The sequence below is a fragment of the Paenibacillus agaridevorans genome (assembly GCF_018604145.1).
GTDB lineage: Bacteria > Bacillota > Bacilli > Paenibacillales > Paenibacillaceae > Pristimantibacillus > Pristimantibacillus agaridevorans.
Map to the genome: position 1 here is coordinate 7,572,844 of NZ_CP075889.1, position 115,343 is coordinate 7,688,186.

Annotated in this window: 87 protein-coding genes, 14 tRNA genes and 2 rRNA genes (2 of these 103 only partly in view); 92 read left to right on the top strand and 11 right to left on the bottom strand. The window is 52.0% G+C overall.

What is annotated here, in order from left to right:
• From rpsE to truA, 14 genes are all read left to right on the top strand, one after another.
• Positions 1 to 23, top strand: partial view of a 30S ribosomal protein S5 gene (gene rpsE, locus KJW29_RS30410; RefSeq protein WP_068679339.1) — the 3' end only. The gene continues 475 nt to the left of window position 1, outside the view; only the last 23 of its 498 coding nucleotides appear in the window; its start codon lies beyond the left edge, outside the window; it ends in the stop codon at positions 21 to 23.
• 13 nt (positions 24 to 36) lie between these two features.
• The gene (gene rpmD, locus KJW29_RS30415; protein WP_087570324.1) at positions 37 to 216 is read left to right on the top strand and encodes a 50S ribosomal protein L30; all 180 of its coding nucleotides are present in this window, start codon (positions 37 to 39) and stop codon (positions 214 to 216) included.
• A gap of 46 nt (positions 217 to 262) precedes the next feature.
• Positions 263 to 703: a 50S ribosomal protein L15 gene (rplO, locus tag KJW29_RS30420; RefSeq protein WP_087570325.1), complete on the top strand. Its 441-nt coding sequence runs from the start codon at positions 263 to 265 to the stop codon at positions 701 to 703.
• Complete coding sequence (gene secY, locus KJW29_RS30425) at positions 704 to 2,005, top strand: preprotein translocase subunit SecY (RefSeq protein WP_187103426.1); 1,302 nt, start codon at positions 704 to 706, stop codon at positions 2,003 to 2,005. It begins immediately after the preceding gene.
• A 93-nt stretch (positions 2,006 to 2,098) separates the two neighbouring features.
• The gene (locus tag KJW29_RS30430; protein WP_214627417.1) at positions 2,099 to 2,749 is read left to right on the top strand and encodes an adenylate kinase; all 651 of its coding nucleotides are present in this window, start codon (positions 2,099 to 2,101) and stop codon (positions 2,747 to 2,749) included.
• Entirely contained in the window at positions 2,749 to 3,513 is a 765-nt protein-coding gene (gene map, locus KJW29_RS30435) for a type I methionyl aminopeptidase (protein WP_214627418.1), read from the top strand. The genes KJW29_RS30430 and map overlap by 1 nt, the downstream gene beginning before the upstream one ends.
• Position 3,514: 1 nt before the next feature.
• Positions 3,515 to 3,796 carry a KOW domain-containing RNA-binding protein gene (locus KJW29_RS30440; RefSeq protein ID WP_087570329.1) on the top strand — a complete coding sequence of 94 codons (282 nt, stop codon included), beginning with the start codon at positions 3,515 to 3,517 and terminating at the stop codon, positions 3,794 to 3,796.
• A gap of 2 nt (positions 3,797 to 3,798) precedes the next feature.
• The gene (gene infA, locus KJW29_RS30445; protein ID WP_015847200.1) at positions 3,799 to 4,014 is read left to right on the top strand and encodes a translation initiation factor IF-1; all 216 of its coding nucleotides are present in this window, start codon (positions 3,799 to 3,801) and stop codon (positions 4,012 to 4,014) included.
• A gap of 46 nt (positions 4,015 to 4,060) precedes the next feature.
• Positions 4,061 to 4,174, top strand: a complete 114-nt coding sequence (rpmJ, locus tag KJW29_RS30450) for a 50S ribosomal protein L36 (protein WP_003333770.1) — start codon at positions 4,061 to 4,063, stop codon at positions 4,172 to 4,174.
• 19 nt (positions 4,175 to 4,193) lie between these two features.
• Positions 4,194 to 4,562, top strand: coding sequence for a 30S ribosomal protein S13 (rpsM, locus tag KJW29_RS30455; RefSeq protein ID WP_187103427.1), 369 nt, complete (start codon positions 4,194 to 4,196; stop codon positions 4,560 to 4,562).
• 19 nt (positions 4,563 to 4,581) lie between these two features.
• A complete protein-coding gene (gene rpsK / locus KJW29_RS30460; RefSeq protein WP_028609630.1) occupies positions 4,582 to 4,977 on the top strand; it encodes a 30S ribosomal protein S11 in 396 nt (131 codons plus the stop codon).
• Positions 4,978 to 5,103: 126 nt separating this feature from the next.
• Entirely contained in the window at positions 5,104 to 6,048 is a 945-nt protein-coding gene (locus KJW29_RS30465) for a DNA-directed RNA polymerase subunit alpha (RefSeq protein WP_087570331.1), read from the top strand.
• Between the two features lie 52 nt (positions 6,049 to 6,100).
• The gene (gene rplQ, locus KJW29_RS30470) at positions 6,101 to 6,466 is read left to right on the top strand and encodes a 50S ribosomal protein L17 (protein ID WP_087570332.1); all 366 of its coding nucleotides are present in this window, start codon (positions 6,101 to 6,103) and stop codon (positions 6,464 to 6,466) included.
• Between the two features lie 80 nt (positions 6,467 to 6,546).
• On the top strand, positions 6,547 to 7,347 hold the full coding sequence (gene truA, locus KJW29_RS30475) for a tRNA pseudouridine(38-40) synthase TruA (RefSeq protein WP_214627419.1): 801 nt from the start codon (positions 6,547 to 6,549) through the stop codon (positions 7,345 to 7,347).
• A gap of 104 nt (positions 7,348 to 7,451) precedes the next feature.
• Here truA and KJW29_RS30480 read toward each other — a convergent pair whose 3' ends face one another.
• Positions 7,452 to 8,420 (bottom strand): DUF4097 family beta strand repeat-containing protein, encoded by a 969-nt coding sequence (locus KJW29_RS30480; protein ID WP_214627420.1) that lies wholly within the window; start codon positions 8,418 to 8,420, stop codon positions 7,452 to 7,454.
• Positions 8,421 to 8,789: 369 nt separating this feature from the next.
• Between KJW29_RS30480 and rplM the strand changes: the two genes are divergently transcribed.
• The 15 genes from rplM to KJW29_RS30555 all read left to right on the top strand — a co-directional run bounded on the left by rplM (position 8,790) and on the right by KJW29_RS30555 (position 33,097).
• The gene (gene rplM, locus KJW29_RS30485; protein WP_087570335.1) at positions 8,790 to 9,227 is read left to right on the top strand and encodes a 50S ribosomal protein L13; all 438 of its coding nucleotides are present in this window, start codon (positions 8,790 to 8,792) and stop codon (positions 9,225 to 9,227) included.
• 20 nt (positions 9,228 to 9,247) lie between these two features.
• A complete protein-coding gene (rpsI, locus tag KJW29_RS30490) occupies positions 9,248 to 9,640 on the top strand; it encodes a 30S ribosomal protein S9 (RefSeq protein ID WP_087570336.1) in 393 nt (130 codons plus the stop codon).
• Positions 9,641 to 9,826: 186 nt separating this feature from the next.
• On the top strand, positions 9,827 to 10,522 hold the full coding sequence (locus KJW29_RS30495) for a phosphoadenylyl-sulfate reductase (protein ID WP_214627421.1): 696 nt from the start codon (positions 9,827 to 9,829) through the stop codon (positions 10,520 to 10,522).
• A 68-nt stretch (positions 10,523 to 10,590) separates the two neighbouring features.
• On the top strand, positions 10,591 to 11,757 hold the full coding sequence (gene sat / locus KJW29_RS30500; RefSeq protein ID WP_214627422.1) for a sulfate adenylyltransferase: 1,167 nt from the start codon (positions 10,591 to 10,593) through the stop codon (positions 11,755 to 11,757).
• Positions 11,758 to 11,993: 236 nt separating this feature from the next.
• Positions 11,994 to 15,920 carry a polysaccharide lyase family 8 super-sandwich domain-containing protein gene (locus KJW29_RS30505; protein ID WP_214627423.1) on the top strand — a complete coding sequence of 1,309 codons (3,927 nt, stop codon included), beginning with the start codon at positions 11,994 to 11,996 and terminating at the stop codon, positions 15,918 to 15,920.
• Positions 15,917 to 20,233 carry a polysaccharide lyase family 8 super-sandwich domain-containing protein gene (locus KJW29_RS30510; RefSeq protein WP_246608445.1) on the top strand — a complete coding sequence of 1,439 codons (4,317 nt, stop codon included), beginning with the start codon at positions 15,917 to 15,919 and terminating at the stop codon, positions 20,231 to 20,233. Before KJW29_RS30505 ends, KJW29_RS30510 begins: the two co-directional genes overlap by 4 nt.
• A gap of 568 nt (positions 20,234 to 20,801) precedes the next feature.
• Complete coding sequence (locus KJW29_RS30515) at positions 20,802 to 22,541, top strand: cache domain-containing sensor histidine kinase (RefSeq protein WP_214627425.1); 1,740 nt, start codon at positions 20,802 to 20,804, stop codon at positions 22,539 to 22,541.
• A complete protein-coding gene (locus KJW29_RS30520) occupies positions 22,534 to 24,132 on the top strand; it encodes a response regulator (protein ID WP_214627426.1) in 1,599 nt (532 codons plus the stop codon). The genes KJW29_RS30515 and KJW29_RS30520 overlap by 8 nt, the downstream gene beginning before the upstream one ends.
• A gap of 185 nt (positions 24,133 to 24,317) precedes the next feature.
• Complete coding sequence (locus tag KJW29_RS30525) at positions 24,318 to 25,250, top strand: carbohydrate ABC transporter permease (protein WP_246608446.1); 933 nt, start codon at positions 24,318 to 24,320, stop codon at positions 25,248 to 25,250.
• A gap of 25 nt (positions 25,251 to 25,275) precedes the next feature.
• Positions 25,276 to 26,112: a carbohydrate ABC transporter permease gene (locus KJW29_RS30530; protein WP_214627427.1), complete on the top strand. Its 837-nt coding sequence runs from the start codon at positions 25,276 to 25,278 to the stop codon at positions 26,110 to 26,112.
• Positions 26,113 to 26,245: 133 nt separating this feature from the next.
• Positions 26,246 to 27,646: an ABC transporter substrate-binding protein gene (locus tag KJW29_RS30535; RefSeq protein ID WP_246608447.1), complete on the top strand. Its 1,401-nt coding sequence runs from the start codon at positions 26,246 to 26,248 to the stop codon at positions 27,644 to 27,646.
• A gap of 103 nt (positions 27,647 to 27,749) precedes the next feature.
• Positions 27,750 to 29,069: an alpha-L-fucosidase gene (locus KJW29_RS30540; RefSeq protein WP_214627428.1), complete on the top strand. Its 1,320-nt coding sequence runs from the start codon at positions 27,750 to 27,752 to the stop codon at positions 29,067 to 29,069.
• Between the two features lie 71 nt (positions 29,070 to 29,140).
• On the top strand, positions 29,141 to 30,949 hold the full coding sequence (locus KJW29_RS30545) for a glycoside hydrolase family 35 protein (RefSeq protein WP_214631393.1): 1,809 nt from the start codon (positions 29,141 to 29,143) through the stop codon (positions 30,947 to 30,949).
• A gap of 95 nt (positions 30,950 to 31,044) precedes the next feature.
• Entirely contained in the window at positions 31,045 to 31,839 is a 795-nt protein-coding gene (gene cwlD / locus KJW29_RS30550; protein ID WP_214627429.1) for an N-acetylmuramoyl-L-alanine amidase CwlD, read from the top strand.
• 136 nt (positions 31,840 to 31,975) lie between these two features.
• Positions 31,976 to 33,097 carry a P-loop NTPase gene (locus tag KJW29_RS30555; RefSeq protein ID WP_214627430.1) on the top strand — a complete coding sequence of 374 codons (1,122 nt, stop codon included), beginning with the start codon at positions 31,976 to 31,978 and terminating at the stop codon, positions 33,095 to 33,097.
• 137 nt (positions 33,098 to 33,234) lie between these two features.
• Here KJW29_RS30555 and gerD read toward each other — a convergent pair whose 3' ends face one another.
• The gene (gene gerD, locus KJW29_RS30560; protein WP_181376738.1) at positions 33,235 to 33,927 is read right to left on the bottom strand and encodes a spore germination lipoprotein GerD; all 693 of its coding nucleotides are present in this window, start codon (positions 33,925 to 33,927) and stop codon (positions 33,235 to 33,237) included.
• 172 nt (positions 33,928 to 34,099) lie between these two features.
• Here gerD and KJW29_RS30565 point away from each other — a divergent pair, with 172 nt between their 5' ends.
• A complete protein-coding gene (locus tag KJW29_RS30565) occupies positions 34,100 to 34,726 on the top strand; it encodes a KinB-signaling pathway activation protein (protein WP_246608448.1) in 627 nt (208 codons plus the stop codon).
• Positions 34,727 to 34,934: 208 nt separating this feature from the next.
• Here the strand turns inward: KJW29_RS30565 and pdaB are convergent, their stop codons facing one another.
• Positions 34,935 to 35,753 carry a polysaccharide deacetylase family sporulation protein PdaB gene (gene pdaB, locus KJW29_RS30570; protein WP_187103439.1) on the bottom strand — a complete coding sequence of 273 codons (819 nt, stop codon included), beginning with the start codon at positions 35,751 to 35,753 and terminating at the stop codon, positions 34,935 to 34,937.
• 133 nt (positions 35,754 to 35,886) lie between these two features.
• Here pdaB and KJW29_RS30575 point away from each other — a divergent pair, with 133 nt between their 5' ends.
• The 13 genes from KJW29_RS30575 to KJW29_RS30635 all read left to right on the top strand — a co-directional run bounded on the left by KJW29_RS30575 (position 35,887) and on the right by KJW29_RS30635 (position 42,893).
• Complete coding sequence (locus tag KJW29_RS30575; protein WP_214627431.1) at positions 35,887 to 36,513, top strand: stage II sporulation protein M; 627 nt, start codon at positions 35,887 to 35,889, stop codon at positions 36,511 to 36,513.
• 154 nt (positions 36,514 to 36,667) lie between these two features.
• Complete coding sequence (locus tag KJW29_RS30580; RefSeq protein WP_087570350.1) at positions 36,668 to 36,889, top strand: hypothetical protein; 222 nt, start codon at positions 36,668 to 36,670, stop codon at positions 36,887 to 36,889.
• 264 nt (positions 36,890 to 37,153) lie between these two features.
• Positions 37,154 to 38,708, top strand: a 16S ribosomal RNA gene (locus KJW29_RS30585).
• A gap of 136 nt (positions 38,709 to 38,844) precedes the next feature.
• A tRNA-Ile gene (locus tag KJW29_RS30590) sits at positions 38,845 to 38,921 on the top strand.
• A 30-nt stretch (positions 38,922 to 38,951) separates the two neighbouring features.
• A tRNA-Ala gene (locus tag KJW29_RS30595) sits at positions 38,952 to 39,027 on the top strand.
• 159 nt (positions 39,028 to 39,186) lie between these two features.
• Positions 39,187 to 42,119: ribosomal RNA gene (locus KJW29_RS30600) — 23S ribosomal RNA — on the top strand.
• The 16S and 23S rRNA genes sit together here with 9 tRNA genes alongside, the layout of an rRNA operon.
• Positions 42,120 to 42,262: 143 nt before the next feature.
• A tRNA-Asn gene (locus tag KJW29_RS30605) sits at positions 42,263 to 42,338 on the top strand.
• 3 nt (positions 42,339 to 42,341) lie between these two features.
• Positions 42,342 to 42,417, top strand: a tRNA-Thr gene (locus tag KJW29_RS30610).
• A gap of 41 nt (positions 42,418 to 42,458) precedes the next feature.
• Positions 42,459 to 42,533 (top strand) — tRNA-Glu (locus KJW29_RS30615).
• Between the two features lie 5 nt (positions 42,534 to 42,538).
• Positions 42,539 to 42,614: transfer RNA gene (locus KJW29_RS30620), tRNA-Val, on the top strand.
• A gap of 12 nt (positions 42,615 to 42,626) precedes the next feature.
• Positions 42,627 to 42,701: transfer RNA gene (locus KJW29_RS30625), tRNA-Gln, on the top strand.
• Between the two features lie 9 nt (positions 42,702 to 42,710).
• Positions 42,711 to 42,786: transfer RNA gene (locus KJW29_RS30630), tRNA-Lys, on the top strand.
• Between the two features lie 24 nt (positions 42,787 to 42,810).
• Positions 42,811 to 42,893: transfer RNA gene (locus KJW29_RS30635), tRNA-Leu, on the top strand.
• A gap of 543 nt (positions 42,894 to 43,436) precedes the next feature.
• On the opposite strand, the gene KJW29_RS30640 is transcribed toward KJW29_RS30635, so the two are convergent.
• Positions 43,437 to 43,790 carry a collagen-like protein gene (locus KJW29_RS30640; protein ID WP_214627432.1) on the bottom strand — a complete coding sequence of 118 codons (354 nt, stop codon included), beginning with the start codon at positions 43,788 to 43,790 and terminating at the stop codon, positions 43,437 to 43,439.
• 241 nt (positions 43,791 to 44,031) lie between these two features.
• On the opposite strand from KJW29_RS30640, the gene KJW29_RS30645 reads away from it, so the two are divergent.
• Both KJW29_RS30645 and KJW29_RS30650 read left to right on the top strand, forming a co-directional pair.
• Positions 44,032 to 45,369, top strand: coding sequence for a hemolysin family protein (locus tag KJW29_RS30645; RefSeq protein ID WP_087570687.1), 1,338 nt, complete (start codon positions 44,032 to 44,034; stop codon positions 45,367 to 45,369).
• 161 nt (positions 45,370 to 45,530) lie between these two features.
• A tRNA-Leu gene (locus tag KJW29_RS30650) sits at positions 45,531 to 45,613 on the top strand.
• A 171-nt stretch (positions 45,614 to 45,784) separates the two neighbouring features.
• Here KJW29_RS30650 and KJW29_RS30655 read toward each other — a convergent pair.
• Positions 45,785 to 46,447, bottom strand: coding sequence for a GntR family transcriptional regulator (locus KJW29_RS30655; protein WP_214627433.1), 663 nt, complete (start codon positions 46,445 to 46,447; stop codon positions 45,785 to 45,787).
• 154 nt (positions 46,448 to 46,601) lie between these two features.
• Between KJW29_RS30655 and ilvD the strand changes: the two genes are divergently transcribed.
• The 9 genes from ilvD to KJW29_RS30700 all read left to right on the top strand — a co-directional run bounded on the left by ilvD (position 46,602) and on the right by KJW29_RS30700 (position 61,717).
• Positions 46,602 to 48,371 (top strand): dihydroxy-acid dehydratase, encoded by a 1,770-nt coding sequence (gene ilvD, locus KJW29_RS30660; RefSeq protein ID WP_214627434.1) that lies wholly within the window; start codon positions 46,602 to 46,604, stop codon positions 48,369 to 48,371.
• On the top strand, positions 48,368 to 49,903 hold the full coding sequence (locus KJW29_RS30665; RefSeq protein WP_214627435.1) for a M81 family metallopeptidase: 1,536 nt from the start codon (positions 48,368 to 48,370) through the stop codon (positions 49,901 to 49,903). Before ilvD ends, KJW29_RS30665 begins: the two co-directional genes overlap by 4 nt.
• Before the next feature lie 566 nt (positions 49,904 to 50,469).
• On the top strand, positions 50,470 to 51,432 hold the full coding sequence (locus KJW29_RS30670) for an ABC transporter permease (RefSeq protein WP_214627436.1): 963 nt from the start codon (positions 50,470 to 50,472) through the stop codon (positions 51,430 to 51,432).
• Positions 51,433 to 51,554: 122 nt separating this feature from the next.
• Positions 51,555 to 52,379 (top strand): carbohydrate ABC transporter permease, encoded by an 825-nt coding sequence (locus KJW29_RS30675; RefSeq protein WP_246608917.1) that lies wholly within the window; start codon positions 51,555 to 51,557, stop codon positions 52,377 to 52,379.
• 322 nt (positions 52,380 to 52,701) lie between these two features.
• Positions 52,702 to 54,237, top strand: a complete 1,536-nt coding sequence (locus tag KJW29_RS30680; RefSeq protein ID WP_214627438.1) for a type 2 periplasmic-binding domain-containing protein — start codon at positions 52,702 to 52,704, stop codon at positions 54,235 to 54,237.
• Between the two features lie 83 nt (positions 54,238 to 54,320).
• Entirely contained in the window at positions 54,321 to 55,079 is a 759-nt protein-coding gene (locus KJW29_RS30685; protein WP_214627439.1) for an SDR family NAD(P)-dependent oxidoreductase, read from the top strand.
• 95 nt (positions 55,080 to 55,174) lie between these two features.
• The gene (locus KJW29_RS30690) at positions 55,175 to 58,090 is read left to right on the top strand and encodes a hypothetical protein (RefSeq protein ID WP_214627440.1); all 2,916 of its coding nucleotides are present in this window, start codon (positions 55,175 to 55,177) and stop codon (positions 58,088 to 58,090) included.
• 96 nt (positions 58,091 to 58,186) lie between these two features.
• Complete coding sequence (locus tag KJW29_RS30695; protein ID WP_214627441.1) at positions 58,187 to 60,823, top strand: glycoside hydrolase family 2 protein; 2,637 nt, start codon at positions 58,187 to 58,189, stop codon at positions 60,821 to 60,823.
• 18 nt (positions 60,824 to 60,841) lie between these two features.
• Complete coding sequence (locus KJW29_RS30700) at positions 60,842 to 61,717, top strand: metallophosphoesterase family protein (RefSeq protein WP_214627442.1); 876 nt, start codon at positions 60,842 to 60,844, stop codon at positions 61,715 to 61,717.
• Positions 61,718 to 61,846: 129 nt separating this feature from the next.
• Here KJW29_RS30700 and KJW29_RS30705 read toward each other — a convergent pair whose 3' ends face one another.
• Complete coding sequence (locus KJW29_RS30705; RefSeq protein ID WP_214627443.1) at positions 61,847 to 66,949, bottom strand: glycoside hydrolase family 55 protein; 5,103 nt, start codon at positions 66,947 to 66,949, stop codon at positions 61,847 to 61,849.
• 541 nt (positions 66,950 to 67,490) lie between these two features.
• On the opposite strand from KJW29_RS30705, the gene KJW29_RS30710 reads away from it, so the two are divergent.
• From KJW29_RS30710 to KJW29_RS30775, 14 genes are all read left to right on the top strand, one after another.
• Positions 67,491 to 68,519, top strand: a complete 1,029-nt coding sequence (locus KJW29_RS30710; protein WP_214627444.1) for a LacI family DNA-binding transcriptional regulator — start codon at positions 67,491 to 67,493, stop codon at positions 68,517 to 68,519.
• Positions 68,520 to 69,130: 611 nt separating this feature from the next.
• Complete coding sequence (locus KJW29_RS30715) at positions 69,131 to 70,510, top strand: extracellular solute-binding protein (protein ID WP_214627445.1); 1,380 nt, start codon at positions 69,131 to 69,133, stop codon at positions 70,508 to 70,510.
• A gap of 134 nt (positions 70,511 to 70,644) precedes the next feature.
• Complete coding sequence (locus KJW29_RS30720; RefSeq protein ID WP_214627446.1) at positions 70,645 to 71,781, top strand: ABC transporter ATP-binding protein; 1,137 nt, start codon at positions 70,645 to 70,647, stop codon at positions 71,779 to 71,781.
• Positions 71,778 to 74,771, top strand: a complete 2,994-nt coding sequence (locus KJW29_RS30725) for an extracellular solute-binding protein (protein WP_214627447.1) — start codon at positions 71,778 to 71,780, stop codon at positions 74,769 to 74,771. The genes KJW29_RS30720 and KJW29_RS30725 overlap by 4 nt, the downstream gene beginning before the upstream one ends.
• Positions 74,734 to 75,705: a carbohydrate ABC transporter permease gene (locus tag KJW29_RS30730; protein WP_246608449.1), complete on the top strand. Its 972-nt coding sequence runs from the start codon at positions 74,734 to 74,736 to the stop codon at positions 75,703 to 75,705. The genes KJW29_RS30725 and KJW29_RS30730 overlap by 38 nt, the downstream gene beginning before the upstream one ends.
• Before the next feature lie 4 nt (positions 75,706 to 75,709).
• On the top strand, positions 75,710 to 76,567 hold the full coding sequence (locus tag KJW29_RS30735) for a carbohydrate ABC transporter permease (RefSeq protein WP_214627448.1): 858 nt from the start codon (positions 75,710 to 75,712) through the stop codon (positions 76,565 to 76,567).
• A gap of 39 nt (positions 76,568 to 76,606) precedes the next feature.
• Positions 76,607 to 78,730, top strand: a complete 2,124-nt coding sequence (locus tag KJW29_RS30740; protein ID WP_214627449.1) for a YIP1 family protein — start codon at positions 76,607 to 76,609, stop codon at positions 78,728 to 78,730.
• Positions 78,723 to 80,939 (top strand): DUF5696 domain-containing protein, encoded by a 2,217-nt coding sequence (locus KJW29_RS30745; RefSeq protein WP_214627450.1) that lies wholly within the window; start codon positions 78,723 to 78,725, stop codon positions 80,937 to 80,939. Before KJW29_RS30740 ends, KJW29_RS30745 begins: the two co-directional genes overlap by 8 nt.
• A complete protein-coding gene (locus KJW29_RS30750) occupies positions 80,936 to 81,847 on the top strand; it encodes a carbohydrate ABC transporter permease (protein WP_246608450.1) in 912 nt (303 codons plus the stop codon). The genes KJW29_RS30745 and KJW29_RS30750 overlap by 4 nt, the downstream gene beginning before the upstream one ends.
• The gene (locus tag KJW29_RS30755; RefSeq protein WP_214627451.1) at positions 81,847 to 82,827 is read left to right on the top strand and encodes a carbohydrate ABC transporter permease; all 981 of its coding nucleotides are present in this window, start codon (positions 81,847 to 81,849) and stop codon (positions 82,825 to 82,827) included. Before KJW29_RS30750 ends, KJW29_RS30755 begins: the two co-directional genes overlap by 1 nt.
• Positions 82,828 to 82,856: 29 nt before the next feature.
• Positions 82,857 to 83,918, top strand: a complete 1,062-nt coding sequence (locus tag KJW29_RS30760; protein ID WP_214627452.1) for a Gfo/Idh/MocA family protein — start codon at positions 82,857 to 82,859, stop codon at positions 83,916 to 83,918.
• A 16-nt stretch (positions 83,919 to 83,934) separates the two neighbouring features.
• Positions 83,935 to 84,981, top strand: a complete 1,047-nt coding sequence (locus KJW29_RS30765; protein WP_214627453.1) for a Gfo/Idh/MocA family protein — start codon at positions 83,935 to 83,937, stop codon at positions 84,979 to 84,981.
• Positions 84,982 to 85,002: 21 nt separating this feature from the next.
• The gene (locus KJW29_RS30770; RefSeq protein WP_214627454.1) at positions 85,003 to 85,980 is read left to right on the top strand and encodes a sugar phosphate isomerase/epimerase family protein; all 978 of its coding nucleotides are present in this window, start codon (positions 85,003 to 85,005) and stop codon (positions 85,978 to 85,980) included.
• Positions 85,977 to 86,963, top strand: a complete 987-nt coding sequence (locus KJW29_RS30775; protein WP_214627455.1) for a sugar phosphate isomerase/epimerase family protein — start codon at positions 85,977 to 85,979, stop codon at positions 86,961 to 86,963. Before KJW29_RS30770 ends, KJW29_RS30775 begins: the two co-directional genes overlap by 4 nt.
• A gap of 190 nt (positions 86,964 to 87,153) precedes the next feature.
• On the opposite strand, the gene KJW29_RS30780 is transcribed toward KJW29_RS30775, so the two are convergent.
• Positions 87,154 to 87,549, bottom strand: coding sequence for a DUF2203 domain-containing protein (locus KJW29_RS30780; protein WP_214627456.1), 396 nt, complete (start codon positions 87,547 to 87,549; stop codon positions 87,154 to 87,156).
• A 224-nt stretch (positions 87,550 to 87,773) separates the two neighbouring features.
• Here KJW29_RS30780 and KJW29_RS30785 point away from each other — a divergent pair, with 224 nt between their 5' ends.
• From KJW29_RS30785 to KJW29_RS30810, 6 genes are all read left to right on the top strand, one after another.
• Positions 87,774 to 88,637 carry an ABC transporter ATP-binding protein gene (locus KJW29_RS30785; protein ID WP_214627457.1) on the top strand — a complete coding sequence of 288 codons (864 nt, stop codon included), beginning with the start codon at positions 87,774 to 87,776 and terminating at the stop codon, positions 88,635 to 88,637.
• 202 nt (positions 88,638 to 88,839) lie between these two features.
• Positions 88,840 to 88,914 (top strand) — tRNA-Gly (locus KJW29_RS30790).
• A 7-nt stretch (positions 88,915 to 88,921) separates the two neighbouring features.
• Positions 88,922 to 88,998: transfer RNA gene (locus KJW29_RS30795), tRNA-Arg, on the top strand.
• A gap of 24 nt (positions 88,999 to 89,022) precedes the next feature.
• Positions 89,023 to 89,099: transfer RNA gene (locus tag KJW29_RS30800), tRNA-Pro, on the top strand.
• A gap of 13 nt (positions 89,100 to 89,112) precedes the next feature.
• Positions 89,113 to 89,186: transfer RNA gene (locus tag KJW29_RS30805), tRNA-Gly, on the top strand.
• A 73-nt stretch (positions 89,187 to 89,259) separates the two neighbouring features.
• Positions 89,260 to 90,048 (top strand): HAD family hydrolase, encoded by a 789-nt coding sequence (locus tag KJW29_RS30810; protein WP_214627458.1) that lies wholly within the window; start codon positions 89,260 to 89,262, stop codon positions 90,046 to 90,048.
• A 60-nt stretch (positions 90,049 to 90,108) separates the two neighbouring features.
• Here the strand turns inward: KJW29_RS30810 and KJW29_RS30815 are convergent, their stop codons facing one another.
• Positions 90,109 to 90,678: a hypothetical protein gene (locus KJW29_RS30815; protein WP_214627459.1), complete on the bottom strand. Its 570-nt coding sequence runs from the start codon at positions 90,676 to 90,678 to the stop codon at positions 90,109 to 90,111.
• A 349-nt stretch (positions 90,679 to 91,027) separates the two neighbouring features.
• On the opposite strand from KJW29_RS30815, the gene ppc reads away from it, so the two are divergent.
• The 9 genes from ppc (at position 91,028) to KJW29_RS30860 (ending at position 104,699) form a co-directional block, all read left to right on the top strand.
• A complete protein-coding gene (ppc, locus tag KJW29_RS30820) occupies positions 91,028 to 93,832 on the top strand; it encodes a phosphoenolpyruvate carboxylase (protein WP_214627460.1) in 2,805 nt (934 codons plus the stop codon).
• A 497-nt stretch (positions 93,833 to 94,329) separates the two neighbouring features.
• Complete coding sequence (locus tag KJW29_RS30825; protein WP_214627461.1) at positions 94,330 to 95,517, top strand: S1C family serine protease; 1,188 nt, start codon at positions 94,330 to 94,332, stop codon at positions 95,515 to 95,517.
• A gap of 335 nt (positions 95,518 to 95,852) precedes the next feature.
• Entirely contained in the window at positions 95,853 to 96,419 is a 567-nt protein-coding gene (sigW, locus tag KJW29_RS30830; RefSeq protein WP_087570670.1) for an RNA polymerase sigma factor SigW, read from the top strand.
• 94 nt (positions 96,420 to 96,513) lie between these two features.
• Complete coding sequence (locus tag KJW29_RS30835) at positions 96,514 to 97,161, top strand: zf-HC2 domain-containing protein (protein WP_087570684.1); 648 nt, start codon at positions 96,514 to 96,516, stop codon at positions 97,159 to 97,161.
• A 134-nt stretch (positions 97,162 to 97,295) separates the two neighbouring features.
• Positions 97,296 to 98,135, top strand: coding sequence for a diadenylate cyclase CdaA (gene cdaA, locus KJW29_RS30840; protein WP_087570669.1), 840 nt, complete (start codon positions 97,296 to 97,298; stop codon positions 98,133 to 98,135).
• Positions 98,136 to 98,138: 3 nt separating this feature from the next.
• Entirely contained in the window at positions 98,139 to 99,572 is a 1,434-nt protein-coding gene (locus KJW29_RS30845; protein WP_214627462.1) for a CdaR family protein, read from the top strand.
• A 133-nt stretch (positions 99,573 to 99,705) separates the two neighbouring features.
• Positions 99,706 to 101,049: a phosphoglucosamine mutase gene (gene glmM / locus KJW29_RS30850; RefSeq protein ID WP_187103451.1), complete on the top strand. Its 1,344-nt coding sequence runs from the start codon at positions 99,706 to 99,708 to the stop codon at positions 101,047 to 101,049.
• A gap of 663 nt (positions 101,050 to 101,712) precedes the next feature.
• Positions 101,713 to 103,545, top strand: a complete 1,833-nt coding sequence (gene glmS / locus KJW29_RS30855; RefSeq protein ID WP_214627463.1) for a glutamine--fructose-6-phosphate transaminase (isomerizing) — start codon at positions 101,713 to 101,715, stop codon at positions 103,543 to 103,545.
• Between the two features lie 389 nt (positions 103,546 to 103,934).
• The gene (locus KJW29_RS30860) at positions 103,935 to 104,699 is read left to right on the top strand and encodes an SDR family oxidoreductase (protein WP_214627464.1); all 765 of its coding nucleotides are present in this window, start codon (positions 103,935 to 103,937) and stop codon (positions 104,697 to 104,699) included.
• A 323-nt stretch (positions 104,700 to 105,022) separates the two neighbouring features.
• Here the strand turns inward: KJW29_RS30860 and KJW29_RS30865 are convergent, their stop codons facing one another.
• Positions 105,023 to 105,496: a carboxymuconolactone decarboxylase family protein gene (locus KJW29_RS30865; protein WP_214627465.1), complete on the bottom strand. Its 474-nt coding sequence runs from the start codon at positions 105,494 to 105,496 to the stop codon at positions 105,023 to 105,025.
• Positions 105,497 to 105,613: 117 nt separating this feature from the next.
• On the opposite strand from KJW29_RS30865, the gene KJW29_RS30870 reads away from it, so the two are divergent.
• Complete coding sequence (locus tag KJW29_RS30870) at positions 105,614 to 106,483, top strand: sigma-70 family RNA polymerase sigma factor (protein WP_214627466.1); 870 nt, start codon at positions 105,614 to 105,616, stop codon at positions 106,481 to 106,483.
• Positions 106,484 to 106,573: 90 nt separating this feature from the next.
• Here KJW29_RS30870 and KJW29_RS30875 read toward each other — a convergent pair whose 3' ends face one another.
• Positions 106,574 to 106,990, bottom strand: coding sequence for a VOC family protein (locus KJW29_RS30875; protein WP_214627467.1), 417 nt, complete (start codon positions 106,988 to 106,990; stop codon positions 106,574 to 106,576).
• Positions 106,991 to 107,524: 534 nt separating this feature from the next.
• On the opposite strand from KJW29_RS30875, the gene KJW29_RS30880 reads away from it, so the two are divergent.
• Genes KJW29_RS30880 through KJW29_RS30890 form a run of 3 tightly spaced genes read left to right on the top strand, consistent with a single transcriptional unit; the run spans position 107,525 to position 110,202 of the window.
• The gene (locus KJW29_RS30880; RefSeq protein WP_214627468.1) at positions 107,525 to 108,853 is read left to right on the top strand and encodes a HAMP domain-containing sensor histidine kinase; all 1,329 of its coding nucleotides are present in this window, start codon (positions 107,525 to 107,527) and stop codon (positions 108,851 to 108,853) included.
• A gap of 39 nt (positions 108,854 to 108,892) precedes the next feature.
• The gene (locus KJW29_RS30885; RefSeq protein ID WP_214627469.1) at positions 108,893 to 109,558 is read left to right on the top strand and encodes a response regulator; all 666 of its coding nucleotides are present in this window, start codon (positions 108,893 to 108,895) and stop codon (positions 109,556 to 109,558) included.
• 47 nt (positions 109,559 to 109,605) lie between these two features.
• Positions 109,606 to 110,202, top strand: a complete 597-nt coding sequence (locus KJW29_RS30890; protein ID WP_246608451.1) for a DUF3995 domain-containing protein — start codon at positions 109,606 to 109,608, stop codon at positions 110,200 to 110,202.
• 26 nt (positions 110,203 to 110,228) lie between these two features.
• Here KJW29_RS30890 and KJW29_RS36975 read toward each other — a convergent pair whose 3' ends face one another.
• Complete coding sequence (locus tag KJW29_RS36975; RefSeq protein ID WP_425517475.1) at positions 110,229 to 110,342, bottom strand: hypothetical protein; 114 nt, start codon at positions 110,340 to 110,342, stop codon at positions 110,229 to 110,231.
• A gap of 308 nt (positions 110,343 to 110,650) precedes the next feature.
• Between KJW29_RS36975 and KJW29_RS30895 the strand changes: the two genes are divergently transcribed.
• The 5 genes from KJW29_RS30895 to KJW29_RS30915 all read left to right on the top strand — a co-directional run.
• The gene (locus tag KJW29_RS30895; protein ID WP_214627470.1) at positions 110,651 to 111,049 is read left to right on the top strand and encodes a RidA family protein; all 399 of its coding nucleotides are present in this window, start codon (positions 110,651 to 110,653) and stop codon (positions 111,047 to 111,049) included.
• A 228-nt stretch (positions 111,050 to 111,277) separates the two neighbouring features.
• Positions 111,278 to 112,234 carry an ABC transporter permease gene (locus KJW29_RS30900; protein ID WP_214627471.1) on the top strand — a complete coding sequence of 319 codons (957 nt, stop codon included), beginning with the start codon at positions 111,278 to 111,280 and terminating at the stop codon, positions 112,232 to 112,234.
• A 31-nt stretch (positions 112,235 to 112,265) separates the two neighbouring features.
• Positions 112,266 to 113,144 (top strand): carbohydrate ABC transporter permease, encoded by an 879-nt coding sequence (locus tag KJW29_RS30905; RefSeq protein ID WP_187103470.1) that lies wholly within the window; start codon positions 112,266 to 112,268, stop codon positions 113,142 to 113,144.
• A gap of 93 nt (positions 113,145 to 113,237) precedes the next feature.
• Positions 113,238 to 114,833 (top strand): extracellular solute-binding protein, encoded by a 1,596-nt coding sequence (locus KJW29_RS30910; protein WP_214627472.1) that lies wholly within the window; start codon positions 113,238 to 113,240, stop codon positions 114,831 to 114,833.
• An 82-nt stretch (positions 114,834 to 114,915) separates the two neighbouring features.
• Positions 114,916 to 115,343, top strand: the beginning of a protein-coding gene (locus KJW29_RS30915) for a polysaccharide deacetylase family protein (protein ID WP_214627473.1). It continues 1,306 nt past the right edge of the window; 428 of the gene's 1,734 nt are visible here — the first part of the coding sequence; the start codon lies at positions 114,916 to 114,918; its stop codon lies beyond the right edge, outside the window.

Below are 115,343 nucleotides of genomic sequence, written 5' to 3' on the forward strand. Positions count from 1 at the left end.
CAGTCGAAGAGCTGTTAGGTTAAGGAGGGAAATAAGATGGCAAAATTGCAAATCACCCTCGTTCGCAGTTTAATCGGTCGCAACGAGAAGCAACGCGCAACGGTTGAAGCGCTTGGCCTTCGCAAAATTCGTCAATCGGTCGTTCATGACGACAACGTGGCGATTCGCGGCATGGTTAACGCAGTTAACCACCTGGTTAAAGTCGAAGAAGTTTAAATGACGATAATGCAATACACGAAATAAACAAGGAGGTGCACGAACGATGAAATTGCATGAGTTAGCACCAGCACCAGGCTCGACTGCGGCGCCTAAGCGCAAAGGTCGCGGTATCGGCTCCGGCAACGGCAAAACGGCAGGCAAAGGCCATAAAGGTCAAAATGCTCGTTCCGGCGGCGGTGTTCGTCCTGGATTCGAGGGCGGCCAAAATCCTTTGTACCGTCGCGTTCCGAAGCGCGGTTTCAACAATCCATTCCGCAAGGAGTACGCGATTGTTAACATTGAAGATCTGAACAGCTTTGCTGCAGGGACAGAAGTTACACCAGAGGTTCTTCTTGAGCAAGGAGTTATCAGTAACCCTTTGGCAGGAATCAAAATCTTGGGTAATGGTGAATTGAAAGTAGAGCTCACTGTTAAAGCAAACAAGTTCTCTCAATCTGCGGTAGAGAAAATCCAGGCTGCCGGCGGTAAAACCGAGGTGATCTAATTGTTCACAACCGTATCCAACATTTGGAAAGTGGCGGATCTGCGTACAAGGATCCTCTTCACGCTTTTCATTCTTTTCATTTACCGGATCGGTTCTTTCATTCCGGTACCGGGAGTAGACAAAACCGTATTCGAGAACATGGATTCGCAAGGCGCCGACTTGTTCGGCTTGCTTAACACGTTCTCGGGCGGTGCGCTTTTCCAATTCTCCATTTTCGCGATCGGTATTACGCCGTACATCACGGCATCGATCATCGTGCAACTCTTGTCGATGGACGTTATCCCGAAGTTTGCGGAATGGGCGAAGGAAGGCGAGAACGGCAAGCGCAAGCTGGCTCAAATTACGCGTTACGGCACGATTATCCTTGGTTTGGTACAAGGCTTCGCAACAGCGATTGGCTTCAACCGCTCCTTCGGACTTGAAATGATTCCGGGCGCAAACTTCGTAGACTACTTGGTCATCGCACTCATCCTGACAGCTGGTACAGCTTTCTTGATGTGGCTCGGCGAGCAAATTACGGAGAGAGGTATCGGCAACGGTATCTCCATCTTGATCTTCGCGGCGATCGTAGCCGGTATCCCTGGTCACATCCGCACGTTGTATCAAGATCAATTCATCGATGCGCAAGACCAGCTTTTCTTGAACATCGCGAAGATGGTGCTGATCGTACTCGTGATTATCGCGATCATCGTCGGCGTTATCTTTATCCAGCAAGGTATCCGGAAGATTCCGGTTCAATACGCGAAGCGTGTTGTCGGACGTAAGATGTACGGCGGACAATCGACTCACATTCCAATGAAGGTTAACGGCGCGGGCGTAATCCCGGTTATCTTCGCGGTATCCCTGATCATGTTCCCTGTAACGATTGCCAACTTCTGGTCCACCAAGCCTTGGGCGCAATGGATCATCGACAATATGAACTATGACCGGCCGCTTGGCATGGTATTGTACGTATTGCTGATCATCGGTTTCACCTTCTTCTACACATTCGTGCAAATTAATCCTGTGCAAATGGCAGATCAGATGAAGAAGAACGGCGGTTATATCCCGGGCATCCGTCCTGGCAAGCCGACTTCCGCTTACCTGACTCGCGTTATGTCGCGGATTACGCTCACGGGTGCACTCTTCTTGGCAGCGATCTCCGTATTCCCAGTGTTCTTTGGAGCATTGGCGGGATTACCGCGGTCCGTGCAGCTTGGCGGCACATCGCTCCTCATCGTTGTCGGCGTTGCGCTTGATACGATGAAGCAGATCGAGAGCCAGTTGATCAAACGTCATTACAAAGGGTTTATCAATAAATAACAGCAGGTTCGAAAGCGGGCTGCCGCGCTCTTAAGGCTAGTGCGGTGCGGTGCCCGAACGAGCCTTCCTGCGTTTAAAGCGAGGAACACGGTAATGAACATTTTATTCATGGGCCCTCCGGGAGCCGGCAAGGGTACGCAAGCAGAGCGGATCGTAGAAGAGTTCGGCATTCCCCACATTTCGACTGGCGACGCTTTTCGTCTTGCGATGAAACAAGGCACGCCGCTAGGTCTGAAAGCGAAGGAATATGTCGATCAAGGTCTACTTGTTCCGGACGAAATAACAAATGGCATCGTGAAGGAGCGTCTTGCTCTGGACGATTGCGAGAAGGGTTTCCTTCTGGATGGCTTTCCCCGTACGCTGCAGCAAGCCGAAGCGCTTGATGTCATGCTGACGGAGCTTGGCCGGAGCGTCGATCATGTCGTGAACCTGAAGGTTGACCGCGGATTGCTGCTTGCTCGCTTGACGGGCAGACGCATCTGCAAGTCTTGCGGATCGACTTACCATGTACTATTCAACCCGCCTAAGGTCGAAGGCATCTGCGACAAGGACGGCGGAGAGCTGTATCAACGTTCCGATGATACGGAAGAGAAGATGGGCACGCGCCTGGACGAATATACGTCCAAGACGTCTCTGCTTCTTGATTACTACAGCGGTAAAGGTCTGCTGCGCGAAGTCGACGGCGAGAAGGATATCGACGATGTTACAAGCGATATCGTTTCCTGCCTGAAAGGTACGTTGTAATGATTATTTGCAAATCCGAATCGGAGCTGCGATTAATGAGGGAAGCCGGACGGATCGTTGCGGAAACGCATCGGTTGATGGCAGCAGCAGTAAAGCCGGGCATCACCACAGGTGAGCTTGACCGCATTGCCGAACAGTACATTCGAAGTCAGAATGCCGTTCCTTCCTTTAAAGGTTACAATGGGTTTCCTTCCAGCATTTGCGCTTCTGTAAATGACGAGTTGGTGCACGGATTCCCTGGATCACGCAAGTTGAACGAGGGCGATATAATAAGCATCGACATCGGAGCGCAGTACGAAGGCTATCATGGCGATTCCGCTTGGACCTATGCGGTCGGGAGCGTGACGCCGGAAGTTCAGAGACTGCTCGACGTGACGGAAGAATCGCTATACGCGGGACTTGCGCTCGTTAAGCCAGATGTCAGGCTCTATACGATATCGCACGCCATCCAGAAGGTTATTGAAGCAGCAGGTTTCTCGGTAGTACGGGAATACGTAGGGCACGGAATCGGCGCGGAACTGCATGAAGAACCGCAAATACCGAACTATGGTATACCGGACAGGGGGCCGCGGCTGAAGCCGGGTATGGTGCTTGCCATCGAGCCGATGGTTAATATCGGAGAACGATATGTACGAACGCTCGAGGACGATTGGACAGTCGTAACGCAAGACGGTTCCTGGTGCGCTCACTTCGAGCACACGGTTGCCGTTACAGAGGACGGCTTTGAAATATTGACCATTCTGCCGCAGCAGTCCGAGGTGTAAGGTGGACGCTCATCCCCGGATTGGTCAGTTCGTCAAAGTACTTCGAGGCAAGGACGAAGACAGCTATGCCGTGGTCATTGCCATTATCGACGACAAGTTCGTCATGATTGCGGACGGCGACAAGCGAAGGTTCGACCAGCCCAAGAAAAAGAACGTTCTGCATCTGATGTTACAGCCTGCCTTTAGTCATGAGGTAATAAGCAGCTTGCAAGAAACAGGCAGAGTGACGAATGCCAAATTACGTTACGCAATTCAGAAGTACGCGCATGCGAAAGGAGAATGACGGTGGCGAAGGAAGACGTCATTGAGGTCGAAGGTACGGTTATCGAGCCGTTGCCGAATGCGATGTTCAAGGTGGAGCTGGAGAACGGTCATCAAATTCTCGCACATGTATCCGGCAAACTTAGAATGCACTTCATCCGCATTCTGACCGGAGACAAAGTGGTTATACAGTTATCGCCTTACGATTTATCAAGAGGGCGCATCACCTATCGGAAGTAACCGCGGTTAGCGGCAAGCTTTTCGAAAGATTCGGGAGGTAATCACAATGAAGGTTAGACCTTCGGTTAAGCCGATTTGCGAGAAATGCAAAGTCATTCGTCGCAAAGGCAACGTTATGGTGATTTGTGAAAATCCGAAACACAAACAAAAACAAGGATAAAAGGAGGGAAATATAGCCCATGGCACGTATAGCTGGTGTAGATATTCCGCGCGACAAGCGCGTTGAAATCGCCCTGACGTATATTTTCGGTATCGGCAAAACGACTTCGCAAAAAATCCTGGCTTCCACGGAAGTTAACCCAGACACTCGCGTTCGCGATCTGACTGAGGATGAGCTGGCTCGTCTGCGCGAAGCCATCGACAAGAGTGTTAAAGTGGAAGGCGACCTGCGTCGCGAAATTTCGCTTAACATCAAGCGTCTAACTGAGATCGGCTGCTACCGTGGTCTTCGTCACCGTCGCGGACTTCCTGTTCGCGGTCAACGTACGAAAACAAACGCGCGTACGCGCAAAGGTCCACGTCGTACTGTAGCGAACAAGAAGAAATAAGAAAGGAGGATAATGGACAATGGCTAAACCAAAAAAAGTCGTTCGCACAAAACGTCGCGATCGGAAAAACATTGACACTGGCGTGGCTCACATTCGTTCGACGTTCAACAACACGATCGTTACGATCACAGACCCGCATGGTAATGCAATCTCTTGGGCAAGCTCCGGCAACCTTGGTTTCAAAGGTTCCCGTAAAAGCACGCCGTTCGCAGCACAGATGGCTGCCGAATCCGCAGCGAAAGCGGCTATGGAGCATGGCATGAGAACTGTCGAAGTTATGGTTAAAGGACCTGGCGCTGGCCGCGAGGCGGCGATTCGTTCGCTGCAGGCTGCTGGATTGGAAGTTAACCTCATTAAGGATGTAACCCCAGTTCCGCATAACGGATGCCGTCCACCGAAACGTCGTCGCGTATAGTTAGATCCACTGTGGTATCAAATGACTGCAACTTGTGAATAATGGTTGTGAAGGTTTGGCATACTACGAGATTTGACATAAATAACGACAAGGTAACGGAGCGACGTTTGAAGGAGGGTACTATTTGTGATTGAGATCGAAAAGCCGAAAATCGAAACCGTAGAGCTGAATAACGAGGGCACTTACGGACGTTTCGTGGTCGAGCCGCTGGAACGCGGATACGGCACGACGCTTGGAAATTCGCTTCGCCGAATTTTATTGTCGTCTTTGCCTGGCGCGGCGGTGACGTCGGTTCAAATCGACGGCGTGCTGCATGAGTTTTCTACGGTTCCCGGAGTGATTGAAGACGTAACGGAAATCATTCTGAACCTGAAAGGCCTCTCGCTGAAGATCCACTCCGACGAGGAGAAAGTGTTGGAGATCGACGCGGAAGGCGAAGGGAACGTAACAGCGGGCGACATTCGAGCTGATAGCGATGTCGAAATTTTAAGCCCTGATCTTCACATTGCGACCTTGGCCTCCGGAGCGCGGCTCCATATGCGGATTTTTGCTAATCGGGGACGCGGTTACGTGCAAGCGGACCGGAACAAGAGCGACGATCAACCGATTGGCGTCATCCCTGTCGATTCGATATACACGCCCATTACTCGGGTTAATTACAGCGTAGAGAACACACGCGTCGGCCAAGTCACCAACTATGACAAGCTGACGCTTGAAGTTTGGACGGACGGCAGTATTCGCCCTGAAGAGGCTGTAAGCCTCGGCGCTAAGATTTTGACCGAGCACTTGGACTTGTTCGTTGGATTAACGGATGAAGCCAAAGATGCCGAAATCATGGTTGAGAAGGAAGAGGACAAAAAAGAGAAGGTTCTGGAGATGACGATCGAAGAACTGGATCTGTCCGTACGATCATATAACTGCTTGAAGCGTGCCGGCATCAACACCGTTCAAGAGCTGATCACGAAATCCGAAGAGGATATGATGAAGGTTCGTAACCTGGGCCGCAAATCCTTGGAAGAAGTTCAAGAGAAGCTGGAAGAGCTGGGTCTTGGCCTGCGCATGGAAGAGTAGTCTTGTAATCAGACAGCAATGTTAAACACAAAGCAAGGGAGGGGAAAACAAAATGGCATATCAAAAATTGGGCCGTGACGCAAGCGCGCGGAAAGCATTGTTCCGCGATCTCGTAACGGATTTGTTCCTGTATGAGCGCATCCAAACGACTGAAGCCAAAGCGAAAGAGGTTCGTTCTATCGCTGAGAAGCTGATCACGAAAGCGAAAAAAGGTGATCTGCACGCTCGTCGTCAAGTTGCTGCATTCGTACGTCGCGAGACTGTTGACGGCGAACAAGACGCAATTCAAAAGCTGTTCTCCGAACTGGCAACTCGTTATTCGGAGCGCGCAGGCGGATACACGCGTATCCTGAAGCTTGGACCGCGTCGCGGTGACTCCGCGCCTATGGTTTACCTTGAGCTGGTTGACCGCGCGTAAGAGCTGTTGAAAGAAAGGGTGGACCCTTGAGGCCACCTTTTTTTAATTTCAGCGGCAGGCGAAGAACGGGGAGGAGAGGCATGCGCAACATCGGCGTGAAAGTTAGTTATGACGGAAGCGGATTTAACGGATTCCAGTCGCAGCCATACGGAAGAACCGTTCAACACGAAATCGAGAAAGCGATTCGCCACCTTACGGGCGAAGAGATTGTCATAATCGGTTCCGGACGGACGGATGCCGGCGTTCACGCCATGGGCCAGGTTTTCAACTTTCATACGGCTTCGACGATTCCAACGGAGCGCTGGGCGATCGCGCTGAATACGAGGTTGCCGAAGGACATCGTTATTCTGGAGGCGTGGGACGTCCCGCTTGAATTCCATTCTCGTCGTTCCGCCAAACGGAAGACGTACCGTTACTCGATCGACTTAAATAAGTTTCCTAACGTATTTATGAGACCCTATAGGTTTCATCATCCGACAAAGTTGAATATTGCCGCGATGGAGGAAGGGCTGGCTTACCTGGTAGGCAGACATGACTTTACATCGTATACATCGATTCACTCCACCAAACCTCACCATATTCGTACGATTTATGAAGCTAGCTTCCAAATGGAGGAAGGTGCGCTTCATATGTACATTACGGGTAACGGGTTCTTATACAATATGGTGCGCGTCATTATGGGAACGCTGCTGTGGGTGGGGCAAGGCAAGCTGAAGCCGGTCGATATGGGACGAATTCTGGAAGGCAAGTCTCGTTCGCTTGCCGGACCTACGGCGATGGCGCACGGATTAACGCTGGTAGACGTAGAGTACGGCGGGTGGAGCGCGCCAGAACCTCTGGATGATCATGAAAGTGATATTCGAGACGAGGATGATGAGTAGGGGCTGGTCTTTGACGGAGTCGTACCGGCAAGATTGGAAGTCATTTGCCGGCATGAAGAAGGGACAGCCTCGAGGGGGAGGCTGTCCCTATAGGTCGGATCGGATTATCTCAAAATAATATCGCCGGAGCCGGTGCGTACGGTAAGCTTATGCTCGCCGCTGCCGAAAGCGCCGTTCACTTCCCGTTCTCCGTTCTTGCCCTGCTCGTTGAATCCGTTCATGCGGACGATGGCGTCGCCGGAGCTGGTTCGGAATTGCACGGCAAGCGACTCCGGCTCGTGATCAAGCGAGATAAGGATATCGCCGCTTCCTGCCTTCAGGTCGACATCGTGGTTGATCGTCGAGGCGTCCAATGTAATGTCGCCGGATCCCGTCAGGCCCTGGAGCGCGCCAGATCCATCCTCTAAGGAAACATCGCCGCTGCCGACATTGAATTTGAGTGTTTCCGCTTCGTAACGTTCCAGCTCCACATCGCCGCTGGCGGTATCAAGTTTTATAGACTGCGCAGTAATATCCTTTAGCTTGATGTCGCCGCTAATTGCTTTTAATTCAAGCTCAGCGGAAGCTGATATCGATTGAACCTCGATGTCGCCGGAATTCGTTCGGAGCTCGACGGTTTCGAAGTCGGAGGAGCCAAGCTCGATGTCGCCGCTGTTTAGCTTGGCGGTTAACGTGCCCCAGGACTTCTCCGGCAGTTCGACGGTCAGCTTAACATTGGACCAATGGAATCCGAACCGGAAGCCACGATCTGATTGCAACGACAGATTCAGCGTATCGCCGTCTTGGTCTGCCTTGAGCAGCAAATCATTGGCAACACGTTTCGTAGCGCGTCCTTCTAAGGTTACTATAACTTCGTCTGAATGGCCTCGGACGATATTTACATCCAGGCTGCCGGAGTCGATGGCGATGTTCGATAATTCGTTAGAAGAGAATGTTCGCTCGTCATGGACGGGTTTGGTAAACCCGGAGAACAGGCTTCCAAACGAGGTATTTCCTTGATTGAAGAACAGGTAGACAAGCGCGATCGCTCCGAGGAGTACGAGCAGCGTACCGAGTGCTTTGTTTGGTTTCATTATAAACGCTCCTTGCATATTGGCTTGGATTCGCCGCATCGCTCCGTGACGATTCCGATGTTCTTATTGTAACAATGGAGATACCAAGAAGAAACAGTCTGCTGGCTTACCCGAAGACTGGCCTTAGGTCCAGCATGGGGAGAGAACGTGAAGCAAAGAGAATTGCAAATACGGCTTGCACTTCCCTATTATTTATAGTAGAATATAACTTGTGCTTTCTTAGTGGCTCTCCCACAGCCCCGACTAAGAATGGCCATCCAAATGCAAGTTCCAACCATGAATAACAAACCAACGGCAACGTTGTTCTAAAGTAAGAGTGAACAACCTTTATAAAAACGATTAATGTAAGAGAATTAAGGAGGATCATCCATGCGTACCACCTATATGGCTAAGCCGAATGAAGTCGAACGTAAATGGTTCGTCATCGATGCGGAAGGCAAAACGCTCGGACGTCTGGCTAGCGAAGCTGCAAGCCTGATCCGCGGCAAACACAAACCGCAATTTACGCCTCACATCGACACTGGCGATTTCGTTGTTATCATCAACGCTTCGAAAATCGTTCTGACAGGCAACAAAATGGCTGACAAAAACTACTACCGTCACTCCATGTACACAGGTGGCTTGAAAGTCACTCCTGCACACGAGATGTTGAAGAACAAGCCAGAGCGCATGATGGAGCTGGCTGTGCACGGCATGTTGCCTAAGAACCGTCTGGGCAACAAAATGAAACTTAAGCTGAAAGTCTACGCAGGTGCGGAACACCCACATCAAGCCCAAAACCCTGAAGTCTACGAGCTTCGCGGCTAATAAAGAGGAGGACAAGTTTCATGGCTCAAGTGCAATACTATGGAACAGGTCGTCGTAAACACTCTGTTGCACGTGTACGTCTCGTGCCGGGTGAAGGACGAATCATTGTTAATAAACGCGATTTAAACGAATATTTCGGTCTGGAAACGCTGAAGCTGATCGTTAAACAACCGCTTAACCTGACTGACACATTGTCCAAGTACGATGTATTGGTTATCGCTAACGGCGGCGGCATGTCCGGTCAAGCTGGCGCAATCCGTCACGGTATCTCCCGCGCTCTGCTCAAAGCAGACCCTGAGTTCCGTCCATCCCTTAAGCGCGCAGGCTTCCTGACTCGCGATCCGCGCATGAAAGAACGTAAAAAATACGGTCTTAAAGCGGCTCGTCGCGCTCCACAGTTCTCGAAACGTTAATATGACGAAATACCATCTTTGCTACATGCAAAGATGGTATTTTTTTTGCCCAGACAAGCGCGAAGCTGTCACTTCGAAAACTTTTTCTCATATTGGTGGAAAGAAGGATTGAACATTTGGCTTGAAAGTACTATAATCGATAATACAGACCAATTTACTTGGAATTAAAGACGGAGGTAACGACCAATGAATTTGTTTGAGAAAGAAGCGCTTATTGCGCAGAAGGCTGTAGAACTCGAGAATGCATCGCCGGAAGACATTATCCGATTCGCCGTCGAGACTTTCCCGAATATTACGTTCGCGTGCAGTTTCGGTGCGGAGGACGTCGTGCTGGTTGATATGCTTCAGAAGATTAGCCCGAAGACAGACATCTTCTACTTGGATACGGACTTCCACTTCAAGGAAACGTACGAGACGCGCGACCGAATCGCGGAAGCTTATCCTGGCATTCCATTCGTGGAAGTGAAACCGGAGCTTACTCCTGAAGAGCAAGCAGAGCAGTTCGGGGAACAACTGTGGAAGAGCGACGCCAACAAGTGCTGTGACATTCGCAAGGTACAGCCGCTGACGAAGATTCTGTCCAAATACGAAGCGTGGATCACTGGAATCAGGCGTGATCAGGCTCCAACCCGCGCTAACGCGAAGAAGATCGAATATGACGTGAAGTTCGGACTCGTAAAGTTTAATCCGATTGCACATTGGACGTCTGACGATGTATGGAATTACATCCGCGAGAATAACGTTGTATACAATCCGCTTCACGATAATTATTATCCTAGCATTGGCTGCGAGTATTGCACGCGTCAAGTTATGCCTGGCGAAGACCCGCGCGCAGGACGCTGGTCGGGGCAAGAGAAGACGGAGTGCGGTTTGCATAAGTAAGAAAATATAGAAAAGCGTACATTTTGAACTTCCATTTGAACTTCCATTATAGGAGGCATTATCCCATCATGAGTCAAATTGCTCCCCATGGCGGCGAATTAGTCAATCGAATCGCAGCCGGCGAACAACGTGAAGCGCTTCTGGCAGAAGCCGCAAATCTTAATACCATCATCATTAACACATGGACGATCTCTGACCTGGACCTGATCGGAGTAGGCGCATTTTCCCCGCTTACAGGTTTCCTGGGTGAAGCCGATTACCATGCCGTTGTCAGCCAAATGCGCCTGTCGAACGGAACGGTATGGAGTATTCCGATCACGCTGTCTGTAAGTGAAGCGAAGGCTGCCGAGTTAAAGACTGGCGAACGCGCCGCGCTCGTTGGCGAAGATGGCATCACTTATGGCGTTATCGATGTAGAGAGCGTTTATACGGTCGATCAGAACATAGAAGCGGTCAACATCTTCAAAACGGACGACCTCGCTCACCCAGGCGTTCAGAAGCTGTTTGAGCGTTCCAATATTTACGTAGGCGGCTCCATTACGGTATTGAACCGTCCGCAACCGGAGAAGTTCCAGGAGTTCTATTACGATCCGTCGGAGACACGCCGTTTGTTCGCGGAAAAGGGCTGGAAGACGGTTGTCGGCTTCCAGACGCGCAACCCGGTTCACCGCGCTCATGAGTACATCCAGAAAACGGCTATGGAGATCGTAGATGCGCTTTTCCTGAATCCGCTTGTCGGCGAGACCAAGTCGGATGACGTGCCTGCCAACGTACGAATGAAGAGCTATCTGGCGCTTCTGGAGAACTACTATCCGAAGGATCGCGTGTTCCTCGGCGTATTCCCTGCCGCGATGCGATATGCGGGACCACGCGAGGCGATCTTCCATGCGATCGTCCGCAAGAACTATGGCTGCACGCACTTTATCGTCGGCCGCGATCACGCCGGTGTAGGCGACTACTATGGCACATACGAGGCGCAAGAGCTGCTGAAGACGATTCCTGCCGAAGATCTCGGCATTACGCCGTTGTACTTCGAGCACAGCTTCTTCTGCAAGGCTTGCGGCAATATGGCTACAACGAAAACTTGCCCGCACGACAAGGAGCAGCATCTGACGTTGTCCGGCACGAAGGTGCGCGCGCTGCTTCGCGATGGCGTCTGCCCGCCGCCAGAGTTCTCTCGTCCTGAAGTGGCGAAGATTCTGATCGAAGGCATGTCGGAGCAGCCTGTAGGCTAAAGGAAAACGTTCGTATATTACCGCCTGTCAGTTGCATGTATAACTCATTCTTCAAGGAATATCGCACATGGCAACGTCCGCTTTCTTCGGAAGGCGGGCGTTTTGTCGTTCGTACCCATGATTGAATCAAAAAAATACACGCATAGGGTCAAAATTTGACCCGTCGCAGGGATACCCGCTCTTCTATGATGGATAGGTAAGTTTCGGAATATTCATCATTTGGAGGGAGGATTACCTTGAGAACTGCAACGAGAAAGCTTTCTATGCTGCTGGTGCTCTGTATGCTGACAGGTCTGTTCGGAGCGATGCCGGGCTCCGCTAGCGAGGATGGCGAGAACCTGTTCTCCAACGGCGGATTCGAGCTTGTAACCGCAACTGGAGCGGCGACCTGGAACGGAGGGCAACGTCCGGAAGATTGGACTTTATGGCGGGCCAGCGGTAATGCCGACATATCGGTTACCGATCAGGTCCGTTATTCGGGGCAATACGCCGCGCAGATCGTGCACGGCGCGCCAAGTCGTACGGCGTTGACGACAAACGCCCGTGTCGAGAGCGGCCAGCGTTACCGATTGAGCGCATGGATCAAGACGGAGGAAGTCACGTCCGCTCTAGGTGCATTCATCCGTACGCAATATTACAAAACGTTAAACGGCGTTGACGGAAGCACGACTCACGAGAAGGTAAGCGATGGTGCGTCGACGGAACGGATGCGCGGTACGAATGACTGGACAAAGCTCGAGGTATTGGTAACCGTGCCTGCAGAGGCCAGATACCTCGTCGTAGAACCGTTTTTCGAAACCGGTTTGGGGAAAGTATGGTTCGACGAACTGCGGCTGGAAGCATGGGATGGACCGACGGACTTGAAGCTGCAGCCTGAAGCGACGGCTTTAAATGTCGGAGACACCCAGCTCTTGACGCCGATATTTACGCCAGAAGGAGACTCTGTACCGCTGCAATGGCAATCGTCCAATGAAAGCGTAGCGGCTGTTCAGAATGGATCCGTTACGGCAATCGCGAATGGAAGCGCTGTTATTACGGCAACCGGAGCTGACGGATTGCTTCGCGCCCAAGCTGCAATAACGGTCGAGTCTACGGAAACAGTCGCCGCATACAGCGAGCTTAGGCAAAGATGGTTGGACAAGCTGACGGGCGTAACGCTTCTTCCGCCGGATGATTCCGATGCCAATGCATTCCTGACTGCGCTGGTAGAGAAGGTTTCCAATGAAGACGGAACCGGAAGTTGGGATTTGCTGAATACGGCTCCCGATGCAGAATATTTGTGGGATGGCGGCATTCGCGGCAATAATGCCGATTCCGCGGTTATGAGCCGAGCTTATTCGACGATCAGGGAGATGGCTGTCTCCTATGCAACCCCGGGTTCGCTATATTATAACAATGCGGAGCTGGCGGCTGATATCGTACGGGCGATGGAATGGATGCACACCCATCAGTATAACGAAAACAAAACAATCGTTGGCAATTGGTATGATTGGGAAATTGGCACGCCGCAAGCCCTGATGGATTTGAACGTGCTCATGTACGACGTGCTGACCGCAGAGCAGCGGGAGCGTTATATGAAAGTGATCGACAAATTTGTGCCCGATCCAAAGAAAAGGGTGCAAAACGCCAATGTCATCGAGGTTGGCGCCAATCTGCTCGATAAAGCTCTTGTTGTTGTATTGCGCGGCATTGTCGGAGAGCGCGGCGACAAGATTGCGCTGGGCGGAGGCGTTCTGCCGGATGAATTCGAATATGCGACTAGCGGCGACGGCATCTATGCGGACGGCTCGTTGATTCAGCATTACAATGTCGCTTATTCCGGCGCTTATGGCAGCGTGCTTGTCGGACGCGTAACCGATCTGCTGTATTTGCTTGACGATTCGCCTTGGCCTATTGATGATCCCCGTCTTTCCCGCGTATACAATTGGCTGGAAGACAGCTTCGAGACGTTAATTTACGACGGGGCCATTATGGACAATGTCAAAGGCAGAAGCATTGCGCGTCAGCAGGATTCGGATCATCTGGCGGGACGGGGAGTTATCCGGACGTTTGCCCGTCTGGCCCAGTTTGCGCCGGAGCCTTACGCGAGCCAGATGAAAAGCGCGATCAAGGAATGGGTGACGAAGGATACCAGCTTCGACAATTATTACGAGGGAGTGGGGCTGTACGACGTTGCTGCTCTGAAAGCGATCGTGAACGATCCGGGCGTAGCGCCTCGCGGCGAATTGATTAAACATCAACAATTCTCCGCGATGGATCGTATCATGCATCTGCGTCCGGGCTTTGGCTTCTCGGTCAGCATGTTCTCCGATCGTATCTCCGCCTTTGAATTCGGGAACGGAGAGAACAAGACGGGCTGGTATACCGGGATCGGAATGACCACGCTATATAACAGCGACATCAGACAATACAGCAACGATTATTGGCCGACCGTGGACATGTTCCGACTGCCCGGAACGACGACGGACGGTTATGCGATTGCCCCCGCCGCATGGGGAGCCTACATGAACGGCAAAGACTGGGTCGGCGGCGCATCCATCGATGAGCTGTACGGAGTTGCCGGCATGGATTTCTCCTTGGGGCAAAGCACCGGCAGCAAGCTGCAGGGCAAAAAATCCTGGTTCATGTTCGACGATGAAATCGTGGCGGTCGGCTCGGGCATTACAAATACCGATTCCCGCAAAGTCGAAACGATTGTGGAAAACCGCCAGTTAAATGAACAAGGCAGCAACAAGCTGATTGCGGATGGCGAGGCCATGTCGACGGAAGCAGGCTGGCAAGCGCAATTGTCCGGCATTAGCTGGGCGCATCTGGAAGGCAATACTCCAGGCTCCGATATCGGGTACTACTTCCCCGGTACGGCCGATATTAAGGGCATACGCGAGGCAAGAACCGGCTCGTGGCGAAATGTGAACGACAGCGGTTCGACGGAGCCGATCACGCGCCATTACGCCAGCCTTGCTTTCGATCATGGCACGGCGCCGCGCAACGAGTCTTACTCGTACGTGCTGTTGCCTGGCTTTGCAGCGGAACAAACGGAGAGCTACAGCGGGCATCCGGATATTGAAATCATTAGCGACAGCTCCAATGTGCATGCGGTGCGCGAGAGCGGACTCGGACTGACCGCGTTCAACTTCTGGACATCGGATACAGCCGACTTCGTTCGCAGTTACCAGCCGGCATCCGTCATCGTGAAGGAGGACGGAGAGAAGCTGACCATCGCCGTCTCCGACCCGACCCAGAAGCAGGACAAGCTGGTGCTCGATGTAGGCAAGGCCGTGCTGGAACAACTGGAGGCGGACTCCGGCATCCGGGTGACCCAGACGGAACCGTTCCTGAAGCTTGAGGTGGATACGGCGGGAGCGCTTGGAGGCACGCGGACCGTAAGCTTCCGTTATGACGCTTCGCAAACTCCGGATATCGGTACTGACGAACCGGAAGTTGGCAAGCAGGAGATTGTATATGTGTCGGAAGATACGTATACCAATGCCGGCGGCAAAGCGGCGCAGAACTTTGGATCGGTTGGTTATCTGAATGTCAAGAAAGGCGTAGGAGACTACTTGCGTCAAACTTGGCTGAAGTATGATATTAGCCATCTTGACGGCCCGATTCAATCAGCCAAACTGATCGTTTACGGGAAAACCAATGATTCACGTTCCACGGAAACGGAAATTACCGTTCACGGCGCCGCTTCCGATGACTGGAAAGAACAGGAGCTTACCTGGAATACGATGCCGGCTGTCGGGGGAGCGCTCGACCGGGCCCTTATTGACGGACCGGATGACTGGCGGGAGCTCGATGTAACGAGCTTTGTGCGCGAACAACTGGCGGGCGACGGAACCGTCAGTCTGGTCTTGCAGGGGACAAACGACTATACGGTGGAAATTCGCGGCAAGGAGAATCAAGCCGGGTTGTACAAATCGTATTTGCTGATTACGTTCGCAGCCGCCGAAGGCGATCTGAACGGCGATGGCGAGCTGACGCTTGGCGACCTGTCGATTGCTTCGGCCCATTACGGGTTAAGCAAGAACAGTCTCGGATGGGATGGCGTCAAGGCTGCGGACCGGAACGCCAACGGGATAATCGACGATGCCGACTTGCAATGGTACGGTTCGCGATTGCTGAGTGGAAATCCATCCGAAAGGGGAGCTGGGGACAAGTGAAATCGGGCAAACTGCGAACGGGTCTAATTATTACGACGATATTGTCATTGGTGTTTACGCTGCTGCAGCCGACTCCTGCCGCTGCCGCGCAGCAGACGGAAAAGCTTGGCGAGCTGCGTCTGAAATGGTTCGATTTCCTGACTGGCGGTACAGATATTGATCTGCAGGATGAAGATATTAAACGTGCCGCTCAGGCGAACGCGGCTAAGGTGACCAATGAGTCCGGCACCGGGGCGTGGGATACGATGAACAAACAAGAAGGTCGTTCATCCTTGTGGGCGGACTACAACAGCACAACCAATTCGAGCCATATCACCAATTCCTACAATCGATTAAAGGATATGGCGATTGCGTTTGCGACGCCTGGAACGAAGTTGCATAAGGATACCGGGCTGCGGGATGATATCCTCGCGGGCATCGATTGGATGTATCAGAATCGCTACAACGTAACCAGAGCTTCATACAACAACTGGTGGGATTGGGAGATCGGAGCGCCGCTTGCGCTTGCCGATATCGTCACGCTGATGTACGACGATTTGAGCGAAGAGCAGATTACGGCTTATACGAGCACGATCGACCGTTTTGTGCCTAATCCGGACAAAAGATTGATCGGCGCGCCCGGATTGACGGAGACGGGAGCCAATCTGATGGACAAAGCGCTGGCTGTCGTGCTGCGCGGCATTCTGGGGAGCAACGAGGCCAAAATCGCGCAGTCGCGCGACGCGCTCGATTCGGTGTTCCCTTATGTGAGCGGCGGAGATGGCTTTTATAAGGACGGTTCGTTCATTCAGCACAACAATATCGCGTACACGGGAAGCTACGGAAGCGTGCTGCTCGGCAATATGGGCAAGCTGCTGACTCTTCTGGCCGATTCCGACTGGCCGGTCGACAGTCCGGGTTTTGAGAATGTGTGGAATTGGGTGACCGACTCGTTCGAGCCGGTCATCTATAACGGGCATATTATGGAGATGGTTAGCGGCAGGGCGGTTTCACGCTATAACAATAATACAAGAGGCGCGGTTTGGACGATTCTGCGGTTGTCTCAGTTCGCGCCGGAAGAAGAAGCACAGCGCTACAAGGAGATGGTAAAGGAATGGCTCCTTGCGGATCAGTCTGTTGCAAATCCGTATGAAGGCGTGCCGATTCGCGACATCGTGGCGCTGAAAAAATTGCTGAACGACGATTCGATTGAACGTCGCGGCGGATTGGCCCGCAACTATGCGCTCACGGCTATGGATCGTATCGTCCATTCGCGCGAGGCGTTTACGTTCGGCATCAGCATGTCTTCTACACGCATTGCCAACTACGAAGGCAGCACGAACGGCGAACATACGAAGGGCTGGTATACAGGCGACGGCATGACGTATCTGTACAATCAGGATGCCGGTTATTATCGGGACGGCTTCTGGCCGACGATAGATCCGCTGCGGCTTGCGGGTGTCACTTCGGACGGCAAGCAGCGCACCGCAACCAGGACGACAAGCTCTACTTGGGTCGGCGGTTCGTCGCTGGACAAGGCGTACGGCGCGGCAGGCATGGATTTGTCTCCGCCCGGCAGCGATCTGAGAGGCAAGAAGTCGTGGTTTATGTTCGATGATGAAATTGTGGCGCTTGGCGCCGACCTGACGACCGGAACGCCAAGAACGGACGGGAAACAGGTCGAAACGATCGTCGAGAATCGGATGATTGCATCGGCGGACGAGAATGCGCTGACTGTCGACGGCGAGATGATGCCGGCACAGTCCGACTGGTCGGAGAAGCTAAGTCAAGTAAAATGGGCGCATATTGCGGGTACGTTGCCGGGGGCGGATGTCGGCTACTATTTCCCAGGGGGCTCGGATGTTAGCGCGCTGCGCGAGACGCGAAGCGAAGCGTGGAGCTCGATCAATCCTTCGGGGCCGGCGACCCCGCTCACGCGCAATTATTTGAGCCTGGCTGTCGAGCACGGCGCGAAAGCGACGGCTGCGGAGTATGCTTATGTGCTGCTTCCGGGCAAAAATACCGGAGATACGAACATGTACAGCGAAAATCCGGATATTCGCATCTTGAGCAATACCGCCGCTATACAGGCGGTACAGGAGACGAAGCTCGGCGTTACGGGCATCAACTTCTGGCGGGCCGGGGAAACGGAGCAAGTACGCGCCTATCAGCCCGCTTCCGTGATGGTGAAGGAAGCAGGAGACGAATGGACGGTTGTGGTCTCCGACCCGACGCAAGCACAAGCCAAAGTGAGAGTAGAGTTGGCGGCAGTCGCGCTGGAACAGCTTGAGGCCGATTCGACGGTTACGGTCTTGCGCTCTTCGCCGTCCGTGCTGCTGGAGGTGGCGACCGCGGGTACGAAAGGCGCCAGCCATACGATCAAGCTGAAGGTGGACCCGGACGCCGATACCGGCTTGCCTGTCGAGGAGGGCGTTTCCCCGGATCCGGAAGCGGTGATCCGAGTGGATGTGACCGCGGATGCTTATGTCAATGGCGGAGCCAATGCCGCTGTCAATTATGGAAATACAGGTTACTTGAACATTCGTAACGGTACGGGTCTATATGACCGCAGAACGTATCTGAAATACGATCTTTCCACGCTGAGTTCCGAAGTCGAACGCGCTTATCTTTATGTCTACGGCAGAGTGAACGACAGCGCGGGAGGCACTGCGAACATAGGCGCTTATGCCGTGGAGGATGACAGCTGGGCGGAAACCGGCCTGAATTATAACAATAGGCCGGCCGAAGGCGCTCGCATGGATGACGTGACCTTCAATGCGACTAATGAGTGGAGAAGCTTCGATGTGACGTCATTTATAAATCAGGAGCTGCTGTCCAATGAAACGGCGACGGTTATGCTGCGCCAATTCAATGGCGACAAGAGTTCGGAAATACGAAGCCGCGAGAATGAAGGCGGCACTTACCGTTCGTATCTGGAACTGTTGATGAAGGATGAGACGGCGCCGGCCACGACCGTTCGTTTCGAAGCGGATGCGGCATCGGCCGGTCTCGACGGTCAGCCGGTCACGCTGCTGGTTGAAGCCCAGGACAATGAGGGCGGTTGGGGCGTATGGCGCACGCAGTACCGCATCAATGGCGGAGGCTGGATGACGGTGGAGTCGGGCCGGATCGTGCTGCTAGGCGACGGCAGCTATAAGGTAGAATACCGCTCCACCGACAAGGCGGGCAATGTGGAGCAAACAAAACAGCTTGCCGTTACGATCTTTACTCCGACCGCGGAGCTTGTCGGACCGGAGCAAGCGATCGCCGGCGAATCGATAGAAATGATGTATCGCATTAACACGGGTTTGAATCATTTGTACGCAAGCGAATTCGTAGTGGATTATGATTCGGAAATGTTGATTTTCGATTCTGCCGAAGCCGCTCAAGGGCACATCATTGTGGCCGGTCTGGCCAATGAACCGGGCCGTCTCGGCGTCATCGTGGCCGGGCTTGGCCAGCCGCTTGTCGGCAATGAAAATTTGGTCAAGCTTGTGTTCAAAGCAGCATCGGTAGAAGAAACGGCAACGACAAGACTTAAGATTGTCGAAGCGCAAGCAGCGGACCGCACCGGCAAGGAGCTGACGCTGCGTCCGACTTCGATTGCCGTCACCGTCAAGGCGCAGACGGAGGAACCGGGCACGGGCGAACCTGGCACCGGGGAACCTGGAACGGGTGGACCAGGTACAAGTGAACCGGGTACAAGCGAACCGGGAACAGGCGAACCAGGAACAAGCGAACCGGGTACGGACGAACCGGGTACGGAAGAGCCGGGCACAGACGAACCGGGTACGGATGAGCCGCGCGAATGGTCGGATGTGCAAGGACATTGGTCGGAGAGCGTAATCAAGGAGGCAGCTAAGCTGAATTGGTTAAATGGTTATCCTGACGGTACGTTCCGTCCGGACAAAGCGATGACCAGAGCGGAGTTCGCCGCATTGGTGGTCAGGGCGCTCGGACTTTCCGGAGCGAATACACTGACCTTTGCGGACACGGAGCAGATGCCGGAGTGGGCGCGCGATGCGATTGCCATCGGCGTACGCAATGGATTTATCGCCGGATACGAGGATAACACATTCCGCGCGAACCGTCCGATTACCCGCCTGGAGATGGCGGTCATGATCGCGAGAGTGCTGGAGTTGACACGCAGCAAGCAGACGGAGCATGTGTTTGCCGATGCCGGCGACATACCGGCATGGGGGCGTGACAGCGTTGCCGCCGTATTCGAGAACGGACTGTTCCAAGGTAAAGGAGGCAATCGCTTCGCGCCGAATGCAGGAGCAACCAGAGCCGAGGCGGTAACAGTCCTTCTGCGCGCTTTGAATCGGGAATAGATGAAACGGCGAAACGATGAATCAGCGAATTAGCTAAACGAGGAGGTCCTCAATCCCATTTCATTTTGGGATTGGGGGTCTTTCATTTTGACTACATTGATCCAATCGCACCTCGCGATCACCAAAAACGGGAACGATGGGGAAAAGGTAAAAATAGTGCACGTATCAACCAAAAATTTCGCCTGCCAACACCCCCCGCTCTGCTTATCCTAAAGTTGCCAGAGTTATATGAATAGCCGGTCCTCGGCTTCATTGGTATAATTTTTGCATAGAGTGAGAGTTCAAAAAGTTTGATCGAAAGCGGACTTTTTGAACAACCTCCTAAAGTGAGAGTTCAAAAAGTCCGGTTTTCAGCACCGAGAAGATTGAAAGAAGGCAGAAACTGAGGAGCGGAGCGTAGTGGAAGCTACGTGAGCACCTGCAATGTTTCCGGAGGAAACATACTTCGTAAGCATTCGCTTAGTTTCGCCTGAATTCAAGATTCGATGTCGAGTACGCTACTTGGGATACTTCGTGATGGGAAGCGGACTTTTTGAACAACCTCTTAAAGGGAAAAGAGGCGATCGGCTTGTTTAGAAGTACTTACTACCGCAGAATTCAGCTGTCTTTTCTATTGTTGATCGGGCTGCCTATCGTGACGATGTCGATTGTTTCCTTTATTGTCATTCGGCAAAACATGGTAGATAAGCTGCAGATGAGCAATGACAATTTGCTGAACGTTATGGCCGCGGAGATCGAAAAAACGATTGACGATATTAGTTTTTCTTCGCATTTCATGGTCAACGACAGCAACTTCCATAACTATTTGAAGGATTTTGCGGATACGGCCAGATTGGGCTCCCACGAGGATTACAGCAGCTTTGTCTGGATCGGGGACGGACTGTCGCTTATTTCATCCAAACCGCTGAACAATTATATTAGTATGTATCTGATCAATCGCGCCGACTTTATGATTGCGTCGAACTCGGCAACGGACTTGACGCTTATCAAAAAAAATCTGCCGGGGCTGATGGAGAAGGTAAACATGAAGCTGCCGGAAACGCTGCAATGGCTTGGCATGGCCGACGGGGCGACGCCGGGCAAAGGCAGTTATTTTATCGCCCGCGTCATATACGACCGGGAGGAGAACCGAGAGTTGTCGGTGCTGTTGATCTCACTGGCGCAGCCTTACTTTGAAAAAGTGCTGCAAAATGTCGAGTTTGGCGAAACGGCGTTGTTCGATGCGGCCGGTGTCAGAATCGCCGGAAGCGAGAGGATTGAACCGGACGGATCGCCGAATGCGGAGATCGAATTTCGATCCGAGGTGACGCTGGGGAAAACAAACTGGACGCTTGTGTACGAAGCCGCGGAGCAAGAAATTTTCGGCCGGATGTCGCAAACCTTCTACGTCGGCTTCGGCATAGTCATCCTCTCCTTCATCATCTTCTCCGTCTTTTCCATGTTTGTTGCAAGACGACTGCATAACCCGATTCAAAAGCTTCAGCGCGTTGTGCGCCAATTCGGCGGCGGCAATCTGGATGCGCGGCTCGAGGTCAAAGGGCAAGACGATATCGCCGAGCTTGGCCATACGCTGAATACGATGCTGGATCAGATCAAAAGTTTGATTTCCGATATCGAGAACGAGCAGGAGCGGAAGCGGGTCATGGAGCTGGAGGCGCTATTTATGCAGATCCGGCCCCACTTTCTCATCAATACGCTTAATTCGATCAAATGCAGTCTCATCCTGAAGAAAGATATGCTGCACAGCGGCACGATCGATTCGTTGATGAGCCTGCTGCGGGCCTATCTGAAAGTGAACGAGCCGGCAATGCTGCAGGAAGAATGCAAACTGCTGGGCCATTATATCGACATTATGAAAATACGCAATGAAATTCCGCTCCAATTGATTGTGGAGCTGGAGGACGGGCTGGAACGCTTGATCGTTCCGAAGCTGGCGCTTCAGCCGCTGGTTGAGAACGCGATCGTGCACGGGCTGACGGATGAGCCCGAACCGATTATCCGGGTACAAGGAAGCCGCCAGGCGGGCCGCGTCGTCATCGCGATCGAGGATAACGGCTCCGGCATGGAGGATCAGGAGCTGGAGCGGCTAAATGTCCGGCTCGCCAGCGATGACGAGCAGGAGCATTCCGCTTATGAGCGCGTTGGGCTTGTTAATGTGCTTCAGCGTCTCCGCCTGACATTCGGGCCAAGCACTACGATGGAGATGCGCCGTAATGAGCAAGGAGGCGTAACGGTCGTTCTGACGCTGAATCAACCGATGATAGATCGCAGCTTGTCAGGACAGGAGAGGGGTGGACAGAATGCATAAAGTGCTGTTGATCGACGATGATGTGCCCATGCTGAAGCTGCTGCAGCAGATGCTGCCTTGGGAGGATATGCAATTACGCGTCGTCGGAGCGACCTATTCGAGCGCCAAGGCGCTGCATCTGTTCAAGGAGACGATGCCGGATATCGTCATTACCGATATCGGTTTGCCGCAGAAGAACGGCTTGGAGCTTGCTGCCGCGTTCGCGGAGCTTAAGCCGGATGTCCGGCTGATCTTCTTGACCTGTCATGAAGATTTTCATTATGCGCAGCAGGCAGTCAAGCTGAACGCCGACGATTATCTGCTCAAGGATCAACTGACGGCCGAGCAGTTGAAGCAAAGTTTGCGCAAGGCGCTGCGATTGCTCAAAGCCAAGGCGACCCGCTTGGAGCCAGAGGTGACCGGGTACAGCACCGAGCTGTACAAACACGGTCTGTTCCAGCGCGTGCTTCACGGACTCGAGTCGGACGCAACACGCGAGCAAGCGGCTCAATTGGGCGTATCCTGGTCCTACCCGTGGTTTATGTTCAGTATCGTGCACGTGAACTATATCACCTTCGACGAGCATTATGATCATGGCGATTTGTCGCTTGTATTATATGCGGTCTACAACATCGCGCAGGAACTGGCCGAACCTCACGAGGGAGTGACGGTGTTCCTGCTTGGCGATCATTTGGTCGTCCTGCATAATTTTCGTGTTAATCTGGCCAGAAATGCAGAGCTTCAATTAAGCAAGTTCGTGCAGGAGCTGCGGCTCCAATGCGAGCGTGTGTTGAAGCTACGGCTTAGCATCATGTCCATGACCGACAAGCTGGAGCTGCGGGGGATCGGGTCGGTGTACCAGCAGCTGCTGCATGGCAAATTCGAGTTCTACGAAGGCGATGATCTGGTTGCGCCCGATCTGGGAGGGCTGCTTCAGCATATGTTTCTGCAGGCGCCGCCGCGTTTCCTGGAGCATTTCAAGCCGGGACTGGAGCGGGCGCTGCTTGTTCAGGATGCGAATGCTCTGTCCGACATCGTTCGGCAGATGGGAGAGGCCGCCAGACAGCAACGCACCGAGCCGGATCAATTTATACGGGACGTCGTTTACTTGCTGCGCAGGATGGAGATGATGTTTGCGGAAAGCATGCGGGATGAATCGTTGTACGATTATTTGTCATTGACCCGGACGATTGCGGACGCTTCGGCCCTGACCGTCAGAAAGCTGGTCGAAATTTCGGGAACCCCGAAGCACGGGTCGGAGAAGGCGGTTCAGGAGCCGAAGCTGCAGGTGATCCAGCAGTTTATTGACCGGCATTTGTCGGAAAACATCACGTCGATCGACATCGCGAGGTATCTTTATTTGAATCCCAGCTATTTCTCCCGCTACTTCAAGCGGCTGACGGGCGTTAATTTTACCGACTATGTCCATCAGTACAAAATGAAAATCGCCGCCAAAATGTTGAAGTCATCCGACCAGACGCTGGAATCGTTGGCGATCGGCCTCGGATATTCGGAGCGTACTTACTTCTCGAAAGTTTTCAAAAAGTATATTGGCATTTCTCCGAGCGAATACAAGCTGAAACACGCCGCGCCGGGCAAAAACGCCAAGTAGTATTAAAGGTTAAAGCCGCTCTGCGATCGTTCGCCGAGCGGCTTTTTCCACGTTTCATTCGAAAGCCAAAGCTTAAAAGGAAGGGTCAAAATTATGCACGCGACAGGTCATAATCCATCCTTGGGACGTCCCCGTCTATCCTTTATGCTAATAACAAAGAATGATAAAGGTAGAGGTGAGACAACATGGAAGCTGCCAACATGCCTGCTATTGCAGAGAAACCAATCAAGCGCAAATTCTGGAGTCCGCGAAAAAAAGAAGCAATTATCGGCTGGCTGTTTCTGGCGCCGGAAGTAATCGGCATGCTGCTGATGAACGTATTCGCGCTGGGATTTTCGTTATACTTAAGCTTCTCCGAATGGGATCTGCTGTCGGGGATATCCGGCGTCAAGTTTATCGGACTGGATAACTACATCAAGCTGACGGAAGACCCTACCATTGTCAAGGCGCTGCTCAACAATTTGTTGTATACGGTGCTGACCGTGCCGCTGCCGATCGCGCTGGCGCTCGTGCTGGCCGTTTTGCTCCACAGAAACACTTTTTTTAAGGATTATTTTAAAGTCGCTTTTTTTATCCCTTATATCTCTTCCATTATTGCGGTAGCTGCCGTATGGAGCGCATTGTTCCATCCTTCGCTTGGCCCTATCAACCAGCTGTTGATGGATCTGGGCGTCGGCACTCCGCCCAAATGGCTCGTCGATCCGAAAACCTCGCTGCTGGCGGTCGCCATTATTAGCTCCTGGGCAGCGCTCGGATATACGATTATTATCTACATGGCCGGTCTGACCAACATTTCGGACGAGCTGTACGAGGCCGCTGAGATCGACGGCGCCACGGCGCTGCAGAAGTTTTTCCGTATTACGATTCCGATGCTGCGCCCGACGACCTTCTTCCTGTTCGTGACCATGCTGATCGGTTCTTTCAAGGTATTCGATATTATCGCCTTCCTGACGCAGGGCGGACCGAACAACTCCTCGACGGTGCTTGTATTCCGAATTTACGAAGAAGGTTTCAAATATTACAACATGGGTTACGCGTCGGCTATTTCCTGGCTGTTGTTTGCGGTGATCGGCATCGTGACCGCCCTGACCTGGAAGCTGCAAAAGGACGATGTTTAACACCAACAAGAACGGAGGCGAGAGTATGGCGCATATACGCAACAATATATCAAAATGGGTGACCACGATTATTATGGGCGCGTTATCGATTGTGTTTCTGGTGCCGCTGATCTGGATGTTGTCATCGGCGTTCAAATTCGAGAAGGATGTCATGCGGTTTCCCATCCAGTGGATACCCGATAAGATCAATGTCATCTATAACTTCAAGGCGGTTTGGATGGGGCGGGTTCCGTTTACCGATTTTTACTTGAACTCCTTCAAGGTTTCGATTATTACGACGCTGATCACGCTTGTTATTTCCTCCATGGCGGCTTACGCGCTGACCAAGCTGCGGTTCCGCGGCAGGAACATGGTGTTTCTCGCCTTGCTTTCGTTTATGATTATTCCGGATCAAGCGACGCTCATACCGCGGTTTATGCTAATACGCTGGTTCGGATTATATGATACGCATGCGGCGATTATATTAACGAGCATGTTTTCCATTTATTTCACCTTCCTGCTGCGTCAATTCATGAACGGTATCAACGACGAGTTTATCGAGGCGGCGAGAATGGACGGGGCCGGCTATGTCCGGATCTTCGCTTCGATTATGGTGCCGCTGTGCAAGCCGGTGCTCGCTACGGTGGCCATCATTAAATTTATCTGGACCTGGAACGATTACCAGAATCCGCTCATCTTCCTGCTTAGCCGGGAATTGTACACGATTCCGCTCGGAATGACCTTGTTCAGGGACGATTACACGAACAATTACGCCATTATGATGATGGCCGCGCTCTCGGCGATCGTTTCGCTGGTTATTGTATTCATTGCCTTGCAGCGTCAGGTCATCAACGGCATTGCGCTGGGCGGCGTGAAAGGGTAAGGCGCCTGGCAAAGGTCAAAATCGTATGCCTATTTGAGCAAAATTGTGCACTTCCGCAAGAAGGACGATCCTTATACTGAAGACACAGGCGGGAACGTCTTATTACTTACTAACCGACACAGGGGGAAGTCGAATGATGAAGATGAGAGGCAGATCAAAAGTGAACACGTTGTTAAGCTTGGTGCTGGCGAGTACGCTTGTCGTGAGCGCATGCGGCAATGGAAACAACAACAATACGCCGTCCGCATCGCCAAGCCCGGGCAATGGCGAAAGCAAGCCGCAAGCAGAACAAGTTACGATCAAGTATTATAACTGGGATAACGAGGCGCAAGCGGTCGGCACGCGGGGCATGCTTGACGAATTTACGGCCGAAAATCCCAACATCAAGGTCGAGCATGTCGTGCTGGTTCCGGGCAACTCCGTGGAAATGCTGCAAAAGCTTGATTTCCTGATCTCGTCCGGCGAAGCGATCGACGTTATTCAGCTTCCAAGTCTCGGCTCTGTACTGGAGCGGGCGACTCGCGGGGCGTTCGAGCCGCTGAATACGTATTACGCGAACGAAAATCTCACGCCGGAAGACGAATACTTCGTAAATGCAAAAGTAGGCGAGGATTACTACGGCATGCAATTTACGAAAAGCGTCAACTATGTCATGTTGAACAAGGACATGCTCGATGAAGCGGGTCTGGCAGTTCCGAAATACGGTTGGACATGGGACGACTACCGCGAATACGCCAAGCAGCTGACGCAAGGCGAAGGCGTGGACAAACGTTACGGCTCTTATTTCCACACATGGGAGCTGTACATGAACGCCCCGGCGCAAACGATGATGAAAGATCCGTTCTTGTATGATGACGGAACGACGATCCTGGCCGATCCGACGTACAAATATTTCTTCGAGCTGCGCAAAGGCATGGAAGAAACGGACAAAACGTCGAAACCTTATGCGGATATACTCGCCGCCAAACTGAATTACCGCACGGAGTTCTTCAACGAAGAGGCGGCCATGATTCTGACCGGCAACTTCACGATTCCGGATCCGGGCAACACCGAGCAATATCCGCACGACTTCAAGACGGCATTTGCTCCGGTGCCAGTACCGCCCGCGGGTTCCGAGCCGAAAGATTATGAAGGCAAATATTTCACGAGCGGCAGCCAGATCGCGATGGGCGCCACGTCCAAGCATAAGGAAGCAGCCTTTAAGCTGATGAGATTCATGACGACTGCCGATTCGGACAACCGGATGGAATTCTCGGGTTACAAAAAAGCGAACAACGAGGAATTGCTGACGAAGTTGATTGCCGGCAAAGAAGATATGTATGATGTTGATTCGCTCAAGTACTCGCTGTTCAGCGAAGACATTCAGTTCCTTGACGGAGCGCAAGTGATGACGACCGCAACCTCCGAATTGACGAAAGTGATCAATGACGGCTTCAGCAAATATATGCTGAGCAATGAGCCGATCGACGAAGTACAGGCCTGGATGGTTGGAGAAGCGACCAAAATCATCAACGAAAAAGGCGTCATTAAATAAAAGACTTCGATAGTGGCCGGAAGAGCCGTCTGACGGGATCAAACGATCGCGTAAGGCGGCTTTCCTCCTTTATGAAATAAGAACAGCAGGAAGGTGAGAGAGGATGGGAAACGAGACGCAAGGGATTGCTCTTCGCCATGAGCTGGCGCTTCCGACGAACGCTCAGCGGGAGTGGCAGGATATGGAGCTGGGTTTATTCTGCCACTTCGGCATCAATACGTTTTGCGATCAGGAATGGGGAGAAGGCAAGGATTCGCCCGCTTTGTTCAACCCGGACAAGTTGGACGCCCGCCAATGGGTCAGGACTGCCCGCGAGGCCGGGTTTCGATACTTCGTTCTGACAGCGAAGCATCATGACGGTTTTTGTCTATGGCCGACGACTACAACCGATTATTCGGTTGCCTCCAGCCCGTGGAAGAACGGGCAGGGAGACGTGGTGGCGGAATGCGCCGCCGCTTGCCGGGAGGAGGGCATCGGCTTCGGCATCTATGTGTCGCCGTGGGACAGGCATGAACCGTCTTATGCCGATCCGGCGCTATACGACGACTTCTATGCCCGGCAATTAGAGGAGCTGTTGACCGGCTACGGTCCGCTCGTCGAAGTGTGGTTCGACGGCGCCGGCTCCGAGGGCCGGGAATACGACTGGCCGCGCATCATGGGGCTGGTCAAGAAATATCAACCGCAAGCGATGGTGTTCAACATGGGCGCCCCGACGATTCGTTGGGTTGGCAACGAGGACGGGCTCGCTCCGTATCCATGCTGGAACACGGCCGAATCGGCGCGGGCCAGCATGTTCACCAATTCGACTTCGCATTGGCTTCCCGAGACGCCGCGCTGGGTCCCGGCGGAGTGCGATGTCCCGATCCGCAGGGATCGTTGGTTCTGGCATCCCGGCGAGGAGCATCTGCTGCTATCCCTGGACGATCTGATGGATATTTATTACCGCTCGGTGGGGCATGGCGCGACGCTGCTGCTGAATGCGGCCCCCGATGACCGTGGCCTGCTCCCGGAAGCCGATGCGGCGCGCTTGATCGAATTCGGCAACGAAATCCGGCGGCGGTTCGGCAGCAGCGTAGCGGAGACGGCGGGAGCGGAGGAAGCGGCTGCTGAAGCTGCCGAGTCTGCCGGAGATGCCGGGTTCGCGGACGATGCCGCATATACGACAGTGCTGCCGCTGCCGACGGGGGCCGTTATCGATCATGCGGTGTTAATGGAGGATATCGCTTACGGCGAGCGGGTTCGCAAGTACGCGCTGGAAGCGTTCGCGGACGGAGTCTGGAAGGTGTTGCACGAAGGCAGCGCGATCGGACATAAAAAAATAGAAGCATTCCCGCCCGTCGTCGCAGAGAAGCTGCGGCTGCGCATTACGGAAGCGGCTGCGGAGCCGGTCATCAGGCGAATGGCCGCGTACCGCTGTCTGTAACGGTTGAGCAACAGGCTCCAATTCTGTGGAGAGGTTGGCGTGTGATTGGATCAAAGGAGGTTGGCTGCAGCATGAGCGTGCTGGCATGGAGCAATGGACAATATACGTTGGACGGCGAGCCTTACCGAATTTTGTCGGGGGCCATTCATTATTTTCGGGTCGTGCCGGATTATTGGGAAGATCGTCTCAGAAAATTGAAGGCATGCGGTTTTAATACGGTGGAAACATACGTAGCATGGAACGTGCATGAGCCGCGGCAAGGGGAATTTCAATTTCAAGGATTAGCCGATGTTGCGGTTTTCGTTGCGCTTGCAGGGCAATTAGGTCTGCATGTGATCGTGCGGCCAAGTCCTTACATTTGCGCGGAATGGGAGTTTGGCGGCTTGCCGGCCTGGCTGCTGAGAGAGGAGGGAACGCAGCTTCGCTGCATGGATCCCGCTTATCTGGCGCATGTCGACCGTTATTACGATGTGCTGATTCCCCAACTGCTTCCGCTGTTGTCCACGAACGGCGGACCGATTCTGGCTGTGCAGGTGGAAAACGAATACGGCAGCTACGGGAACGATACCGCCTACATGCAATACCTTCGCGAAGGGCTGGAGAAGCGGGGCGTCGACGTGCTTCTGTTCACCTCGGACGGTCCGACGGACGAGATGCTGCTGGGAGGGACGATCGAGGATGTGCACGCGACGGTTAATTTCGGTTCCCGCGCGGCGGAATCATTCGCGAAGTATAGAGAGTACCGCAAGGATGAGCCGCTTATGGTGATGGAATACTGGAATGGCTGGTTCGATCATTGGGGAGAGCCTCATCATGTGCGGGATGCCGCCGATGTGGCGCAGGTGATGGACGATATGCTTGCGAGCGGGTCATCCGTCAATGTGTATATGTTCCATGGCGGCACGAACTTCGGCTTCTATAACGGAGCCAATCATATCCGCCAGTACGAACCTACCGTCACCAGCTACGATTATGACGCGATGTTGACCGAATGGGGCGACGTGACGGACAAATACCGGGCCGTGCGGGCCGTCATGGAGAAACACGGCATTCCGGAAGGAGGAGCGCTGCCCGCGCCGATTCCGAAACGCGCATACGGGGAGGTTGCGCTAGCGCAGCGGAGCGGATTGTTTACGCAACTGGACGCGTTGTCCGAGCCGGTGCGGATGACGGCGACGGCGACGATGGAGCAGCTTGGCCAAAGCTACGGCTTCATCTTGTATTCGACGGAGCTCAGAGGACCGCGCAACAATCAGAAGCTCCATATCCGCGACGTTCACGATAGGGCGCTTGTGTTCCTGGACGGTCGTCCGCTTGGCGCGATCGAGCGCTGGAACAATGAACCGCTCGATATTTCGGTGCCGGCCGGAGGAGCAAGACTTGATATATTGGTCGAGAATATGGGCCGCATCAATTACGGTCCGCTCCTTCGCGACACTAAGGGCATTACGAAGGGGGTGCTGCTCGACAACCAGTTTCAATTCGACTGGACGATTCGGCCTCTGCCGCTTTGCTCCGAGGAGCTCGCCGGCATCCAGTACGCAACGGCGGCCGCGCCGGAACCGGGTCCGGCCTTCTACCGCGGGTATTTCGACGCGGAAGAGATCGGCGATACGTTTCTTCGCTTGGACGGCTGGGGCAAGGGCGTTGCCTGGATCAACGGCTTCAATCTGGGTCGTTATTGGGAAGCCGGGCCGCAGCGGACGCTCTACGTCCCGGGACCGCTGCTTCGGCAGGGACGTAACGAAATTGTGTTGTTCGAGCTGCATCAGCCGGCGGAAGGCGCGGTCATTGCGCTGACGGATTGGCACGATCTGGGTATCGTCGCGGACATGGATCAGTCGGCGCTGCATTTCGTGGCCGACGCTGTCGAGGAGTAGAAGATCCATCATCCTCATAGCCCAAGGCACATAAAAAACCATCTTGTCCCATATACATGAATGAATGGATATGAGAGACGGGGTGGTTTTTTTTGATGCGTCGAATTCGTCGGCATTTTGTGATTTGGTTGACGCTGAAGGGAGCATTGCGGATTGCGGCCGCCGTCGCGGTTCTTATTCTGACAGGATTGCTGCTCCGTGACAATTTGCCTGCTTCCAGCTCCTGGTCTTACTGGACGCTGCCGTTATCCGGCAAAACGATCGCGATAGATGCGGGACACGGCGGAGCGGACGGCGGAGCCATCAGCAAGCAGGGCGCGGTCGAGAAGGATCTAAATCTTGCGATTGCGCTGCATGTAAGAGATTACCTTCAGCAGGCGGGGGCTCTTGTTGTCATGACCAGGGAAGGGGACTACGATCTGGCTTCGGGTGACGCCAATGCCTACAGCAAGCGGAAGACGGAGGATTTGAAGCGGCGGGCCGCTATGATCAAGGAAAGCGAGCCTGCCGCGTTTATCAGCATTCATATGAACAGCATCCCTTCGGAGAAGTGGTCCGGCGCCCAGACGTTCTATAATTCGTCGGCTCATCCCGACAACCGCCTTCTGGCGGCTTTTATTCAGGACGAGATCAAGCGCAACCTGGCTAATACGACGCGCATTGCGGCCGTGAAAAAGGATGTCTATCTGCTCAAGTCGCTGCCCGACATTCCGACCGCGCTTGTGGAGGTCGGATTCTTGTCCAATCCGGGCGAGGCAGCGCGTCTCGCGAACGCGGATTATCAGCGCCAAGTGGCCGCGTCGATCTATCAAGGCATTCTTCGTTATGTGTCGGGGGAGAAGCTCGGCGGCAGTACGTCGGATGAAATAAAATTGCAAAATGGCGAGTAAACACATTCATATAGTGTGCTTAGATGGGCAACCGACTTCAGACAAAGTCGCAACCTGTGGTATACTAGGGGGAGTGTTTATGGAACTCTTCGAAGTCGGAGAGCAGTGATTACGATAAAGGGTGGGACTATCACATATGTTGACACGCGAGCAAGCGATCGAAGCCATCGAACGCGTGATGGCTGAGCAATATTCCGCGGAAGGCATCTCCTTCCGCGACGTTATGGTTCGGAACCGTCAAGTATCGTTGACGGTTCTGGAAGCGAGCGCGGCGCAGCATTCCGCGCTCGAGGCCTCGCTGCGCGAGGCCCTGGCGCCCCTCGGCGCCGAAACCGTGCATTGCCGGTTTCGGAGCGCCGAGGGGGCGCCTTCGGCTGCGCCAGGCGGGGACGCCCCGGCGCAGCCGCAGAAGCAGCAGGCGCCGGGCGGCGGAGCCGGCGCCAAAAGCGATTCTGCCCCGGTGCAAGGGCACGGGGCAGGGCTGGATGTCCCGCTGCTGGACGCAAGCAGCGGGACGGAGTTCATCGCCGTCGCGAGCGGCAAGGGCGGCGTCGGCAAGAGCACGGTGACCGTCAATCTGGCGGTCGCCTTGGCACGCAAGGGCAAACGCGTCGGCATCATCGACGCGGACATCTATGGCTTCAGCGTGCCCGATATGATGGGCATCGAGGAGCGGCCGCAGGTCGTAAACGATCGCGTCATCCCGATCGAGCGCTTTGGCGTGAAGGTCATCTCCATGGGTTTCTTTGTCGAGGACAATAGTCCGATCGTGTGGCGCGGACCCATGCTCGGCAAGATGCTGCGCAACTTTTTCCAGGAGATTGAGTGGGGCACGCTGGATTATCTGCTGCTCGACTTGCCTCCGGGTACGGGAGACGTGGCGCTTGACGTCCATCAGATCATCCCGCAAAGCAAGGAAATCATCGTCACGACACCGCACGCGACGGCTGCTTTTGTAGCGGCGCGGGCAGGGGCCATGGCCATCAAGACCGAACACGAAATTATCGGCGTCGTAGAAAATATGTCGTATTACGTCTCCAAATCGGGAGACAAGGAATACGTTTTCGGGCGCGGCGGAGGCGCGCGTCTCGCCGAGACGCTGCATTGCGACCTGTTGGCCCAAATTCCGCTTGGAGCGCCGGACAACCACGTATCGGAGCCTGACTTCTCGCCTTCAGTCTACAAGGCTGATACAGAGACAGGAATCATGTACTTGGAGCTGGCGGATAGTGTTATTTCCCGTGTAGAGTCCCGCTGAACTTGACAAAGCCCGTATCGCCCTCCGTGCAAGCAAGAACTCATCTGTCGACTTACAATTCGACTGTTCTTGCAGAGGAGCGATACGGGCTTTATTATTCAAGACGAGGGGCTGCCGGATCTTTTCGGATCTTAAACCTACTGCTGTGCGTCCTCGCCTTTCTGCTGCTCTTCCTTTACTTGCTCCTCCTCCTCCATGCTTTGCTCCTCTTGCTTTCCTTCCTCACCGGATTTCTTGACCTTCTCGTCGGGCTTCGTCTGGAGTTCTTCCTTGACGGCGGCCTTCATCAGATCCAGCACTTCAAGCCGGAACAGCGGATTTTGCATGGATTCCTGCATCAGCGACATGACTTCCTTACGATACTGCGCGCTCTTGAGCACTTCGAGGATCATCTTCTCCATCTCCGGGTTTTTAAACGTCTTGAGCAACTCCGCTTGGTATTGCGGATCCTTGATGAGTTCTCGGTGGATCGTTTTGTTTTCTTTATTAACCGATTTGGCGAATTCGCCGGCGAACCGGGTGTCCGTCATCAGCTTCTTGATCACCTTATCGTAATCGGGGGAACTGATAACGTCCTTAACCGCCAGACGAACTTCTTCCTGATCCTGCACCGACAGCAGCTTCGATTCCTGCATGGAGTATCCTGACAGTTGCTGAGTGGATTCCTGAAGAGCCTTCTGGGCGTCCTCTGTCTTCAGAATATCGATCACCATCGACTTCATGTCTTTGTAACTGATCTGCTGCTGTCCGCCCGACGCCTCCGCGCCGCAGCTCGACAGTACGATTGTGAGCGCCAATATCGACAACGATAAAGTCCATCTGATGCGCATATTAGAGTTGCTCCCTTCTATATCAATGCCCGCCCTAGACCATGATGCTTGTTGTCTAACGCCTGAATTGAGATTATTATGTGCATTGTTCACGGTTTTATCATGGACGAGCATTAGCTTTTTGTTGTGATCGTGGTAAAATAAAGCCAAAACGTTCTGGAGGATTCAAACGGTGACTTTGCGCAAATGGTTTTTTTTATTCTGGAGCACGATGGCGATTGGAGCAGTCGTCTGCATCATAAGCGGCGGAATCATGCTTTTAACGGATCAGGAATTCGGATTCCTTGGCATGGAAGCAACGGGCTTCAACATCCTGATGATGGGAATTTCCGGCCTTATGATCGGGGCATTCAGCCAGATGGGCTTTTTCGCTTATTTGACGCTCAATTATATTGCGCTTAGCGTTTTCCGGCGCAAATACCTATGGCATGCGCTTCAAGGCTACACGACGTTGTTTGCGGTATTCGGCCTGGGCTATGTCTTGTTCGAAGAGCGCACAAACAATTGGTTTTTCTGGGTGCTGCCGCTTATTCTTTTCGTGGCCTCATTGCTCGTTTCCTGGAGCAAAATCAAACAAACCAACCAAAGCGCCTTCATCCCGACGATGTTCCTTATGTTCGTCGTAACGTTCGTGGAGGCATGGCCGGCGTTGCAGGGGGCGACAAATGTCGCGGCCATCATCTTTATGATGATCCCGCTCTTTGTCTGCAATGCGTACCAGAATATAATGATGCATCGTCTTCTGGGCAGCAAAGAAGCCGATCCCGCGGTCGTTCCCGCGAAACCGGCTAGTCGATAAATGCGAGTTCAAAAAGTTCGGTTCTCAGTACCGAGAAGATTGGATGAAGCTAGAACCTGAGGAGCGGAGCGTAGTGGAAGCTACGTGAGCACCGGAGGGTTCGGCTGAATTCAAGATTCGACGTCGAGTATGCATCTTGGATTACTTCGTAATGGGAAGCGGACTTTTTGAACAACCTCTATAAGGTAGATCCTTCACAGAAGTCCGTTTATTCGCTTGCAGCGCTCAGCTGGGAAGCGGAAGCGGGCTTCTTCTGATCGGAGGGAGCGCCCTGCACCGAGTTGCCTTCGGCTTCGGTACCATTAATAAGCTGCGTTACATTGACGAACTCATACCCTTTTTCCCGCAGTTGATCAATAATGACGGGAAGGGCCTCGTGCGTTTGAAGCACGGTATCGCTTGCGTGTAGCAGGATGATGTCGCCGGGATGAGTCCGGCTGACGACTCGGTCAATGATTTTGTCCGTGCCTATGTTCATCCAGTCCATGGAGTCCGTGTCCCACTGAATCACTTTGTATTGCAGCTCTTCGGCGATACGAAGGACGCGTTTGTCGAAGTCGCCATTGGGAAGACGGATCAAATTGGGCTGTTTGCCCGTAATATCGGCCAGAATGGTGTGAGCGGTGGAGATTTGCTTGCGAATCTCATCATCGCTATATTTGGTGTAGAAGTCGTGCTTGTGGCCATGGCTGCCGATTTCGTAACCTGCGTCCTGGATTTTTTTTACGAGTTCGGGATGAGACTGGCTCCAGGTGGAGGAGAGGAAGAAGGTTGCCTGCGTAATATTTTTCTCCTTGAGCACCTCCAGAATAGGTTCGGCACGCTTGTCTCCCCAGCTGATGTCGAAGGTGAGCGCGACAACTTTCTTGTCCGTAGGCACACTGTAGATGGCAGCGGGCTGCTGCGGAGCGAACACCGTAATGTTGTCGCGTTCCGCGTAAATAATTCCGATAGAAAACACGAGAGCGATCGCGATAAAAAAATACTTTTTGAGCTTTCTGCCGTTCATAACATAGAACATATTCATGGGAATGGGCTCTCCTCTCTTGGATATGCCCCGGCTTTCCCGAGGCAACGGCTTGTTTAGTACAATCTATGCTCGTACACATCGGGGATATGCCAGTTGATTTTTTCTATAATCGAATAGGAGAGTGACGCTCATGTTCAAATGGCGGGCCATATGGCGGGATTTGAAAGAGACCAGGGGATACATCGCTTTTGCGGCGATCATGTTTATCGCAGGGGTCTTTATTGGAGGAAGCAATCCGGCATTCCGTTCGTTTCTGGATGCTCAGCTAGCGGGGCTGCAGCAGCTTGTCGAGACGGTCGATCAAGCAGAGAACAGGACGTTTGCCATGATCACGGTTATTTTCTTGAACAATGCGATCAAGTCGATTTTCATAATTTTTTTGGGTGCGTTCCTTGGCGTTATTCCGATTCTGTTCTTGATTATCAACGGAATGGTCATCGGATATTTGCTGGACAGGGTCGCCGAGACGCCGGATGCCATGCCTGTATTCGAGTTAATCGTCAAAGGATTGCTGCCTCATGGCATTATCGAAATTCCGGCGATCATAATCGCCTGCGCATATGGCATGAGATTCGGGATATTGATTGTCCGCGCTCTGGGAAGCCTGTTGTTCGCAAGAGGCAAGCTGAGCGACAGCGGCGATAGATTGGTGTCGTTTATGGTGCGAGTCGTACCCGTAATTATAATGTTGACTGCGGGACTGCTGGTGGCCTCCGTTATTGAAAGTACTTTTACAGGTTGGCTGTTGTCGTTGTAATAATATTTCCAATATTTGAGCATAACAGTAAGGCGGTCGATAATTCGCGGAACGAAACGCGTCCCGCCCTTAAAGGATGGCCTAGCCGTTTCGCCTTGTACGTCTGATATCGGTCCATACGCTCTACATACCCCAAAGGAGGCCGCTTACGGTTATGCTCGGAATACTGTTCAACGACAAGGAATGCAAAGAATTTGATTACGTATTGCGCAAGGAATTGGACGAGATGCTTCTCGATTTAAACGACTCCAGGTTAGACGGCGACATCAAACAAGCGATCGCGCGCAGGTATAAGATCATCTTCAGAATGTACGCCAGAATCGCTTCCCCCAAGGAATTATCTCGCTATGCATTAAACGCGAGAGCGTATCGTTGATACGGGAGAATGGTGGCCTCGACAACATTTTTAAAAATAATCAAAATAGGGGTTGCATTCAATTGGGCCCCTGTGATATATTATTTCTTGTCGCCGCGAGAGATTGACGCCGGCAACGAAAGAAAAGATTGTTCTTTGAAAACTGAACAACGAGCGAAACTGCCCGATACAATCGCAAGATTGAATCGAATAACAAACTTTCGAAATTGGCTTGTCCAAGGAGGAAGTTTGGATAGCAACAACGTAATGAGCAAGTCAAACACCTTAATGGAGAGTTTGATCCTGGCTCAGGACGAACGCTGGCGGCGTGCCTAATACATGCAAGTCGAGCGGAGTTGATGAGGTGCTTGCACCTCAGATGCTTAGCGGCGGACGGGTGAGTAACACGTAGGTAACCTGCCCGACAGACCGGGATAACATTCGGAAACGAATGCTAATACCGGATACGCGATTTGGTCGCATGGCCGAATCGGGAAAGACGGAGCAATCTGTCACTGTTGGATGGACCTGCGGCGCATTAGCTAGTTGGTGAGGTAACGGCTCACCAAGGCGACGATGCGTAGCCGACCTGAGAGGGTGATCGGCCACACTGGGACTGAGACACGGCCCAGACTCCTACGGGAGGCAGCAGTAGGGAATCTTCCGCAATGGGCGAAAGCCTGACGGAGCAACGCCGCGTGAGTGATGAAGGTTTTCGGATCGTAAAGCTCTGTTGCCAGGGAAGAACGCTTGGGAGAGTAACTGCTCCCAAGGTGACGGTACCTGAGAAGAAAGCCCCGGCTAACTACGTGCCAGCAGCCGCGGTAATACGTAGGGGGCAAGCGTTGTCCGGAATTATTGGGCGTAAAGCGCGCGCAGGCGGTTCATTAAGTCTGGTGTTTAAGGCTGGGGCTCAACCCTGGTTCGCACTGGAAACTGGTGGACTTGAGTGCAGAAGAGGAAAGTGGAATTCCACGTGTAGCGGTGAAATGCGTAGAGATGTGGAGGAACACCAGTGGCGAAGGCGACTTTCTGGGCTGTAACTGACGCTGAGGCGCGAAAGCGTGGGGAGCAAACAGGATTAGATACCCTGGTAGTCCACGCCGTAAACGATGAATGCTAGGTGTTAGGGGTTTCGATACCCTTGGTGCCGAAGTTAACACATTAAGCATTCCGCCTGGGGAGTACGGTCGCAAGACTGAAACTCAAAGGAATTGACGGGGACCCGCACAAGCAGTGGAGTATGTGGTTTAATTCGAAGCAACGCGAAGAACCTTACCAGGTCTTGACATCCCTCTGACCGTCCTAGAGATAGGGCTTTCCTTCGGGACAGAGGAGACAGGTGGTGCATGGTTGTCGTCAGCTCGTGTCGTGAGATGTTGGGTTAAGTCCCGCAACGAGCGCAACCCTTGATCTTAGTTGCCAGCATTTCGGATGGGCACTCTAAGGTGACTGCCGGTGACAAACCGGAGGAAGGTGGGGATGACGTCAAATCATCATGCCCCTTATGACCTGGGCTACACACGTACTACAATGGCCAGTACAACGGGAAGCGAACTCGCGAGAGGGAGCCAATCCTATCAAAGCTGGTCTCAGTTCGGATTGCAGGCTGCAACTCGCCTGCATGAAGTCGGAATTGCTAGTAATCGCGGATCAGCATGCCGCGGTGAATACGTTCCCGGGTCTTGTACACACCGCCCGTCACACCACGAGAGTTTACAACACCCGAAGTCGGTGGGGTAACCCGCAAGGGAGCCAGCCGCCGAAGGTGGGGTAGATGATTGGGGTGAAGTCGTAACAAGGTAGCCGTATCGGAAGGTGCGGCTGGATCACCTCCTTTCTAAGGATATACCCGATCTCGATGAAGATCGGATAGGAAGCATTGCTTCCATAGCAGTAACTCTCAGGCAGGAAGTTGCTCGCTCGTTGTCAGTTTTGAAAGACTAATCCTCTTTCACAAGCGTAATCATACCCAAGGGCCTTTAGCTCAGCTGGTTAGAGCGCACCCCTGATAAGGGTGAGGTCGGTGGTTCGAGTCCACTAAGGCCCACCATTATCATCACTGAAGTGATGATCCCATTACGGGGCCATAGCTCAGCTGGGAGAGCGCCTGCCTTGCAAGCAGGAGGTCAGCGGTTCGATCCCGCTTGGCTCCACCAAGCACATCCCCTTAGGGAGTATGTGCGAATTTGCACCTTGAAAACTGGATAACGAAAGTAAAAAGAAGATGAAAATCTTCTGCTGAAACATCCTTTAGCTGGATTAAAAGCGGCCGTATTTTCCGAAGTCATTCGGAGAAGCGATCGCAGCAAATACTAGGTTAAGCTAGTAAGAGCGCACGGAGGATGCCTAGGCACCAGGAGCCGAAGAAGGACGTGGCGAACAACGATACCGCCTCGGGGAGCCGTAAGCAGGCTTTGATCCGGGGATTTCCGAATGGGGAAACCCAGCTGGAGTAATGTCCAGTTACTCTTGAGTGAATACATAGCTCAAGAAGAGGCATACCGGGGGAACTGAAACATCTAAGTACCCCGAGGAAGAGAAAACAAAAGTGATTCCGTCAGTAGCGGCGAGCGAACGCGGATTAGCCCAAACCAAGGAGCTTGCTCCTTGGGGTTGTAGGACATCTCACATGGAGTTACAAAGGAATGGATTAGGCGAAGAGGTCTGGAAAGGCCCGCCATAGCAGGTAAAAGCCCTGTAACCAAAAGTCCATTCTCTCCGAGGTGTATCCTGAGTACGGCGGGACACGTGAAACCCCGTCGGAATCCGGCAGGACCATCTGCCAAGGCTAAATACTCCCTGGTGACCGATAGTGAAGCAGTACCGTGAGGGAAAGGTGAAAAGCACCGCGGGAGCGGAGTGAAAAAGAACCTGAAACCGTGCGCTTACAAGAAGTCAGAGCCCGATCAATGGGTGATGGCGTGCCTTTTGTAGAATGAACCGGCGAGTTACGATTACGTGCAAGGTTAAGGTGGAAAGCCGGAGCCGCAGCGAAAGCGAGTCTGAATAGGGCGATTTGAGTACGTGGTCGTAGACCCGAAACCGTGTGATCTACCCCTGTCCAGGGTGAAGGTGCGGTAACACGCACTGGAGGCCCGAACCCACGCACGTTGAAAAGTGCGGGGATGAGGTGGGGGTAGCGGAGAAATTCCAATCGAACTCGGAGATAGCTGGTTCTCCCCGAAATAGCTTTAGGGCTAGCCTCGGTTATGAGTGTCGTGGAGGTAGAGCACTGATTGGGTGCGGGGCCCGCCAAGGGTTACCAAGTCTAGTCAAACTCCGAATGCCATTGACATGCTTACCGGGAGTCAGACAGTGAGTGCTAAGATCCATTGTCAAGAGGGAAACAGCCCAGATCATCAGCTAAGGTCCCCAAGTGTGTGTTAAGTGGGAAAGGATGTGGAGTTGCACAGACAACCAGGATGTTGGCTTAGAAGCAGCCACCATTTAAAGAGTGCGTAATAGCTCACTGGTCGAGTGACTCTGCGCCGAAAATGTAACGGGGCTAAACACACCACCGAAGCTATGACATTGCAGCTTGCTGCATTGGGTAGGGGAGCGTTGAATACGGATTGAAGTTGGACCGTGAGGACTGGTGGACTGTATTCAAGTGAGAATGCCGGTATGAGTAACGAAAAGACAAGTGAGAATCTTGTCCGCCGAAAGCCTAAGGGTTCCTGAGGAAGGCTCGTCCACTCAGGGTAAGTCGGGACCTAACGCGAGGCCGAAAGGCGTAGTGGAAGGACAACAGGTTGAAATTCCTGTACCACCGTAAGCCGTTATGAGCAATGGGGTGACACAGAAGGGCAGTGACGCGGGCTGATGGAATAGCCCGTCCAAGCAGTGAGGCTGACTTGTAGGCAAATCCGCAAGTCGTTAGGCTGGGCTGTGATGGGGAGCGAAAATTGCAGTAGCGAAGGTCATGTACTCCGGCTGTCAAGAAAAGCCTCTAGCCAGGTGATGGTGCCCGTACCGCAAACCGACACAGGTAGGCGAGCAGAGCATGCTAAGGCGCGCGGAAGAACTCTCGTTAAGGAACTCGGCAAAATGACCCCGTAACTTCGGGAGAAGGGGTGCCTCGGTAGGGTGAATAGCCCGAGGGGGCCGCAGTGAAAAGGCCCAATCGACTGTTTAGCAAAAACACAGGTCTGTGCGAAGCCGTAAGGCGAAGTATACGGGCTGACGCCTGCCCGGTGCTGGAAGGTTAAGGGGAGCGGTTAGGGGCAACCCGAAGCTGTGAACCGAAGCCCCAGTAAACGGCGGCCGTAACTATAACGGTCCTAAGGTAGCGAAATTCCTTGTCAGGTAAATTCTGACCCGCACGAATGGCGTAACGAATTGGGCGCTGTCTCAACGAGAGATCCGGTGAAATTTTAATACCTGTGAAGATGCAGGTTACCCGCGACAAGACGGAAAGACCCCATGGAGCTTTACTGCAGCTTGATATTGGACTTTGGTACGATCTGTACAGGATAGGTGGGAGCCTTTGAAGCCGGAGCGCCAGCTTCGGTGGAGGCGCCGTTGGGATACCACCCTGATCGTATCGGAGTTCTAACCTGGTACCGTGAATCCGGTACGGGGACCGTGTCAGGCGGGCAGTTTGACTGGGGCGGTCGCCTCCTAAAATGTAACGGAGGCGCCCAAAGGTTCCCTCAGAATGGTTGGAAATCATTCGAAGAGTGCAAAGGCATAAGGGAGCTTGACTGCGAGACCTACAAGTCGAGCAGGGACGAAAGTCGGGCTTAGTGATCCGGTGGTACCGAATGGAAGGGCCATCGCTCAACGGATAAAAGCTACCCTGGGGATAACAGGCTTATCTCCCCCAAGAGTCCACATCGACGGGGAGGTTTGGCACCTCGATGTCGGCTCATCGCATCCTGGGGCTGAAGTAGGTCCCAAGGGTTGGGCTGTTCGCCCATTAAAGCGGTACGCGAGCTGGGTTCAGAACGTCGTGAGACAGTTCGGTCCCTATCTGTCGCGGGCGTAGGAAATTTGAGAGGAGCTGTCCTTAGTACGAGAGGACCGGGATGGACGTACCGCTGGTGTACCAGTTGTTCCGCCAGGAGCACCGCTGGGTAGCCAAGTACGGACGGGATAAGCGCTGAAAGCATCTAAGCGTGAAGCCCCCCTCAAGATGAGATTTCCCAGTATGTAAGACCCCTTGAAGACGACGAGGTTGATAGGTTCGGGGTGGAAGCACAGCAATGTGTGGAGCTGACGAATACTAATCGGTCGAGGGCTTATCCTAATCGCTTATTCGGTCATACAGCCGGTAAGCAAGCTAAAGATTCAGCACACTTTCGTATCCAGTTTTCAATGTGCAAACATTGAAGCAGCAATTGTCTCTTAGCCGCTTATGCTCAAGGACACATTTCAACACTTGTTTAATGTTCCCTGATAGCTCAGTTGGTAGAGCACTCGACTGTTAATCGAGTTGTCACAGGTTCGAGTCCTGTTCGGGGAGCCATATGCTCTCATAGCTCAGTAGGTAGAGTGCATCCATGGTAAGGATGAGGTCACCGGTTCGATCCCGGTTGAGAGCTCCATTACTTTCTTGGTAAGCAGACAAGCAGTGCAATTTACGCATGGCCCGTTGGTCAAGGGGTTAAGACACCTCCCTTTCACGGAGGTAACAGGGGTTCGAATCCCCTACGGGTCACCATTTACGGAGGATTAGCTCAGCTGGGAGAGCATCTGCCTTACAAGCAGAGGGTCGGCGGTTCGATCCCGTCATCCTCCACCATACCGCCCACGCTGGGGATTAGCCAAGCGGTAAGGCAACGGACTTTGACTCCGTCACTCCAAGGTTCGAATCCTTGATCCCCAGCCATTTTATTAAGAGCCATTAGCTCAGTTGGTAGAGCACCTGACTTTTAATCAGGGTGTCGAAGGTTCGAGTCCTTCATGGCTCACCAGTTATTTACCCAAGCTTTACCCTTGCGCGTATGGCGGAATTGGCAGACGCACTAGACTTAGGATCTAGCGGGCGACCGTGGGGGTTCAAGTCCCTCTACGCGCACCATACCATGAAAAAACCCTTCTGATACGAAGGGTTTTTTGCTTACCACAATAGAATTTATATGTTTTCGAGAACTCGAAGAAGAAATTCTATTTGCAAAAAATTCTACCTTTAAACGCGATCGCTCGCCGAGGGGCCGTTCGTATATCGCATCGGAAAATAGAGGGAAAAGCTCCCTCTAATCCGGAAAAATCGGAATATCGGCTCCGCTTAGAGGGAAAACCTCCCATTAATCGGGGTGATTTAACCCGAAAATAACGATTCGGCCAGAATTAGAGGTAGGATTTCCCTCTAAAGAGCAAGCAAGGGAGGAGACGGGGTTATTAGAGGGTGTTTTTCCTCTTAGCCGAGAGCAAGGTGAACGAACAGACAGGAGTGACGTCGTTTCTTTCTGGCGCTAGCACAAAAAGGACCGTCAGGATGATCTGCTCTGACGGTTTTTCTCATCTGCAAGAACAAACAGATTATCAAACGATAATCCTCGCAAAAAGAAAAGCTTAACTCGAGCCGATCCGGCAGTTAAGCTTTCTTTTTGCTACATAACGATTAGAAGCAAGTAAAGGACTGAATAGATCTCAGGTCGAAGCCGGTGTACATCCAGAAAAATCCCGTCCAGCGAAATCCCGCAATCGAGGTTGGTCCGACGAAGACGGGGAAAAACCAGAATTGACTGCCGTTATGCATCCAGATATACGTATTGCGGAACACGCAGCGACGAATGGCGCCAGGATCTACGGCAAGCGGAGCTGCAGAAGATTGCTGCGGTACGAAAGACGGCGGAGGAGAGGACGGTGCGGCATGGGGACCGCCTGGCGATGGACCTGGTCCTGGTCCAGGACCAGGGCCAGGTCCAAATGGAGGAGGGCCGGGCGGCGGACCGAAGGGAGGAAAAAACGACATATGCGTTCACTCCTGTTTCTTTAGTTTTCGAAGCGGGTACTTTAATTGGGCAAGGGCTCTAGCTTATGTAATGTATTCAAGTCGAGTTTAGGATGTTAATCATTTACAGGCTATAATTTGAATGATAGCAATGATGTATTTTGTAAATAATATGAAACATGAGCAGGACTTGTACGTAGTATTCGTCTAGAGCCATTTCAAAAACAAACGGAGGTGAATCCCTCGTACTTGAGGGAACTAATTGGACTTATCCATCTTGATTAATTTGCTGTTGGTAGCGCTGCTTATCGTAATGACTGCTTTCTTCGTCGGATCGGAATTCGCGGTAGTGAAGGTCAGAATGTCCCGGATTGATCAATTGATTGCGGAAGGCAACAAGAAAGCAATGGCGGCCAAACGGCTAGTAACGGATCTGGATTATTATTTGTCGGCGTGTCAGCTGGGTATTACGGTCACTGCACTCGGACTTGGTGCGCTCGGCGAGCCGACAATCGAAAAAATTCTGCATCCGATCTTCCACGATTGGGGCGTATCCGACGCTTGGGCCACCCCGATTTCCTACACGCTTGCATTGTCGCTGATGACATTTTTGCACGTCGTATTCGGAGAGCTGGCACCTAAAACAATGGCGATCCAATTCGCGGAGCGTATGACGCTTCTTCTGGCAGGACCGCTTGTTCTGTTCGGCAAGATTTTGTTCCCGCTCATCTGGCTCCTTAACGGCTCGGCTCGAGTATTTCTGAGAATGTTTGGCGTTCAGCCAGCGGGTCACGAACAAGCCCATTCGGAGGAAGAACTTAAGATTATTATGGCTCAAAGCTTCAAAAGCGGCGAGATCAATCAGACGGAGCTTTCTTATATGCAAAATATTTTTGCATTCGACGAACGCGTAGCGAAGGACGTTATGGTCCCGCGTATGCAGGCTATGTCGGTTGACGCGCGTATGACGCGTGAAGAAGTGCTTGCAATTATTGATGAGAACAACTACACACGCTACCCTGTGACTCAGGAAGGCGATAAGGATAAAGTAATCGGATTCCTCAATGCCAAGGAATTGGTAACCGATATCGCGCTGGGACGTTCTACTCCAATCCAGTCGATGATTCATGAGATCGGAACTGTGCATGAGACTGCCCCACTGCAGGATGTCCTCCTTAAGATGCAGAAGAAAGGCGTGCATATCGCTCTCGTTATCGATGAGTATGGCGGCACGGCCGGCATCATTACGATGGAAGATATTCTCGAAGAGATTGTGGGCGAGATTCGGGACGAGTTCGATAACGACGAACAACCCGACATTGTTAGAAAGTCAGAGAACGAGTATGTGCTGAACGGCCTGGTGCTGCTTGAGGACATCGAGACTCAATTCGGCGTGAAGTTCGAAGAGGATTTCGGCGTTGATACGATTGGAGGCTGGCTGCAGGTCCAGCAGTTCTCACTCGAAGAAGAGCCTGTTCCGATTACACACGGTCGACATGTCTTTACCGTTCTGGAGATGGACAACCACCAGATTCTGAAGGTGTCTATGTCCCTTTATGCAGCCGAGGAACCGGAAGAGAACGAAGAAGACGAAGATTAACAAATATCAGAGAGGCGAGGGCATAGTTGCTGCCCTCGCCTTTTGCTACCTTGGAAGATGTAAGTTCTTTAAGGCGATGAAGCGTAAAAAGAATCAATTCTGTTCAGCACTTGTCAACAGCATAGGGAACGTGATATGCTCAATATCTAAGCATCACCTATGCGCGTATGGCGGAATTGGCAGACGCACCAGACTTAGGATCTGGCGAGAGATCGTGGGGGTTCAAGTCCCTCTACGCGCACCATCACACTTCAATCACACTCTTCCCCCGGGAAGAGTTTTTTGCGTTATATCATGAAGATTCGTGCTATGTGCCGTCATTTTGATAAGCCGACTGCTCCGTTTCGATGACAACGTCCGCTTGACTTACTTCCGCCGCTCGCTTGTCCATCACGGCTACCGTCCGCAGCTTGCTTCAACTTTGCTTCATAATCCCGAAGTTTACAGCGTGGATGTGCGCGGTCAGCGCTTCGGCGATTTGCGCCTGATCTCCGTCGGTGATTACGCCGAGCAAATTCTCGTGCTCCTGACAAAGCACGTTCAGGTCTTCATAGGCGTTGGCCTGGGTGATGAAGTGCAGGCGAATCCGATTATAAATCGACTTCCAGATGCCGATCATGTTGCCCATGCCCGACAACGTTACCAGATACTCGTGGAATGCGAGATCGCAGTCGGCGAGAGCCGTTGCATCCTGCTTGGCGGCGCCATCGCGCATATCGTCAATAATGGCCCGCAATCGGCCGATATGCTCATCGTTCATGAAAGCTAAAGCTTTGCGCACCGTATACAATTCGATCGTGAGGCGCAGCGGAATAAGCACCTCCGCCACTTCTTCTCCGGTAATTTCGGCCACCATCGTTTCCTTGTAAGGCAACGAGTACAGTAAGCCTTCCTGCTCCAGCATGCGCATCGCCTCGCGAATCGGTCCGCGGCTGACGCCCATCTGCCTGGACATTTCAATTTCGCGCAACCGGCTCCCCGGCTTTAATCTTCCTCTGAAAATCGCTTTACGGATATCGTCGGTAATTTTATGTCGCAAGGACACGTCCTTTTGTTCATTGAATGTGAAATCTTCCAAGCTGGAACACGCTCCTCGCCTCGTTCATTACTTTATCTTAAAATAATACGTGATTTCACTTCCTTTGTAAATCATCAATCAGATTGTAGACAATCTTACATAAGTGGCGTATACTCAAAGCATCAATCGAGCTTACAGGGGAGTGCTAAATACGATGAACGCAGCCAGCAGCGACGCAGCCAGTCAGAAAGTCAGAAAGATCAGTTTCGAGGGCGATGCTCTCCGCATGTCGATGGATTGGACGGTCGAGGATCTTGGCCGCGTGCAAGTGTTGGTGGAGAGTACGCACGGAGCCAGCCACCCGAGTTCGTATCATCTGCATGAGTTGGTCGGCGAGATGGAAAAAGGCGTGTTCCAGATGGGCGGCAAACCGGCGATTTATACAACAACCGACATCTGCGACGGTGTGGCGCAGGCGCATAACGGCATGCATTATTCGCTGCTTTCGCGTGATATGATCGCCAATATGGTGGAGATTCACGCGCTGGCGACGCCATTCGACGCGCTGGCGCTGACGTCGGCCGGGGACAAGGCAGTGCCTGCCCATCTGATGGCGATCGCGAGGCTCAATATTCCGGCGATTCACGTGCCGGGCGGCGCGATGGGCGCGGGGCCGTGCATGCGATCCAACGAAGAGCTGTGGCATATGAGCGTCGAAGTGGAACAGGAGAAAATGTCCAAGGAGGAGTTTCTGGCGTTCCAGCGGGCGTGCTGTCCGACGTGCGGCGCCTGCCAGTACATGGGCACGGCGGCGACGATGCAGGTCATGTCGGAGGCGCTCGGTCTCGCACTGCCGTGGTCGGCGCTTATTCCGGCGACCAACGCGGAGATCAAGCGCGCGGCGCGGGCGGCGGGACAGCAGGTGATGAAGCTGGCGCAAGCGGGCATTACGCCATCGCGAATTTTGACCCGGGAAGCGTTCGAGAACGCCGTCATGGTCCACTCCGCCATCGGCGGCTCGCTTAACGCCGTGATGCATCTGATTGCGATCGCCCGCGAAATCGGCGTACCGCTGGACGCTTACGAGATGGACCGCATCCATCGGAGCGTACCGGTGCTTGTCGATACGAAGACGGCCGGTCACTATCCGACCGAGCTGTTCTGGTATGCAGGCGGCGTGCCACAGGTGATGCTGGAGCTGGAGGACCGGCTCCATCTCGATGTGCTGACGGTGACCGGCCGTACGCTGCGGGACAACCTTGCGGAATATCGCGCCAACGAAATGCCGCGGTTTGCCGAGATGTTCCTGGCCAACTACAAGCTGAACCGCCGCGACGTCATCTATTCGATCCGCAAGCCGCTGAAATCGGAAGGTTCGCTCGCTGTGCTGACCGGCAATCTGGCGCCGCAAGGCGCGACGATCAAAAAATCCGCCGTCTCCAAGGAGATGCACGTACACGAAGGGCCGGTTAAAGTGTTCGATTCCGAACGCGCGGCCGTGGACGCGCTCACAGGAAAGCGGATCGTCCCGGGCGACGTCGTCATTATCCGTTATCAAGGACCGCGCGCCATCGGCATGCCGGAGATGTTCTTCATGTCGGAGCTGATCGCCTCCGATCCGGTACTGTCGCATACGACGTCGCTGGTGACGGACGGACGCTTCTCCGGCGCCACCCGCGGTCCGTGCGTCGGTTATCTCGGACCGGAAGCGATCGACGGCGGGCCGATTGCGCTGGTCGCGGACGGCGATATCGTGCGCATCGATATTCCGGCCAGAACGATTGACATCGTCGGCACGGAAGGCGTCAAGCGCACGGCGGATGAAATCGCGGACATCCTGCTGGAACGCAGACAAGGCTGGACGTCTCCGGTCATGGGCCACAAAGGCGTGCTCGGTCAGTACACGAGGCTGGCGCGCCCGGCTCTGGAGGGCGGCTCGAGCGCAGGTCCTGAGCCTGCCGCGGGACGGGGGGATGCGGTGTGACAAAAGGAGATGCGGATACACGTGCGGCGCGCATTGTTGTCGGGGGCATTCTGCAAGAATCCAATACATTCAGCATAGCCGCTAGCCCTCTAACGGACTTCAGGCAAAATTACTGGTTTACCGACGATGAGCTGCTGACAGCCAGGATGTGGTCCAACGAGCTGGGCGGTTTTCTCGCGGCGCTTGCGGAGCGCGGCGCTGTGCCGTTGCCGACCTTGTATACAGGTGCCATATCGTCGGGATGCATTCCGCGCAGCACAGTCAACCAATTGAAGGAGCAGCTGTATCCCCGGATTGCCCGGCATCTGGAGGCAGGCTGCGACGGTATTCTGCTTGCGCTTCACGGCGCCTGGGTCGCCGCGGACGAGGACGATTTGTGCGGTGAGGTGTTGGCGGAAGTTCGCGCGATGGCTGGCGCGAAGCTGCCGATCGTGCTTTCGCTCGATTCGCATGCCAACCTCACTGAGCGCATGGTGAACAATGTTAACGCGCTCGCCGGGTATCGCACCTTCCCGCATATCGATTACCGCGAAACCGGCTATCTCGCGGGCAAGCTGCTGCTCGATATCATCGAAGGCCGCTGCGACCCTATTGTTGTTTTTCGCAAAATACCGATGATCCTGCAGGCCGAAAATCACCAAACGTATCGCGGACCGATGTTCGAGCTGTGGCAGGAGGCGCAGAAGGGCGAAGAAGCGGGGGCTTCGGCGGCGACTTCGCTGTTCGCGGTTCAGCCGTGGCTGGATGTTAAGGAGATGGGCTGCTCGGTTGTCGTGATCGGGGAGAGGGCGCGGAGCGACGCGGCCGAAGCGGAAGCTGACAGGCTGGCCCGGTTGTTCTGGCACAAGCGCCACGACTTTGAAATTCAGCTCCATTCCGTTGGGCAAATTTTGCAAATCATCCGGGACCGCCAGGTGCCTGCGCCTGCGATCGCCTCCGATTCCGCTGACAGTCCCGGGGCGGGCTCGCCCGGCGACAGCAACCAGGTGCTGCGGCAATTGCTCGCGCTTGGGGCTTCGACGTGGCTGCGTGCACTCATCCCGATGGTCGACCCGTCTGCGGCCCGGGCCGCGTTGGCTGCAGGCGAGGGACGGCTTGTTCGTTTGCGGGTTGGCCATGCGATAAGCTCGGATAATGGCGAACCGCTTGAGATCGAAGGCAGGGTAACCCGGGTTACCGACGGCCGGTTCCGGTTCGGGGGCGGCTATATCCCCGGCTTCGAAGCGAATATGGGCGCATGCGCGGTGGTCGCAATCGGCACTTTGCAGGTGCTGCTCATGGAACTGCCGGTGTTCACAGGCGATCCTGCCATGTATCGGAGCGCCGGGCTCGAACCGACGGAAGCGGATCTCGTAATCGTCAAGTCGGCCAGCCAGTTCAGGCAGGAATATGAGAAAATAGCTTCCTCCATCTATATTTTGGACACACCGGGCGCGAGCACAGCCAATCTCATGTCGCTGCCGTTCCGTCATATCCCGAGTCCAATTTTCCCGTTCGAGGACGATTTCGCACCCGGAGTCTGGCACAAATGAAACTACAGGCAATCCTCCAAGGTCCCCGAATCAAGCAAAATATGGTCGCCGTTATCGATAAACGCGGCGACCTTTTTGCTGATTCCTATTTTTGCATTAATTGATCATGCGAGCTTTTACTGCTTTCGATCACCGCCCCTCTTTTTGTGAATCTCAATTAATTCTAAACGAAAATTCCTTAAAAAAGGCAAACGATTTCATTTCTATGGTAGAAGATTTAGAGATAATTGTGGACGAACAAAAGCTTTAGAATTTTGATATTTCCCACTGAATAGAACTATTTTGTGGATTTTCTCTCCTATAAAACAAGACGTTATTTATAAGTTGACTAAAAGAAAATCTGGATATATAATCGTAAATGCAAACGTTTGCCTTTATTGAAAACGGTAACAACTTTGAACGGCAGCATACGGCTGCTACGGATGGCACGGAGCATAGATAGCTTCAAGACGGTCGAAGTGGCGGAAGCGGACTGCAGATCGGAGGAACGGAGGAATTGAAAGCGTGGTCAATCCGCCGATCAAACCGGCGCCTTGGAAATAAGGATAGAGGTGGGGATAAACAGAATGGCTGATCTTGCAGCTGAGTCTCAAGTCTTCAAACCGCAAAATAAAAAATCTTCCTTGGAGATTATCTTGTACAAGCAACGCCAACTTCTGCTAATGCTCTTGCCGACGCTGCTTGTGCTTGCGCTGTTCACTTACAAACCTATTATAGGCTGGGTAATTGCTTTTAAGGATTATCGCGTGGGAAAAAGTATGTGGAAGTCTGAGTGGACAGGAATTGCTTCCTTTATAGAATTTTTTATTGATTCTACAGACGCTTTGGATGTGCTTCGAAACACGTTGGTTATTAATATCGGAGCGCTAGTAATCAATTTGACCTGCGCTTTAATATTCGCCATCTTGTTGAATGAATTGAAAAACAAGTATTTCAAATCGATTGTACAGACATTTTCGCTTTTTCCATTCTTCATTTCATGGGTTATTGGTTATTCCCTAATTTATATTTTCCTCTCTTCAAATTCTGGTCTTATCAATATGATGCTTGTTAAATATGAGTTTGTAGAACAAGGCATTAATGTACTCGGAGATCCCAAGTATTCTTGGGTATTAATGTTTGGGGTTAATCTTTGGAAGTCACTCGGATACAATGCCATTATCTTTTTGGCCGCAATTGCCGGAATTGATCATCAAATGTACGAAGCTGCTGATATGGATGGAGCAGGCAGATTCTCGAAAATTCGTCATATTACGCTTCCTTGTATTATGCCAACGCTTGTTGTGCTGTTAATTCTCAACAGCGGTATGCTGCTTAACTCAAACTTTGAACAATTTTATCTGTTTACAAACCCGACCAATGTCGCAACGATGCAAGTATTCGATATGTATATTTATGAATTCGGTTTGAAATTAGGCAGATTTCCTTATGCAACGGCAGTGAGTATTGTCAAAACGATTGTGAGCATTCTCATGTTGATCTTAGTGAACTACATATGTAAAAGGCTGGCTAACAGATCTTTGTTTTAATGTTATAGGGCAAATCAACATAGAGAGGGTGTGCAACCTATTCGATGGTGACTATAACAAGGAGTAAAAAAGGTCGGATCAAGTGGAACGACGTCGCTTTTATAGCGGTTAACACACTTGTGATGCTGGGAATTATTTTCGCAACGTTCTACCCATTCATTTATATGTTTTTGTTATCAGTCAGCTCGGCAAATACGTTTGCTAAATTTTTGGTGCTGCCTTTAGGGTTTTCGCTGGATGCCTATAAAACCATTTTCACGCAATTGAACTTCATGGATGGGTTAAAGATATCCATCGCCCGCAGCACTATTGGGCCAATCTGTACAATTGTGGTTGTGTTTATGAGCGCCTATGTCTTATCGAGAGACGAGCTGGTTTATCGGAAGTTTTTCTCCCGGTATGTGATCTTCGCCATGTATTTTACAGCGGGTATTCTTCCAGTATATATGAATATTTCCGATTTGCATTTGATCGGTTCATTTTGGGTTTATATTTTGCCGAATCTGGTAACCGTATTTGGATTAATCTTGATTCGCACCTTTATACAGGAGTTGCCCAGAAGCCTCGAAGAATCCGCTTTTATTGACGGAGCTTCCTATTTTCAAGTGGCGTTCAAAATTGTTTTTCCACTTTGTATCCCTGTTCTGGCTGCGATTACTTTGTTTGAGTTTATCAGTCAGTGGAACGCCTTTGGAGATAATCTCCTGTATAACTCGACAAGAAGTGAATTATTTACTCTGCAATATATATTGACGAACTATTTGAAGAATGGCTCCATCTCTAGTGCGACTGACATGATGAAATTAAATCAAGGCGGCAAGAGCTTTACCATGGAATCGGTAAAGATGGCGATGACGGTTACTGTATGTATTCCGATTTTGATTGTCTACCCGTTTCTCCAGAAGTATTTTATCAAAGGTTTGTTGTTGGGTGCCGTTAAGGAGTAAAGCGTGGTGAGGAGAATATAGCCGGGGAATTAATAGAATCGCCGGTTTATATAAAAATAAAATGAGTAGGGGTGCATATATGACAACCAGGTTCAAAAAAATGGCACTACTAAGTACAATGATTGCGCTGGCTGCAACGTCAGTGATTGGGTGTACAAATTCAGACAGTAAAGAGTCAAAAGCTCCTTCTGCCTCATCTGATTCATCCGCCTCTAGTTCAACCGGCACATCCGGCACAGAGAACAGTAGACCGCCGATCACGTATAAGGTTTTGGCTAGAGGAGACAAGACGAAATTAAGTACCGAAGATGAGATAGGACAAATGATTCAAGAGAAATTCAATGTTGTATTTGAATTCGTGCCGTATAACGAATCAGCGTCGGAGAAAGCTCTGTTGATGCTGGCAGCCAATGACTGGGGCGACTTGGACATTGTGCAGACGGGACTTGACGCCGTCACGAAGAAATATATTGAAGCCGGTGCCTTCCTTAACTTGGACGATTACAGAGATCTTATTCCGAATTTCTACGAGTATCAGAAAGATCTCATTCCTTATTGGAGAAATTTTGATTCGAAAAACGGGAATCTTTATATTTGGCAATCAGGTCCAGACCAATTGCAGATGAATGCAGAACCGCTGGATATGAATGTAAGGGTAGATGTGCTCGAAAAACTGGGCTGGCCGAAGCTGGATACGACTGACGACTATATTAACATGCTGCGGGAAGCGGCTAAGCAGTTCCCAACTAGTCTGGGTCAGAAATCGATCGGTATGATCAACTTCTGGGGCGAATCTATCGGTCCATTGCTGTCGACGTATCTGCCAAGACATAGCGGATATCAGCACTTCTATAAAACAACCGGGCTTGTAGACGTTGATGCGGCGAAAATCGTTCCATTGGCAAGTCATCCTTACACGAAGGAAACGCTCAGATTCTGGAACATTCTTACACGCGAGGGCATCATGGATCGGGAGGCATGGACGGATAAATTCCCTGAATTCCAGAAGAAGTGGGAGTCCGGAGTCGCGCATTCCGCAAACTTCGCCAAATGGATGGTACCGGGTATAAACGCGAAGCTTGCGGTGGCTGGACATGTAGATATGCAGTATATTGTAACCCCCATTCGGTTGACCATTGCCAAAGAAGAAGGCCGGAACGTTCGCTATGAGCTGTACAATAGCGTAAGACCGGATGAAACGGCAGGTCTGCTAAAGACGATGAAGAACCCTGAAAGATTTATGGAAGTTCTAAACTTTATGTCGAGCGAAGAAATGACAATTCGATTGGGCTGGGGTGTTGAGGGCAGAGACTATACCGTTAATGAACAAGGTTTAAGAATTCCGATGCCGGAGTTTTTGGAAATAGTGAAGTCCGGTGACCCGGATAAAGAATTGGAGAGAAGACTCGGCGGTTATATCTTCATTTTCCCGACACGTACGAATGCGACAGGATCGAACGGACAGGCCAATTATTATTATAACGACACGCAATATTTGCTGGCCGCTGCCACGGACACACAAAAGAAAGCCTATGCAGCTTATGGTTGGAATACAATGCTGGATGCATGGCACAACAATCCGAACTTTGAATTTGTCCCATTCGATATCACTCCGTATGTTTCGTCGACTAATCTCGATCCGGATTCGGAAGAATCGAAAATGGAAGAAAGACTCATGCAATATATGGACAAACAACTTCCTTTGGTGATCAATGCCAATAATGATGAACATTTTGAGAAGCTGTACAACGAAATGGTGAAACAAGCGGAATCGCTCGGTCAACAAAAAATTATAGATAAGTATAATGAGCAGTTGGTGAGCTTCCAGGAGCGGCTTGCAGAATTGTCGAAACGCTAATCTGAATATTCAAATAATATAGCAGTTCCCGGATCATCTCAAGGCAGATTATCCGGGAATCGGATGAAAGGTGAGTACTCAATATGCTTAAGAATAAAGTCGCAATCGTAACCGGCTCTTCGCGTTCGATTGGTGCTCAGATCGCCAAGTGTTATGCCAGAGAAGGGGCGAAAGTCGTGGTCAATTATTCGCGCAATGCGGAGTTGGCCGAGGAAGTTGTTCGTGAGATTCAAAGCGAGGGCGGAGAGGCGTTCGCCTTTCGTGCGGATGTATCGGTAGAGGAAGAAGTTCAGGCAATGGTAACGGAGACGGTTGCCCGATATGGCACAATCCATATTCTTGTCAATAATGCTGCTATAGATCCGCGGAGATCTTGGTTTGAAATTACCGATGCCGAGTGGGACCGGGTTATGAATACGAATGTGAAATCCCAATTTTACGCTGCAAAAGCTGTTTATCCTTATATGCGGGAGCAACAGTATGGGAAGATCATCAACGTGTCTTCGGTCACCCACTTTACCGGTCAGAAAAACCTTCTTCATTATGTAGCCTCCAAGAGCGCGATCGTTGGCTTTACCCGGGCTTTGGCCAGAGAAGTGGGGCATGACGGCATTACCGTCAATTGTTTGACGCCGGGCGCGGTACTGACGGAGTCCGAAGGGGAAGACGAATGGAACTATGATCCTGAGGCGACAGCGCGATTGATGGCTACCTTGCAAGCTCTGCCGCGCAGGGAGACGGCGAAAGACCTGGAAGGAGCATTCGTGTTTCTGGCCTCTCCCGCGAGCGATTTTATTACGGGACAGACGCTTAATGTGGATGGCGGCTGGATTATGCACTGAAGCGGCGTCTTGCCGCTGCAGCGTAACGATGAAGAACGGATCTGACAAATTGGAGTCTTGGAGTGAAATTAATTTTTCGCGAGGAGTAAATGTCGATGCTAAGGATGAAGAAGAGAGCGATTTCTTTCTTGTTAACTGCAAGTATGATTGTTTTTGTGACGGGATTTTTCACATTTGACTTTCATGCATCCCATGCACAAGCAGCCAATCTATCCATCTTTAACTTTTCGGATCCTTTAAATGATTTTACGCAGGTATACTCCCGTCAGAATAACATACAGTTGGACACGGCTTCCGCCGCGTTATACTTTGAAGGCGACTCATCCCGATTAACCCGAACCAATACAAATGCGGGGTCGTTCACGTACAATAGAGGGAAAATCAGCGGGTTCAGCATCAAGACCTATTATAATGGTTCGCTTGGTACAATTAACGTGTACACCTCACGGGAAGGGTCCAACTGGACAAGCATTCCTTATGCTACGGACACTCCAGTGTCCACCGGCAGCAGTTGGTACAGGACGAATCTCACTCCTAACGCGCCAATCCCTTACAACACCAATTATCTGAAAATAGAAATCGTTACTTCGGGCAACGGGCAAGTCTGGGGCACCCAGATTGCCCAGGTTAATTTGAAAACAGAAGGTATGGGTTTAAACTTTTTTGACGATTTGGACGATTATAGCAAGGTCTATTCCCAAAGCTCGAATATGAATCTGGACATCGCAGGTTCGGCAGATTATTTCGAGAATGACGCATCCAGAGCGGTGAAGATCGACAATAACCCGGGAAATATGGTTTATCACCAGAATAATTCGATCGGCTTTGATATTAAAGTTTACTATCACGGCGCTTCCGTGGGGGATTTGAATATCTATACGTCGCCTGATGGAACGGTCTGGACGCCGCAAACTTATTCCGCATCAGTACCTGTCAGTACGAATAGCAGTACGGCTTGGCACCGGACCAATCTGACCCCGACAAGCCCTTTGCCACCAAATACAAATTATCTGAAAATCGAAATTATCGCAACGGATAATGGTCTGTCCTGGGGCACCCAAATTGCCGAGGTTCGTCTAGCGGTCATCAATTACACGGATAATTTGAACGATTTAACGAAGACTTATATGTCAACTTCGAACATAGGTCTGGATACTTCATCCGCCGCGCTTTATTTTGAAGGAGACACCTCCAGGGCAACGAGGTCCGATAATAACACGGGAAGCTTTATTTACTATAAGCACGATATTGCTAGCTTTAATATAAAGACTTATTATAACGGTTCGTTGGGTACTCTTAATATCTACACCTCAAGAGACGGAGGAAAATGGGTAAAGCAACCGTACTTGATAGATGCACCGGTGCATACCTCCAGTTCGTGGTATCGTACTTACTTGTCTCCGGATGGAAAGCTGCCGTCTGAAACCAATTTTATTAAAATAGAAATCGTTTCTGCGGGCAACGGCCAGTCGTGGGGGACGGAGATCGGTCAGGTCAATCTCGCAATCTCCGAGTTTAATGACGAACTGAATAACCTGGATTTCACTTACGCTCATTCTGCAAACGTTCAATTCGATGTCAGTGGCGCTTCCGATTACTTCGAAGGGGATCCTGTCAGATTATCTCGAGCGAACAGCAATTCGGCCTTTGTTACGTATAACAAAAACAATATGACGGATTTTGCGATTAAAACCTATTACTCCGGCACGCTAGGTTCCCTCAATCTATACAGATCCACCGACGGCGTCACCTGGACGTCCATCGCCTATACCCAAGCTTTTACGGTTCCTACGGGCTGGGGTTGGTATCGGACCTATTTGAAGCCGGCTGCGGCTCTGCCGTCCTCCACTCATTATTTGAAAATAGAGATTGCCGGCTCGGGTAACGGTCTGGCGTGGGGGACGCAAATCGGCAACGTTTCCATCCAAGCATTCAACGATCCGGTTGCGGAAATAAACACGATCTTGCAACAGAAGGGCAAGGTATTCAAGGAAGTTGTGGGTTCGACCCATGTGGCGGGCACCTATCATTTAACGACAACTAATTTTCTGAATGAAGGAGCCGACCAATTAAAAAATCTTGGAACGGATGTCATCAAGGTTTACATGGATATGATTACTTACGCTGACAATAATGGCGTGCCTGCGTACCAAGCGAGATATTACAATTGGAACAGTAATTGGGGCGTCATGTCGACACTCACCCAGCTGGCGCAGCACTCCTATTTTGTCGATCTGTTTAACAAACCGTTTAAAACATACGTTATCACTACGCTTCAACCCGATACGATCGATATTCATGCACAGCTATCGGCTCCGGCTATGGCGGCGGCCTTGCAGACAGAATACGATCAAATCTACAATCTGACAGTCCATTTGCTCAATACGTATCGCAATACCGGCAAAACGTTTATCCTGCAAAACTGGGAATCCGATTGGATGATTCAAGGTCCGAACGGTACAAGCAATCAGGCCATCAGCAATATGATCCAGTGGATGAACAAACGCCAGGATGCCGTCAATCAAGCTAGAATCGATGTTCAGCCTCAAGGCGTGAATGTGTACAACGCGATTGAAGTGAACGCGGTCGTCGCAGGCATGCAGGGAAGTGTGTCGGCCGTGAATAACATTGTTCCGTACACGTATACCGACCTGTACTCCTATTCCGCTTACGACTCGACTTACGACCAGCATAGCTTTAAAGCCGCTTTGGACTATTTCAAAACCAAGGCTCCCGACAGCGCGGCGTTCGGAAACAATAACGTATATGTTGGCGAAATTGGCAGGCCTGAGATGATTTACGGCGATCGGAACACGTTTGGAAACATCCTTACGAACATTAAAGTAGCTTTGCAAAACGACGTGCCCTACATCCTCTTCTGGCAGCTTTACGATAATCATAGCAGTGTCGTAAATTCGAATAATCTCTATGATCATGCCGGCTTTTGGTTAATTAAGCCGACAGGCGAAAAGTCTATCTTGTGGCCAACCTTACAGCAATTGATGAAGTAATCAGGGGATCGCGATCTGCAGATAAGAAACAAACGCGAATGACAAGTGATTTGCCGGGCGCGATATCTCTTGTCGTCTTACGAGGAGGCAGTCAGGTTGGAAGTTGATCTGAATCAGCAGGAATGGAAGCTTAAAGGCTATTATCCCTGGGTTCCGATGTTGAACCGAAGCATGGAGACCGGGCTCGATCTGTTGGGAGTGACCGATTGGATTCCGGCTACGGTTCCGGGGGGAGTGCACTACGATTTATATCGGACAGGCCTCATCGAACACCCATATGAAGACTTGAACAGCTTGAAGTGCGAGTGGGTGGAGAATCGTTGGTGGGTTTATAAAACGACCTTTGCCCGTCCGGAAGAGATCGGGCGCAAGGTAGAGCTCGTATGCAAGGGATTGGATTACAAAGCGACGATATTCATGAACGGCGTCTGTCTCGGTGAGCACGAAGGGATGTATCACCCGGCCGTCTTCGACGTGACGGAGCTGGCGCAAGCGAACGAAGAGCTGACTTTGGTCATCGTATTCGAGCATGCTCCCGACGAAATGGCCCAAATCGGGAAAACCTCCCTAACGCATACGCAAAAAAGCCGCTTTAACTATAAATGGGACTTTTCTACACGAATGGTTAACATCGGCATATGGGAAGATATCCTGCTCAGGGTGCATGAAGACTATTCCATCGACGAAGTTTCGTTGCAGACGGACGTTGCCGATAACAATGGAATTATCGACCTGTTCGTAACACTGCATGACCATGTCTCCGAGTCTTCCTCGGCAATGGTGGACGCATCGATGGATGCGAAGGTTGATGCCGCTGAAATCGGTGTCGAGATCGCGACTCCGGACGGCCGTGTTGTCGACCGGCTCCGCCGAGCGCTTCAACCCGGCGAAACACGATTTTCCTTCCGGTTGGAAGTGATGAATCCCGAGTTGTGGTATCCGAACGGTCACGGGAAGCAGCCCCTATATCAAGTGAAGATCCAGATCGCCAGAGAGGGAAACGTTCTCGACGAGAGGCTTATGCGCACAGGAATCCGTAAGCTTGCTTACATGCGGAACGTGAACAGTCCCGAAGATTCCTTGCCCTATACGTTCGTCATCAACGGGAAGAAGATTTACATCAAGGGAGTCAATATGACGCCTCTTGACCTGATGTACGGGAACGTGACCGAGGAGCACTACGAATGGCTTGTCTATCAGATGAAACAAGCCCATATCAATATGGTGCGCGTGTGGGGCGGCGGAGTTATCGAGAAAACGAGGTTCTACGAGCTGTGCGACTCGTTCGGCATCTTGATTTGGCAGGAGTTCATTCAGTCCAGCTCCGGCTATGACAACATTCCGTCCAAGCATCCCCGGTTTCTTGCGTTATTGGGGCAATCCGCCGTCCATGCGCTTCGGAATCGCCGGAACCATGTTTCTTTGGCTGTCTGGAGCGGAGGCAATGAACTCATGAGCGAACCGAACAGGCCTTCCACCTATGAGGACGAGAATCTGTCCCGCTTGAAAGCGCTGGTCGAACAATACGATCCCACCCGGCTTTTCTTGCCGACCTCCGCTTCGGGTCCGGTGGAGTTCATCACACGGGAAAAAGGGGTTAGCCATGATGTGCATGGAAACTGGAAATACGGGGGTAATCCGGATCATTACGATTTGTACGGCGAATCGGACAACTTATTTCACAGCGAGTTTGGCGTGGACGGGATGAGTTCCGTGAAGAGCTTGCGAAAGTTTCTATCGGAGCCCCATCTGGCCCCCAATTCCATGACGGACAGCTTCGTTTGGCGGCATCATGGAGAATGGTGGGATACGCGACAGCGCGATGAACAGTTCTTCGGACCGATGAAGGATCTATCGCAATTCGCAAAATGCAGCCAATGGATTCAGGCGGAAGGCCTGCGTTACATCGTGGAGGCGAACCGCCGTCGGAAATTCGAGAACAGCGGAAGCATTATCTGGCAGTTGAACGAGCCGTGGCCGAATGTGTCTTGCACCTGCCTGGTCGAGTACTACGGCGAGGCCAAGATGGCCTATTACTGGACCCGACTGGCGTTCGCTCCGCTGCATGCGTCGCTTGATTACCGCAAGCTGAATTACGCCGCCGGCGAGGAATTTCAAGCCCGGATATACGCGCATGGGAATGGCGGCACCAAAGAGGCGGCTGTTAGTGCGCAGGTGCTGAATGCCGAAGGAGAAGTGCTGCTGGAACGGCAGTATGCGGGGGCGCTGCTTGCCGAGAATACGAAGCTCATGGGAGATTTAAGTTTTCGGATTTCGGCGGATTTTCCTCGATTATTTTTTGTGCGGCTTCAGGTGCTTCAAGACGGGACGGCGGCTTCGGAGAATGTTTATTTCTTCTCCACGGATGCGGACCGTCTGTACGAGACCGCGATCACTCTGCAAGGCGCAGAATTATGTATAGAGCCTAAGGATGAGTGGCAATCGGACGATCCAACCTTGTTCGGGGGCTCTTCTGTTCTTCGTCTTTACCGCGTCTCGAATCAAGGAAGCCATGCTGCTCTTCATGTTCACCCGATCGAAATTTCCAACGCATACTGGATGGAAGCTTCGGACAGCTTCGTCACGATATTTCCGGGAGAAACAAAGGAAGTCTCCATCCGGTGCGTTCGCAAGCAGGGCGGCGGATTCCTGTCTCATGATCGGCCGGCGGGACAGGCTGAGATGGGCTTGCCGGCAATTATTTTTGAAGCTTTCAACCATGAACGAAGATGAGAGAAGGGGGGATTCGCAATGAAATTCGAGCATTTGCCGACCAGTAACGACACCCAGACGATGATCCGAATTTCCGGATTGTCGCAGCCGACGCTGTTGTTGCATGTAACCGACAGCCATATGAACGCAACGGATTCAGTGGAAGGTTACGGAACGTTGTCGCAATCGTATGTCGATTACAATTTTGACGAAGTCGAGACCCGGGCCCACTTCGAAAAAGCGCTTGCCTTCGCCGCGGAGCGGCAGGTAGACGGCGTCGCGTTGACCGGTGATATCGTGAACGGAGCGACAGTCGGCAATGTGGCGTATTTGGAAAGCCGACTCGGGAAATTGCAAGCTCCAATCTTGTACACGCCAGGCAACCACGATTGGGAATTTCCCGGCGAACCTTGGGGCGAGGAAACAAGACAGGCCCATGTCGGAAAGTTTGCTCGTCTCGCCGGCGGAGATCCATCGTTTCGCGTGCTGGAGTTGAACGGCATATTGCTGATCGGAATCGATAACAGCACGTATCAGATCACACAAGCGCAGTTGGACTTTTATCAAGCCGAATTGGAACGCGGACTGCCGGTCCTGCTGTTCATGCACATTCCGATCTACGTGCCATCGTTGCTGAAAGATGTGCTGCACATGTGGGGCTCGCCGATCCTGCTGAACGCGGAAGATTGGGATGCGGAACGGATGGTACAATGGCAAGTGAAGCCCGCGACCGAGGCGACCCGCAACTTCCATCGGCTGTTGCTCGACAATCCCCTCGGAAATCTAGTCGGTATTTTCTGCGGCCACGTACATTTCGCGCACGCCGATGCGTTAAGCCGGGGGTCGTGCCAATATGTGACGAAGCCGGGCTTCCAAGGCGGTTACCGGGTGATCCGGCTCGTGCCGGCTGATTGATGCGCGGTACCCAACCGGCTAGAACAAATATAAATCTGCCGTTCAGGTCGGTATCCCGACCTGCGCCAGTGTGAAAAACAGTCCAGCTCCAGTGAGGAGCCGGACTGTTTTTTCTCTTTATATCCGCCGTCAGCGCGTTACATTGGCGTCAAGCGTCACACTGCCGGCTGTTGTAACACCGCCGGCGGCGACGCTGCCCGTAACCTGGATCGTTCCTCCGTCGTTGCGGATCATTTGCGGCATGGCCGTGGCGAAATAGTTGGCCTGCACGTTGACTGTTCCCGCAGTGACCTTGACCGCGTTGGTGCCGCCATGGGCAAAATGAACCTGCTGGAGCAGGAGGTTGCCGCCATGAATATCGTAGCCTACCGTCGGACTCGTCCAATGGTTCGTATTGAACAATCGAATCTGGTCGGTCGAGCCGACCGTATTTTCGACGATGACGAAGTTGCCTTCGAACTGCACCGCCTCAAGGTTGACGAGATCGATGCCCTGCGCGCCGACTCCGCTGAACCTTACGCCGTTAACAGCTCCGTCCGTGCCGTGGTTCAGAACGGTGCCGCTGAAACCTCCCAATCCGGGCTGTTCGATGAACCGGATACCGTCTTTTGCTCCAAAGATGAACGTTTCGCTGACATGACCATTCGCGACATGCCCGTACAGGAAGCCAGTGCCGTTGGCCTTTTGCCAGTCCCAAACCGCCATTGTGATGTCGGATGTCGGCGCGTTGAGCAGAGGACCGGGGGTCGACCAGAAGGTCGGGTTGAAGTGGACATTCTCCACCCAACCTTCCGTCGAAGTGTTTCCGACGAACAAGCCAGTCTTGAGCCCCGCGCCGGACAAATAGTCGACGACGTGGCCGTCATTGTCGTATGTGCCGAAATCGACGCCCTGATATGCGTTGGAAACGTTCGTGTAGATCACCCAGCAATTCGGTCCCTGGCTCTGGATCGTCCAGGGATATGGTGCCACATTGTCCACATCATCCTGCTCCGGATACCAGATGAGAAGGCCCCTAACGCCCGAGCCACCGCGGCTGGAATTCGAGTTTAGCTTGATAAATGGCGTGCCTGTCGCTTGCCCGTGGTCGCCCGCCGGGTAGGCATAGATGACGGTTGCGGCGCCGGCCGGAACGGCGGGGACGTCATGCGCGCCCCTCAGCTCGGTGCCGGCGGGGACGTTCAAATGGCCGTTCACACGGTATTTGCCGGCCGGCAGGTATACGGTGCCGCCGCCTGCGCTGTCAGCCGCGTCGAGCGCATCCTGAATGGCGGCCGTATCGTCCGTTACGCCGTCCGCCGCCGCGCCGAAGCTCGGATCTGTTACCACAAAAAGATGGCTGTTGTCTGTCTCCTTCGGCAACGGATGCACGGCGCGTTCATAAGGCGCCCCATCGATGGGTGCAAATTGACGCGGCGTCTGATCAACCACAATTTGCGAATTGGCCGGATTCCCGTTCACAACCGACGGTGTGCCATTGTAATTGTTACTCAGGATGTTGGCAGAGGATACGTTCGCGCCCAGGTGGATATGACTTTGCCCGGAAGCCGCTCCGGCGAAGGTACTTCCTTGGACGATCAGGCTTCCCTTCTGAGCGTCGATTGCCGCTCCGGCCGCGTTCCAGCTCTGGAAATCGGTGTTTACGAAACTCATCAATCCGTTTTCTTCCAGTCTTGCCGCCGTCCCGCTGCCGCTGAACGTCGTCTTGTTAAACTGGAGGCTGGCGCCTGTGTGGGTCGGTCGACCCCATACGCCGACCGGATCGGAGCCGGCGTTAGCCTCGATTGCTCCGCCCGACACGAGCCAGCCCACTTCACTGATCGTGCGAATGTCTATGCCGGTGCGGGCCCCCGTGATGTTCACGTTGTACATGGAGCCGTTCGATCCGCCGCCGCCTTCGTTACTGATGAACCGGATGCCGGTCGCGTAATCCGCGAGCCGCACGCCGTTGAGCACTTCCCAGTCGCTGCGGCCGATTATTAAACCGACGGAGTCGTTACTTCCCTGGATATAGCTTGTAATTTCCCCGGCAGTCGGTGCGCCGGCCAAGCCGGACTGCGCCCAGTATGTCGGAGAGAAGGCAACCTCCTGAATCCGTCCGACGTCGAGGACCATATCGACGAAGACGCCAGTCTTGAGCGGCGTGCCGTAAACATCCCTGATGTAATGCATGGCGTTCGCCGGTTTACCGATGGAGATGCCGTTGTAGGAGTTGACCAGCGTGACGTTCATTACCGTTGCTGACATCGCTGCCGCCGAGATCGTGTAAGGATACGGCTTCACGTTTGAAATCTGCTGCTCGGGATAGTAGACGGACAGGTTGCGTACGCCCGCTCCCGTTCCCAGACTAATGAACGGCCGCGCCATCTCGTCATTACGTCCGGCGTAGGCCAGTAGCACGGTTCCGCCTACAGACGGATCGGAGTCGGTAGGCTTCTTCCAATCGCCGCGCAGCGTACAAGCGCTGGCGATGCTGAGACTGCCGAGCATCTTATAAGTGCCCGAAGGTGCCCACACGACCCCACCTCCTGCCAGCGAGCAGTCGTTCAGAGCCTGCTGGAAGGCGGATGAGGCGTCTTGACTGCCGTTCGGGTCGGCTCCATAGTCCTGTACATCCCAACCCGCGACCGCCACGTCGGCGCTCGGGTACACGGTATTCTTGACGGCGGGTTGGGCCGCTTGCGGTGCCGGGCCTCCGGTTACGACGCTGTTAGCCACAAGGTTGCTATAGGCGATGCCGACCAGGGTATAGTCGGATGCCTGCGTAAACAACGCCTTCTGGAGATTGCCCAGCCGGTCGGTGACGACGATATTCTTATAGGTCGCGCTGTAGGCCAGCCCGTCCGTATCGTTCTCGCCAACAAGCAGCAGCCGGTCAATATGCTTGCCAATGGCAGGCGTCGTAATTTTCAGCTTGCGATGGTACCACTGTCCATTGGCGTAATCCGAAAGGTCCTTGCTTGGATGGCCTGAGATGCCGTTTTGGTCGACCCATCCGGTGTCGCGCAAGGACAAGCCTTCTATTAAATCGATTTCGATGCCGCCCGCGCGGTCGATGTCCTGGTCGAGAAGCACATCATACTCGATGTAATCGCCGATCTTGAATTTATAGTCGGGCATGCCGATCTTCTGATACACATACTTGTTGCCGCTCCCCGTCCCGTTCGTGACGGTCAGTTGCAACGTGTCGGTGCCGGTTCCCGCGTAGTATCCAACGGGCAGCCCCTGCAGCTCTTTGAAATAAATCGTATCCAGCTTGGAGGTGACGGAGCTTGACTTGTTTACTTTCAGCCGGAAGTAGTTGAGCGCGGTCAGATCGGGTTGGCCCGTGCGTACGCCATCGCTGAGCTTAAGCGTCACGAGGTTCCATCCGGTGGTCAGCTGCGGTAGAACAGACGAGAGGTCCCACGTATAACCGTCTGTTTGCGCGCTGCCGGAACTCCCCAGATCAACCTGTCCGGAAGTGCCGGACAAGGCGGCGATATTCTGAACATAATAAAAGAAGTTAAGCGTGCCGGCGTCTTCCGGCATCATAGCATTGAAGGGGGCGGTAAAGGTTTTCTCAAACTCCACTGAACCGGCTCCCGTCATGCTGATGCTAGCCTGGTTTTCTTCCTTTTCCCGGGTATCCAGCGTCAGTGTCCCCGAGGACTGCCAGCCGTCCAGCGCGTCCGCCTTATCCATGACGATGGCGCTCGGATTCGCTTTCTCAAACACAATATCGTCGATCTTGATGACCGGCGACTGCGAGGTGAAGAAATAGATGCGGAAGAAATTGATAGCCGATAAGTCGGGATTGCCGGTTATAAAGCCTTGGCTGAGGGGGAGCGAAATATAGTTCCACCCGTTCACGACCTTGTTCTTGATATGCGTCGCGTAATCCCAAGCGATTTCATCCGCGTCAGAGTTGCCGGAGCTCGTAATCTCGATCTGTCCTATGGTGCCATCGAGCTTGTTTACGTCGTCCACGTAATACCAGAAGTTCAGGTTGCCGTTCTGGACGGTCACGCCGGTATCGACAGGCGTGGATAACGCCTTGAAGAACTGCGCCGCTGAAGTGCCTGTCATGCTGATGCTGGCCGAGCCTCGCTTGTAATCGGTCGTGTCGAGCGTCAGCGTATTCCAGGAGCCCCATCCGTCCAGCGATTCGGCGGGATCAAACGACACCTCCGTGGAGGAGCCAATGGGCTCTTCAAAATAAATCGTATCCAGCTTGGAGGTGACGGAGCTTGACTTGTTTACCTTTAGCCGGAAGTAGTTGAGCGCGGTCAGATCGGGTTGGCCTGTGCGTACGCCGTCGCTGAGCCTCAGCGTCACAAGGTTCCATCCGGTGGTCAGCCGCGGTAGAACAGACGAGAGATCCCACGTGTAACCATCTGTTTGCGCGCTGCCGGAACTCCCCAGATCAACCTGCCCGGAAGCGCCGGACAAGGCGGCGATATTCTGAACATAATAAAAGAAGTTAAGAGTGCCGGCGTTTTCCGGCATCCTAGCATTGAAGGGGGTGGTGAAGGTTTTCTCAAACTCCACTGAACCGGCTCCCGTCATGCTGATGCTGGCCTGGTTTTCTGCCTTTTCCTGAGTATCCAGCGTCAGAGTGCCGGAAGATTGCCATCCGTCCAGCGCGTCCGCCTTATCCATGACGATGGCGCGCTGATCCGCTTTCTCAAAGACAATATCGTCGATCTTGATGACCGGCGACTTCGAGGTGATGAAATAGATGCGGAAGAAATTGATCGCCGATAAGTCGGGATTGCCGATTGTAAAGCTCTGGCTGAGGGGAAGCGAAATATAGTTCCACCCGTTCACAACCTTGTTCTTGATATGCGTCGCGTAATCCCAAGCGATCTCATCCGCGTCAGAGACGCCGGAGCTCGTAATCTCAATCTGTCCTATGGTGCCATCGAGCTTGTTTACGTCGTCCACGTAATACCAGAAATTTAGGCTGCCGTTCTCGAAGGCCAACCCGGTATCGACAGGCGTGGATAACGCTTTGTAGAATTGTGTCGCTGCGCTGCCCGTCATGCTGAGGCTGGCCGAGCCCCGCTTGTAATCGGTCGTGTCGAGCGTCAGCGTATTCCAGGAGCCCCACCCGTCAAGCGATTCGACGGGATCGAACGACATCTCCGTGGAGGAACTGGCTTCCACCTGCCGGAAGTCGCCTGTTAACAAGCCGGTCGCGAGCATAAAAAATGCCAGCGTCACCGCCAAACCTCTGCGTAATCGAATCATCAATATTTCTCCTTCCTGGTTGTGAAATCGGGAATGGAGGACCCTTTAAGTCGGGCAGGCATCCAAGGATTCCCGTTGAGCGTCGTAATGTTGCTGTTCGGTTAGTCATAGAGAAGAAAGAAAGCGCTTACTAATTCGTCGAATATTTGCTTGCCAACTCATCTGTTTCGGCGTTTCCTTGAAACGTTCATGATCCGATTCGCATGCGGTTTATATGCTTATTCCACATCAACCCCTTATCTAATAAATGTAAACGTTTGTACCATGAAAAAAATGCCGCCATAGTCTAATAGAATAGGATAAAGGAAGTTTTTCCATCTAAATTAGACAAGCAGTCACACTAACAATGCAAACGTTAACATTTTCGAGTAATATAACACACAACTTCTGGATTATCAACTGACTTATATGTCGTGGATATTCCTTATGAAATCACTATTTACCACCATCAATTGTCTTACTGCATGTGAACTGATATAATGAAAATCAATGCAATTGTTTACATTTATGTACTAACCTTAAGTTTAAGAGGAGTTTGATTATGGTAACGATTAAAGAAATTGCCAAAGCAGCCGGCGTAAGTCCAGCTACTGTCTCCAGGGCGCTTTCGGGCAGCGATAAGGTGACGAACAAAACTCGAAAACTAATTGAAAGGCTTGCAGATGAGCTTAACTATATGCCGAATTATTCCGCCAAGGCTTTGATTGGAAAAGGAACGAGTCTTGTCGGTTTGATCGTTCCCGAAATTAGCAGCAATTACTTCGCCCAAGTCATTGAATATGTTGAATCCGCTCTTTACAACAGGGGATATTCTTTAATTATGGGCACGACAGGTTGGGACTTGAACAAAGGTTTGGAAACTTTGAAGCTTATGATCGGCAGAAACGTCGACGGCATTATTTATGCTGACAACTCCAACATGGAAACCGGCGCTTATTTTCAAGCCGAGCGGCGGCTCGACAACTTTCCGATTGTCCTTCTCAACCGTTACGGAGGAACGCTTACGCACGAGAGCGTCGTTGTCGAAGAGGCTTATGGGATAGACCTGCTCGTCAAACATTTTGCCAAGCTCGGACATCGAGCCATCGGGTATTTGGGCGAGGAGAAATCGACTGCGGTCAGGCTGCCGCTGTTCAAGCAAGCCTTAAGCAATGCGGGGCTTCCTTATGAAGAGAAATTCATTAAAGCAAATGGAACCGAACGTTTTGAGGAAGGTGGTTATTTGCGCATGAAGGAGCTGCTTGCAGAAGATCGTCTCCCAACCGCCGTGTTTGCAACCTATGACTACTTTGCGATCGGTGCCTTGCGAGCCGCGCACGAGGCCGGGTTGAATATCCCTCGCGATCTGTCTATCGCCGGCTTCGACAACATTCGAGAAACCGGTTATATGATTCCCACCTTAACGACGGTGTCCCCTCCGATCCGGGAAATGTCCAATCGGGCCGTTGATATTTTAATCGAAAAAATAAACAACCCCGGCTCCGGAAACAACCATGCCGTCACGGCCGTCTATCCCTCTCTCATCGAAAGAGAGTCGACCGGCGCGCCTGGGCAAATTTCATCCACATAACTTGACCAGTATTGAGTGCTTATAACCACAAACCTCCTCTACCGCTTAGGGGGGGCTTTGGAGGTTCTTTCTAGTAAAAGGGTTTTCATATAAAGAACGGATCCGGCGTTGGATTCTAGACAACATATCGAACATATGCAGGCTTGGGTGAATTCGTAAATCGGTAAATGCAAACCATTGCATTAATTTTCATTTATATTCGTTCACGTGCAGGTAGGCGGTAAATGGCGATAACCAGTGATTTTACAAGTGAATTTTCAACCGTATTTAAATTTAAAAGTCAGTTGATAACCCCAAAATTGTGTGTTATATTAATCAATAATGATAACGTTTGTATTTTTGGTTCGTTATCCTGTCTTAGTAAGATGGAAAATGACTGTATTTACCCGTTTCAATTAGACTAAGATGGCATTGACTTCTTAATACAAACGTTTACATTTTCAAGGTGGGGGGTTGATGTAGGATAAGCATATAAACCGTTTGCGAAATCGGATCATGAACGTAAGTTACAAGGAGCCGCCGAAGAAGAAGAGGTGGCAAGCAATTATTTTTTAAGTAAGAGTAAGCGCTTTCTATGTCTTCACTATGATGCGTTAGGGGGAGTTATTTCCATGATTGTTAACAAAAGAGTATCGCTTTCGCTTTGCGTCATCATGCTGCTCAGTGTAATTATGGGTGCGTGCACCAAGGGGGATTCGGGAGGCAGCGCATCGCCGACGGAAAGTTCGAGTCAAACGCAACCGAACAGCAGCAAGCCGGCGACCGAGGAAAATCAGGAGCCGATTACTTTGACTTTGATCAGCTGGGGAGCTGGAAACGCCGAACTATTCGCTCCTTTATATGCCGAGTTTACAAAGAAATATCCCTGGATTACGGTGAACGAAATCGGTTCCGGCGGTTTGGACAACGAGGGTTTGTCCAAACTTGCAGCTCTTCAATCTTCCGGTACTACGCCCGATCTTGTATGGCCCGCAGGCCTTGCGGCATGGGAAGAAGGCGGCAATCTGGAAGACTTGAAGCCGTATATCGACAGTGATCCGATATTGCCGACGCTTGGCCTTCGGGAAGGCTTCTTGCAGAAGTGGGAGCAGGGCGGCAAGATCTATACCGTTCCGTGGACGGATGATTCGCTCCCGATCATCATCAATAAAAATTTGTTGGCGAAACACGGGCTTGAGATGCCGTCCGAAGACTGGACGTATGATGATTTCCGCGAACTGGCCAAAAAGGCGACCAAACCGGAATCGGGCGAATACGGACTGTCCTACAGCAGTATATTCAAGCTCACATTCCCCTATCTGTTGTCGGTGGCGAATGGCAATGCGGATCGGTTGTTGTTTATGAACGAGGATAACACGCAGAGTTTGGCGAATACGCCCGGCGTGCTTGAGGACTTGAAATGGATGCAAGACATGTACGCTGTCGATAAAGTGATGATGGACGCGGCGACGTTCGAAGCCGGCGGATATGGCGGCGAACAAGGCGATTTCCTGGCAGGCAAAGCTTTAATGGGCATCGCATTCCCTATTGGTCAGTTGGATGAATTGGTTGACTTCGAGTGGGATCTCGTTCCTCTCCCGCGCGGCAAGGTGTCGCAGCCTTCGTTCAGCAACGCATCGCCCTTGTCGATGCTGAGTGTATCCAAGAACAAAGATGCCGCCTGGAAGTTCATTCGTTTCCAATACGAATACGAGGCGAACAAGTGGAGGGTCAACGAGTTGAATCCGTCCATGATGGCCAGCGAGGAACTGGATCAGCTGTTGCAAAGCAATTTGACGGGGAAAAATGTTCAAGCGCTCAAGACATCTTCCTGCTGCGCGGGAGATGCGCCGGTCATTTTCGATTATCAGAATTTGGCTGGCCCCATTTTAACCACTTCATTGGTCGAAATGCTTAACAATAACGGCGATATTAATGGCATGATTCCTGCGATTGAAGATTACAATAGACGGGCAGCGGAGTTCTGGAAGAGTAAGGGCATCATGCAATAAGAAGACGCTGTTGCGAACAGGCGGCATGGGATTTGCGCATGAATTCGCAAATCCCATGCCATATAGTTGTTGAACGCATGAAACGGCTGTGCGGAGCGGGCTGCCAGCGGTGAGGAAAGGGGCGCCAAATGACAATGGGAAGCTTGAGTTGTCGGCATATCTATAAATACTATAAGGGCGAGCACCGGGCTGCGGTTAACGACTTCAATCTGGAAGTGGCGGACGGAGAATTTCTTGTTCTGGTCGGGCCGTCCGGCTGCGGCAAATCGACCATGCTGCGAATGATTGCCGGGCTGGAGACGATCTCGAAAGGCGATTTGTACATCGGGGATCGTTACGTAAATTATATCTCTCCGAAAAACCGCGATATCTCGATGGTATTTCAAAATTACGCGCTCTATCCGAACATGTCGATCTACGGCAATATTTCGCTGGGATTGAAGCTGCGGAAGACGGCCAAGCACGAAGTGGAACTGAAGGTAAAACGCACGGCGAAAATGCTGGAAATCTCCCATCTGCTGGAAAAGCTTCCGAGTCAGCTCTCCGGCGGTCAGAAACAGAGGGTTGCGTTAGGGAGGGCAATCGTTCGCGAGCCCCAACTCTTCCTGATGGACGAGCCGCTGTCCAATCTGGATGCGAAGCTCAGGGCGCAAACCCGCGCGGAAATTATGAAGCTTCATCACGCGATGAAGATCACGACCGTATATGTGACGCACGATCAGACCGAGGCAATGACGATGGGATCGCGAATCGTGGTCATGAAGGATGGCGAAATCCAGCAGGTGGCACCTCCGCAGCAAATGTACGATCATCCTTGCAATTTGTTCGTCGCCGGGTTCATTGGCAGTCCGCAGATGAATTTCATTCGGGGGAAGATCAAACGCGAGAATGATGAGCTTTACTTTGATACGAAACGCCTCCATTGGAAACTGCCGACCCGGCACGCGGAAGCGCTTGAAGCGGCCCAAATCGGCTTTGGTCAGGTCGTTCTAGGGGTAAGGCCCGAGTATATTGGCGTCGATGCGGAATTTCGACAACGGCATGAGGCCTGCACGGTCAAAGGGACGATTGCAATGATCGAGTTGATGGGCGCGGATACGTATTTGTTTGTGGATACGGGCGAGGAAGCGAATATGGTTGTCCGTACGCCGGCGCACAGTGGTTTTGCCGTTGGCGATCAAATTGAAATTGCCGTTCGCATGGATCGCACTCATATTTTCGATGCCGCTCAGGGAAAGAACTTGACTTCGTTTGGGGATGCTGGCTCATGAGGCTCATGCGCAACACGCGATATCTGGTTTTGGCTATAGCGATCTTGGCTGTTGCAATCTTTATTGGGTACCGTTTTTTTTCTTCCGATTCGTCCTATCCGACCGTGGAGCGGAGCGTGCTGGATGCAATGATGCAACAGCCGGAGGCGAGTCCGAATTATTTTACTTATCAGAAGACTTACACCGGCCGAACGTTCCAAAAGACCGCGCCGCTGTCGGTCATTGAGGCTGCAGCCTACACGGCAAAGGAGAAAGGCGCGCCTATCGAGACGGTTCCGTCAATCGTGGAGGGCCGACAGGCCTTGCAATGGTCCGACGGCACCGGATGGGTAGAGTGGGAAGTCGATATCCCGGCTGATCAATTATATACGATGGTCATTACCTACGAACCGCTGGAAGGGAGCTATGCGGGAATTGTACGGGGGATACAGATTGACGGCGCTTATCCGTTCGTCGAAGCGGAGCGGATTGTGCTGCCGCGAAATTGGAAGGATGTGGCGTATCCTTATAAGCGCGATGAGTTCGGGAATGAACTGCGTCCTGTTCAGAATGAGCTAAGGAGCTTAATGACGGAGACGGTATCCGATTATTCTGTCTCTTCCGAACCGCTCGTATGGCATCTTACGGCCGGAAAACACAAGATTCGAATGATTGGTCAACGCGAGCCGGTTATGCTGGATGCGATAGCTCTGCTCCCATATAAACCGATCCCAAGCTACGCCGAATATTTGCAAACCTTTGGCGAGCTTCCAACGAATGGAGAATCGGAGCGATGGTACCAAGTATATGAAGCGGAAGGTTACGCGCGTAAATCCGCTCCGGGTATACAGACGGCCACTTATTCAGAGCCGCATATTTCTCCCGATCCCAAAGGGAGGACGATTTATAATGTGCTGGGCGGTGAACGATGGAAAAAAGCGGGCGACTGGGTGGAATGGGACGTTGAGGTGCCCCGAAACGGTTTCTACGAACTGGAACTGAAATATTTGCAGTCGATGCAATCTTCCAACTCTTATCATACCCTTACGATTGATGGCGAAGCGCCCTTCCGGGAGATGCTCGCTTATCGGAAAGCAACCAATTCTCACTTTGAGCTGCATGCGATGCAAACTCCAGACGGTGAGGCCTATCGATTCTATCTTACGGAAGGTAAACACACCTTGCGACTCACTGCAGATGCCTCTGCCGTAACGCCGGCCGAATACGCTTTGCGGAACATGTTGCAGGAGCTATCTGTATTGGATGCCGATATTCGCCGCATTACCGGCAATTACAGTGAGGCAGGTATGTCGAACGACGATCTGAATCGGACTTGGGAACTCAAACGCTATTATCCTGAAATAGATGGCAAGTTGACTTCATTGATCGACCAAGCGGAGACAATCTCCGCCTATGTTAACGGCTTGAGCGGTCGTCAGGCTTCGGTATCTTCGGCATTGAAGTTGGCGCTCGATTCGTTTCGGGAAATGCTCGAGGACGTCAATGAAATTCCGAATCGGCTCAAAGAACTTTCCCGCATTCGGAGCAGTCTCAGCACGTGGATCACGCAAATGACCGAGCAAAAGATGATGTTGGATTATATCGTAGTTCGAACACCGGGAGCGGACACGGGTTTGCGGGAATCCAGCTTGTTAAGCCGGGCCGCCTATATGGGGACGAATTTCTTCCGTACCTTCTATGTCGATTACAACCGCAAGTCGATAAGCAAGGATAAAGCAATAACGGTTTGGGTAGGAAGAGGCCGCGACTATGCGGATATATTGCAGGAAATGATTCAACAGCAGTTTACCCCGATGACCGGCATTCCGGTTAACGTAAATTTAATGCCGAATCCGAACGCGCTCATTCTTGGCAACGCAGCAGGGAATCAGCCGGATGTGGCGCTTGGGGTTGCGACGGAGACGGCAATCGAATACGCGATGCGGGGGGCAATCGCCGATCTTTCCCGGATGGACGGCTTTGATTCGGTCATGAGTCGGTTCCATCCCGGTGTAATGCGCGCACATCAATATGACGGTGGTACTTATTCGCTGCCGGAATTGCAAAATATAAAGTTCATGTTTTACCGGACGGATATTTTCGAACAGCTTGGTCTGGAGGTTCCGGATACATGGGAAGACGTGTTTCGCATCATGCCAACTCTGCTTGAGAAGGGGATGACGTTCTTTTATCCGCCTGGAGAGTTCGCGATGATTTTCTATCAGAACGGGGCGGAGTTTTATGATCAAACGGGGATGGAAAATTTGCTTGCCGATCCGAATTCGGTGAATGCGTTCAAGCAGTGGACGGATATGTTTGTCAAACATAGCTTGCCACGGGAAGTTCCGGCTTTTTTCGAACATTTCCGTCTTGGCGATCTGCCCATTGGGCTGGGGGATCTGTCGACCTACGTGCAGTTGACGGTCGCCGCACCGGACATCATCGGACATTGGGCGGTTGCGCCGATTCCGGGCGTTCGGCAAGCGGACGGGACCGTGGCGCGCTGGCATGCCCAAGAGTCGTTTAGCGGCATTATTATGAAAAATAGCAAAAAATACGAGGAAGCTTGGGAGTTTCTGGACTGGTGGACCTCAGCGGAAGTTCAAGCCGAATTCGGAAACAACATGGAATCGATCAACGGGCTGGAATACCGCTGGAATACGGCGAATATGGAGGCTGTTGGGAGTCTTCCTTGGACAGGTCAGGAGCAGGAGGTGCTGAACGAGCAGGCGCGTTGGATTAAAAATGTGCCGTTTGTGCCGGGTCATTATTTTCTCGGACGGGAATTGGTATTCGCCTGGAATCGTACGGTTTTGGGAGGGATCCCATTCATGGAATCGCTGGAGAAGGCCCGAACATCGCTGCAACGGGAAATGTGGAGGAAACAGAAAGACTTGGGAATGCCGGCGGATACGGACTTGAATATTCCATTTTACGAACGACCATTCGCTTTACAAGATGAGGGGGAGCGTCATGAGTCAAATCAAAACGGCGGTGAAGATCGGCAGTAAGCGCTCGCCCCTCGTGGTATTGCGACTGGGCCAGATGTTTCGCAATATGTGGCGCGATCGGGTAGCCTACTTTTTTATCGCGCCGTTTGCCCTTTGTTTTTTCGTTTTTATTTTTTTGCCGGTCCTGATGGCCGGCCTGCTGAGCGTTACTTCCTTTGACGGTTTTGCATGGCCCAGATTTATCGGATTCGACAATTTCATTTCCTTAATTACACAAGATTTTATTTTTATGAAATATGCGCTGCCCAACACGTTCAAGTTTGCTTTGCTCGTCGGCCCGGGAGGCTATTGCCTGTCGTTCCTGTTTGCCTGGCTCATCACGCGTCTGCCCAAGACGGTAAGGGACGTCTACACGTTGGCCTTCTATACGCCGTCGCTTGCCGGCGGCGTAGCTTTGACGGTCGTCTGGGCAGCGGCGTTCAGCGGAGACAAGGTTGGCTATCTGAACAGCCTGCTGCTCCGGTTCGGTTTGATCGACTCGCCGCAGCTCTGGCTGGGTGATCCGAGATATTTGATGAACGTTATGATTATCGTAAGCTTATGGACCAGCTTCAGCGTCGGTTTCCTGGCTATGCTCGCCGGGCTTCAGACCGTCAATCACGAACTGTACGAAGCTGGGAAAATAGACGGGATCAAAAGCTCCTTGCAAGAAGTGTTCTATATCACGATCCCTTCCATGAAGCCGCAGATGCTTTTCAGCGCCGTTATGACGATTGTCGGTACGCTCAAGGCAGGGGCGATCTCCACGGCTTTGACCGGCGCCATCATTTCGCCGGATTATGCCGGTCATCTGATCGTTAACCATATTGACGATTATGCCTTTATCCGCTTCGAGCTCGGATACGCTTCCGCTCTCTGCGTGGTGCTGCTGGTTATCAGCTATGCGGTAATGAAGTTTTGTTACAGGCTGTTCACGCCGAAGGAGGATGAGTAACGAGATGTTCGTTCGACTGCGGAAGCTGTCGTTTTCCGGCGCATTGCTGATGGTCGCACTGACGGGACTGGCTGTGTTTATGCTTATCCCCATCGTCTATATTTTCAATCACGCTTTTAAGCCGATGGACGAGATGTTCCTGTTCCCTCCGCGTATTCTGGTTCAACAGCCAACATGGGTCAACTTTGAGCGGTTGTTTTTTGCGACATCGGGCGATACGGTTCCTTTTACCCGATACCTGTTCAATAGCGTCATTATCGCAACGGTTACGATCGTAGGTGTCATCGTCGTAAGCTCGATGGCGGGTTATGCGATTGCGAAGCTTCGTTTCGGCATGAAGGGCATTATGATGAGTTTGATTTACATCTCTCTGATGTTCGCGGCGGAGACGGTCTCGATTCCACGCTACTTGATCATTAGCGGCATTCACATTAACGATACGTATTTCGCTCATATTTTGCCCTTTCTGGCTTCGCCGGTCGCGGTGTTCTTAATGATGGCGTTTATCAGGCAAATTCCGAACGATCTTATAGAAGCCGCCAAGCTGGACGGCGCGTCGGAAGTGAAAATATTCAGCCGCATTGTCATGCCGCTTGCCGCCCCGGCGGTCGCGACGATCGCCATACTGACCTTTCAGGGCGTTTGGGCCGACCTGGAAGCTTCAACGCTTTATGTCCAAGATGAAACGATGAAAAATTTAGCCTACTATGTGTCCACGCTCGTCGGCGGAGCGCAGAATAATGTGGCGGGCCAAGGATTGATGGCGGCAGCCTCGCTGCTCATGTTCGTGCCGAACTTGTTGATCTTTCTGCTATTTCAGAAGCGGGTTATGCAGACGATGCTTCATTCGGGCGTAAAATAACACTTTCGCGATCGATGACTGAAGAGAGGGGGGCCTTGAATGGTGTTTCCGGCCCGAAATTTCCGGAAGCGGAAAGAGAAGCGCGGTTGGCGAAAGGGCACGTTCCGGGTACGTTCCGGGCAGCGGCTGCGTAAATGCGCGATCATGATTGTCGCATGGATTGCAATATATATGATGGCAGCGGCGCCGATTCATGCAATGCTGCCATATGAAACGGAATACTTCGAGTACACCGACAATTATTGGGTTGGCGTTCAGCCGGTCTATATGCCAAATCGGGTGATTACGGGCGAGAGCGAATTCGGTCCCGCGTTCTCCAAGCCGAACGATTTGTATATCGATGGCAATGGCCGGGTATTTGTAGCGGATACCGGCAACCATCGCATCGTCGTTCTGAATCATGAAGGGAACGTCACCGCCGTAATCGGAACGGAAGAAGGGGAGGGCAAGTTGAATGCGCCTGAAGGCGTATTCGTCGATTCATCCGGAGTTGTGTACGTGGCGGATACGGGCAACAGGCGTATAGCGGTATTCGATGCCCGCGGACGTTACATTCGCGAATATGGGCGTCCCGAATCCACGATGCTTCCGGATCCTGATCAATATTATTTCGTGCCGAGCAAATTGGTTGTAGACAACCGTGGCGTCATGTATATCGTCGTTAAAGGGTCTTACCAAGGCATCTTCCGCATGAACGACAAAGGAGAGTTTACCGGTTTTTTTGGCGCGAATAAAACATCGGCCTCCTTCCTAGACCGAATAAAGAAGGCGTGGATGACCAAAGAACAGTGGGAGAAAGAGGTGGCCAAGCGTCCGCCCGAAGTGCGCAATATCGCGTTGGATGGAGAAGGATTTATTTATACCGCAACCCAGTCCGATTCGGGGCAGGTAAAGCGTCTGAATGCAAGAGGGGTAAACACTTTGGGCAGCCTGGCATTCGAGTATGCGGTAAAGCTCGGGGATGTTGCGGTTGATGAGGACGGCATGATCTATTTGCTGGATTTTGATTCCGGCCATGCGACGATCTATTCCTCTGTCGGCAGTCCGCTATTCAGCTTTGGCGACCGTCAGACTCCCGCTTTGCAATTCGGGGTGTTCGGGCAACCGACCAGTATTGCAGTGGGACAAGATCGATCCTTGTGGATTGCCGACGCGCATCTCAATGTGGTGGAAGTATTTGTCCAGACCGAATTCGGCGAGAAAGTGATGGAGGCAATCAAGTACGATCTGATCGGCGATTACCGGTCGAGCAAGCCCTATTGGGAATCGTCGCTTGCCATGAACGATTACTTGTCCATCGCATATCGGGGGTTGGGCCATGCCTTGAACCGGGAAGAAAATTATGAAGAGGCGCTTGAATATTATCGGATTTCATACGATGCGGTCGGCTATTCGAATGCGTACTGGAACATCCGATTGTTATGGATCCAGAATAATTTCGTTTACCTGCTGGGCGGACTTGCAGCCGGGATTTGGCTGCTTGTCAAGGGAGGGCGGATGCTGAGGAGCTGGATCTCTTCCCGCAGTTGGTCTTCCCGGACGACCAGATACGGCTCTGAACTAAAGGTGGCCTGGTACTTGCTGTTTCATCCCTATAACGGTTTCTATCAGTTGAAAGAACGTAAAGTTTCCTTCGTTGTGCTAGCTGTTCTGACTCTGTCGGCTATTGCGGCTCACCTTGCAAATGTCTACTGGGTAGGTTTTGTATTCAAACCGATAGAACGAGGCTGGATCAGCTTGCCATGGACGCTTATCGTGTTTATCGTTCCCTGGTTTACCTGGGTAATCGCCAACTATTTGATTAGTACGATTAAAGACGGGGAAGGGCGTTTCAGAGAGGTACTGCAAGCAAGCGTATATGCTATGGTTCCTTATATTGTATGGATGCCGTTATTGACTGTTATCTCCCATTTCCTGGTGTTGGAGGAGCGTATTCTTTATGATTCGGGCGTCAATATTGTATCAATCTGGATAATGGCCCTGTTTTTTGTGATGACTCAGGTCATTCACAATTTCGAATTTATGGAAACCCTGAAAAACGTTGTGATCAGCGTTATTACCATCGCTCTGATTTGGATGTTTGCCATCGTTATGGCGGGTCTGGGCTATAATCTGTTCGATTTCTTCGGACAGGTGTTAAGAGAGGTGAAGGTTCTTGTATAAACGGCTAAAGATTACACGGCGTCAATGGCTAATACTTGCCGGTGTTATTCTGATCGTTATCATCGTGGCAGTCGTCCAGTTGAGGAGGGTGCCGACACCTTCACTGAATTCGCTTGGTTTTTCGATGCAATCGGGAGGGGAGTTAAACTTATTAACAGGAAAAAGCGGCTTGCCGACCAGTGCTTCGACAGATGGGGAGGGCTTCCGCGAGGTGTTGGAAAACGGCCGTTTTCGCTTGTGGTTGCATCCTCCCTCCGGACAAATCGCGGTAGAGGAAATCGCTACGGGCTTGCGATGGCGGAGCAATCCATCCCTGGAAGAGCTGGAAGGGGAGGCGGCCAAAGGACTGTTGCTGTCCAACCTGAAATCCACTTTTATGTTCGAATATACGGTAGAAGGGAAGACGCAGCGCGAGATCGCGAACAGTTCGGACGAGCAATTGGATATCGACTACAAACTCGAGGCCGACACTTTGCAAGTCTCCTACACCTTCGCGAAACTGGGAATCGGCATCGTGATTCAGTACAGGCTGAATGAGAGCGGGCTTGTTGCATCGGTGCCGACCGAGGGAATTACCGAAACGGGCAACCGCAGGATTTTCTCGCTGAGCCTGCTTCCTTTTTTCGGCGCGGCACGGCAATCGGCGGGGGACGGCTATATCTTTGTTCCCGACGGTCCCGGCGGTTTGATCTACTTTAATCGGAATTTGACGATTTCCGAGGCCAGAACGTATTCTCAGCCCGTCTACGGCTTCGAAACGGCTAACCGGTACAGCAGCGAATCCAGGCGGGATATTATAGGCTATCCCGTATTCGGAATTAAAAATGATGAACAAGCGTTCGTCTCCATCATTGCAAGCGGCGAGATGACTGCCGGCATTATGGCGCTGCCCGCCGGCGAAGTATCGGGCTTTCATTCCGTTCATGCCCAATTTATTTATCGGCAGGAGTATAGTCAGCGTCTGAGCCGGCTCGCTCCCCCGGTGTTGATGGTGCAAAAGGAGCGCATTCGGCAGGATCGGGAAATCGAATATCGATTGCTCGGCGGAAACGAAGCGGATTATGTCGGCATGGCAAACGCTTATAGAGATTTTTTACTGGAAACCGGTCAGCTCGACAAACCGTTGCAGTCTGCCGAACAAATGCCGCTTGAGCTGGCCTTTGTGGGCGGAGACGCACGGCCGACTACATTTGGCAGAACCTTCGTGCCGGTAACGACATTCGATCAAGCTCAAGAGATTATAGGCAAGCTTCAATCCGAAGGCATTCGCAACATGCGTATCACTTATACCGACTGGCTGGAAAGCGGAAACCTCAAAACGAATACTTCTTTTGAAGTTGAACCTGCACTTGGCGGTTTGGGCGGTCTGAAGAAGCTGGCAGACAGTCTGAAGCAATGGGGGATCGGCACGTTCCGTTTGGAAGCGGATCTTGTATGGATGAATAACTCAAGGACAGGGGCCTTGGCGCGAGCGGAAGGCATTCGAAGCGTAGACGGCACCCTTTATAATAACAACTTCGGTCAGTTTATACTGAACCCGGTCTATGGCGTTCGCGAAGCCTTGTCATGGTGGGAAAAGATGGACGAACTTGGGGTCACCGGCATTCACTTTAATCAAATGGGCCGACAGATATTCCGCGATTACGATACGAGCGAGCCGCTGGAGCGGGAAGACACGGCATCGTTGTACACTGGCCTCTTCAATCATCTGAAACGGCAATCGGCGGATGTGTCCGCGAGACAAGTGAATGCTTATACGCTCTCCGGGATCGAGCACATTACAAATTTGCCGATCGGTTCGAGCTATGATTTTATCGTGGATGAGACGGTGCCGTTTTTCCCCATTGTCCTGCATGGTTACAGGACATACAGCGGAAAGCCGGGAAATTTGCGGGACATGCATCGCGACGAGTTGCTGAAAGCCATTGAGTATGGCGCAATTCCTTACTTTCTCTTGACGTATGAGCCCCCGAGAAAGCTGGCAAACACCGACACCTACATCTTCAGCGGCGAATTTCGGATTTGGGAAGAACGGATCAAAGAGGAAATGGCAATGTTCCAACAGCTGGCTCCGGTGTTCCATCAGCGGATTATCGGTCATCGACGTGATCGGGAAGGGGTCTATATTACCACTTATGAGGATAACACGGAAGTAGAAGTCGATTATGGCAGCGGGACTTTTGCCGTCAGGGGAGGGAACGCGAATTGAGTGCCGACAACCAAATCGAAGAACTGAACTTCCAACGCAAGCAAAGATGGCGTACGGCGTTGAAGGAGCAATTGCTGGGCTATCTGTTCATGGCTCCATGGTTATTGGGTTTTCTCGTGTTCATGGCGGTTCCGTTGGGATGGTCACTGTACTTGACTTTCAACAAAGTCTTACTGACGCCGGATGGATTTAAATATACATGGCGGGGACTGGGGAATTTTCGCGATGCTCTGTTGGTGGACAACAGCTATCCCGTTAAGCTGTTCACTTATGTACAGGAAGTTATTCTGATGATCCCCATCATTGTCATATTCGCCTTGTTTGTGGCGCTTCTGCTTAACCAGCGTTTTCCCGGGCGTTTTCTGCTGCGGGCGATATTCTTCCTCCCCGTCATATTTGCGACCGGCCAAGTGCTGACGGAGCTCTTTACGCAAGGAGCGGGGGAGCTGCCGTTTATCGACCAGTACAACGTCAAGCCGCTTGTTAATGAGTATGTCGGGCCGAAGCTTGCGGAGCCGATTATAAATATTTTGGGTAAATTCGTCATCATCTTATGGTACTCCGGCGTACAAATCCTGATTTTTATTGCCGGGTTTCAGACCATTTCCAAATCCGTCTATGAAGCGGTACGGATTGACGGAGCGACGCCGTGGGAGAGCTTTTGGAAAATTACTTTGCCTGGCGCCGTGCCGTTCATCGGGTTAAATGCGATCTATACGATCGTCGATCTGTTTACCTTTCCATTAAATCCGGTTTTGGCGGAAGTGAGCAACAATATGTTCAAACCGGATACCGGATATGGGTACGCAAGCGCGCTGGCCTGGATTTATTTTCTGATTATCTTTGTCATGCTGGGCTTTGTGCTGTTGCTTCTGCGACGGAGTTCGAAGCGAAAGGGGCGGGCGTAATGAGCGAAATCTCACGACTGTGGACCGAGACCAAAGCCGGTGTTCGCCGCATATGGGTTGGCCAGGAGGCGCAAAAATTCAAAAGACTGACGATCGGGCAAAACCTCAACGACGGCCTGGTCGCCAAAGCGATCATTATCATGATGCTTTCTTCTATTGCCTACTTATACCTTCAGCCGTTGCTGTACATGGTGACGACGATGATAAAACCGCTTGCGGATTTGATCGATCCGACGATCAAATGGATTCCGAGAAGCGTGGACTGGTCTAACCTGAAAAAAGCGTGGTTTGGGCTGGAGTATCCCGAAGCGTTCCGCAATACGCTTGTTATCGCGCTGTTTTGTTCCGTGTTTCAGGTAGGCGTATGCGCAATTACCGGCTATGCTTTGGCACGATTGCGGTTCTACGGCAAGAACGTGGCATTTTTTCTGGTCTTATTGACCTTCCTCGTGCCGCCGCAAATCACGATTATCCCGCTGTATACGATTTATGCCCAACTGGGGTGGTTGAATACGCCGTTCGTCTTTTTGATTCCGGCATTGTTCGGGCAAGGATTGCGCAGCGCACTGTTCATTATCATCTTTCGCCAGTTTTTCTCTACCTTGCCTAAAGCATTGGAGGAAGCCGCCAAGGTGGACGGCGCCACCGGGTTCTATCTGTTTGCGAGAATTATGCTGCCTCTCGCGCGTCCGGCTGCATTGGTCGTATTCCTGTTCTCCTTTATTTGGTACTGGAATATGCACTATGAACCTACAATGTTTTTGAACAACGATTTCACGCCACTATCGATCAAGCTGCAAAATTTGGAAACTGTACTGCTTGGGCGTAATTTTGAGGGCTTGATCACGACGCAAAACCCAATTACGGAAGGCACGAAGATGGCCGGCGCGTTCATGATTATATTGCCGCCGCTGCTTGTTTATATGGTCGCACAACGCTGGTTTGTGGAAAGCATCGATCGGACCGGGCTTGTTGAATAAAACTTTTAAATCACGCCACGAAGGGGCTGTTGACGATAAAGAAAGTGAAAATAGGAATTTTGGGGTCGGGACACATTCTTGGCGCGCATGCAGCGGGATTCGCCAGATTGCGCGAAAGTTGCGAGGTCGTGGTCGCCGCACGCAAAGAAAGCGACCATGCGCGGATCCGGAGTCTGTTGGGGGACAGTGTGGAAATCGTCAGCGACTATAAGCAATTGTTAAGAAGGAATGACATTGATGCTGTAGATATTATTCTGCCGCATAACCTGCATGTCGAGGTGACGATCGAAGCGGCTAAAAACGGCAAGCACGTGCTTGTGGAGAAGGTCATGGCCAGAAACGTCGAGGAGTGCGACGCGATGATTCAGGCTTGCAGCGAAGCCGGAGTGATGCTGACGGTTGGCCACGATAGAAGATACGACCCCGATTGGCAAGCGTTGAAGACGATCGTCGATTCGGGTGAATTGGGCGAAGTTTTGTTCTGGAAGCTTGAACATAATCAGAATGTCGTCTTTCCTGAGAATAGCTGGATCCGAAAGAAAGACGCGATCGGCGGCGGGGCCATCATGAGTTGCTTGACGCATCAAATCGATTGTTTGCGCTGGTACGGCGGAGAAATAGCCAATGTCGTATCGATGTCGAAAGTCGAACCTAGCCGTATGGAAGGCGAAGTTATCGGCGCCGTTCTGGCAAAGATGAACTCCGGCGCGTTGGCGTTAATGTCCATAAACTGGTACACGCAGTCGCACGATGCGCCCGACGGATTGTGGTACGAATTTACCCATGTTACCGGAACCAAAGGCGAAGCTTATTATATGAGTTCCAGAGGCACCTATGTCAAAATTCACGAGGAACAGCGCCTGTTCGAATACGACCTCCGAGGAAAAGGGGGATTTAAGAAGGCTGAAGCGGAAACCGACGGCCTGACGGGGCATCAGCGCTTGATCGAAGAATGGGTAAAAAGCCTGCACGGTCAGCCGGCAAATATTATAACGGCCGGCACGGACAGCCGCAAGACGGTCGAAGTTGCGGAAGCCGCATACTTATCGGAACGGGACGAAAAAGTGATCCATTTGCCTTTAGTCAATTAAAAGGGAGGAACAAAACATGTCTAAGATTAAAATTGGAATTATCGGTGCCGGAGGTATTCTTGAAGCCCATGCGCCGGGATTTAACCGCCTGAAGGATAAATGCGAATTGATTGTAGCCGATCCGAATCCGAATGTGTATCCGAGAGTCAGACAATTGTTCGGCGAAGACGTGGAGATCGTAAGCGACTACAAGGAAATATTGGAGCGGGAAGATATTAAGGCCGTGGATATTTTGCTTCCCCATTATCTTCACGAGGCTGTAACCGTTGAAGCGGCCGAACGGGGCAAACACGTGTTGATCGAGAAAGTGATGGCAAGGACCGTCGAGGAATGCGATCGCATGATTGAAGCGTGCGATAGGGCCGGCGTTACGCTGACGGTATGCCATGACAGAAGATATGACGGCGACTGGATGGCGCTGAAAAATATAATCGATTCGGGCGAGCTCGGGGAAATCCGGTTTTGGAAATTGGAACATAATCAAAACGTGTACGTTCCTGAAGGCAACTGGATCCGATCGAAAGAGAAGCTTGGCGGCGGAGCGATTATGAGCTGTCTGACGCATCAGATCGACGGCTTGAGATGGTACGCCGGCGAGGTGGAAAGCGTGACTAGCATGACGCAAGTAGATGCTGCGCGCATGGAAGGGGAAAGCATTGGCGCCATATTGGCGAGGATGCGTTCGGGAGCGCTCGCGATGTTGTCGATCAACTGGCAGACGCAATCGAACCACTCTGCCAACGGACTGTGGTATGAACTTAACCATGTGACCGGCACGAAAGGCGAAGCCTACTATTTGCACGGCAAAGGGACATTTGTCAAAATATACGGCGGAAAATCCAGTTGGGTCGCGGATAGCGATTATACGGAGGATGGATTCTCGAGAGTAAAAGCGGACACATCTCTAAGCGGTCACCAGGTATTGATTGAAGAGTGGCTGAAAAGCCTGACCGGAGAAGCGCATACGATTACGACCGACGGAGCAAGCAGCCGGTTGACTGTTGAAGTCGCCGAGGCGGCGTATATCTCGGAAGAGCAAAAAAGGGTTATCGCCATTTCCTGAAATCCATAAGGAGGAGATCAAATGAAGATCGGTATTGACAGTTTTACGATCAGAGAATTGAAGTTGGACCCGTATGGCATTATCGATTTTGCGCAGCAACACGGGTTTGAAGGCGTTCAGTTCGACAGCCTGGAGGAAGTAAGCCCGGAGCTCGATGAACGCAAGCTGCAGGATGTCAAACAATATGGCGACGCGCGGGGCATTGTCACAACGATGTCGATTAATAACTGCAATCCGATTACGGCCGGCGTGGACGAAGCGGTGCACAGGAGCGTGCTGGAGAAGCAGATCCGTGCCTGCGCCTCGGCCGGATGGCATGAGCTTCGCAGCTACATTATCGCTTCCGATGAAAGATACGTTCATCAGTTGCCCTGGTCTGAACATGTGGAGAGGAGCGCGGCTTTTATTACGAGCTTGAGACCGGTACTCGAAAGCTGCGGCAGCCGCATCAATCTGGAGAACCATGGAGACACCACGTTCGAATTGCTTGCCATTGTTGAGCAGGTTGGTTCGGACATTTGCGGCATCTGTCTGGACACCGCCAATACGCTCGTGAATGCGGAGGACCCGGTAATGGCGGCAAAGCGCGTTGCGCCTTATATCCGGATGACGCATATCAAAGACGCCATTATCAGCTTTACGGACCGGGGCGTACGCCGTCAGGGAAAAGCGCCGGGGCAAGGCAACGTCGATTTCGCCACCATTCTTCCGATTCTCGAGGCGCACAATCCGGAGCTGATGCTCGCGATCGAAGACCATAAGTGGCTGTTCGACATTCCTATCTTTGAAGAAGAGTGGATGCGGAAAAATCCTGATATTACGGCTCTGGAACTTAGCAGCTTCGCCAAACTGGCTGTTGATACGGAACGAAGATTGGCAGCAGGAAACTTGATGCAGATAGAGGAGTACGAGGCCATCCCTTACAGGGAGCAGATGGAAGAGAGGCTGACCCAGGGCCGCGATTATATCCGTTCGCTGATTCAGGGTGGTGCCGAATGAAGGTTGGAATAGACTACCATATTTTTCGTGAAGCATTTAATCTTGAACCTTACCCTACGGTCGAGAAGGCGCATCAATTGGGGTTTGAGGGCATGGTCTTCAGCACGAACCTGTTCGGGGAGGAGGACTCCTCTCATGAGAAGCTGAGATCTTTGGTGGAATACGCGAAAGGGTTGGGCATGTATGCACAGATGAATGTAGCGATGTGCAATCCCGTCCAAGCGGGGATGGAGGAGTCTGAGCTGCAGAAGCTGCTCATCAGCCAGATTAAGGCGTCGTCGTATGCCGGATGCCATGAGCTGGGCAGCTTGGTGACCATTTATGACGAACGGTATACCCATAGCGTTCCCTGGGAGACTCATCTTGCCAGAAGCATTGGTTTCATCAATAGTCTCAGGCCCGCCCTGGAGCAATACGGATGCCGGATAAATATCGAAAATCATGGCGACACCACCTTCGAAATCGTAAAAATCGTTGAGCATACCGGTCCCGACATATGCGGCATCTGCCTGGATACCGCCAATGTATGGGTTAATGGCGAGGACCCGGTCATGGCAGCGCGTCGCGTTGCGCCTTATACGCACATGACGCATGTGAAGGATGGTATTCTGGTGTTTACGGACAAGGGGGTACGACGACAAGGAAAGCCGCCGGGGCAGGGCGTATTGGATTTCGAACGCGTCCTCCCGATTCTCGGCGAGCATAATCCGGAGCTTCCTTTAACGATAGAGGATCACAAATGGCTTTTCGATTTTAACTTATTCGAGCGGCGGTGGATGGAGAAGAATCCCGAACTTACCGCCCTCGAGTTGGCCCAGGTCCTCAAGCACGCTTGGCGCACCGAACAAAAAATCGCGCGCGGAGAAATCCCCGATGTCGAGCAATACGAGGCGATTCCGTTTGGGGAACAAATGCTGGAGCGTGTGCTGTATGGGTGCCAATACCTCAAAGAACTTCTTATAAAAATGCAATTGACGCAATAAAACGGAATTTATCGGAATCCTGGTTATACAAATCGAGCAAGTCCCTCTGCGCGCACCAAACCATGAAGAAGCCCTTCGGATCCGAAGGGCCTTTTGCCGTTTATTATTCATGCTGGGTTTAGATAAGATCTTTGTTGGCCGGACCGGATGATAGCGAGGATATATCCCAGATCGGTCTCCTACGCCAGCGCTAGGCATCGGGATGAAGCTTGCGGCCGGCAAAGCCGTCATGCCAGCCATGATAATGTGTGATGCGATCTTCGCCTTCACGCCAGCATAACAAGATCTCTTCGCCGTCCATGACGCCGGGAAAGTCGATAAGGCCGGGATTGATCATTTTGATCAATACGCCTTGCCTTGCAAAGTTTTGCATATACAGCTGCAATTCGAATTGCATGAAGTCCATCTGCCCTTCCATCTCGAACAAGAGCTCTCCCGACAACTCGGTATGTCCCGCCTTTACCTTCCGGTAGTGGATATATTGCTCCTCCAGCTTATGCGACAGCTCTTGCAACTGCTCCAGGTTCTGCTTCACTTCGGGGAGCAACGCATTGGCTTCCGCCAACGTGTATCGTTTGGTTATCATGGATATCCTCTCCTTACCAATCAGTATACGAAATGTTACCCGATCGTACAAATCGGAAACATCGTCCACATGGCATCTATATAATATAAGGATGAAAGTTGTCATTGACTTTGCATCTGAGAACAATTATCATTAATATGTCGTTGATAATAGTTTTCATTTTATGGTTAATCTATAGATGTTACGGCTGCGCCAAGAGCGCGGCGGGAGGAGCGTGCAGCACCATGTTTCGTCTTTCAACTTCGGACCTGGCTATTTCTTATGACGAGCGTCTCATTGTACAGAACTTGAACATTTCCATTCCGCAAGGAAAGGTGACGGCTCTCGTTGGAGCGAACGGCTCCGGCAAGTCGACCATTCTAAAGACGATGGCGCGGATTATGAATCCGTCGCATGGCAATGTCCTTCTGGACGGCAAGTCGATTCATAAGCAATCCACGAAGGATGTGGCGAAGCAGCTTGCGATTCTGCCGCAGAATCCGACGGCGCCCGACGGCTTGACCGTTGCGGAGCTTGTCTCTTATGGTCGTTTCCCTTATCAGAAGGGCTTCGGCTCCATGAGCAAAGAAGACCGCAGCGTCGTACAGTGGGCGATTGAAGCGACGGGCATGATTGAATTTACGGATCGCCCCGTCGATCAGCTCTCCGGAGGTCAGAGACAACGCGCATGGATTGCGATGGCGCTTGCCCAGGAGACGGATATTCTGTTCCTGGACGAACCGACGACATTCCTCGATATGGCGCATCAGCTGGAGGTTCTTCACCTGCTTCAGAAGCTGAATGAGCACAATAACCGCACGATCGTTATGGTTGTCCATGACTTAAACCATGCGGCACGTTATGCGCATCACATGATTGCGATCAAGAGCGGCGTTGTACGCGGCGAGGGCTCGCCGATCGAAGTCATTACGCCTGACGTCATGCGCGATGTGTTTAATATCGAAGCAGATATCGTTCCGGACCCTAGAACAGGGGTTCCGCTTTGCTTGCCGTTCGCGCTGGCCGGCATGCCTAACGCCGACAAGGTGATGGGCGGCAGTTTTGCCGACAAGGAAGGGAAACCGACTTTGACGGCAGCAGGAGCTTAGTCGGAGTGACCGAAATAGGGCAAAGAGATCCCTGTTCCTACACAGAATGGGGATTTATTATGGGTAGCAGCTTAGGGGGACGACCTCCTCAAAAAAAAATTGAGATTTCATGAAAAATAAGTTGCAATTTATTTGGCTGAGTGATATATTATTACTTGTCGCCACGACGAATTGATGGCTAATTGCTTGAAAACATTACCGTGCGGAAGTGGCTCAGCGGTAGAGCATCGCCTTGCCAAGGCGAGGGTCGCGGGTTCGATTCCCGTCTTCCGCTCCATAATCTTGCGGCCTTAGCTCAGCTGGATAGAGCGTTTGACTACGAATCAAAAGGTCAGGAGTTCGAATCTCTTAGGCCGCGCCATTTTTTCCAATGTTTCATACTTAACGGGACGTAGCTCAGCTTGGTAGAGCACCTGGTTTGGGACCAGGGGGTCGCATGTTCAAATCGTGTCGTCCCGACCATCTTTTTTATAATGCGGGTGTAGTTCAATGGTAGAACTTTAGCCTTCCAAGCTAATAGCGTGGGTTCGATTCCCATCACCCGCTCCAGTATCTTAACCGACAGCCTTCTGCGATGCAGAAGGTTTTTTTGTATACACAAACTTACGAAGGAGAGTTGGATATGGAGCTCCGGGCCATCGCGCTGGATCTGGACGGAACGCTGCTAAACAGCGCCAAGGAAGTGTCGGCACTCAATCGGGCGGCCGTATTACGAGTGTTGGAGAAAGGCTTGCGGGTCATCATCGCGACGGCCAGGCCGCCGCGTTCTGTAGCAGAGCTGCTGCCGAGCGAGCTGTTGGAGCGTGCTTCAATCGTATGTTATAACGGCGCCATCGTGCGCGACAGGGCCGCGGGGATTGACGAGCATTATCCTATGACCAGCGAAGTGACGGCGGAGGTTATTCGTTATTGCGGAGAATATCTGCCCACGGCTCATCTCAGCGTAGAAGTCAACGACAAGTGGTATGCGAATCGCGATTTAGCGGACGGCGCGTTCTACCATCCGCGATTTCGCCCTGAGCTTGCAACGTACGAGGCGCTGGCAAGCCGGGCTGCGACCAAAATATTGTTGACGGAGTATCTTGATGCCGAGGTGCTGCGAGAGAGGTTCGCTCCGTTAACCCAGTTCGTGGTGACCGATGGAGGTGCGTTGATCCAAATGATGAGTCCTGCCGTCTCTAAAACATCGGGTATCCTTCGGCTATGCGGACACTATGGAATTCAAGGGTCGAAGGTTGCCGTATTCGGAGATGATCACAACGATTTCGATATGTTTCGAATGGCGGGTTATTCGGTGGCGATGGGCAACGCCGTGCAAGAGCTCAAGGACATCGCCAACGAGACGACGGCAAGCAACGACGACGATGGCGTCGCTATAGCTCTGGAGAGGCTGCTGGTCCTCCAGCAGTAGTGAACGGCATAATGGGGTGCGGAAGCGGACCCGGCATCCTGCCGCTCTATTCTGTAAGTATTAGGGGAGTTGGAATCGCTGGCCATCGCTAAACACCACAAATCCTTCTTCTTCAAAGCTAATTCTCCCGGCCTCGGAACTCGGCTTAATCTCTAACTCTGTCCATTCTCCAGAACTCCAGTGCTTCAGATCCACGGAGGCCATCCAAAGCCGAGCTGTATTGGTGGGCACATGATGAGTCCAGATGGCCATCGCTCCTAGTGTTATAGAGAGCTGGATATCTCGAAATTGTTCTTCGTATACAGGCTGCTCCCATAATAGATGTAACGCGCCATCCTTGGTCAATGCGGCAATGCGAATGTTGACTTCCAACCCATCGCGGTCTTCAAAGGAAATGTTCGAGTGCAATAATACGATTCTTGTTTGGTCATCCTCCAGGTATTGGTACATTCGGCCTGATTCGAGCTGCTCGCCGTTCCTTCCATCGAAGACGGTGAAAGAGGTATCTCCGGCAAATGGGGAAGGGTATTCATTCCATTGCACATAAACATGATTGCCCAGCCAGCCAAAGTAATGACAAGGCTCTACTTGATCATTGCGGGAGAGAGAAGTTTCTTGTCCCGATTCCAAGTCTCATGCGGAAGCTAGCCAATTGTATAACGTTCAAATTAAGGTAATTGTTTCTAGTCCATAAAACAAAAACCAAATTTGGCGGCGGGAAATGGCCCAGGATAGCGCAATATAGCCGCACTAAAGCGGAAAAGCAGAAAAAAATCCGCTCCCAGAGCGGGATAGCGGCTCCTTGTCATGATTGGATTGTGGTTCAGGGCTTCAATGGCAGGGTATTTTGTAGTATGATGGTAGGAGTGATTACGCCATATTAACTGAGAGTAACCTTACGATAGAATTAGGCATGTGCGCGTAGCAGGGCTGATGCTTTCGGAGTGGGTTTGCTGCACAGACTTGTAGGAGGAACGGTATGTCGGAACAATCTGTATCAACGACGTCGGCTAGTCGAACGAGCACAAACAATTTGCTCAGACGGGACGTGCGCTTCCTGGGCAATATTCTTGGCGAGGTGCTAGTGCATCAAGGCGGCCGCGAACTGCTGGACATCGTCGAACAAATTCGGGAACAGAGCAAGGCGCTTCGCGCGGAATTCGTGCCGGAGCTGTTCGAACAATTCAAAACGAAGGTTTCTTCGTTAAGTCCGGAGATTCGCCACCAGGTTATCCGGGCCTTCGCGATTTATTTCCAGCTGGTTAACATCGCGGAGCAAAACCACCGGATTAGACGGAAGCGGGATTATGAAGTGTCCGCTGGCGAAGCGGTTCAGCGCGGTTCCATCGAGAGCGCTATCCAGGATTTAAAGGAACGCAACATTGCGGTTGGCGACGTACAGGACATTCTGAGCGGCATTTCCCTGGAGCTTGTCATGACGGCTCACCCTACGGAAGCGACTCGCAGAGTGGTTCTGGACATCCACAAGCGTATTGCCGAAGACGTGATGCAGCTCGACAATCCGACGCTGACGTACCGCGAGCGCGAGAAGCTCAAGGAGAAGCTGCTTAACGAAGTGCTTATCCTTTGGCAGACCGACGAGCTGCGCGACCGCAAGCCTACCGTTATTGACGAGGTTCGTAACGGACTGTATTACTTCGACGAAACATTATTCGAGGTGCTGCCAAGCGTATACGAGGAGCTTGAGCGCTGCCTGACCAAGTACTATCCGGAGGAGCATTGGCATGTGCCGGCTTATCTCCGATTCGGATCCTGGATCGGCGGCGACCGCGACGGCAATCCGTCCGTCAAAGCCAAGGTGACCTGGGAGACGCTTCAGCTGCATCGCCAGCTGGCGATCAGCAAGTACGAAGAGAAGATTCATAGTCTGATGGATCTGCTCAGCTTCAGCACGAATCTGGTCGAGGTGTCGGAGGAGCTCAAGGATTCCATCCGCAGCGACCGCGAACATGTAGAACTCAAGTGCGTCGATCTGTGGCGCAACGCGAAGGAGCCTTACCGCATCAAGTTGGGCTTCATGCTGGAGAAGCTTGCGAATACCCGAGACGAATCGCTTAAGGGCACCCCTATGCGTTACAACCATCCGGAAGAGCTGCGGGAGGACCTGCTGGTTATTGACCGCAGCTTGCGCAACCACTATGCGGATTACGTCGCCGATACGGATCTGGCTACGCTTCTGCGCCAAGTGGAGCTGTTCGGCTTCCACCTGATGGCGCTGGACGTTCGTCAGCACAGCAAGGAACATGAGAACGCGATGTCCGAGATTTTGTCCAAGATGCATATCGTATCGGACTACGCATCGCTTTCCGAGGCGGAGAAGACAGAGCTGCTGCATAAGCTGCTTAACGATCCTCGTCCGCTGACTTCCGGTCATCTGGATTATTCGGAGTCGACGCAAGAATGCCTGGATGTCTACCATACCATCTACCGCGCTCAACAGGAGTTCGGCGAAGGCTGCATCTCCAGCTACCTGATCAGTATGACAGAGGCTGCCAGCGATATTCTGGAGGTTGCGGTATTCGCGAAGGAAGTCGGCCTGTTCCGTCAGGAAGCCGACGGTACGGTTCGCTGCACGCTGCAGTCCGTCCCGCTCTTCGAGACGATCGACGATCTCAATGCTGCCCCTGCTATCATGAAGGAGCTGTTCGAGCTTCCGATATACCGCAAGGCGATCGAAGCGAGAGACAACGTGCATGAGATCATGCTGGGCTACTCCGACAGCAACAAGGACGGCGGAGTCGTGACGGCGAACTGGGAATTACGCGTGGCGCTTAAGGAAATTACAGCCGCGGGCAAAGCTTATGGCGTCAAGCTGAAGTTCTTCCACGGCCGCGGAGGCGCGCTTGGCCGCGGAGGCATGCCGCTGAACCGCAGCATTTTGGCTCAACCGCCGCATACGATCGGCGGGGGCATCAAGATAACGGAGCAAGGCGAGGTGCTGTCTTCCCGTTACTTTATGAAGGGCATCGCTTACCGCAGCCTGGAGCAAGCGACATGGGCGCTTGTTACAGCGGCGCGTCTCGCGAAGTATCCGCAACAGGAAGCAGAGGCGGAAGCCGAGTGGGATTCCATTGCTCGCTCCATTTCCGATACGGCGCTTAACAAGTATCAGGATCTGATCTTCCGCGATTCGGACTTCCTGACCTTCTTCAAGGAGTCTACGCCGCTGCCCGAGGTTGGCGAGCTGAACATCGGCTCCCGTCCGTCCAAGCGGAAGAACAGCGACCGCTTCGAAGATCTGCGCGCGATCCCTTGGGTTTTTGCATGGACGCAGAGCCGTTACTTGCTGCCTGCATGGTATGCGGCCGGTACGGCGCTCCAAACGTACGCGGGCGGCGACGAGTCAAAGCTCGCTACACTGAGAACGATGTACGAGCAGTTCCCGTTCTTCCGCTCACTGATCGACAATCTGCAGATGGCGCTGGCCAAGGCGGATCTGCTCATCGCGAAGGAATATTCGCTCATGATCAAGGATCAAACCGTTCGCGATCGGATTTTCTCGCAGATCGAATCGGAATACAATCTGACTTCGACGCTGATTTTGCAAATTACGGGACAAGACGAGATTCTGGACAACGTACCGGTCATCCAAGAATCCATTCGTCTGCGCAATCCGTACGTGGATCCGCTCAGCTACATGCAAGTGCAACTGCTGTCGGAGCTTCGCGATCTGCGAGCTAACGATGAGGATGATCCCGAGCTGCTCCGCGAGGTGCTGTTAACCATTAACGGCATTGCAGCCGGTCTTCGGAATACGGGCTAATACCCGATTTGTGCATGACAGGCAGGATTTATCTTATAGACACCAGACCAACTTCAGCCGCGACTTCTGTCGCGGCTGTTTTTTGTTGTAGCGGCTGTTTTTTTGTTGTATGGGAAGTTTGCGACTCCCTGACTTGTTAACAAAAGGTTGAAAATTTTAACAGACACCAGCGACTCTATTTGTCCGTTTTTTGATCTCTCCTCAATCTAAAGGACAGGAACGACGTTATTTTGTCGTTATGGAGCCGCTTGGCGCTCTGATGATGCCGATAAGGTCGTCTGTGTCCGTTAGATTTTTAAAAACCTGAAAAATCGAGGAATAGTGTCATTTATGTCCGATAGGCAGTGAGTGACGTTGTTTTCGCGAAGCAAGAGCAGGAAATCATTTTAGGTAGCATTTAGGCTGGGTTAAGATTGGTTTAAGGAACATCCCTCATGATAGAGCTATCGGATAAGACGTTAGCAGCTCAGTCAATCTGACATGGGAGGGATACACATATGAGAGAATGGGATACTTACAAAAGCGGACAAGCACAGGGCGAGACGGGCAATAGCCCGGAATCGAAAGTCGATGTCAATGTTGAACATAGCACCAATAAGGATAACGATACAGCGTCAAGCGGGCACAAGACGACGGTTCAAGCGACAGTGACTCACGCGGCACCGCAATTCGAAGCTTATTATAATGAAATTCGAAGCGTGAAGAGCTCAAAAAGCTCGAAGAAAAAAACGAAGATGAATCCGGCCTTGCCGATGATGGCGGCCTTTCTGGCTGGCGCGATTATGGTTGGCGGGCTGTCCTACGCGGCCGATCGTGCCAATCTGTTTACGGGAGGCGTAACGGCGGGCCAATCGGCGGTCGGGCAAGCGGCAGGAGGTTATGCCGGGCAAGATGCGGGTTTATCCACGGCCTCTCTGAACCCGAATGAAAATATTGCATCCGTATACGAGCAAGCGAGCCCGGCTGTAGTGAAGATCGAGAACTACGCAGAAGTGCAGCAGCAATCGCGCAGGTTGAACGATTCTTTGTTCCAGGAGTTCTTCGGCGGCATGGGCGGCAGAGGAGGAAGCGGACAGGGACAGGAGGGATCGCGCGGCCAAAGCGGGACTCAGGATGGCAACACCGGCACCGGCGAGCTCCAACTGTCTGGCTCCGGGACAGGCTTCTTCTTCGACAAAGAAGGCTACATTCTCACGAATGAGCATGTTATTGCCGGCGCTTCCGAGGTGAAGGTGACGGTAGAAGGTTACGACGAGCCGCTGACGGCTCAGGTGCTGGGGGCAAGCTATGAGCTCGATCTGGCGGTGCTGAAGGTGGTGAACCCCGGAGGCGGCTCCTTCCCCGCTCTGACGTTGGGCAACTCCGACGAGACAGCCATTGGCGACTGGGTGCTGGCGATTGGCAACCCGTACGGCTTCGATCATACGCTGACGACAGGCGTGCTAAGTGCCAAGGAACGTCCCATAACGATCCAGGGTGAGCAAGGCGAGCATGTCTACGAGCATCTGCTGCAGACGGACGCTTCGATCAATCCCGGCAACTCCGGCGGTCCGTTGCTCAATGAACGGGGCGAGGTCATCGGCATCAACACGGCGGTAAACGCCGAGGCGCAGGGGATCGGATTTGCTATCCCAACGTCGACTATTCTCGAGGTTCTGGAAAAATTGAAAACAAACTCCTTGTAAGAGGTAGTTCCATCCAAAAGTGTCCGCTTTAATCACGAAGCTTGTCAGCGAGGCGAGCCGTACCCCGGGGTACGGCTTGCTTTCTGCTTTCTGCCGGGTGCTGGCTGGAGCGTTAATAAAACTTTCTTGTCTTCTTCATAGGTCCGCCTGGTTAATTTTTGGGCTCGAAAATGGCATAATTGGCGACATCGCTTGCTTTTTTGGAGCAGGTGGATTACCATTTTTGAAGGAGCGCGTGTTGGCGGGTTATTGACGCGGCGTATGAAGTCTGGACGTCGTCGGCTTGAAGGTCGGCGAAACCCCGGGCGGACCGGAAGTTTGGAGGAATAGACAAGGTGAATGTGCTGGAGAACCAGCTTGCGAGGTTGGCGCTGAAGGGCGACCAGCAAGCTTTCGAAGAGCTTGTGGAGCTGTATCAGGATAAGCTTTTCCATATGGCGTACCGAATGCTTAGCAATCGTCAAGAGGCCGAGGATGTCGTCCAGGAGACGTTCCTTCGCGTGTATAAGAATCTGGATCGGTTCGACGAAACGCTTAAATTCTCGACATGGATCTACCGAATTGCGACAAATTTATGCATCGACAGGCTGCGCAAGCGCAAGCCGACTTATTCTCTGGATGCGGAGTCCAGCGAGTACGAGGGGCTTGACGGTTATTCCATGATCCCGAGCGACAATCGCACGCCGGAGTCCGAGGTTGTTCTGTCGGATACGCAGCGAATTATCCATCAGGCTATGGAGACGCTGCCGCCCAAGTACAAGTCTGTCATGATGCTGAGATACATACAGGACTTATCCCTGCAGGAAGTTGGCGACATTCTGGGCATGCCCGTTACGACGATCAAAACTCGTGTCCATCGCGGACGTGAGTTTCTTCGCAAGAAGCTGGAACATCGACTGTGAACTTTTATTAAAAATATTTTTGAAACATCCCTCGGGATGATACGTATCCTATACCGAGATTATGAACAACAGCAAGAAGAAAGGACTGGCTGCTATGGAATGCAAAGTCGCCATCGTCAAAATTCACGAATATCTGGACGGCGAGCTTCCGCGCGAAGAGAAGGGCGCCCTGCACGAGCATATACTTGCTTGTCCGGATTGCCGAACTCGCTTCGAACAGCTGGAGAAGACCGATGCTGCGGCATTCCTGGCTCTAGAAGGAAGCCACGCTTCCGTCTCGGGTTATGATGCGCAAGCTTCGCAGGCTCTCAAGAACCGCATCATGTCTTCGTTGCCGAAGGGCAAGACCAAGAAGAGGAACCGCTTCGTCCGCATGATCTATCGTTATCCTGGACTGACCGCTGCCGCGGTGTTCCTGTTGGTTATGTTCACCAGCATGTTCGCGACCTGGCAACAGGACTCCAAGTTGATTGTCGCAGGCGAGGATCTGCAGCATGTTGTCATCAATGGCAATACCGTCATCGTACCGGAGGGCGTCTCGTTAATCGGCAATTTGACCGTGGAGAACGGCCAGCTCGAGGTGCAAGGCACCGTCAGCGGCGATGTTACGGTGATCGACGGCTCCATGGTTCTGGCATCGACGGGCCATATTGCCGGCCAAAGCCGCACGATCGACCAAGCGTTGGATTGGTTCTGGTACAGGGTCATATCGACATTTAATGGCGCTGCAACAACTCATTAACTACGGCTTCCCTCCCGGAGGGAAGCTTTTTTTTCAAATTTAGAGGAATTCCCATGCCAAAAGTAGAAAAACATACAGTTGAAATGCGATAATAGAGATATACGCAATTTCAGGCAGCAGTCGGGGGTGAACGCTTGAACTACTTTACGGATTCTACATGGCAGGATTGGCTGAAGGATATTATCGATGTAGGCATCGTGAGCTTTATTATCTATAAATTGATTCTGCTGGTTCGGGGAACGCGCGCCGTGCAGTTGCTCAAGGGCATCTTCATGCTTATCGCGACTTGGGCGATTAGTACCTGGCTCAATCTCTATACGCTCAAATGGCTCATGAACCAGATGTTCACGCTCGGGATCGTGACCATTATTATATTGTTCCAGCCGGAGCTTCGGCGTGCGCTGGAGCAGCTGGGGAGAGGCAATCTGTTCTCGCGTTCCAACAGTCCGGAAAAGACCGCGCTCAGCGAGCAGATCGACGAAATTATCCGCGCCGTACAGCATATGGCGAAGCGCAAGATCGGCGCGCTGATCGTCTTCGAGCGGCAGACGGGTCTCAGCGAGATGATCGAATCCGGCATTGCGATGGAGTCAAAGATTACGTCGGAGCTGCTTATTAATATTTTCACGCCGAATACGCCGCTCCATGACGGGGCCGTTATCCTTCGCGGCAACCAGCTGATGGCTGCGGCTTGTTACTTGCCGCTCTCGGAAAATCCCTTCATCAGCAAGGAGCTGGGTACGCGTCATCGCGCCGCCATCGGCGTGTCCGAAGTGAGCGATGCGCTCGCGGTTGTCGTGTCCGAGGAGACGGGACAGGTGACGCTGTCGCTTAACGGCATGATCGTTAGGGACATTAACGAAGAATCGCTCATCTCGAAGCTCTTCGAGGAGCTGACTCCCAAGGCGAGCGGCCGGGGCAAGGACAGCGGCGGAGCCGCCAAGTCCCCGTTCTGGAAGCGGAAGGGGGTATAGAGGATGGATAAGTGGCTAAATCATCCGACAGCACTTAAGATCATCTCCGTCGTGCTGGGGCTCATTCTGTTTGCAATGGTACATATCGATCCCGAGACATCGCCGCAAACGGCGGCTTCCAGCGTCGATACGAAAGTGATCGAAGCGTCGACCATTGTGCCTACGGGGCTGGATCAATCGAAGTATGTAATGACCGCTATGGAGCCGACCGTCACGAAGCTCGTCGTGGAGGGCAGCATCAGCAAACTGATGGCGGCGTCCACCGACGATTATGTCGTGAGCGTCGACCTGACGAATGCGAAGCCGGGACCGCAGGAGCTGCCATTGACAGTCAAGCTTCCGCGGGGAATCAAGGAGGTCCAGCTGTCTCCGCGTACTGTCGTCGTGCAGATCGAGGAGATCGTCACCAAGTCGTTCGACGTGCAGATCATTACGGAGGGCGAGCCTGCAGAAGGTTACGTGATGGGTACGCCTTCGATATTAACGGAGAATGGAAGCTCGGTCGAAGTGACATTGCCGAAGGATGACATGGAGCGGGTCGGCGTCGTTGCCGTCACGCTGAACGTGCAAGGTGAGGATAAAACCGTCTCCAACAAGAAGGCCAAGGTGGTCGTATACGACTCCGAAGGAGTCGAGATTACGGGAGCGTTCGTCACGCCAAGCACGATACATGCGGAAGTGCCGATTACGCTGCCATTCAAGCAGGTGCCGCTGCAAATTCGTTACAGCGGCACGCTGGACGACAACCTCAGTCTGGTGTCCGTGAGACCGACAATAGAAAATATTACGGTCTACGCCCAGCAGGACAAGCTGGATACGATCCAGGTTTATGACGGCGCGGTGCTGGATCTCAGCAAGGTAAAGGAGTCCGGGAAGATGAAGGTGAAGGCAACGCCGATCGACGGCATTCAAGCCGTGTCTCCCGGCGAAATCGAGCTTGACGTAGTCGTTGAGAAGACGGCGACGCGCACGCTCGACAATTTGAGGATATCGGTTGTCGGCGCGCCAGCCGGAATGAAGGCTGTAATGCGTACGCCGGAGAACGGACGGATGAGTCTGCAGCTATCCGGTGCGGAAGCCGTGCTGGCGGACGTAAAGGAAACGGATGTCGTCATCACCGCTAACGTAGAAGGACTCGCTCCGGGCGTTCATACCGTACCGCTGGAGCTGGAGCTGCCTCCGTATATTGAGGCTGTATTAAACGATGGACAACCCTTGACGGCGTCCATCGAGATCGTGGACGAGTCGGCTTCGTCCGGGGGCGGCGAGACCGAACCGCCGGAGGATATCGAAGTTGGCGGTACGCCGACCGAGACGCCGGATCCCGGAGAAGAGAATTCCAATAATAGCGGCGGAAGCGGCAATGAAACGGCTGAAGAAGGCGGGGCAAGCGGCGGGGATGGCAGGAATACCGGCACGCGATCATTGACCACATAAGAATTCATAAATAACCAAGCTTGCGGAGATGCCATAGAGGAGCGATTCTCGACGTTTTTGTCACCGTCTAGGCGCTTGCTGCGTATTCGTATCAGGAATGCACCATTAATGTACTTAAAGGAGAACAGGAAATATGGGGAAATATTTCGGAACCGACGGCGTTCGCGGCGTCGCCAATAGAGAATTAACGCCAGAGCTGGCATATAAGATTGGCCGCTGCGGCGGTTATGTGTTAACGAGAACGGCAACGGGCCAGCCGAAGGTTGTCATTGGCCTCGATACGCGTATCTCCGGACCGATGCTGGAGTCCGCATTGATCGCGGGCTTGCTGTCGATCGGAGCGAACGTCGTCCGGCTTGGCGTCGTATCGACGCCGGCGGTTGCTTATTTGACGAAGGAACTGGAGGCCGACGCAGGGGTCATGATCTCCGCATCGCATAATCCGGTTGAAGATAACGGCATTAAGTTTTTCGCGGGAGACGGCTTCAAGCTGTCCGACGAGACGGAGCTGGAAATCGAAGCGCTGATCGACGCGGAGCAAGACGAGCTTCCTCGCCCCGTGGGCGTAGAAATCGGCACGTTGACGACGGACGAAGGCGCGAAGAAGCGTTACCTGGACTACTTGAAAACGACGATCGAAGGGGGCTTTGGCGGCCTTAAGATCGTGCTCGACTGCGCGAACGGGTCGGCTTACGAGCTTGCTCCTGCCGTATTCCGCGAGCTCGGAGCGGATATTACGACGGTAGGCGCGGAACCGGATGGCCGCAATATTAACGCAGGCGTCGGCTCGACGCATCCCGAATACTTACGCGAGAAAGTGCTGGAGCTTGGCGCCGATCTTGGTCTGAGCTTCGACGGCGACGCCGACCGACTGATCGCGATAGACGACAAGGGCGAAGAAGTAGACGGCGACTTCATCCTGTGCATTATCGGCGATCGGCTTAAGCGCGAGGGCAAGCTGGCCCATGACACGGTCGTGACGACGGTGATGGCGAACATCGGCTTCTTTAAGGGAGCCGAGAGCATCGGCCTTAAGACGGCGCAGACGGCTGTAGGCGACCGCTACGTGATGGAAGAGATGCGCCGCGGCGGCTATAACCTGGGCGGAGAGCAATCCGGCCATGTCATCTTCCTCGACCATATTACGACGGGCGACGGCATTCTGACCGCGCTGCAGCTGGTGGATACGCTGGCGGCATCGGGCAAGAAGCTGAGCGAACTGAAGGGTCTGATGCGAAAGTACCCGCAGAAGCTCGTAAACGTTCGCGTCGCGGACAAGAGCTTGTACAACGGCAACGAAGCTATTTTGGCCGCCGTTAAGCAAGTCGAGGATGAGCTCGGCGACAACGGCCGCGTACTCGTCCGTCCATCGGGCACGGAATCGTTGATCCGCGTGATGGCGGAAGGCCCGGACAAGGAGCAGGTAGAGGCTTACGTCGACCAGATTGCCAACGTGGTAAAGAGCGCTTTGGGCTAAACATATCGAAAGTTGTCGATTAATGCGGTTGACACGGCGGCAGCGAATTTCCGTTACGGATATTCGTTGCCGGCTGCGCCGTCTGTTTCTCGTCATTTTCAGAAAATGGTTGCGCGGGCAGGATAAAATGAATATGATAAGACGTAGGCTTCCATTCAAGAAGGAAAGAGAGGGCAGAGGTTGCTCCAGATTGATAAGCGCCAGAGCTTGCGTGATGAAGGCTGATGTACGTGCTGACTTAGAGTAGAGAGCATGGACGAAAGCTTCATACGGAAAGCTGACGAGGTGAAGGTGTTCGAAATTTCGGCGGGGACCTTCCGGTATATAGCGGCCAACCGAAAGCCGATACGCAAAACGATTGGGCGACCAATCCGACAAACGTACGGCGGGCTGCAGCAGAATGAAAAATTCGCTCCCGAGTGTCCAGGTGTGCCTCCTGTGAGGAAGGCGCGGGCAATGGGGTTGGTTTTGTCGCACTTATTTTTTCGTAATCATAGAGATCGTGATAAGGTGCATGGCCGGATTCGAAATTCGGGATGGCGACCTTCTCTTCGAATATGCTTACTTTGAGGAAATCATAAGACAACTTCATCATTTGCCTGTGCCGCCTTGGTTGGCATCCGTCTGGACGGGGAAATATACCGTTAACGGAGGTCTATTCATATGTGTGGAATTGTGGGATATATTGGTAATCGCGGGTCGCAGGCAATCTTGCTCGAGGGTCTAAAGAAGCTGGAGTACCGAGGTTACGACTCGGCAGGCATCGCCGTGTTTACGGACAAAGGGCTGGAGATCAAGAAGTCGAAGGGCCGTCTCGCCATGCTGGAGGATAAGCTGAAGGGAGAGCCGCTGGAAGGCTCCGTCGGCATCGGGCATACGCGTTGGGCAACGCATGGCAAGCCGTCCGACGTAAACTCCCATCCGCATACGGACAATTCCTTGAAATTTTCGGTCGTGCACAACGGCATTGTCGAGAATTATCTGGATCTGAAGGATGAGCTCATCGCCAAAGGGCATGTGTTCGTATCGGAGACGGACACGGAGGTCATCTCCCATCTGGTGGCTGACGAATACGACGGCAACATTGTCGAGGCTGTACAACGCGCGGTAAAACGGATGCGCGGCGCGTTCGCGCTTGGTGTATTGACGGAATACGAGCCGGAGCGGCTTGTAGCCGTACGTTTCGCTAGTCCGCTCGTTATCGGCATCGGCGAAGGCGAGAACTTCATCGGTTCGGACATTCCCGCCATTTTGGAGCATACGCGCAATGTGTATATTCTGAACGACGGCGAAATGGCTGTTCTGACACGTAATGGTGTCGAACTGATGACGACGGATGGCGATACTATTTCCAAGGAAATATTCCATGTCGATTGGGATCTGGTAACTGCGGAGAAAGCCGGATTCGATCACTTTATGCTGAAAGAAATCTACGAGCAGCCGAAAGCTTACCGCGACACGATGCTCGGCAGAATCGCGGATGACGGCAAGTCCGTCCATCTAAAAGAATTGTCGATGACGGATGATTATATCCGCTCCATCCGCAAAATTCATATCGTCGCTTGCGGTACGGCGTATCATGCAGGCTTGGTGGGAAAATCGGTCATCGAGACGCTGGCTCGCATTCCGGTCGAGAACGACGTCGCTTCGGAATACCGTTACCGCTCGCCCATTATTACGCCAGATACGCTCGTCATCGTCGTCAGCCAATCCGGCGAGACGGCCGACACACTGGCCGCTCTGCGCGAAGCGCAGAAGAACGGCGCTCGCGTGCTCGCGATCACGAACGTGGTCGGCAGTTCAGTCGCCCGCGAGGCGAACGATGTCATTACGACCTGGGCGGGACCGGAGATCGCAGTCGCATCGACAAAGGCATACACGTCGCAGTTGATCGCATTCTATCTGCTGGGCCTGCATCTGGCTCGCGTGGCGGGTACGCAGGAGCAAGCCGCTGTCGAGGAGATTATCGCAGGTTTGCATGCGCTGCCTGAGCAAGTCGAGAGCGTTTTGGAGCAAGCTCCGGTGCTCAAGCAAGTCGCCGAGTCCATGGCTCATCACAAGAGCCTGTTCTTTATCGGCCGCGGCGTCGACTACGCTGTCGCTCAGGAAGGTTCGCTCAAGCTGAAGGAGATCTCTTACATTCACTCCGAGGCTTACGCCGCCGGCGAACTGAAGCATGGCACGCTCGCTCTGATCGAAGACGGCGTACCGGTCATCGCCCTGGTGACGCAAGAGTCGCTGTACGAGAAGACGCTTAGCAACATTAAGGAAGTGAAGGCGCGCGGCGCCCACGTGCTCGCTGTCGCGAACAGCGGCTTCGAAGACGAGGTCGCGAAGTCTGTCGACGAAGTATTCTCGATACCGAAGACGCTGCCGATTTTGTCGCCAGCTCTGGCTGTTGTGCCGCTTCAGTTGCTGTCGTATTACGCCTCGCTGGCTTTGGGGCATGACGTGGATAAGCCGCGGAATTTGGCGAAGTCGGTTACTGTGGAGTAATTGGGGATTGATATTGCATGAATTTGTTCAAAGAAAATAAAGTATTAGACTCGGAAAATAAAGCAAATAGCCTACAAAGTCCACCGCTCCTCACTTAAAGTTTGCCCCTAAGCCGACGAATTTCAGGTTTCCACTCCTGATTTTCGCTCGGCTTTTTCTCACTCTTTTCCCCAGCCTGCTTACTCATCCGCTTCAGGGATCAGGGCAGAGGGAATAGAGTCCTTTTAATCCCCTGCGTCGGGCGGGAGCGGGAAACTTATTTGAAAGTCCACAATTTCTCATGAGTTGTTGGGAATTCGACTACCCTATAAATGAAGGCGCAACATTTCAATATATCAGGCATGTTATAACTGAAATGTAATCAAAATTACATTCAGGAGTTGGATAACATGGGCAATCTTATCAATAAAGTTGCGATCGTATCAGGTGGCAGTCGGGGCATCGGTCGAGCAATTGCATTGCGGCTTGGACGTGAAGGCGCTACAGTAGTTGTGCATTATGCAACCAGTAGAGATGCTGCTGAGGAAGTAGTCGAAGAGATTAATCGCATGGGTGGAAGTGCCATTGCCGTTGGGTCCGACCTTGGTACAATGGATGGAATAAAGACATTTTTGGGTGTAGCAGAACAAGAACTCCTCGCGCGATTTGGTTCAAAAGAATTTGATATTCTTATTAATAATGCAGGGACAAGTCTCGCTGCCGGCATTGAAGATACGAAGGAAGCAGACTTTGATTCGCTGATGGCGTTGAATGTGAAATCTCCGTTCTTCTTGATCCAGCAAGCGCTCCCTCATCTGCGCAATGAAGGGCGCATCATTCAAATTTCATCGGCAGTTACTCGCATTTCCTTGCCTGCAATACCGGCGTACAGCATGTCGAAAGCAGCTATAAATGGACTGACTCTTTCACTAGCCAACCAACTCGGTTCTCGTGGAATTACCATTAATGCAATTGCCCCAGGATTCGTATCTACGGATATGCAAGCGGCTATGTTACAAGACTCCGAGAGTTATCAGATCGGTGCAAACTTCTCGATTTTTGGGAGATGGGGTGAACCAAAGGATATTGCTGATATAGCGGCATTCCTAGCAAGCCCGGAAAGTGGTTGGATTACAGGTCAGGTAATCGATGCTAGCGGTGGTTCGCACCTATAAGATAATGTCAGTGTACAGCATCTGGTCTCATGATCGGCTGCTGTTGTTCGTTGAATTAACAAAAGCAGCGGCAGTCTAAGACTTTATTTATCAAGTCTTGTTCTGCCGCTGCTTCATTTAATGGACCAGTGTAAAATTTATTTACCGATAGCGTGATGCTTGGGAAAAAGCTGGACCTTACCGACGTCTGACCTGGCGAGGAGAGTATATTCGGAATTATAATGGAGCACCATACCCGACGCATTCACTCGGGCCGGTCGCCAAATGGCTTGGTCTATGGGGATAGGACGACTACAGTGAGTCGTTCTTTTCCTGTTCTATCTTCAATTGGCGACCGAAGGGGCAACAATCTGCTTGGTCGTGACATTGAGGCGATTATATAGGTTGGCTGTTGCAATACCTGCGATCAGAGTCGCCAATGCCTGTTCTTCGTAATGTCTGGCAGCCTCGTCGTAGATTTCATCAGGCACGGAATCTGCTCTGTCGTTAATTCGGGTAACGGCTTCGCTGAGCGCAAGGGCTGCTCGTTCCGCGTCATTGAAGTGGGAAGTTTCACGCCATGCCGAAACGGCGAGAAGTCGGTCTGCCGTTTCGCCTGCCGCTTGCGCATTGCGCGAGTGGAGATCGACGCACACGCTGTCTCCATTGATTTGGCTCGCACGGAGATAAGCAAGAAATAATGTCTTGTTCGGGAGCCCCACAACCGCTGCAGATCCGAACAAGGCTTTGCCAAGCGCTTGTAGGGCTTGACTTGCTTCTGGTAAAATCATGGCGGGGTTGTTCATTCTTGGTTTCATTGGAAACACTCCTTTGTTAAATATCGGTGCCGGTAATCGGCCCTCACTAGGTTGACGGATCAAAACTCGGGTTTGTGACATGTTCGGGCAAAATCCATTAGAAAGAAGGATTGGAAGATGAGTGCTACGCAGGATTGGTTGGCTGAGCAATTCGAAGCGCATCGCTCCCATCTTCAGGGGGTGGCTTATCGAATGCTTGGATCGTTGAGCGAAGCGGAGGATGCGGTGCAAGAATCTTGGTTCCGCTTAAGTCGAAAGGATACCACCGATCTCAAGAACCTTGGAGGCTGGCTCACAACGGTTGTTTCTCGAGTATGCCTTGATATGCTTCGTACACGAAAAGCCAGAAGGGAGGAAGCGTTGGAAGGATACTTGATCGAGGCAATCGTAAGCGATGAAGCTCAAGGCAATCCTGAACAGGAAGCGTTGATGGCGGAATCTGTTGGTCTCGCGATGCTGGTTGTGCTCGGTAACCTGAATCCGGCGGAACGCGTTACATTCGTGCTTCACGATATTTTTACGATGCCATTTACCGAAATTGCCCCGATCGTAGGGAAATCCGAGATGGCGACCAGACAACTTGCAAGCCGGGCACGCCGCCGAGTCCATGGGGACGTTTCGCATTTGAATCCCGATCTGTCGCGCCAACGCGAGCTGGTCGACGCATTCCTCTCTGCGGCGTACGCAGGCGATTTCGATACGTTGATTACAACGCTCGATCCAGACGTCGTACTTCGAGATGATCGACAGATTGAAGCTGTTCGAGTGATTCGAGGCGCGGCAGCATTGGCCAAGCATGTATCGGGACGAGCGAAAGCGGCTCAGGTGGCCCTCGTGAACGGTTCTATAGGCGTCATCGCCGCTCCGCAGGGAAAACTTCTTTACGTACTCCAATTTACGCTCAAGAACGGGAAGATCTCCGAGGTCGATTTGATTTCCGACTCTGCACGCATTCGCAAGCTGGATTTGTCGATTTTCCCATCATGAATGAAAACTAATCATCGCGAAAAAGACGCCGGGGAAGATGCCCGGCGTCTTTCTTTATGAACCCTGGTACGAACGTGATCTCCGTTAGCCTTAACCTTGTGCCGCATCCATGTTCATGTAGTTAATGGCCCACAGATGGCCGTCCAAGTCCACGAAGCCCCAATGATACATGAACCCATGATCTTCAGGTTCTGCGTGCAATTTCCCGCCCAAGGAGACAGCGGTATTCACGATTTCATCGACCTTTTCCCGACTCTCGAAGGCCAATGCGATCGTCATCTGCGCATACTTGCCCGTATCGACGGATTCCCTCTCCGTGAGCGTATTAAAGAATGCTTGATTGATCAGCATGACCTGCAGGTTGTCGCCGATCACGATGGCTACCGAATTCTCGTTCTCGGGAAATTGCGGGTTGAGCTTGAAGCCAAGCCCGGTGAAGAACGCTTTCGATTGTTCTACGTTTTTTACAGGCAGGTTGAAGCTCGTGAATGCGGACGTTAATGCCATCTTCAAAACACCTCTTCGTCAAATTAGTTTGTGTTCATTTATGCCTTCGTTTATATAGACGACAGCCGATCCGGAAATTCATCGGTCTCATGGATCTCGATCGGATCACGAATAAGTGGCAGTCCGTGATGCATCCGAAGTATTGTCTGAAACACTCCTATAGAGGCATCCCATATCGTTGGTTATAGTATATACTTTTTTTGTAGAAGTGATAGCTTCGTACAATGTCATAACGGAATTCATAATGTCATGAATGATTGCATTTTACGAAAGGAGAAATCATGGTGGATCAAACATACTGGGCTTTAGCAAAAAGCACCTTTACCCCATGGTGGATAGGGAGCGGGTACGCGGCGTGCTCCTGGGTATTAATGTAAAATGCCAGCTAGAGAAGAGAGTGGTGTGCGGACACGTTTTTTTAAGTCATTTCGGCCGCTGCATTGGCGACTGACGCGATCCTATATGCTGATCAGCATATTGGCATGGCTCCTTGTAGAGCTTCTGCTCCTCTTGGCGCTCGGGTGGGGAATGTATATGTCGCGCTCATTCTTGCTAACGACTGCTTTGAAAAGCAATGCGAATGTCGCCGGTTCTTTGCTGGCAGGCGATCATGGACCCGATCGTGCAGGCTTGGCTCTTTGGCTCGAGCAGCAGCAGCGAGTCGTGGACAAAGTGTTTTCTTACACGGGCATCCTTGCTGTCGTTGACCGTCAAGGGCAAGTTCTCACATCGACAGGGGCCGGCGTCCGCCCTCCGTCACATGGAACTTTGCTGTCGGCTCAGCTCACAAATCAGGCAGCGGATCAATTGCAAGCGTATCTCGACAGCCAGGGTGACGTCAAGTTGATAACGCATGAGAGCTCATCCACAGGAGTTCTGGCATTCATACCGCTAAGGGCAACGGAGAAGCAGGAGGATGGAATTCTCGTTATGCAGGCGGAAAACCTCAAGATTCACCACTCGTTATGGCTTGGAATCGGCGTGACTGTCTTGCTTCCAGCCTCAGTAATTATAGTTCTATGTGTTGGGGCGGCAGGCGCTGTGTTTGGTGCAGTCACCTCCCGGCCACTCATTCGGCGGTTCGGCACTTTGGCGGATGCGGCCGACCATTGGAGCCACGGCGATTTCTTTGTCTTGGTGCAAGATCCCGGCGGAGACGAAATCGGACGGCTGACACGCCGCTTGAATCATATGGCCGAACAGTTACAGCACCTTGTTCTGGTGCGCCAGGAGCAAGCCGCTTTGGATGAGAGGGGGAGAATGGCGCGCGATTTGCATGACAGCATCAAGCAGCAGTTGTTTGCGCTTTTTATGCAAATCAGCGGAGCGAAAGCACTTCTGCTGCAGGGAAAAGAGGGTGCGCTCCCCCGTCTGGAACAAGCAGAGGATTTACTGGGGCAGGTACAGGACGATCTCACGAATCTGATCCATGAGCTGCGTCCCTCCATGCTGGAAGGTAAAAGGTTTCCTCAAGCGCTGCGTGAGCAAATCGAGCAATGGGCAGAGAGAACAGGGATCGATGTTGTTTTTCAAGTACAAGGGATGAATCCAATCCCGTTGCAGCTGGAAGAAGCCTTATACCGTCTAACGCAAGAAGCGTTGTCGAATGTTGCCCGCCACAGCGAGGCGCGTACCGTTCGTATTCAACTCATTTTCGAACCGGATAGGACGACACTGGTGATTGCCGATAATGGCCGAGGGTGTCGTGTCTCAAGCGAAATAGGAAAAGGGATCGGTCTCCTTTCCATGTCTGAACGGCTCCTTCCATTCGGAGGAGAGGTTAGCTACCAGAGCAAGCCGGAGCAAGGCTTTGTCGTGACGGCAACAGTGCCGGGCCAGAGGCAGCAGGACAATGAAACATGATGGTGCATAGTCCTATAAGTGAAGGGAGTGAGAATACCGATGGAGGATGTCATTCGCATTTTATTGGTTGATGATCATAGCCTGGTGCGCCAGGGAGTTCGTTCATTTCTCGAAACTCAATCCGATTTGCGCATCGTGGGGGAAGCGGCTTCCGGAGAGGAAGCGGAACAACTTGTAGCCGATCTGGTGCCCGATGTCGTCCTGATGGATTTGTCGATGCCGGGAATTGGCGGGATTGAAGCGATCCGCAGGGTGAAGAAAAGAAGCCCCCATTCCCAGATTGTCGTGTTGACCTCTTTTCAGGAGGACGACTATATATTTCCCGCTTTACGTGCGGGAGCTCTTTCTTACGTATTAAAGAATGTTCAGTCGGGCGATCTTGCTGACATTATCCGAAAAGCGCGTGGCGGCGAAGCATTTCTCCATCCGCGCGTGGCCGCTCGGGTAGTGCAGGAGCTTCGCGAGGAACGAAAGGATATTCCGAACGTTTTTAATGATCTTACCGATCGCGAGCTGGAAGTGTTGCGCCTTATCGCCCAGGGAAACGCCAATGCGGCTATCGCGCAAGCGTTGGGCATCAGCGAGCAAACAGTGAAGGGTCATGTCAGCAATATCCTTGGCAAATTGCAGCTGGCGGATCGGACCCAGGCGGCTGTCTTTGCTTGGGAACAAGGCGTCGTTCAGCGAAAGCGCGGAGATGTATAGGATGCAGGAAAAAGAGGAGTAATGAACGGAGCAGATTGATAGACGGCATGACTAGGGGGCGTGATAGATATGCATACGCAAACGCAACATACGCAAACAAAATCGTTGGTTTGGTCGGGGTACGCAGTTTTTATTTGGTCCATCGTTTATATGTTGCCACACCTTTATTGGGCTTTAGGCGGCAGGATGGGGGGAGCATACTAAAACCTGATACAATACAATCTATCCATTTTGAATTAATTAATTGGATTGCATCCGTATTTCTAACCGTTGCCGGACTTATTGGTCTTGCATTTATTTATTGGAGTAAGAGCAGAGTTTCTAGTTATATGTTGATATTTATAGCCTGGGCAGGATGTTCGTTAGCCGCTTCGCACGGCATTTATGGCATTGTTTATCGCGTCCTTCAAATCAGCGGGGTAGTCGAATTGGAGACGGGACCATTTGACATCCATAAAGATGCCTTTGTGTTGTGGGATCTAGTGCTCTTTGAACCTTGGTTTTTAATCGAGGGGATTTTATTTGGCATAGTAGGGTACTGTTTATTGAAAAAAGCACGCAGCAGAAAAATCTGGCTGGCGGCTTGCATTTTCGGCATTATTTTCGGTTTGGTCACTGGGGTTATGGGCGTGCGATTTGCATAATGTCCAAAGGATGACAGGGCAAGTTGTCATTGGAATGCGTCTCCAATAGTTGTAGTTTTATTCTCAGGAAATTGCGGGTTGAGCTCGAATCCAAGTCCGGTGAAGAACGCTTTCGATTGTTCTACGTTTTTTACAGGCACGTTAAATTTTAAGCTTTATTTCTGCTGTCAGAAGAAAAAAGTTCTAGGCTGAAAATAAAGTACTAGACTCGGTAGGATAGTTGAATCTTATTTTATTAAAAACTATAATACTTATGTATCCTATTACTTCAAATCTATTAAGAAAGGAGTATCCAATCCATGAAGAAAAAATCTTTAATGTTTATATCTTTTGGATATGGATATTCGACTGCCGTTTTTTTCTAGAATTCATTTTACGGGTGAAGTCTGCCCAAAAATGGACGTTAAATATGGCAGTGAATCTCTTATAGAATGCGAGGTAATTAAACATGGACAAGTCGTTTATATCCAGAAAAAACCCAGCAGGTATGTATCACCCCGTTGGCAACTATACGCATATAACCAAAATCCCCAGAAATTCAGAGTTATTTGTAACTTCGGGTCAAATTGGGGTGGATGAAAATGGGGAGATTCCAGAGGATCTGAACGAACAAGTAAAAAACACTTTTGATAATATCCGGAAATTGTTAGTTTCTGAGGAACTGACATCTGAAAACATAATCAAAGTAAATATATGGGCAACTAAAAAAATTGATTGGGATTACCTCTATGAAGAGTGGGGGAAAATGTTTAGTTGTGATTATCCGGCAATGACGATTGGATATATTACTGAGTTAGGACTGCCAGAGTTAAAAATAGAAATTGAAGTATGGGCTGCTAAAGTATAGTGCAGGTTACTTCATCATAGTGATTTTCCCATGACGGCAACTGACCACTCGTTCAGCTGCCGTTTTTTTTGAATGTTGTCATTTGAATTCGCTTACAATTGTGCGATCGAAAACGCATTCATTTTAAAAAAAAGGATTGACAGCCATAGGCGCACACTATAAAATACAGGTAAAATACATGTTTAGTTAATGGTTTAATTACTAAAAGCGAGGAGTGCTGAGCAAGTAATGATACGAACAACAGTCCCGGTTCAGGGAAGCACGAAGTCGCGAAGCGCATGGGGAAGAATAGGTCTGCGGTTGTGGAAGGAACGTTACGTTCATTTGCTGATATGGCCAGGCATCTTCTATTTCCTTGTGTTCCGCTATCTTCCGATGGCCGGTCTTGTAATCGCATTCAAGGATTTCAACCCGTTTGCAGGGATATGGGCGAGCGACTGGGTCGGCTTTGCCCACTTCGCCCGTATTTTCGAAGATGATGAAGTTATAAGAGTGCTCTGGAACACGATCAATATCGCGCTTCTGCAAATTTTAGTCGCATTCCCGGTATCGATTGTGCTTGCGCTCATGCTCAATGAGGTGCGTAACGGCACATACAAGCGATTTGTGCAATCGATGGTTTACCTTCCCCACTTCTTGTCATGGGTCGTCGTTGCGGGGATTTTCACCGTATTCCTGCGGGGAGAAGGTCTGATTAACACCGTGCTGGGCTCATGGTTCGGGATAGAGGCCATCCCGTTTCTGACGGATCCCGCGTTCTTTAAGCCGCTTATCACATTGCAGATCATCTGGAAGGAATCCGGATGGGGCACGATTATATTTCTGGCCGCGCTGGCCGGCGTCAATACGAGTCTTTATGAAGCAGCCGTTATCGACGGCGCCAATCGCTGGAGGCAGCTATGGCATATTACGCTCCCGTCCATTCGCGGCGTCATTGTAATCATGTTTATTATTCGTTTGGGCAACGTGCTAGACCTGGGCTTTGAGCAGATCTTCCTCATGCTTAATCCATTTAATATGGATACCGGCAACGTCCTTGATACTTATGTGTACTTCAAGGGGATTCAGCAAGGCGATGTCAGTTTTGCGACAGCGGTAGGCATGTTCAAGGGCGCCGTCGGCCTCGTGCTCGTGGTCATTGCAAACCGGATCGCCAAGCGGTTCGGCGAAGATGGACTGTATTAATTCAAAAGAGAGGGTCGGGTGATTTGCATCTATGTACAACCGGTCTATAACCGATCGAATGATTGACGCTGCCAACTGGCTGCTTCTTGCTATCGTTGCGCTGTTAATGGTGTTCCCATTCCTGCATATTTTCTCCGTATCGTTCTCATCCTTGCGGGATGTGCTGGAGAAAGAATTTATTATGTGGCCGACCAATTGGGTGACGGATGCGTATCAGACGATTCTTGCCTCCAACAACTTTATTCGCTCATTGGGCGTCTCGGCGTACATCACAATTGTGGGCACCGTTGTTAGTCTGCTGCTGACGGCCACCATGGCATACGGTCTTACGAGAAACGTGACTGGACAACGCATTATATTGCTGCTCATCATTTTCACTTTGCTGTTTAACGCTGGCATGATTCCGACGTATCTGGTCGTTAAGGAAGTCGGGTTGATGAACTCGACATGGTCGCTTATCATTCCGTCGGCGATCAGTGCTTTCAACTTGATCGTGATGAGGCAGTTTTTCTTAAGTATACCGAACGAGCTGACGGAGGCCGGCCTCATTGACGGCGCGAGCGAGCTGCGGATATTTACAAGCATTATGCTGCCGCTGTCCAAGCCGTCGCTGGCCGCCTTCGGATTGTTTTATGCGGTAGGTTATTGGAACAAGTACTTTGAAGGCGTTCTCTATTTGAATGATTCCTCCAAATGGCCGATCCAGGTCGTTCTGAGGCAGATTGTCATTATGAACGAGGCGACCGCAGCGTTAGGCAACGAAGCGATGCTCATGCTAGAGAATCCGCCTCCTCCGGTGACGATCCAGATGGCTGCGATTTTAATGGCAACGCTCCCGATTTTGATTGTGTATCCGTTCCTGCAAAAGCATTTTGCCAAGGGGGTGATGCTCGGTTCGGTAAAGGGCTAGCCTATGTGCTGTAGCGGGCGGTCCGATTGGCTAGGCGAGCATGAGCAGGCAATGATGGAACGTTGTGAAAAGACAAAAATGGAGGGTTCTACGATGAAAAAGAAAGCGTATCTCGTATCGACAGTAGCTGCCGCAATGTTGGTTTCGGCAGCATGCTCGAACGGAAACAATGCTGGCAGCAGCAGCGAGAAGCCAAGTCCGACGCAGTCGACGCCGGCGGAAAGCGCGGCGCCAGAGAAGGTTCATAAAATTAGCGGCATTACGTACATTTATGGAAACCCGGCACCTAATGACGGTGAAGGCTTGAAGAAGCTGAATGAAAAGTTTAACGTGGACTACTTCGTTGAAAAGGTTCCGGCGGAAACGTATCCAGAGAAGCTGAGCGCAGTCGTTTCCTCCGGGTCGATGCCGGATATGATCGGCTTCGAGGCCAGCCGCGCGGATAATTTCCCTCGCTGGGCGAAGCAAGGCGCATTCCTTGAGCTGAACGACTATATCGATCAGTATCCATCGCTGAAGGCCATTCCGGATGAGCTTTGGGCGCCATTTACCATCGATGGCAAAATCTACGGCATTCCGTCCTGGTCTCCGACAGAGTCAAGCTCTTTCTATATCCGTAAGGATTGGCTCGACAACCTGGGTTTGCCCGTTCCGACGAGCTATGAGGAACTGGCTAGCACGCTCATCGCTTTCACGAACGACGATCCGGATAAAAACGGCAATAAGGATACGTATGGCATGGCAATCGGACAGAACATCAACCCGAACTATGCTATGGGGCCGTACTGGCAGTTCGATTCTTACTACCACCAGGACGAGAAAGGGAATTACATTCCTGGCATGATCTCGCAAGGCCGCAAGGAACTTATCGAATTCTTTAACAAGCTGTATCAAGCAAAGGCGCTGACGCCGGACTTCGCCGTTATTAACTGGGCGGATACGAATAATGAGTTTTATTCCAGCAAGGCTGGCCTGTTCCTGGTTGCGCCAAGAGGCATGTCCCAGGACTACATGACAAGCTTGCTCGAGATTTCGCCGGATGCGGAATTTGCAGTGCTTCCTCCATTCCTGGCGCCAGACGGCTCCCAAGGACTTGTTGGCGGCAAGGGTTATGCTCGCTTCAATGCATTTAACGCCAAGCTGAAGGATGATCCCGAGAAGCTGAAGAAAATTCTCGACATGCATGAGTTCTCCCGTCAGTTCTACCCAATGGCCGAGCAAAATGCTTCCAATGCGGATCATGACTGGTTCTACGGCGGCGAAGGCGCAGGCTACGAGGTTGCAGACGGCAAGCGTAAAGTCATTGAGCCGGAGAAGGGCAGTCAGCCTTACCACTACTTCCAGGACAACACGGCATGGGTGCTTCCGGATCAGGATCCCGAGTTCGAGTCGGCCTACACGGAGCCGAAGCTCATTCAGGCAACAACCGATCTCGTGAAGATGAGCAAGGACTATAAGCAATACTTCCAGCCGAACGTAGGGGTCGTGTCCGAGACGGAAGCGGCGAAAGGCGCAGAGCTGATGCAGTTCCTCATGAACGAACAGACCAAAATGATCGTCGGCCAACGTCCGATTTCCGATTGGGATGCCGTAGTTAATGAATATCTGTCGCGCGGCGGATCTCAGATCATCGAAGAATATAATGCAGTGTTCAAGGAACGCGGCTATACAGAGCGCCGTTGGAAATAACGTATAGCGGATCGGGCTATGTATCATAGCCCGATTTGCTATCGATGGAAATTATTACGAAGAGTAAAGGTGCGTTTAATCTATGAAAATGGCAAAAATCGGAATTTATCTCGATTCGCTGGCTACGGCTCGTATTCACCAGCATCATGCTAACGTTTTTCAGCTCTACATCCAGGAGCTGATGACGTTTGCGGGTATTCCATTCAGGAGCTTCGACTCGGCGGACGAAATGGACGCTGGCGAATTTGATATCGTTCTTGCGGCGCTTACCGGCGGTATGGAATCGGAAAGCAGTCTATGGGACTTCGCAGAGCGAGGAGGCATCGTCATTTCCTTCGCGGGTTTGCCATACTTGGCGGCTCGGCTCGGCTGCCGGCAGCTGCAGGAGGTGCCGGTTGGCTATGCATCACTATCAGGCGAGCCTGGCGGTGGTCGCCCGATGCGATGCTTTCGGGCGCGTCCATGGCTGCATACGTCCTCGGATGCGGGTTCGCTTGCGCTTTCTTGCGA

Coding starts and splice junctions, on each gene's coding strand:
- rpmD (WP_087570324.1), top strand. CDS start 37: ATGGCAAAATTGCAAATCACCCTCGTTCGCAGTTTAATCGGTCGCAAC.
- KJW29_RS30700 (WP_214627442.1), top strand. CDS start 60,842: ATGAAATTCGAGCATTTGCCGACCAGTAACGACACCCAGACGATGATC.
- KJW29_RS30895 (WP_214627470.1), top strand. CDS start 110,651: ATGGACAAGTCGTTTATATCCAGAAAAAACCCAGCAGGTATGTATCAC.
- rplM (WP_087570335.1), top strand. CDS start 8,790: ATGCGTACCACCTATATGGCTAAGCCGAATGAAGTCGAACGTAAATGG.
- rpsK (WP_028609630.1), top strand. CDS start 4,582: ATGGCTAAACCAAAAAAAGTCGTTCGCACAAAACGTCGCGATCGGAAA.
- map (WP_214627418.1), top strand. CDS start 2,749: ATGATTATTTGCAAATCCGAATCGGAGCTGCGATTAATGAGGGAAGCC.
- KJW29_RS30730 (WP_246608449.1), top strand. CDS start 74,734: ATGAGTCAAATCAAAACGGCGGTGAAGATCGGCAGTAAGCGCTCGCCC.
- KJW29_RS30530 (WP_214627427.1), top strand. CDS start 25,276: ATGGCGCATATACGCAACAATATATCAAAATGGGTGACCACGATTATT.
- KJW29_RS30680 (WP_214627438.1), top strand. CDS start 52,702: ATGATTCAAGAGAAATTCAATGTTGTATTTGAATTCGTGCCGTATAAC.
- KJW29_RS30765 (WP_214627453.1), top strand. CDS start 83,935: ATGTCTAAGATTAAAATTGGAATTATCGGTGCCGGAGGTATTCTTGAA.
- sat (WP_214627422.1), top strand. CDS start 10,591: ATGAGTCAAATTGCTCCCCATGGCGGCGAATTAGTCAATCGAATCGCA.
- KJW29_RS30480 (WP_214627420.1), bottom strand. CDS start 8,420: ATGAAACCAAACAAAGCACTCGGTACGCTGCTCGTACTCCTCGGAGCG.
- KJW29_RS30685 (WP_214627439.1), top strand. CDS start 54,321: ATGCTTAAGAATAAAGTCGCAATCGTAACCGGCTCTTCGCGTTCGATT.
- KJW29_RS30545 (WP_214631393.1), top strand. CDS start 29,141: ATGAGCGTGCTGGCATGGAGCAATGGACAATATACGTTGGACGGCGAG.
- KJW29_RS30715 (WP_214627445.1), top strand. CDS start 69,131: ATGATTGTTAACAAAAGAGTATCGCTTTCGCTTTGCGTCATCATGCTG.
- KJW29_RS30770 (WP_214627454.1), top strand. CDS start 85,003: ATGAAGATCGGTATTGACAGTTTTACGATCAGAGAATTGAAGTTGGAC.
- cwlD (WP_214627429.1), top strand. CDS start 31,045: ATGCGTCGAATTCGTCGGCATTTTGTGATTTGGTTGACGCTGAAGGGA.
- KJW29_RS30885 (WP_214627469.1), top strand. CDS start 108,893: ATGGAGGATGTCATTCGCATTTTATTGGTTGATGATCATAGCCTGGTG.
- KJW29_RS30720 (WP_214627446.1), top strand. CDS start 70,645: ATGGGAAGCTTGAGTTGTCGGCATATCTATAAATACTATAAGGGCGAG.
- KJW29_RS30495 (WP_214627421.1), top strand. CDS start 9,827: ATGAATTTGTTTGAGAAAGAAGCGCTTATTGCGCAGAAGGCTGTAGAA.
- KJW29_RS30520 (WP_214627426.1), top strand. CDS start 22,534: ATGCATAAAGTGCTGTTGATCGACGATGATGTGCCCATGCTGAAGCTG.
- rpsI (WP_087570336.1), top strand. CDS start 9,248: ATGGCTCAAGTGCAATACTATGGAACAGGTCGTCGTAAACACTCTGTT.
- ppc (WP_214627460.1), top strand. CDS start 91,028: ATGTCGGAACAATCTGTATCAACGACGTCGGCTAGTCGAACGAGCACA.
- KJW29_RS30580 (WP_087570350.1), top strand. CDS start 36,668: ATGCTCGGAATACTGTTCAACGACAAGGAATGCAAAGAATTTGATTAC.
- KJW29_RS30525 (WP_246608446.1), top strand. CDS start 24,318: ATGGAAGCTGCCAACATGCCTGCTATTGCAGAGAAACCAATCAAGCGC.
- KJW29_RS30865 (WP_214627465.1), bottom strand. CDS start 105,496: ATGAAACCAAGAATGAACAACCCCGCCATGATTTTACCAGAAGCAAGT.
- KJW29_RS30780 (WP_214627456.1), bottom strand. CDS start 87,549: ATGATAACCAAACGATACACGTTGGCGGAAGCCAATGCGTTGCTCCCC.
- KJW29_RS30540 (WP_214627428.1), top strand. CDS start 27,750: ATGGGAAACGAGACGCAAGGGATTGCTCTTCGCCATGAGCTGGCGCTT.
- KJW29_RS30810 (WP_214627458.1), top strand. CDS start 89,260: ATGGAGCTCCGGGCCATCGCGCTGGATCTGGACGGAACGCTGCTAAAC.
- KJW29_RS30575 (WP_214627431.1), top strand. CDS start 35,887: ATGTTCAAATGGCGGGCCATATGGCGGGATTTGAAAGAGACCAGGGGA.
- rplQ (WP_087570332.1), top strand. CDS start 6,101: ATGGCATATCAAAAATTGGGCCGTGACGCAAGCGCGCGGAAAGCATTG.
- rpsM (WP_187103427.1), top strand. CDS start 4,194: ATGGCACGTATAGCTGGTGTAGATATTCCGCGCGACAAGCGCGTTGAA.
- KJW29_RS30900 (WP_214627471.1), top strand. CDS start 111,278: ATGATACGAACAACAGTCCCGGTTCAGGGAAGCACGAAGTCGCGAAGC.
- KJW29_RS30880 (WP_214627468.1), top strand. CDS start 107,525: ATGTCGCGCTCATTCTTGCTAACGACTGCTTTGAAAAGCAATGCGAAT.
- pdaB (WP_187103439.1), bottom strand. CDS start 35,753: ATGAATATGTTCTATGTTATGAACGGCAGAAAGCTCAAAAAGTATTTT.
- KJW29_RS30890 (WP_246608451.1), top strand. CDS start 109,606: ATGACTAGGGGGCGTGATAGATATGCATACGCAAACGCAACATACGCA.
- KJW29_RS30785 (WP_214627457.1), top strand. CDS start 87,774: ATGTTTCGTCTTTCAACTTCGGACCTGGCTATTTCTTATGACGAGCGT.
- rplO (WP_087570325.1), top strand. CDS start 263: ATGAAATTGCATGAGTTAGCACCAGCACCAGGCTCGACTGCGGCGCCT.
- glmS (WP_214627463.1), top strand. CDS start 101,713: ATGTGTGGAATTGTGGGATATATTGGTAATCGCGGGTCGCAGGCAATC.
- KJW29_RS30710 (WP_214627444.1), top strand. CDS start 67,491: ATGGTAACGATTAAAGAAATTGCCAAAGCAGCCGGCGTAAGTCCAGCT.
- rpmJ (WP_003333770.1), top strand. CDS start 4,061: ATGAAGGTTAGACCTTCGGTTAAGCCGATTTGCGAGAAATGCAAAGTC.
- KJW29_RS30905 (WP_187103470.1), top strand. CDS start 112,266: ATGTACAACCGGTCTATAACCGATCGAATGATTGACGCTGCCAACTGG.
- KJW29_RS30740 (WP_214627449.1), top strand. CDS start 76,607: ATGGTGTTTCCGGCCCGAAATTTCCGGAAGCGGAAAGAGAAGCGCGGT.
- KJW29_RS30910 (WP_214627472.1), top strand. CDS start 113,238: ATGAAAAAGAAAGCGTATCTCGTATCGACAGTAGCTGCCGCAATGTTG.
- KJW29_RS30675 (WP_246608917.1), top strand. CDS start 51,555: ATGCTGGGAATTATTTTCGCAACGTTCTACCCATTCATTTATATGTTT.
- glmM (WP_187103451.1), top strand. CDS start 99,706: ATGGGGAAATATTTCGGAACCGACGGCGTTCGCGGCGTCGCCAATAGA.
- KJW29_RS30535 (WP_246608447.1), top strand. CDS start 26,246: ATGATGAAGATGAGAGGCAGATCAAAAGTGAACACGTTGTTAAGCTTG.
- KJW29_RS30775 (WP_214627455.1), top strand. CDS start 85,977: ATGAAGGTTGGAATAGACTACCATATTTTTCGTGAAGCATTTAATCTT.
- KJW29_RS30690 (WP_214627440.1), top strand. CDS start 55,175: ATGCTAAGGATGAAGAAGAGAGCGATTTCTTTCTTGTTAACTGCAAGT.
- KJW29_RS30705 (WP_214627443.1), bottom strand. CDS start 66,949: ATGATTCGATTACGCAGAGGTTTGGCGGTGACGCTGGCATTTTTTATG.
- KJW29_RS30430 (WP_214627417.1), top strand. CDS start 2,099: ATGAACATTTTATTCATGGGCCCTCCGGGAGCCGGCAAGGGTACGCAA.
- ilvD (WP_214627434.1), top strand. CDS start 46,602: ATGAACGCAGCCAGCAGCGACGCAGCCAGTCAGAAAGTCAGAAAGATC.
- KJW29_RS30755 (WP_214627451.1), top strand. CDS start 81,847: ATGAGCGAAATCTCACGACTGTGGACCGAGACCAAAGCCGGTGTTCGC.
- truA (WP_214627419.1), top strand. CDS start 6,547: ATGCGCAACATCGGCGTGAAAGTTAGTTATGACGGAAGCGGATTTAAC.
- KJW29_RS30555 (WP_214627430.1), top strand. CDS start 31,976: ATGTTGACACGCGAGCAAGCGATCGAAGCCATCGAACGCGTGATGGCT.
- gerD (WP_181376738.1), bottom strand. CDS start 33,927: ATGCGCATCAGATGGACTTTATCGTTGTCGATATTGGCGCTCACAATC.
- KJW29_RS30860 (WP_214627464.1), top strand. CDS start 103,935: ATGGGCAATCTTATCAATAAAGTTGCGATCGTATCAGGTGGCAGTCGG.
- KJW29_RS30845 (WP_214627462.1), top strand. CDS start 98,139: ATGGATAAGTGGCTAAATCATCCGACAGCACTTAAGATCATCTCCGTC.
- KJW29_RS30870 (WP_214627466.1), top strand. CDS start 105,614: ATGAGTGCTACGCAGGATTGGTTGGCTGAGCAATTCGAAGCGCATCGC.
- KJW29_RS30735 (WP_214627448.1), top strand. CDS start 75,710: ATGTTCGTTCGACTGCGGAAGCTGTCGTTTTCCGGCGCATTGCTGATG.
- KJW29_RS30825 (WP_214627461.1), top strand. CDS start 94,330: ATGAGAGAATGGGATACTTACAAAAGCGGACAAGCACAGGGCGAGACG.
- KJW29_RS30875 (WP_214627467.1), bottom strand. CDS start 106,990: ATGGCATTAACGTCCGCATTCACGAGCTTCAACCTGCCTGTAAAAAAC.
- KJW29_RS30640 (WP_214627432.1), bottom strand. CDS start 43,790: ATGTCGTTTTTTCCTCCCTTCGGTCCGCCGCCCGGCCCTCCTCCATTT.
- KJW29_RS30725 (WP_214627447.1), top strand. CDS start 71,778: ATGAGGCTCATGCGCAACACGCGATATCTGGTTTTGGCTATAGCGATC.
- KJW29_RS30835 (WP_087570684.1), top strand. CDS start 96,514: ATGGAATGCAAAGTCGCCATCGTCAAAATTCACGAATATCTGGACGGC.
- KJW29_RS30670 (WP_214627436.1), top strand. CDS start 50,470: ATGGCTGATCTTGCAGCTGAGTCTCAAGTCTTCAAACCGCAAAATAAA.